The sequence below is a fragment of the Pseudomonas sp. TE3-3-F2023 genome (assembly GCF_036784815.1).
In the GTDB taxonomy this organism is placed as follows: domain Bacteria; phylum Pseudomonadota; class Gammaproteobacteria; order Pseudomonadales; family Pseudomonadaceae; genus Aquipseudomonas; species Aquipseudomonas pudica.
The window spans coordinates 3,821,755-3,935,902 of the sequence record NZ_CP145113.1; the positions used below are offsets into that span (position 1 = coordinate 3,821,755).

The 114,148-nt window shown below is 60.8% G+C and carries 104 protein-coding genes and 4 pseudogenes (2 of these 108 running past the window's edge); 48 read left to right on the forward strand and 60 right to left on the reverse strand.

Going from position 1 to position 114,148, the window contains the following annotated elements; genetic code table 11:
• Together V3314_RS17230 and V3314_RS17235 are read right to left on the reverse strand one after the other, a co-directional pair.
• Positions 1–541 carry the beginning of a hypothetical protein gene (locus V3314_RS17230; RefSeq protein WP_046613735.1) on the reverse strand. The gene continues 845 nt to the left of window position 1, outside the view, so only the first 541 of its 1,386 coding nucleotides appear in the window; its start codon is at positions 539–541; its stop codon lies off the left edge, out of view.
• 513 nt (positions 542–1,054) lie between these two features.
• Positions 1,055–2,077 (reverse strand): zinc-dependent alcohol dehydrogenase family protein, encoded by a 1,023-nt coding sequence (locus V3314_RS17235; protein WP_046613736.1) that lies wholly within the window; start codon positions 2,075–2,077, stop codon positions 1,055–1,057.
• 206 nt (positions 2,078–2,283) lie between these two features.
• Here V3314_RS17235 and V3314_RS17240 point away from each other — a divergent pair, with 206 nt between their 5' ends.
• Positions 2,284–3,198 (forward strand): LysR family transcriptional regulator, encoded by a 915-nt coding sequence (locus tag V3314_RS17240; protein WP_046613737.1) that lies wholly within the window; start codon positions 2,284–2,286, stop codon positions 3,196–3,198.
• 32 nt (positions 3,199–3,230) lie between these two features.
• Here V3314_RS17240 and V3314_RS17245 read toward each other — a convergent pair whose 3' ends face one another.
• Together V3314_RS17245 and V3314_RS17250 are read right to left on the reverse strand one after the other, a co-directional pair.
• A complete protein-coding gene (locus V3314_RS17245) occupies positions 3,231–3,395 on the reverse strand; it encodes a hypothetical protein (protein ID WP_162531741.1) in 165 nt (54 codons plus the stop codon).
• A 307-nt stretch (positions 3,396–3,702) separates the two neighbouring features.
• Positions 3,703–4,593, reverse strand: coding sequence for a universal stress protein (locus V3314_RS17250; protein ID WP_046613738.1), 891 nt, complete (start codon positions 4,591–4,593; stop codon positions 3,703–3,705).
• Positions 4,594–4,662: 69 nt separating this feature from the next.
• On the opposite strand from V3314_RS17250, the gene V3314_RS17255 reads away from it, so the two are divergent.
• On the forward strand, positions 4,663–5,652 hold the full coding sequence (locus V3314_RS17255) for a universal stress protein (RefSeq protein ID WP_046614077.1): 990 nt from the start codon (positions 4,663–4,665) through the stop codon (positions 5,650–5,652).
• Between the two features lie 55 nt (positions 5,653–5,707).
• On the opposite strand, the gene V3314_RS17260 is transcribed toward V3314_RS17255, so the two are convergent.
• Positions 5,708–6,199 (reverse strand): BCAM0308 family protein, encoded by a 492-nt coding sequence (locus tag V3314_RS17260; RefSeq protein WP_046613739.1) that lies wholly within the window; start codon positions 6,197–6,199, stop codon positions 5,708–5,710.
• 154 nt (positions 6,200–6,353) lie between these two features.
• On the opposite strand from V3314_RS17260, the gene prs reads away from it, so the two are divergent.
• Positions 6,354–7,313, forward strand: coding sequence for a ribose-phosphate diphosphokinase (gene prs / locus V3314_RS17265; RefSeq protein ID WP_338459362.1), 960 nt, complete (start codon positions 6,354–6,356; stop codon positions 7,311–7,313).
• Positions 7,314–7,328: 15 nt separating this feature from the next.
• Here prs and V3314_RS17270 read toward each other — a convergent pair whose 3' ends face one another.
• The 4 genes from V3314_RS17270 to V3314_RS17285 form a co-directional block, all read right to left on the reverse strand.
• Entirely contained in the window at positions 7,329–8,219 is an 891-nt protein-coding gene (locus V3314_RS17270) for a universal stress protein (protein WP_046613741.1), read from the reverse strand.
• 28 nt (positions 8,220–8,247) lie between these two features.
• Positions 8,248–9,867 carry a chaperonin GroEL gene (gene groL, locus V3314_RS17275; protein ID WP_284384744.1) on the reverse strand — a complete coding sequence of 540 codons (1,620 nt, stop codon included), beginning with the start codon at positions 9,865–9,867 and terminating at the stop codon, positions 8,248–8,250.
• Positions 9,868–9,977: 110 nt separating this feature from the next.
• Positions 9,978–12,260 carry a heavy metal translocating P-type ATPase gene (locus V3314_RS17280; RefSeq protein WP_338459364.1) on the reverse strand — a complete coding sequence of 761 codons (2,283 nt, stop codon included), beginning with the start codon at positions 12,258–12,260 and terminating at the stop codon, positions 9,978–9,980.
• A gap of 5 nt (positions 12,261–12,265) precedes the next feature.
• Positions 12,266–12,520, reverse strand: coding sequence for a hypothetical protein (locus V3314_RS17285; RefSeq protein ID WP_024086880.1), 255 nt, complete (start codon positions 12,518–12,520; stop codon positions 12,266–12,268).
• 187 nt (positions 12,521–12,707) lie between these two features.
• Here V3314_RS17285 and V3314_RS17290 point away from each other — a divergent pair, with 187 nt between their 5' ends.
• The 3 genes from V3314_RS17290 to V3314_RS17300 are packed head-to-tail and all read left to right on the forward strand — an operon-like array spanning position 12,708 to position 15,677.
• A complete protein-coding gene (locus V3314_RS17290) occupies positions 12,708–13,355 on the forward strand; it encodes a BON domain-containing protein (RefSeq protein WP_003256842.1) in 648 nt (215 codons plus the stop codon).
• Positions 13,356–13,382: 27 nt separating this feature from the next.
• Positions 13,383–15,224 (forward strand): ATP-dependent zinc metalloprotease FtsH, encoded by a 1,842-nt coding sequence (gene ftsH / locus V3314_RS17295; RefSeq protein WP_338459365.1) that lies wholly within the window; start codon positions 13,383–13,385, stop codon positions 15,222–15,224.
• Between the two features lie 27 nt (positions 15,225–15,251).
• Positions 15,252–15,677, forward strand: a complete 426-nt coding sequence (locus V3314_RS17300) for a potassium channel family protein (RefSeq protein ID WP_046613745.1) — start codon at positions 15,252–15,254, stop codon at positions 15,675–15,677.
• 7 nt (positions 15,678–15,684) lie between these two features.
• Here the strand turns inward: V3314_RS17300 and V3314_RS17305 are convergent, their stop codons facing one another.
• The 3 genes from V3314_RS17305 to V3314_RS17315 form a co-directional block, all read right to left on the reverse strand.
• Positions 15,685–18,060, reverse strand: a complete 2,376-nt coding sequence (locus tag V3314_RS17305; protein ID WP_023663329.1) for a phosphoketolase family protein — start codon at positions 18,058–18,060, stop codon at positions 15,685–15,687.
• A 44-nt stretch (positions 18,061–18,104) separates the two neighbouring features.
• Positions 18,105–18,569, reverse strand: a complete 465-nt coding sequence (locus V3314_RS17310) for a CBS domain-containing protein (RefSeq protein WP_003256840.1) — start codon at positions 18,567–18,569, stop codon at positions 18,105–18,107.
• A gap of 63 nt (positions 18,570–18,632) precedes the next feature.
• Positions 18,633–19,193, reverse strand: a complete 561-nt coding sequence (locus V3314_RS17315; protein ID WP_023663330.1) for an Hsp20/alpha crystallin family protein — start codon at positions 19,191–19,193, stop codon at positions 18,633–18,635.
• A gap of 195 nt (positions 19,194–19,388) precedes the next feature.
• Between V3314_RS17315 and V3314_RS17320 the strand changes: the two genes are divergently transcribed.
• Positions 19,389–20,120, forward strand: coding sequence for a hypothetical protein (locus V3314_RS17320; RefSeq protein ID WP_046613746.1), 732 nt, complete (start codon positions 19,389–19,391; stop codon positions 20,118–20,120).
• Here V3314_RS17320 and fnr read toward each other — a convergent pair.
• Positions 20,095–20,826, reverse strand: a complete 732-nt coding sequence (gene fnr / locus V3314_RS17325) for a fumarate/nitrate reduction transcriptional regulator Fnr (RefSeq protein ID WP_046614078.1) — start codon at positions 20,824–20,826, stop codon at positions 20,095–20,097. The two genes, V3314_RS17320 and fnr, sit on opposite strands and share 26 nt — an antisense overlap.
• A gap of 215 nt (positions 20,827–21,041) precedes the next feature.
• Here fnr and V3314_RS17330 point away from each other — a divergent pair, with 215 nt between their 5' ends.
• From V3314_RS17330 to V3314_RS17340, 3 genes are all read left to right on the forward strand, one after another.
• The gene (locus tag V3314_RS17330) at positions 21,042–21,926 is read left to right on the forward strand and encodes a universal stress protein (protein WP_338459366.1); all 885 of its coding nucleotides are present in this window, start codon (positions 21,042–21,044) and stop codon (positions 21,924–21,926) included.
• A 110-nt stretch (positions 21,927–22,036) separates the two neighbouring features.
• Positions 22,037–22,606, forward strand: a complete 570-nt coding sequence (locus V3314_RS17335) for a GNAT family N-acetyltransferase (RefSeq protein ID WP_046613748.1) — start codon at positions 22,037–22,039, stop codon at positions 22,604–22,606.
• A gap of 95 nt (positions 22,607–22,701) precedes the next feature.
• Positions 22,702–24,069 carry an erythromycin esterase family protein gene (locus V3314_RS17340; RefSeq protein ID WP_038409427.1) on the forward strand — a complete coding sequence of 456 codons (1,368 nt, stop codon included), beginning with the start codon at positions 22,702–22,704 and terminating at the stop codon, positions 24,067–24,069.
• Positions 24,070–24,087: 18 nt separating this feature from the next.
• Here the strand turns inward: V3314_RS17340 and V3314_RS17345 are convergent, their stop codons facing one another.
• The 5 genes from V3314_RS17345 to V3314_RS17365 all read right to left on the reverse strand — a co-directional run bounded on the left by V3314_RS17345 (position 24,088) and on the right by V3314_RS17365 (position 28,455).
• A complete protein-coding gene (locus V3314_RS17345; protein ID WP_338459367.1) occupies positions 24,088–24,747 on the reverse strand; it encodes an alpha/beta family hydrolase in 660 nt (219 codons plus the stop codon).
• The gene (locus tag V3314_RS17350) at positions 24,740–25,444 is read right to left on the reverse strand and encodes a phosphoribosyltransferase (RefSeq protein WP_338459368.1); all 705 of its coding nucleotides are present in this window, start codon (positions 25,442–25,444) and stop codon (positions 24,740–24,742) included. Before V3314_RS17350 ends, V3314_RS17345 begins: the two co-directional genes overlap by 8 nt.
• A 62-nt stretch (positions 25,445–25,506) precedes the next feature.
• Complete coding sequence (locus tag V3314_RS17355) at positions 25,507–26,115, reverse strand: hypothetical protein (protein ID WP_046613750.1); 609 nt, start codon at positions 26,113–26,115, stop codon at positions 25,507–25,509.
• A gap of 55 nt (positions 26,116–26,170) precedes the next feature.
• Positions 26,171–27,538 (reverse strand): MBL fold metallo-hydrolase, encoded by a 1,368-nt coding sequence (locus V3314_RS17360; RefSeq protein ID WP_046613751.1) that lies wholly within the window; start codon positions 27,536–27,538, stop codon positions 26,171–26,173.
• Between the two features lie 2 nt (positions 27,539–27,540).
• Positions 27,541–28,455 carry a universal stress protein gene (locus V3314_RS17365; RefSeq protein ID WP_338459369.1) on the reverse strand — a complete coding sequence of 305 codons (915 nt, stop codon included), beginning with the start codon at positions 28,453–28,455 and terminating at the stop codon, positions 27,541–27,543.
• Positions 28,456–28,641: 186 nt separating this feature from the next.
• Here V3314_RS17365 and V3314_RS17370 point away from each other — a divergent pair, with 186 nt between their 5' ends.
• Complete coding sequence (locus V3314_RS17370) at positions 28,642–29,190, forward strand: GNAT family N-acetyltransferase (protein WP_338459370.1); 549 nt, start codon at positions 28,642–28,644, stop codon at positions 29,188–29,190.
• A 27-nt stretch (positions 29,191–29,217) separates the two neighbouring features.
• Here V3314_RS17370 and V3314_RS17375 read toward each other — a convergent pair whose 3' ends face one another.
• Positions 29,218–30,144: a universal stress protein gene (locus tag V3314_RS17375; RefSeq protein ID WP_046613754.1), complete on the reverse strand. Its 927-nt coding sequence runs from the start codon at positions 30,142–30,144 to the stop codon at positions 29,218–29,220.
• On the opposite strand from V3314_RS17375, the gene V3314_RS17380 reads away from it, so the two are divergent.
• The 4 genes from V3314_RS17380 (at position 30,143) to V3314_RS17395 (ending at position 32,813) form a co-directional block, all read left to right on the forward strand.
• Positions 30,143–30,292: a hypothetical protein gene (locus tag V3314_RS17380; protein WP_338459371.1), complete on the forward strand. Its 150-nt coding sequence runs from the start codon at positions 30,143–30,145 to the stop codon at positions 30,290–30,292. The two genes, V3314_RS17375 and V3314_RS17380, sit on opposite strands and share 2 nt — an antisense overlap.
• Positions 30,293–30,517: 225 nt before the next feature.
• Positions 30,518–30,766, forward strand: coding sequence for a hypothetical protein (locus V3314_RS17385; RefSeq protein WP_338459372.1), 249 nt, complete (start codon positions 30,518–30,520; stop codon positions 30,764–30,766).
• 2 nt (positions 30,767–30,768) lie between these two features.
• On the forward strand, positions 30,769–31,590 hold the full coding sequence (locus V3314_RS17390) for a helix-turn-helix domain-containing protein (RefSeq protein ID WP_046613756.1): 822 nt from the start codon (positions 30,769–30,771) through the stop codon (positions 31,588–31,590).
• Complete coding sequence (locus tag V3314_RS17395) at positions 31,575–32,813, forward strand: DUF4010 domain-containing protein (RefSeq protein ID WP_046613757.1); 1,239 nt, start codon at positions 31,575–31,577, stop codon at positions 32,811–32,813. Before V3314_RS17390 ends, V3314_RS17395 begins: the two co-directional genes overlap by 16 nt.
• Positions 32,814–32,938: 125 nt before the next feature.
• Here the strand turns inward: V3314_RS17395 and V3314_RS17400 are convergent, their stop codons facing one another.
• From V3314_RS17400 to gcvA, 7 genes and pseudogenes are all read right to left on the reverse strand, one after another.
• Positions 32,939–34,567, reverse strand: a complete 1,629-nt coding sequence (locus V3314_RS17400) for a mechanosensitive ion channel domain-containing protein (RefSeq protein ID WP_080958406.1) — start codon at positions 34,565–34,567, stop codon at positions 32,939–32,941.
• Between the two features lie 147 nt (positions 34,568–34,714).
• A complete protein-coding gene (locus tag V3314_RS17405) occupies positions 34,715–35,917 on the reverse strand; it encodes an MFS transporter (RefSeq protein ID WP_046613758.1) in 1,203 nt (400 codons plus the stop codon).
• Positions 35,918–36,354: 437 nt separating this feature from the next.
• The gene (locus V3314_RS17410; protein ID WP_046613759.1) at positions 36,355–37,992 is read right to left on the reverse strand and encodes a BCCT family transporter; all 1,638 of its coding nucleotides are present in this window, start codon (positions 37,990–37,992) and stop codon (positions 36,355–36,357) included.
• 317 nt (positions 37,993–38,309) lie between these two features.
• Positions 38,310–39,805: pseudogene (locus V3314_RS17415) on the reverse strand (CoA-acylating methylmalonate-semialdehyde dehydrogenase).
• A 45-nt stretch (positions 39,806–39,850) separates the two neighbouring features.
• On the reverse strand, positions 39,851–41,008 hold the full coding sequence (locus tag V3314_RS17420) for an iron-containing alcohol dehydrogenase (protein WP_338459373.1): 1,158 nt from the start codon (positions 41,006–41,008) through the stop codon (positions 39,851–39,853).
• A gap of 125 nt (positions 41,009–41,133) precedes the next feature.
• Positions 41,134–43,632 (reverse strand): CoA transferase, encoded by a 2,499-nt coding sequence (locus V3314_RS17425; protein WP_338459374.1) that lies wholly within the window; start codon positions 43,630–43,632, stop codon positions 41,134–41,136.
• A 213-nt stretch (positions 43,633–43,845) separates the two neighbouring features.
• Positions 43,846–44,769 carry a transcriptional regulator GcvA gene (gcvA, locus tag V3314_RS17430; protein ID WP_046613763.1) on the reverse strand — a complete coding sequence of 308 codons (924 nt, stop codon included), beginning with the start codon at positions 44,767–44,769 and terminating at the stop codon, positions 43,846–43,848.
• A gap of 81 nt (positions 44,770–44,850) precedes the next feature.
• On the opposite strand from gcvA, the gene V3314_RS17435 reads away from it, so the two are divergent.
• From V3314_RS17435 to V3314_RS17450, 4 genes are all read left to right on the forward strand, one after another.
• Positions 44,851–45,483, forward strand: a complete 633-nt coding sequence (locus tag V3314_RS17435) for a TetR/AcrR family transcriptional regulator (RefSeq protein WP_200899997.1) — start codon at positions 44,851–44,853, stop codon at positions 45,481–45,483.
• Between the two features lie 47 nt (positions 45,484–45,530).
• Positions 45,531–46,514, forward strand: coding sequence for an MDR family oxidoreductase (locus V3314_RS17440; RefSeq protein ID WP_046613765.1), 984 nt, complete (start codon positions 45,531–45,533; stop codon positions 46,512–46,514).
• 462 nt (positions 46,515–46,976) lie between these two features.
• On the forward strand, positions 46,977–48,302 hold the full coding sequence (locus V3314_RS17445) for an SDR family oxidoreductase (RefSeq protein WP_135001260.1): 1,326 nt from the start codon (positions 46,977–46,979) through the stop codon (positions 48,300–48,302).
• A 196-nt stretch (positions 48,303–48,498) separates the two neighbouring features.
• Positions 48,499–48,717, forward strand: a complete 219-nt coding sequence (locus tag V3314_RS17450; RefSeq protein WP_003256807.1) for a general stress protein — start codon at positions 48,499–48,501, stop codon at positions 48,715–48,717.
• 92 nt (positions 48,718–48,809) lie between these two features.
• Here V3314_RS17450 and V3314_RS17455 read toward each other — a convergent pair whose 3' ends face one another.
• The 5 genes from V3314_RS17455 to V3314_RS17475 form a co-directional block, all read right to left on the reverse strand.
• Positions 48,810–50,162 (reverse strand): cation:proton antiporter, encoded by a 1,353-nt coding sequence (locus tag V3314_RS17455; RefSeq protein WP_338459375.1) that lies wholly within the window; start codon positions 50,160–50,162, stop codon positions 48,810–48,812.
• Between the two features lie 267 nt (positions 50,163–50,429).
• Positions 50,430–51,953 carry a histidine ammonia-lyase gene (gene hutH, locus V3314_RS17460; protein WP_046613768.1) on the reverse strand — a complete coding sequence of 508 codons (1,524 nt, stop codon included), beginning with the start codon at positions 51,951–51,953 and terminating at the stop codon, positions 50,430–50,432.
• Between the two features lie 12 nt (positions 51,954–51,965).
• A complete protein-coding gene (locus tag V3314_RS17465) occupies positions 51,966–52,799 on the reverse strand; it encodes a glycine betaine/L-proline ABC transporter ATP-binding protein (protein ID WP_338459376.1) in 834 nt (277 codons plus the stop codon).
• The gene (locus V3314_RS17470; RefSeq protein WP_015270115.1) at positions 52,796–53,647 is read right to left on the reverse strand and encodes a proline/glycine betaine ABC transporter permease; all 852 of its coding nucleotides are present in this window, start codon (positions 53,645–53,647) and stop codon (positions 52,796–52,798) included. The genes V3314_RS17465 and V3314_RS17470 overlap by 4 nt, the downstream gene beginning before the upstream one ends.
• A gap of 75 nt (positions 53,648–53,722) precedes the next feature.
• A complete protein-coding gene (locus V3314_RS17475) occupies positions 53,723–54,691 on the reverse strand; it encodes an ABC transporter substrate-binding protein (RefSeq protein WP_046613769.1) in 969 nt (322 codons plus the stop codon).
• 199 nt (positions 54,692–54,890) lie between these two features.
• Here V3314_RS17475 and V3314_RS17480 point away from each other — a divergent pair, with 199 nt between their 5' ends.
• A complete protein-coding gene (locus V3314_RS17480; RefSeq protein WP_046613770.1) occupies positions 54,891–55,805 on the forward strand; it encodes a LysR family transcriptional regulator in 915 nt (304 codons plus the stop codon).
• Positions 55,806–55,826: 21 nt separating this feature from the next.
• Here V3314_RS17480 and V3314_RS17485 read toward each other — a convergent pair whose 3' ends face one another.
• The 3 genes from V3314_RS17485 to V3314_RS17495 form a co-directional block, all read right to left on the reverse strand.
• The gene (locus tag V3314_RS17485) at positions 55,827–58,379 is read right to left on the reverse strand and encodes an EAL domain-containing protein (RefSeq protein WP_338459377.1); all 2,553 of its coding nucleotides are present in this window, start codon (positions 58,377–58,379) and stop codon (positions 55,827–55,829) included.
• 423 nt (positions 58,380–58,802) lie between these two features.
• Positions 58,803–59,438 (reverse strand): GNAT family N-acetyltransferase, encoded by a 636-nt coding sequence (locus tag V3314_RS17490; protein ID WP_338459378.1) that lies wholly within the window; start codon positions 59,436–59,438, stop codon positions 58,803–58,805.
• A 29-nt stretch (positions 59,439–59,467) separates the two neighbouring features.
• Entirely contained in the window at positions 59,468–59,881 is a 414-nt protein-coding gene (locus tag V3314_RS17495; protein ID WP_046613773.1) for an MAPEG family protein, read from the reverse strand.
• 119 nt (positions 59,882–60,000) lie between these two features.
• On the opposite strand from V3314_RS17495, the gene V3314_RS17500 reads away from it, so the two are divergent.
• Positions 60,001–60,951 (forward strand): helix-turn-helix domain-containing protein, encoded by a 951-nt coding sequence (locus V3314_RS17500; protein WP_046614081.1) that lies wholly within the window; start codon positions 60,001–60,003, stop codon positions 60,949–60,951.
• A gap of 388 nt (positions 60,952–61,339) precedes the next feature.
• On the opposite strand, the gene V3314_RS17505 is transcribed toward V3314_RS17500, so the two are convergent.
• Positions 61,340–62,740, reverse strand: coding sequence for an amino acid permease (locus V3314_RS17505; protein ID WP_338459380.1), 1,401 nt, complete (start codon positions 62,738–62,740; stop codon positions 61,340–61,342).
• A gap of 336 nt (positions 62,741–63,076) precedes the next feature.
• On the opposite strand from V3314_RS17505, the gene V3314_RS17510 reads away from it, so the two are divergent.
• From V3314_RS17510 to V3314_RS17530, 5 genes are all read left to right on the forward strand, one after another.
• The gene (locus V3314_RS17510; RefSeq protein WP_046613775.1) at positions 63,077–64,498 is read left to right on the forward strand and encodes a PLP-dependent aminotransferase family protein; all 1,422 of its coding nucleotides are present in this window, start codon (positions 63,077–63,079) and stop codon (positions 64,496–64,498) included.
• A 7-nt stretch (positions 64,499–64,505) separates the two neighbouring features.
• Positions 64,506–65,750, forward strand: coding sequence for an FAD-dependent oxidoreductase (locus V3314_RS17515; protein ID WP_046613776.1), 1,245 nt, complete (start codon positions 64,506–64,508; stop codon positions 65,748–65,750).
• Positions 65,751–65,767: 17 nt separating this feature from the next.
• Positions 65,768–66,118, forward strand: coding sequence for a RidA family protein (locus tag V3314_RS17520; RefSeq protein WP_046613777.1), 351 nt, complete (start codon positions 65,768–65,770; stop codon positions 66,116–66,118).
• Between the two features lie 222 nt (positions 66,119–66,340).
• Positions 66,341–66,892 (forward strand): GNAT family N-acetyltransferase, encoded by a 552-nt coding sequence (locus V3314_RS17525; protein WP_046613778.1) that lies wholly within the window; start codon positions 66,341–66,343, stop codon positions 66,890–66,892.
• Between the two features lie 107 nt (positions 66,893–66,999).
• Positions 67,000–67,491 carry a GNAT family N-acetyltransferase gene (locus tag V3314_RS17530; protein WP_085598468.1) on the forward strand — a complete coding sequence of 164 codons (492 nt, stop codon included), beginning with the start codon at positions 67,000–67,002 and terminating at the stop codon, positions 67,489–67,491.
• Between the two features lie 68 nt (positions 67,492–67,559).
• Here the strand turns inward: V3314_RS17530 and V3314_RS17535 are convergent, their stop codons facing one another.
• Entirely contained in the window at positions 67,560–67,688 is a 129-nt protein-coding gene (locus V3314_RS17535) for a hypothetical protein (RefSeq protein ID WP_338459382.1), read from the reverse strand.
• 14 nt (positions 67,689–67,702) lie between these two features.
• Positions 67,703–68,193, reverse strand: a pseudogene (locus tag V3314_RS17540) (PhnD/SsuA/transferrin family substrate-binding protein); the annotation flags it as partial.
• A 182-nt stretch (positions 68,194–68,375) separates the two neighbouring features.
• On the opposite strand from V3314_RS17540, the pseudogene V3314_RS17545 reads away from it, so the two are divergent.
• Positions 68,376–69,068 (forward strand): annotated as a pseudogene (locus V3314_RS17545) (substrate-binding domain-containing protein); the annotation flags it as partial.
• A 143-nt stretch (positions 69,069–69,211) separates the two neighbouring features.
• Here the strand turns inward: V3314_RS17545 and chrA are convergent.
• Together chrA and V3314_RS17555 are read right to left on the reverse strand one after the other, a co-directional pair.
• Complete coding sequence (gene chrA / locus V3314_RS17550) at positions 69,212–70,582, reverse strand: chromate efflux transporter (protein WP_338459383.1); 1,371 nt, start codon at positions 70,580–70,582, stop codon at positions 69,212–69,214.
• Positions 70,575–71,516 (reverse strand): chromate resistance protein ChrB domain-containing protein, encoded by a 942-nt coding sequence (locus V3314_RS17555; protein WP_338459384.1) that lies wholly within the window; start codon positions 71,514–71,516, stop codon positions 70,575–70,577. Before V3314_RS17555 ends, chrA begins: the two co-directional genes overlap by 8 nt.
• Before the next feature lie 426 nt (positions 71,517–71,942).
• Here V3314_RS17555 and V3314_RS17560 point away from each other — a divergent pair, with 426 nt between their 5' ends.
• The 4 genes from V3314_RS17560 to V3314_RS17575 are packed head-to-tail and all read left to right on the forward strand — an operon-like array spanning position 71,943 to position 75,839.
• Entirely contained in the window at positions 71,943–73,352 is a 1,410-nt protein-coding gene (locus tag V3314_RS17560) for a circularly permuted type 2 ATP-grasp protein (RefSeq protein WP_046613782.1), read from the forward strand.
• 3 nt (positions 73,353–73,355) lie between these two features.
• Positions 73,356–74,306 (forward strand): alpha-E domain-containing protein, encoded by a 951-nt coding sequence (locus V3314_RS17565; RefSeq protein WP_015270105.1) that lies wholly within the window; start codon positions 73,356–73,358, stop codon positions 74,304–74,306.
• Positions 74,303–75,082: a transglutaminase family protein gene (locus V3314_RS17570; RefSeq protein ID WP_085598460.1), complete on the forward strand. Its 780-nt coding sequence runs from the start codon at positions 74,303–74,305 to the stop codon at positions 75,080–75,082. Before V3314_RS17565 ends, V3314_RS17570 begins: the two co-directional genes overlap by 4 nt.
• 37 nt (positions 75,083–75,119) lie before the next feature.
• Positions 75,120–75,839, forward strand: coding sequence for a proteasome-type protease (locus V3314_RS17575; protein ID WP_046613784.1), 720 nt, complete (start codon positions 75,120–75,122; stop codon positions 75,837–75,839).
• Positions 75,840–75,979: 140 nt separating this feature from the next.
• Here the strand turns inward: V3314_RS17575 and aroE are convergent, their stop codons facing one another.
• The 5 genes from aroE to V3314_RS17600 are packed head-to-tail and all read right to left on the reverse strand — an operon-like array spanning position 75,980 to position 79,818.
• Entirely contained in the window at positions 75,980–76,798 is an 819-nt protein-coding gene (aroE, locus tag V3314_RS17580; RefSeq protein ID WP_108481407.1) for a shikimate dehydrogenase, read from the reverse strand.
• Entirely contained in the window at positions 76,795–78,027 is a 1,233-nt protein-coding gene (locus V3314_RS17585) for a CoA transferase (RefSeq protein ID WP_046613786.1), read from the reverse strand. Before V3314_RS17585 ends, aroE begins: the two co-directional genes overlap by 4 nt.
• On the reverse strand, positions 78,024–78,479 hold the full coding sequence (locus tag V3314_RS17590; RefSeq protein WP_046613787.1) for a MaoC family dehydratase: 456 nt from the start codon (positions 78,477–78,479) through the stop codon (positions 78,024–78,026). The genes V3314_RS17585 and V3314_RS17590 overlap by 4 nt, the downstream gene beginning before the upstream one ends.
• A complete protein-coding gene (locus V3314_RS17595) occupies positions 78,476–78,874 on the reverse strand; it encodes a glyoxalase/bleomycin resistance/dioxygenase family protein (RefSeq protein ID WP_046613788.1) in 399 nt (132 codons plus the stop codon). Before V3314_RS17595 ends, V3314_RS17590 begins: the two co-directional genes overlap by 4 nt.
• The gene (locus V3314_RS17600; protein ID WP_085598454.1) at positions 78,871–79,818 is read right to left on the reverse strand and encodes a ketopantoate reductase family protein; all 948 of its coding nucleotides are present in this window, start codon (positions 79,816–79,818) and stop codon (positions 78,871–78,873) included. The genes V3314_RS17595 and V3314_RS17600 overlap by 4 nt, the downstream gene beginning before the upstream one ends.
• Before the next feature lie 93 nt (positions 79,819–79,911).
• Between V3314_RS17600 and V3314_RS17605 the strand changes: the two genes are divergently transcribed.
• On the forward strand, positions 79,912–80,823 hold the full coding sequence (locus V3314_RS17605; RefSeq protein WP_046613790.1) for a LysR family transcriptional regulator: 912 nt from the start codon (positions 79,912–79,914) through the stop codon (positions 80,821–80,823).
• Between the two features lie 59 nt (positions 80,824–80,882).
• Here V3314_RS17605 and V3314_RS17610 read toward each other — a convergent pair whose 3' ends face one another.
• On the reverse strand, positions 80,883–82,022 hold the full coding sequence (locus V3314_RS17610) for a glutathione-independent formaldehyde dehydrogenase (protein WP_046613791.1): 1,140 nt from the start codon (positions 82,020–82,022) through the stop codon (positions 80,883–80,885).
• A gap of 141 nt (positions 82,023–82,163) precedes the next feature.
• The gene (locus tag V3314_RS17615; RefSeq protein WP_046613792.1) at positions 82,164–82,388 is read right to left on the reverse strand and encodes a hypothetical protein; all 225 of its coding nucleotides are present in this window, start codon (positions 82,386–82,388) and stop codon (positions 82,164–82,166) included.
• A gap of 236 nt (positions 82,389–82,624) precedes the next feature.
• On the opposite strand from V3314_RS17615, the gene cyoA reads away from it, so the two are divergent.
• The 4 genes from cyoA to cyoD are packed head-to-tail and all read left to right on the forward strand — an operon-like array spanning position 82,625 to position 86,480.
• Entirely contained in the window at positions 82,625–83,548 is a 924-nt protein-coding gene (gene cyoA, locus V3314_RS17620) for a ubiquinol oxidase subunit II (protein WP_338459386.1), read from the forward strand.
• 5 nt (positions 83,549–83,553) lie between these two features.
• A complete protein-coding gene (cyoB, locus tag V3314_RS17625) occupies positions 83,554–85,527 on the forward strand; it encodes a cytochrome o ubiquinol oxidase subunit I (protein WP_322492967.1) in 1,974 nt (657 codons plus the stop codon).
• A 3-nt stretch (positions 85,528–85,530) separates the two neighbouring features.
• Entirely contained in the window at positions 85,531–86,145 is a 615-nt protein-coding gene (gene cyoC, locus V3314_RS17630; protein WP_085598446.1) for a cytochrome o ubiquinol oxidase subunit III, read from the forward strand.
• Positions 86,142–86,480, forward strand: coding sequence for a cytochrome o ubiquinol oxidase subunit IV (gene cyoD, locus V3314_RS17635; protein ID WP_046613796.1), 339 nt, complete (start codon positions 86,142–86,144; stop codon positions 86,478–86,480). The genes cyoC and cyoD overlap by 4 nt, the downstream gene beginning before the upstream one ends.
• A gap of 100 nt (positions 86,481–86,580) precedes the next feature.
• On the opposite strand, the gene V3314_RS17640 is transcribed toward cyoD, so the two are convergent.
• Entirely contained in the window at positions 86,581–88,128 is a 1,548-nt protein-coding gene (locus V3314_RS17640) for a histidine kinase dimerization/phosphoacceptor domain -containing protein (protein ID WP_108481402.1), read from the reverse strand.
• Positions 88,129–88,313: 185 nt separating this feature from the next.
• Between V3314_RS17640 and V3314_RS17645 the strand changes: the two genes are divergently transcribed.
• Both V3314_RS17645 and V3314_RS17650 read left to right on the forward strand, forming a co-directional pair.
• Complete coding sequence (locus V3314_RS17645; RefSeq protein WP_108481401.1) at positions 88,314–88,691, forward strand: response regulator; 378 nt, start codon at positions 88,314–88,316, stop codon at positions 88,689–88,691.
• 179 nt (positions 88,692–88,870) lie between these two features.
• Complete coding sequence (locus V3314_RS17650; protein WP_196188455.1) at positions 88,871–89,224, forward strand: hypothetical protein; 354 nt, start codon at positions 88,871–88,873, stop codon at positions 89,222–89,224.
• A 303-nt stretch (positions 89,225–89,527) separates the two neighbouring features.
• Here V3314_RS17650 and V3314_RS17655 read toward each other — a convergent pair whose 3' ends face one another.
• The 5 genes from V3314_RS17655 to V3314_RS17675 all read right to left on the reverse strand — a co-directional run bounded on the left by V3314_RS17655 (position 89,528) and on the right by V3314_RS17675 (position 94,562).
• Positions 89,528–90,046: a GNAT family N-acetyltransferase gene (locus V3314_RS17655; RefSeq protein ID WP_085598436.1), complete on the reverse strand. Its 519-nt coding sequence runs from the start codon at positions 90,044–90,046 to the stop codon at positions 89,528–89,530.
• Positions 90,047–90,211: 165 nt separating this feature from the next.
• A complete protein-coding gene (locus V3314_RS17660; protein ID WP_338459387.1) occupies positions 90,212–92,650 on the reverse strand; it encodes a TonB-dependent receptor in 2,439 nt (812 codons plus the stop codon).
• A 78-nt stretch (positions 92,651–92,728) separates the two neighbouring features.
• Complete coding sequence (locus V3314_RS17665) at positions 92,729–93,562, reverse strand: FecR domain-containing protein (protein WP_338459388.1); 834 nt, start codon at positions 93,560–93,562, stop codon at positions 92,729–92,731.
• A complete protein-coding gene (locus V3314_RS17670) occupies positions 93,559–94,083 on the reverse strand; it encodes an RNA polymerase sigma factor (protein ID WP_196188458.1) in 525 nt (174 codons plus the stop codon). Before V3314_RS17670 ends, V3314_RS17665 begins: the two co-directional genes overlap by 4 nt.
• A 92-nt stretch (positions 94,084–94,175) precedes the next feature.
• Positions 94,176–94,562 carry a MerR family transcriptional regulator gene (locus tag V3314_RS17675; RefSeq protein ID WP_046613803.1) on the reverse strand — a complete coding sequence of 129 codons (387 nt, stop codon included), beginning with the start codon at positions 94,560–94,562 and terminating at the stop codon, positions 94,176–94,178.
• A gap of 73 nt (positions 94,563–94,635) precedes the next feature.
• On the opposite strand from V3314_RS17675, the gene V3314_RS17680 reads away from it, so the two are divergent.
• The 3 genes from V3314_RS17680 to V3314_RS17690 all read left to right on the forward strand — a co-directional run bounded on the left by V3314_RS17680 (position 94,636) and on the right by V3314_RS17690 (position 98,331).
• Positions 94,636–95,736, forward strand: coding sequence for an SDR family oxidoreductase (locus V3314_RS17680; RefSeq protein WP_338459390.1), 1,101 nt, complete (start codon positions 94,636–94,638; stop codon positions 95,734–95,736).
• Positions 95,737–95,896: 160 nt separating this feature from the next.
• Positions 95,897–97,417 (forward strand): sensor domain-containing diguanylate cyclase, encoded by a 1,521-nt coding sequence (locus V3314_RS17685; RefSeq protein WP_196188460.1) that lies wholly within the window; start codon positions 95,897–95,899, stop codon positions 97,415–97,417.
• A gap of 14 nt (positions 97,418–97,431) precedes the next feature.
• Positions 97,432–98,331: an EamA family transporter gene (locus V3314_RS17690; RefSeq protein WP_085598420.1), complete on the forward strand. Its 900-nt coding sequence runs from the start codon at positions 97,432–97,434 to the stop codon at positions 98,329–98,331.
• 48 nt (positions 98,332–98,379) lie between these two features.
• Here the strand turns inward: V3314_RS17690 and V3314_RS17695 are convergent, their stop codons facing one another.
• From V3314_RS17695 to V3314_RS17710, 4 genes are all read right to left on the reverse strand, one after another.
• Complete coding sequence (locus V3314_RS17695; protein ID WP_046613806.1) at positions 98,380–99,633, reverse strand: OprD family porin; 1,254 nt, start codon at positions 99,631–99,633, stop codon at positions 98,380–98,382.
• Positions 99,634–99,691: 58 nt separating this feature from the next.
• Positions 99,692–100,996 (reverse strand): citrate:proton symporter, encoded by a 1,305-nt coding sequence (locus tag V3314_RS17700; RefSeq protein WP_338459392.1) that lies wholly within the window; start codon positions 100,994–100,996, stop codon positions 99,692–99,694.
• Positions 100,997–101,120: 124 nt separating this feature from the next.
• Positions 101,121–102,434 carry a C4-dicarboxylate transporter DctA gene (gene dctA, locus V3314_RS17705; protein WP_108481905.1) on the reverse strand — a complete coding sequence of 438 codons (1,314 nt, stop codon included), beginning with the start codon at positions 102,432–102,434 and terminating at the stop codon, positions 101,121–101,123.
• Positions 102,435–102,506: 72 nt separating this feature from the next.
• A complete protein-coding gene (locus tag V3314_RS17710) occupies positions 102,507–103,586 on the reverse strand; it encodes a 4-oxalomesaconate tautomerase (RefSeq protein ID WP_080958408.1) in 1,080 nt (359 codons plus the stop codon).
• 147 nt (positions 103,587–103,733) lie between these two features.
• On the opposite strand from V3314_RS17710, the gene V3314_RS17715 reads away from it, so the two are divergent.
• Complete coding sequence (locus tag V3314_RS17715) at positions 103,734–104,627, forward strand: LysR family transcriptional regulator (RefSeq protein ID WP_016714082.1); 894 nt, start codon at positions 103,734–103,736, stop codon at positions 104,625–104,627.
• Positions 104,628–104,687: 60 nt separating this feature from the next.
• Here the strand turns inward: V3314_RS17715 and tcuB are convergent, their stop codons facing one another.
• The 3 genes from tcuB to V3314_RS17730 form a co-directional block, all read right to left on the reverse strand.
• Complete coding sequence (tcuB, locus tag V3314_RS17720; RefSeq protein ID WP_338459393.1) at positions 104,688–105,869, reverse strand: tricarballylate utilization 4Fe-4S protein TcuB; 1,182 nt, start codon at positions 105,867–105,869, stop codon at positions 104,688–104,690.
• Positions 105,850–107,304, reverse strand: a complete 1,455-nt coding sequence (gene tcuA, locus V3314_RS17725) for an FAD-dependent tricarballylate dehydrogenase TcuA (RefSeq protein ID WP_338459394.1) — start codon at positions 107,302–107,304, stop codon at positions 105,850–105,852. The genes tcuB and tcuA overlap by 20 nt, the downstream gene beginning before the upstream one ends.
• Before the next feature lie 148 nt (positions 107,305–107,452).
• A complete protein-coding gene (locus tag V3314_RS17730) occupies positions 107,453–108,373 on the reverse strand; it encodes a LysR family transcriptional regulator (RefSeq protein ID WP_338459396.1) in 921 nt (306 codons plus the stop codon).
• A 328-nt stretch (positions 108,374–108,701) separates the two neighbouring features.
• On the opposite strand from V3314_RS17730, the gene V3314_RS17735 reads away from it, so the two are divergent.
• The 6 genes from V3314_RS17735 (at position 108,702) to V3314_RS17760 (ending at position 113,879) form a co-directional block, all read left to right on the forward strand.
• Positions 108,702–109,058, forward strand: coding sequence for a metalloregulator ArsR/SmtB family transcription factor (locus V3314_RS17735; protein ID WP_013972227.1), 357 nt, complete (start codon positions 108,702–108,704; stop codon positions 109,056–109,058).
• A 112-nt stretch (positions 109,059–109,170) separates the two neighbouring features.
• A complete protein-coding gene (gene arsB / locus V3314_RS17740) occupies positions 109,171–110,232 on the forward strand; it encodes an ACR3 family arsenite efflux transporter (RefSeq protein ID WP_338459398.1) in 1,062 nt (353 codons plus the stop codon).
• Positions 110,233–110,235: 3 nt separating this feature from the next.
• The gene (arsH, locus tag V3314_RS17745; protein ID WP_046613815.1) at positions 110,236–110,952 is read left to right on the forward strand and encodes an arsenical resistance protein ArsH; all 717 of its coding nucleotides are present in this window, start codon (positions 110,236–110,238) and stop codon (positions 110,950–110,952) included.
• Between the two features lie 23 nt (positions 110,953–110,975).
• Entirely contained in the window at positions 110,976–111,980 is a 1,005-nt protein-coding gene (locus V3314_RS17750; RefSeq protein ID WP_085598409.1) for an ArsJ-associated glyceraldehyde-3-phosphate dehydrogenase, read from the forward strand.
• Positions 111,981–111,989: 9 nt separating this feature from the next.
• Entirely contained in the window at positions 111,990–113,213 is a 1,224-nt protein-coding gene (gene arsJ, locus V3314_RS17755) for an organoarsenical effux MFS transporter ArsJ (protein ID WP_135001204.1), read from the forward strand.
• Positions 113,214–113,282: 69 nt separating this feature from the next.
• The gene (locus V3314_RS17760) at positions 113,283–113,879 is read left to right on the forward strand and encodes an AAA family ATPase (protein WP_135001203.1); all 597 of its coding nucleotides are present in this window, start codon (positions 113,283–113,285) and stop codon (positions 113,877–113,879) included.
• Between the two features lie 63 nt (positions 113,880–113,942).
• On the opposite strand, the pseudogene V3314_RS17765 reads toward V3314_RS17760, so the two are convergent.
• A pseudogene (locus V3314_RS17765) lies at positions 113,943–114,148 on the reverse strand (AraC family transcriptional regulator); its annotated part runs 25 nt beyond the window's last position; the annotation flags it as partial.

Consider the following 114,148-nt stretch of genomic DNA (forward strand, 5'->3'; position numbering starts at 1 on the left):
AGCCGACGGCGGCCGCCAGTTCCAGGTGCAGGCGACTACCCAGCAGCGCTTCGGGCCCGGCCTCGACCAGATGACCGAACATCAGCATGGCGTCCCTCGGCAACAGCCAGTTGTCAGGCGCGGCAGGGGCATGCCGGCTGAACGGCACTACTTCACGCCCCTTGATCATCTGCAGTTGTACCCGCGGGTCATCCTGCAGGAACAGCGCATTGAAGCTGCGCTCATGGCATTCGAGCGTGGCACTGTCAGCCACAGGCAGGCTCACCACCAGGACCCGCAGCTGGAAAGTTAACGGCGCCCGCAGGGCGATACTCAGTTGTGCGGCACGCAGCATGGCCAGCAGCCGGGTGCTGCAGCGATCGTTGCCTTGCAGCACCAGCAAGCGGTAGGTGCCGATGTATTCGGGCCCGCCCGCAGCAACCAGCAGCCGTTGTATAAGCAACTGCAGGGAAGCACGCTGCGCTTGTGACATATGACTGAGCAAGCGCTCGAGTACTTGTTGGTAGATATAGTGCATTGCCTGGTCGTGAATAGCAGTCACGAGATCACCTCATCAACTTCATGCAGCCAGCGCACATTGATCAGAGGATCTGAACATCAACATGCCCTGAACTTTTCCAGAAGAAACTTCCTACAACTAATTGGAATTAATGACGTAACCATCACTGTCGCCATGACATCGAGAAAAACGCATCGTCGCGACGCCCTGCCGCTGCCAAACACCGCCCTGGCTTGGGCATAGCCATGCTCATTCCACGCTCCTTGCGCAAACTATCATTGAGCCATTATCGAGGGATGCAAAGCGAATAGAAGATACAGATCAGGGTAAAAAAACCATTCAGCGGAAGTGAGAAAACACATTGACTGCCAGGCAAGAACAGTTCAAGCCCAAAAGCTTGGCGGAATATTTCCACGGGCCACCGAGCAATGGTTTTAAATATAAGACGTGTCGTATTTCGTTGTAGGAACTTTCTTTTTTTAACGTCATACCAGTTTGTATTGGGCACAAAAAACCCGGGACTCTGCCCGGGCTTCCTGATAATCCAGACCGTTGTCAGTGTTGCGCCATGTCCAGTACCACACGCCCGCCGCACGGGCATTGGTCCATGTAGCGATGCGCCTCGACCACCTGCTCGAACGGGTACACCTTGATGATCTGCGGTGTCAGCAACTGGTCGGCAGTGAACTGGTTGATATCGCGCAGAGCGCGCTGCAACGCCACCTGATCCTGGCTGATGCCAAGCTCCGGCTTGCCGGTGAAGTTGCCGATGCAGTGCACATAGAACTGGATGTTCTTCTGGAACGCGGCGCAAGCCGGGAACGGCGTCTGGTTGCCACCTTGCAGGCCATAAAGCACCAGGCTGCCACGCGGTGCCAGTACATCGCCCAACAGCGACATCTGCGGCCCGCCCATGCCATCGAGGACCATGTCCACGCCACGGCCATCGGTGTACTTGCCGACCTGCAGCAGCAGGTCCTGCTCTTCGGTGACAATCACCTTGTCGGCGCCCAGGCCCAGCAGGTACTCACGCTGCTCCGCCTCCTTGGTGGCGGCGAACACCTTCAGCCCCAGGGCCTTGCCCAGCTGCACGAAGGCAGGGCCCGCGCAGTGGCTGGCATCGGTAACCAGCGCGGTCTGCCCGGCTTTCGCCCGGGCCAGGTCGATGTAGGCGAAATAGGCGATCAGCAGCGGCGTGTAGTGCACGCTGGCCTCGATCGGGGTGAGCACATCCGGATAACGGGTAATGGCCGTACGCGGCAGCACAATGACGTCGCCGTACACCGGGTGGTCGTTGGCACTGGTGGCCGGGAAGCTGGCAACCCGGTCGCCCACCGCAATATCCTCGACCCCTTCGCCGACCGCGGTCACCACCCCGGCCATCTCGTGGCCGATCCCTGCTGGCAGGCGTGCCTGGGATGGTGCCAGGTTCTGGCGCCAGAGCACGTCATACCAGCTGACGCCAACCGCCTCGACGCGGATCTGTACCTCGTCGGCAGCAGGTGACGGTTCGGCCTGCTCCTCGCAACGGAGCACATCGGCAGCGCCGAACTTGTGGAAACGGATCATGCGGGACATCGCATACCTCGCCTTTGTGAACCTCTAATTACCACGGACTTTATCCGGGCTTTGCCGGTTAGACCATCAGTGGTCATTAATAGTCGACATGCCTGTCATCGATTGGGCACCTGACATTCCCTGCGATTGGTCCCCCTAAACCCGTGCAGGGTACCAGCCTTTGGCCTTAAGATTCACCTTTGCCCCACTTTAGGCGAAGCGCACCGATGAATCGAAACGACCTGCGTCGCGTAGACCTCAACCTGCTGATCGTGTTCGAAACGCTGATGCACGAGCGCAGCGTGACCCGTGCCGCGGAAAAACTGTTCCTCGGCCAGCCCGCCATCAGTGCGGCCCTGTCGCGCCTGCGCAACCTGTTCGACGACCCGCTGTTCGTGCGCACCGGCCGCAGCATGGAGCCCTCGGCCCGGGCCCACGAAATCTTCGCCCTGCTGTCTCCTGCACTGGACTCGATTTCCACCGCCGTCAGCCGCGCCGCCGAATTCGACCCGGCCACCAGCAATGCGGTGTTCCGCATCGGCCTGTCGGACGACGCCGAATTCGCCCTGCTGCCGCAGCTGCTCAAGCGTATCCGCGCCGAAGCGCCGGGTATCGTGCTGGTGGTGCGCCGGGTCAATTACCTGCTGATGCCGACGCTGCTGGCCTCGGGCGAGATCTCGGTGGGGGTCAGCTACACCAGCGAACTGCCCGCCAACGCCAAGCGCAAGGTGCTGCGCCGCAGCATGCCGAAACTGCTGCGCGCCGACAGCGTGCCCGGCGCCATTACCCTGGACGACTTCTGCGCGCGGCCGCATGCGCTGGTGTCGTTTGCCGGGGACTTGTCGGGGTTCATTGATGAAGCGCTGGACGAGATAGGCCGCAAGCGCCACGTGGTGCTGGCGGTGCCGCAGTTCAACGGGCTGGGGAGCTTGCTGGCGGGCACCGATATTGTCGCCACGGTGCCGGACTACACGGCGGATGCGCTGACCGCGGCGGGTGGGCTGCGGGCCGAGGATCTGCCGCTGGAGGTGCGTAGTTTCGAGTTGCACATGGCCTGGCGCGGGGCGCAGGACAATGACCCGGCGGAGCGGTGGTTGCGGTCGCGGATACAGATGTTCTTCGGGGATCCCGATAGCCTGTAAATGATGACCAACAGCCCCGTCAGTGAGGTGATTCAGGGAACGATGTTGGTCACGGCAGCCAGGTTGACCAGCTTGCTGAACCGGGCGCTGACATTGGTCAAGAGCGTCGTCAGGGCAATGTGGCTCTGCAGCACCGGGCAGATCAGCAGGCCCGCCAATGACACGCTGCAGCTGCTGGTGCGTCTGAACCAGGACATACCTGAAAATATCAGCCACGCATCAGGCGGCGCCACTCCAGGGCCCAACACCTCGACCGCGGGCATCGTTGTCAAACTGACCTGTGCTTGGCTTTTATCAAGTCAAATTGGGGATGGCGGCGTAAGTTGCCAATAACCATTGGCCGGCAACGGAAAAGCATCATGAACCGCCCCCGCCCCCGCCCACTCCCGCGTTCGCCTGTATGATGAACAAAATCAGGACATCGTCGAATGTCATGTGCCGCCTTTCGAAGCAGATTTCAGCGTGGAAGTGATCGCCACAGCCCAGCCGGCGATACCGCCTGAATCAATCTGCTGACGGGGGCCTGACTGTCAGAATGCTGCACGGGGCATGATTGACGAGCCGTTGGGTAGTATCGCCGATCAGCTTGGCCCAGCGTCTGGGCTGCACCACGCCGACCACCACCACATCGATCTTCAGTGTGGGAACGAGGGACTGAATAACGCGCAGCGGCGCACCTTCGATAAAGTAGCGCTGCGCATAGGGAACGCCATGGGTATCGGCCAGTTCATCGAATGGTAGCTGGAGCGACTCGCGCACTTGCTCCGCCCATGGCGCTGCAAGGTCGGGATTGGCCAGTATGGCCAACGGCAAATCGTAGGCCGACAGTAGATGGACCTGGCCGTTGCATGCGCTAGCCAGTTGCCGACCTGCCTCCACCAGCGCATGGTTCAGCGCCTGCTGCGCAAGGTCCGCCTTGGCCACATCCACGGCCACCAGAATGTTCGCGGGCATGGCCCTGGCCTCGGCAGGCACGAGCAGCAATGGCACTTGGCTGGTATGCAGCAACACATGGTCAACCGAAAATTTGTCGTTCAAGCCAGGTACCGGACTGGCGGGGAGCCCCTTGATCACCAAGTCAGGCGCAAAGCGTGCAATACACGCCGGTACGAGGTCACGCGCCTTGGAGGTTTCCAGCGCTTCGGAGGTAGTGTGCAACCCTACGGGCGCCTGCTCGTCGAGCAATGCCTTGAGCCCGGCACTGAAGTGCGCGAACGCGGCTGAAGGTTCTGAAGCTTGCTGCCCTGGCTCGGGCAAGCCAGGTTCTGTGAGGGTGTGGATGCCCAGTACGTGCAGGGAGGCACCTGACGCTTGAGCCAATGCCATGGCCCGATGCATCGCGGCATGGGCCTGGACCTTGGTCATGACCAGAAGAATCCGGCGGTACAGGCTCATCAGCCACCTCCTGGCGCGAACATGCGGTGCTGCACCGCTGTCATTATCGAAGCTGCCGCTCAGCCAATCTTGATAAATATCAAGACTATCAAGCCCCAGAGCGTCACCCTTGGCCTGTACCGGTGGGCCTTCATCGAGGCTGCCGTCGCCGTGGAGGCCATCATGAACGCTTACTCGCGACTGCTACTGATCTGCCATCCAGACCTGCACTCCTCGCCTGCCCTGACGCGTGCTCAGGCGCTGGCCAGTACGACAGGCGCCACCTTGCACCTGGTGGTGCTCAGTCAACTGCCCTCACGCCTGACCACACTGGACCAGGTGCTGCGCAGCAATGCCCGCAAGCAGGACGCCGAGCACCGCAAGGCTTGGCTCGCCGACCAAGCAAAGGCGCTGGGCGAACTGGGTATTACCGCCTACGCCGAGACGCTGGACGATGAAGACCCGCTCAAGGACTTGATCCGGCTGGCCCAACTGCACCGGGTGGCGATGGTGATAAAGGACATCAGGCACGAAACCGCCTTGAGCCGTGCCCTGCTCACCCCCTTGGACTGGCAGCTGCTGCGCCGTTGTCCGATCCCGATGCACCTGGTGGCCCAGGCTGAAACCAAGCTGCCAGCGCGCATACTAGTCGCAGTGGATCTTGTCGAGCGCGACCCGGTGATCGAAAAGCTCAACGACCATATCCTGCAATCGGCGCAGTCACTGGCACAGCGATGCAAGGCGCAACTGCATCTGCTGCAGGCCTATGAACCCACCACCAGCTTCGTTGCCTATGCCGCCGCACCCGTGGCCTGGACTGACAAGCTGGTAGAGGAAATATCCGGTCGCGCGCGCGAGCGCATGGCGACGTTCGGCGGCCGCTACGGCATCAAGCCAGATCACCTGCACCTGGTGCGAGGCGCTGCCCGTAACGTGGTCAGCGACTACGCGAACCAGCATGGCTTCGATGTGGTGGTGATGGGTACGCTCTACCACGAGGGGGTGAGCAAGGTCGTTGGCAGCACTACAGAGCAAACCCTGTACAAGGTTCACTCCAGCATTCTGGCAATCCACGGTTGAACGATCACCTGCCTGGTTTCACCTTCTCCCTGGAGTGAAACCAGGCGAACTGACCTCAGTCGCGATGCCAATCGATACTCAAGTACACATCGCTGTCGCTGTAACGGTAGCTGCAAGTTCCATCGTAGGCGGCCTCCAGCTCATGACCGATGCGGTTGGCCAGGTGGGTACCAGTGGTGGTTGCTACCAGTTGATCCTGCTGGTACTCGATGGCTATCAAGCGCTCAAGAACATGCGTCTGCTTTTCCTGTTGCTCCACGTTATGCATGAGCTTGCGAATTTCCTCTTCGTGCGCTGCCAGAAAACGGCCCGATACCCGCACTTGTCCGGCAGCAGCACGGTCCTCGATACGTCGGCATGCGGGGCAGACAATCGAATCTACCGGCCCAGGCCCCATAGCCCCATGGGCGTGCCACTCTCCTCCATGGTAGGCAGCGCCACATTGCGGACAACGCGCGCTGCCGCCAGAACGAAGCGGCGTGGCATAGGGGTCGAACGGGTGTGGCTTGAACAGTTTGTCCTTGTGGCTTTTCTGGTATTTGTCCATTGGCGTACTCTCCGTGCAGGGTATAGGTGCGCAGGCCTTGGCATGCTCTGACCTGCCCAGTGTCCGCCTGCTGGCTATGCTCGACTTGATAAACGTCAAACCCCACAGTCCAACTCAGCTTATGTTGCTATGTACGACCAATGGAGCGCAGGGCATGAATGACACACCGCCGTTACTGTTCGCCCTGCGAGGCAGCCAGGCCTATGGGAATGCCGTGGCGCAACGCCTGGGTTGGACACTGTCAGCACATGAAGAGCGTGACTACGAGGACGGAGAGCACAAATGCTGGCCTGGCGAATCGGTCGACGGTCGATCGGTCATCGTCTTTCACTCGCTCTATGGCGACGCGCACCACAGCGCACACGACAAGCTGTGCCGGTTGCTGTTCTTCTGTGGTGCGCTCAAGGACGCCGGTGCCAGCCAGGTGACAGCAGTCACGCCTTACCTGTGTTATGGCCGCAAGGACCGCAAGGTGGAGTTTCAGGATGCGACCATCACCCGCCATGTGGCTTGCCTGATGGAAAGCTGCGGTGTCGACCGCGTGGTGGCGCTGGACGTACACAACCCCAGCGCCTTCGACAACGCCTACCGAATCCCGAGCTGGAACCTGCAATGCACCGAGCTGTTCGCCCAACACCTGGCCCCGCTGCTCGGTGAGCAGACAGTCACGGTCGTGTCGCCGGATATTGGCGGCATCAAACGGGCCGAGCAGTTTCGTCAGGTTCTGGCGGACCTGCTGGGGCGCCCGGTATCTGTGGCCATGATGGAAAAGCACCGCCAGCAGGCGGGCCTGAGCGGCGAACACCTGGTGGGTGACGTGGCAGGCAGCACTGTCATCGTGTTCGACGACCTGATCAGCACGGGGCAGACGCTGCTGCGCGCAGCCCAGGCCTGCCGACAGGCCGGAGCCAGTCGCATGCTGGCCGCTGCCACCCATGGCCTGTTCACCACTGGTGGCGAGCTATTCGACAGCGGGGTATTCGAACGGGTACTGGTGGCCGACAGCATCGCGCCCTTTCGCCTGCCCGTGCGATGCCTGCAGCAGCTGGATATCGTCGATACCAGCGCCCTGGTCGCCGAGTTGCTTGCCAACCGCCGGGGCTGGGGCGCATGAACCCCAGGCATGGCCCTACACCGCCAGGATATTGCAGGGTATCTGGTACAACACGTGCTCCGTGGTGCTGCCGAACAGTCGGTCCAGCCCACGGGCAAGCGGCCTGCCCATGACGATCACGTCCACCGGGTGGGTTTCGACATATTCACTCAGCACCGCGACCGGGCGGCCCAGCAGGAAGTGCCTGCGCTCGGCCGGCGCACCGTAGCGGTCGGCCAGCGCCTTGAAATCGTCCTCCAGGGCATGGCGCAAGGACTCGCCGACGTCGCCAATGGCCCAGGCGCCATATCCCATGTCGCCCATGTAGGCCATGGTCAGGTCACAGGCGAACAGCAGGTCCAGTTGCGCGCCGGTCTGCAAGGCCAGCGCATTGGCCTGCTGGACGATGCTGTTATTGCGCGCCTGGCCCTCGGGCGATTGATCGGCCACGTCCACCGCCGCGACGATCTGGCGAGGCAAGGCCGGTCTGGCGGCACCCAACAGGTAGACCGGGATCGGGCAATGGCGCAGCAACTGCCAGTCCAACGGGGTAAAGAAGGCCCGCTTGAGCACCGGCTCGTGCTCGACCTGCTTGAGCAGTACATCCGGCTGCATCTCCAGGGCATGTTCGAGAATATCCGCCTGCAGATCGCTGCTCCAGGCGACTTCCGTCGTCACTTGCACACCCGAGGCTCGTAGCACCTTGGCCTGGGCCTCGAGCTGGTCTTGCTGGGATTGCAGGTAAGCCTGCCGCTCGCTCCGAGGGTCACCTGTCTCCAGGAACCTGAGCTTGTCCAGCGACTCCAGCAAACCCACTATGTGCAGGCTTGCCGAACTTGACCCGGCCAGGGCGGCAGCCTGTTCCAAGGCACAGGACTGGCACAATGCCGGGCGCAGGATCAGCAACAGGCGTTGATAGTGGCTCATGGTAGCCTCCAATGATCGGTTCGCCTGATCACTCAGGGATTGGGGGTTGCATCAAAGGTGCTGGTTTTTCCGGGATATCGGTCATGGTTGCCTCGGTCAGCAGCAGGATGCTGGCGACCGAAACAGCATTCTCGAGGGCGATGCGCACCACTTTGGTGGGGTCGATGATGCCGGCCTCGTACAGGTCGACATAGGTGTTGGCCGCCGCGTCGAACCCGATACTGCCCGTTTCGGCGAGCATGCGTGCCACCACCACACCCGCGTCCACCGCGGAATTATCGGCAATCATCCGCGCCGGGGCCTCCAGCGCACGGCGTAGTATCTGCAGGCCCGTACGCATATCGCCTTCGCTGTTCGCCTCTTCAGTGAGCAACACCGACACAGTCTTCAGCAAAGCCAGGCCGGCGCCAGGCACGATGCCTTCGGCGATGGCTGCACGGGTGGCGGCCAGGGCATCGTCCAACGCGTCCTTGCGCGCTTTCATCTCCGCCTCGGAGGGTGCCCCGACACGTATCACTGCCACACCGCCGGCAAGCCTGGCCAGGCGTTCGTGCAGTTTTTCCCGATCATAATCGCTGGTGCTGGCCTCGATCTGGGCGCGGATATGCCCAACGCGGGTAGCCACCGCTTGCTGGGTGCCACTGCCACCAATCAACGCGGTGCTGTCCTTCAACACCACCGCACGGTGCACTTGGCCAAGCTGGGACAGCTGCAACTGATCGAGCGTGACGCCAAGCTCTGCCGACACCAGGGTCGCCCCCGTGAGCACCGCGATGTCCTGAAGTATTTCCTTGCGCCGGTCGCCATACCCAGGAGCCTTCACCGCCACCGCGCGCAGTACGCCGCGGATCTGGTTGACTACCAGCGTGGTCAGGGCCTCGCCGTCGATGTCCTCGGCAATAACCACCAGCGGCTGACCGCTTTTCGCCACCTGTTCCAGCAGGGGCAGCAGATCGTTGAGTGCGCCGATCTTGTGATCGCATAGCAAGACACAGGCATCGGTCAGTTCGACCTGCATCTTCTCGGTGTCGGTGACGAAGTAAGGCGACACATAGCCTCGGTCGAAGCGCATGCCATCCATGATCTCGACCTTGGTTTCGGTGGTCTTGGATTCCTCGATGCTGACCACACCTTCCACGCCAACCTTCTCCAGGGCATCGGCGACCAACTGGCCAATCAACGGATCGTTGTGCGCTGACAACGTCGCCACTTGTGCTTTTTCCTTGGCAGTGCAGACCTGTCGTGACTGCGCCAGCAACGATTTGATGACCAGCGCCAAGCCCTTGTCCAGGCCTCGCTTGAGATCGATGGCACTGGCTCCGGCCACCACGTTGCGCACGCCGTCGGCCAGGATCGCGTGAGCGAGCACAGTTGCGGTACTGGTGCCATCACCCACCGCTTCACCAGTGCGCTCGGCCGCCTGGCGCAGCATCTGCGCGCCGAGGTTTTCCTCCGGGTCCTGCAGAAAGACGCGTTTAGCGATGGTCACGCCATCGTTGCAGACAGTCGGTTTACCCCAACTGCTTTGCATCAGTACCGATTTCGATTTGGGCCCTAGCGTAACGCGCACGGCATCGGCGAGCTGGGTGGCACCACTGAGGATCTTCTCCCGCGCTGCGGAGCGAAACAGGATTTTGCTGTGGGGCATGGTATTGCCTCCCGTTCAGGCCAGGGCAGAGAACAACTGCTGCCAGCATCCCGCTGCACCGTGTTGGGTGCTTGATTTTTATCAATCCTACAGGGCGCTGAACGCCGCGCTCAGCGTTGATCCAGGTACCGGTACAGGGCTTCTTCCTGGTCGAAATGCAACTTGGCCAAGGTGTCCAGGCGTATCAGCTGGTGCTGGATGTCATCAGGGCTCGGGCTCGCTGCCGCCCGGTTGAAATCCTGGCTCATGCAGGAAAGAAGATGGATGAGGCGGAAGATTTCCCGGTGGGTATGGCTCATCGCCGAGAGCGGATCTTCGCCCTGCATGAAGTGGCTCAGCAGCGGATACAAACGACGCTCGTCATCGCGCTCGTGGCGCTCCAGAAGGTCATGCAGGCCGGTGACCAGTTTGCCTAGGTCGTCCCGCGCCTGCTCGATGGGGCGTTTGGCGAAATCGCAGGCCATCTGGCTCAGCTCCGTCAGCAACCCGTCGAGTTGCCGATGCTCATCCTGCAACCGATCCAGGTCCTCGACGGCAAGCCCACTGCGTCGCCTGGCCGTCAAGGGGCCCAGCGCACGCAAGGCGTTGACGATGATCAACAGGTCTATAGCTTCCTGCAACACTGCCCCCATTAGCGCGGGCAAGTAACCGGCGGCTGCAACCAGCATGGCCAGCAACGACAGGCTCATGCCCACCCATACCCCCTGCCGGGCGATGTGCACGGCGTGCCGGGCGATATCCAAGGCATCGACCAATCGATCAAGGCGATCGACCAGCAACACCACACCGGCCGCCTGGGCAGAGGCCGTGACGCCAGAAGCGCCCATTGCAACCCCGACATCGGCCGCCGCCAATGCAGGCGCATCGTTGATGCCATCGCCGACCATCAGCGAGGGCGCCATGCGGCAGCCGTCCTGCACCAGGCGAATCTTGTCTTCTGGAGAGAGCCCCGAGCGAAGCTCGTCGATACCCGCCGCCAGCGCAACCATTTCCGCAGTTTCCGGGCGGTCACCGGTGAGCATGACGACCTTTTCGATCCCGCGCGCCCGCAGGCGGCGCAATGTCTGGGGGGTTTCCCGGCGCAGGTCATCCGCCAGTCGCAGTACCGCTTTCAACTCACTGTCAACCGCCACGAAACTGCCGCTGTTTGCCAGGTAGTCCAGTTGCTGCAAACGCGCCTGTGCCCACCGGCCATCGTCCTTCTCGTTCTGCACATAGGCCAGGGCGCCCAAGCGTACAGCCTTGCCTTGAACGATCCCGGCAAGCCCCTGGCCGGGGCTTTCCTGCACCTGCTCGGGTGCGGTCAGCGTCAGGTTGCGCAGGCGGGCAGCATGAACGATGGCCTGGGCAATCGGATGGGTCGATGACTGGGCCAACGAAGCGGCCAACTGCAGCATCTGCAACGGCGCGCCTTGCCCCTTCAGTTCGATCGACTGCAACTGGGCGTGACCACTGGTCAAGGTACCGGTCTTGTCGAGGAACACCTGGCGGATGCCGGCCAGGGCTTCAAGCACCTCGCCGTCACGCACGAGTATGTTGCGCCGTGCAGCCCTCGAAATACCCGAGATGATGGCAATTGGCACCGCCAGTATCAGCGGGCAAGGAGTAGCGACCACCAGCACGGCAAGCACTCGCTGCACATCGCCACTGGCCCACCACGCCAGCGCAGCAATGAGCAATGTCAGCGGGATCAACGCCAGCGCATAGCGGTCGGCCAGGCGCATGAAAGGTGCCCGTGACTGACGTGCCGCTTCGGCCAGTTTCACGATGCCAGCGTAGGTGCTTTGCGCCGCGATATGCGTGGCCAGCAACAGCAGCGGCGCACCGGAGTTGGTCACCCCACTGGCCACCGGCTCACCAGCATGGCGGGTAACCGGTAACGATTCGCCAGTCAGCGCAGCTTCGTCCAGGGTCGCCTGCTCGGATTGCAACCACCCATCCACCGGTACGATCTCGCCCAGGCGCACCAGTACACTCTGCCCAGCGCGGACTTCGTCCACCGGTACCTCACGCAAACCATCCTGCTCTTGAATCCAGGCCCGCTGAGGGGCCCGGTCGATCAGTGCCCGTAACTCGCGCTCGGCGTGACGCAAGCTGAGAGTCTCCAATGCACGGCCCGAGGCAAGCATAAGCGCAACCACGGCGCCTACCAGCATCTGCTCAAGGGCCAGGGCCGCGCCAATCGACATCAGCGCGATCAGGTCAATGCCCGCCTCACGCCTGGCCAGGCGCCGAGCCATTTCCACCGCCAGCACCGCTGCCATGATCGCGCTGCCGGCGGCCCAGATCAGCGCAGCCCAGGTCGGCTGTTGCGCCGCATAGGCCAGCCCTCCGAGCAGCAAGGCCAGGACGCAGACCAGCAACAGGCTTGGGTCCAGCCATCGACGTGACATGGCGGTCACTTGCGCTTGGCCTGCTGCAGCAACTGTTGGACCTGTTCCTGGGCCTGGGTCGCTCTGCGCAGTGCCTCGTTGGCGGTCTGCTCGACCAGGTCGATGCGGTAGCACACCTGGTCGGCCCGTAAACGGGCGGTAGCCGCGTTGTTTTCGGCCGACTCCAGGCGCGCGTCGTATTCTTCAGCGTGCCAAGGGGTACAGCCCGAAGCCGATGCCAGCAGCAAACTGGACAATCCGGCAAGCAGATAGCGTTGCATGTTGGTGCCCTCGCGCATGCCCAAGACACCCTCAGTATCGGCATCGCCACTCAGCGCAGCCTGACATTTATCAATCTCGCCCAGCGTGCCGGTTTTGACCTTTGTCAATCACGTAATACCGCTGGGGGGTAAAAACATGGGCTGAGAACATCTCAGCCCACCTTTCCAATGGATAGCGGAGACCATCATGAACGACCTTGATTTGCGCGACCTGGTGCTCGAAGAGTTGGCGTTTCAACCTGACATCAATGCCGCCAGCATCGGTGTGACGGTGCAGGACGGTGTGGTCACACTGTCAGGCCATGTCAGCAGTTATGCCCAGAAGATCAGTGCCGAGCGCACCGTAAAAGCCATGAAAGGCGTGCGTGGGCTGGCCGAGGAAATCGAAGTCCGGCTGAACAAACTCGAAGGCACCGCCGACGATACCATTGCCAGCCGTGCCCTGAAGATCATCGCCTGGAGCTCGGATGCCAATGTCGAGGGCATCAAGGTCACCGTTCACAAAGGCACGGTGACCTTGGAAGGCGAACTGGACTGGCAATACCAGAAGGAAGTGATCGAACAGGCGGTGTGGCGTCTGTCGGGCGTGATCAGCGTGCAGAACCGCATCACTTTGAAGGCGCGGGCCGATGCCAGCGATATTCGCCACCACATCGAACAGGCACTCAAGCGCAGCGCCGAGATTCAGGCCGAAGGCATTCGCGTCACCGTCAACGGTGGTGTGGTCAGGCTGGAAGGCAAGGTGCATTTGCTTCGCGAACGGGAGCTGGTCGAGCGCGCCGCCTGGGCGGTGCCGGGCGTGAGCAAGGTCGAAGACTACTTGTTGATCGCCTGACCCGGCTGCCCACCACGAGATATGGTCATGAACAAAGATCAGCCCTGGAAGCTGTACTTGCTGGCGATCGGGCTTTCCGTGCTCGCCGCCATTCAGTTCGGCCTATTCGACCGTGCGGCCGTGCAGACCATCTCCTATAGCCAGTTCCTGCAATTGCTGGAGCAGCAGAAGGTCAGCGACCTTCGGGTAGAACACGACCGTATCCTGGGCAAGCTGCAGGAACCCATCGCCGGCCGCTCGATGTTCTCCACGGTGCGGATCGACCCGCAACTGAGCGAGCAACTGGGCCGCACGGGCGTGACCTTCACCGGAGTTGCCGAGGACAGCAACCTGGCTGCCATGGTGGGTTGGCTCATGCCGCTGATAATGATGCTGGCGCTGTGGTTCTTCCTGTTTCGTGGGGTAATCGATAAACAAGGCCTGGGCGGTCTGATGGGTGTGGGGAAGTCGCGCGCCCGGGTCTACGTCGAGCGTGACATCAAGGTCACCTTCGCCGATGTGGCGGGCATAGACGACGTCAAGGGCGAACTCACCGAAGTGGTGTCCTTCCTCAAGAACCAGGCGTTCTATGCCCGTCTGGGGGCGCATGTGCCCAAGGGCACATTGCTGGTCGGCCCCCCGGGCACCGGCAAGACGCTGGTGGCCAAGGCGATCGCCGGCGAAGCGGCGGTACCCTTTTTCTCGATCTCCGGGTCCGAGTTCGTCGAGATGTTCGTCGGCGTGGGCGCGGCGCGGGTGCGCGACCTGTTCGACCAGGCCCGACGCGCCGCGCCCTGCATCATTTTCATCGATGAACTGGACGCCCTGGGCAAGATGCGTGGCATCGGCAGCCTGGGTGGCAATGACGAAAAGGAACAGACGCTCAATCAACTGCTGGCCGAACTGGATGGCTTCGACCCACGCGAAGGCGTCGTGCTGCTGGCAGCGACCAACCGCCCTGAGATACTGGACCCCGCGCTGCTGCGAGCCGGACGGTTCGACCGGCAGATCCTGATCGACCGGCCTGACCGCAAGGGTCGCCTGGCGATCCTCAAGGTGCACCTGCACAAGATCGTCTACAAGAACGACCTGGACTGCGAACGCATCGCCGACATCACCCCCGGCCTGACCGGCGCCGACCTGGCCAACCTGGTGAACGAGGCCGCCATCGTCGCCACCCGACGTGCCAGCCAATGGGTCGAGCTGCAGGACTTCACCGCTGCCGTCGAGCGCCTGGTGGCAGGCGTGGAGCGCAAGGGCAACGTGCTGCGCGACGATGAACGCCAGGTCGTGGCGTACCATGAGATGGGCCACGCGCTGGCCGCAAGCAGCCTGCCGGCGATGGACCCGGTGCACAAGGTGTCGATCATCCCCAGGGCCGCTGGCTCGCTGGGGTTCACCCTGCAACGGCCGACCGATGACCGCTACCTGATCAGCGCGCAGATGCTCCGCGACCGGATCGTCGTGCTGATGGCCGGACGAGCCGCCGAAAGCCTGGTATTCGGCCAGGTGTCCACCGGGGCTGCCGACGACCTGGGACGCGCCACCGACATCGCCCGCCAGCTGATCACCCGATTCGGCATGAGCACGGAACTGGGCCAGGCAGTGCTGGAGCGCCAACAGGCCAGTTACCTGGGCGAATCGTTGTTGCGCCAGGAGCGCAAGGACTACTCAGAGCAGACCGCGCGCGAAATCGACCTGGGTATTCGAGGCCTGCTGGAAGACGCTTACGCCCGTGCCCGGACCTTGCTCGAGCAACGACGCGCCGACCTGGACACTGGGGCACGCCTGCTGTTGGCCAGGGAAACCATCACCCCGGAAGAATTCCCGGCGCTGCTGCCGGTGGCCAAGGACCCTGCCACCTATAATCTGGTCGATGCGGCCAAATGACACTCCAATCCAGTCCGAGTACCGACCATGCTCACCGTCACATTGATCAACATGCTGGTGGTGGTCCTGGTGGTGATCATCCACTACGAATGCCTGCTGCGCCTGAACGACTGGCTACCGCGGCTGAAACTGTGGAGCCGATTCCGGATCGTCGCAGGCGTATTCGGCGCGCTGCTGGCTCATGCGCTGGAGGTCTGGTGTTTCGCCCTGGTGTATTACCTGATGATTCACGCCGAAGGCTGGGGCACGCTCAGTGGCAACTTCGACGGCAGCTTCCTGGATTGCGTGTACTTTTCCTTCACCACCTACACCACGATAGGCTTTGGCGACATAGCGCCTAACGGCCATCTGAAGTACCTCACCGGCCTGCAAGCGTTGACAGGCCTGGTGCTGATCACCTGGACCGCGTCGTTCCTGTTCCTCGAAATGCAGAAATACTGGAAAGCCAAATAACGCCTGTTCAGGCGTCTGGGTGTGGCGTCCAGTGCCATTGCGCAACCTCAGGCATGTCTTCGCCATGCTCGATTAGGTACAGCTTGTGCCTTTCCATGGTCGACCAGTAGCGGGTTCGCGCCTGCTCCACCTGCGCTCGCAGGCGAGGCACGCGTTCGAACACATCAAGCACCAGCTGGTAGCGGTCGAGGTTGTTGATGACTGCCATGTCGAACGGCGTGGTGGTTGCCCCTTCTTCACGGAAACCATGCACATGGAAGCGCTGCGGGTTGGCACGCTTGTAGATCAGGCGGTGAATCAGGGCAGGATAACCATGGAAGGCGAAGATCACCGGCTGCTCTTCGGTAAACAGCGCGTTGAAGTCACTGTCGGGCAACCCGTGCGGATGCTGTTGCGGTGATTGCAGTGCCATCAGGTCAACCACGTTCACCACCCTCACCCGCAGATCGCCAACGTAATCACGAAGCAGGGTCACGGCCGCGAGCACTTCCAGCGTCGGCACATCGCCTGCGCAGGCGAGGACCACCTCCGGCAGGTCATCGTCATGGCTGGCCCATGCCCAACGCCCAATGCCGGCCTGGCAATGCAAATTCGCCGCCTGCCCATCCAGCCACTGCCATTCCAGCTGTTTTCCGACAACGATCACATTGATGTAGTCACGGCTGCGCAAGCAATGGTCAGCCACGGACAACAGGCAGTTGGCGTCCGGTGGCAGGTAGATGCGCGCAAGATCGGCCTTCTTGTTCGCCATAAGGTCGAGGAAACCTGGGTCTTGGTGCGAGAAGCCGTTGTGGTCCTGGCGCCAGACATGCGAAGTCAGGAGGATGTTCAGCGAGGCGATCGGCTTGCGCCAAGGCACTTCGGCGGCGGTCTTGAGCCATTTGGCATGCTGGTTGATCATCGAATCGACGATATGAATGAATGCTTCATAGCAGGAAAACAGGCCGTGCCGACCGGTCAACAGGTAACCTTCCAGCCAACCTTCGCATATATGTTCGCTGAGTATCTCCATTACCCTGCCGTCTGGCCCGAGGTGGTTATCTTCGACGCCGTGGGGATCCAACCAGACCTTGCTGGTCGCCTCGAACACGGCGTCCAGCCGGTTGGACGCCGTCTCGTCAGGCCCGAACAGGCGGAAATCGCGGGACACCAGGCTGTTCTTCATGACATCGCGCAAGTAACTGCCAAGAACCCGCGTCGCCTCTGCACGCACCTGTCCAGGGGCGTCCATCTTCACGCTGTAATCGCTGAAGCGCGGAAGGTCGAGCGCCCGCAACAGCAGCCCGCCATTGGCATGAGGGTTTGCGCTCATGCGCCGCCGTCCGGTCGGGACCAGTGCGGCCAGTTCCGGCAACAACGCGCCCTGGGCATCGAACAGCTCATGAGGGCGGTAGCTTTCCAGCCATTGCTGCAATTGCTGCAAGTGCAGCGGCTTGCGAAGATCACCCAGGGGCAGTTGGTGGGAGCGCCAGGTCCCTTCTACCCGCTGCCCATCGACGAATTTCGGCCCCGTCCAGCCTTTGGGGGTGCGCAATACCAGCATTGGCCACAACGGCCGGTCGATGGCTACGCCCGACTCGGTGTGCCGGGCAAGGCGCTGAATCTGGCAGATTTTCTCGTAGATCACATCAAGCGTCCTGGCCAACGCCCGATGAACCTCCATCGGTTCGTCGCCCTCGACAAAATAGGGGTCATAGCCATAGCCATACATCAGGCTGGTCAGCTCGTCCTCGCTGATCCGCGCCAGCACCGTCGGGTTGGCGATCTTGTAGCCGTTGAGATGCAGGATCGGCAGTACCGCACCGTCGCGCGCGGCATTGAGGAACTTGTTGCAATGCCAACTTGCGGCCAGCGCGCCGGTTTCCGCTTCGCCGTCGCCTATGACGCAGGCCACGATCAACTGCGGGTTATCCAGGGCAGCGCCATAGGCATGGACCAGGGCATAGCCAAGCTCGCCACCCTCGTGCAGAGAACCCGGGACATGCGGGCCGACATGGCTGCCAATGCCATACGGCCATGAAAACTGACGAAACAACCGTGCCATCCCCTGCGCATTGCGTTCTATCGCAGGGTTCAGCTCGGTATAGGTACCATCCAGATACGCCTGGGCAACCATGGCCGGGCCGCCATGGCCAGGGCCGGTGACGAAGAGCATGTTGAGATCGTAATGGCGGATCAGCCGGTTCAGATGGGTGTAGATCAGGTTCAGCCCCGGCGATGTGCCCCAGTGCCCCAGCAACCGGGGCTTGATGTCGGCCAACTTCAGCGGGGTGGCCAGCAAGGGGTTGCCCTGGAGATAGATCTGGCCAACGGTAAGGTAGTTCGCGGCCCGCCAGTAGGCATCCAGCCATTCGAGTTCCTCGGTACCTGGATAATCGTTCATGATCGCCCTCTCTGTCGATGGCGCGCACGCGTATGTGTACGCGTTCAGATATCCCCGGCGCGGATATCTTCTTCCCGTCGGCTCTGCTGACGGATCAGCAAGGTCAGCTCGTGCAGGTGGTCGGCCAACAGCCCCACCAGGTCGTCTGCAGTGACAATGCCGACCAACAGGCCAAAGTCATCGACCACCGGGATCCGCCTGATGTTGGCCCGTCGCATGTTCAGAATCACATCGAACAGGTCTTCATTCTGGTTTGCGGTAATCAATGGGCGTGGCAGGACATCGATGGCCTGGAGGTCTTCCTGGTCAGGAGGGTTGCAGGCGATGATCCTCAGCGCAAGGTCACGGTCGGTGATCAGGCCGATAGGCCGGTAACGGTCTCGATCGACAGGCTCGGCCAGCACCAGGTCACCGACGTGGTACCGACTCATCATCCGCGCTGCGGCGAAGATCGAAATGCTGGGGAGCGCAGTGACCACATCCCGGTTGCAGTATTTGCCGATGGACATGATGTTTCACCTTTTTGGAATGCGAAGACGGAGCGTCCCTGCTCCTGAAATCGGTCAGGTCAATCACTTGCTGCTTTTGATAGGAATCACTTTTTCAGGGTGAATCGCTTCTGCACGCTTGGGCAGATGCACCAGCAGCACGCCCTTGGCGAACTGTGCATTAATCTTTTCCGCATCTACTTCACGGGGTAGCTGGAAAACCCGCTCGAAGCTGCCGTAGTGCCGCTCTGACAAGTGGTACTCCTTGCGTTTTTCGTCAACCTCTTCCTGCTTCTCGCCGCGGATCACAACGTTGCCATTGACCAGCTTGATCTCGATGTCCTTGTCGTCCACACCAGGCAGTTCGGCGCTGATGCGAAACTCATCGGCCAGTTCGCTGATATCCATCGCCGGCATGCCATGGCTGAACAGTTCACGGCGCCAGAATGGCTCGACATCGAACGGGGTATGGCTGAACGGCATGCGCAATGGCCGGCGACCGAAATCGTCGAACAGGCTGTCGATCTGACGCCGCAACTGCTGGAATGGGCGCCACAGGTCCGATGGCTCGGTACTTGGCGGCGTAGCCTTGGCAGGTTGGGTGGTTGCGGAAGTGACAGGTACTTTCTTCGCTGTTTCGGACATGGCGACCTCCTCTAATGAGTAATGCCTCCCTGGGAGACGCCTCGATATTGCGCTGGCAGGCGAGCCCGCGTTTGACCTTTATCAATCAGCTGACTGCCGCCATCGCTTCTCGGATTGATACTGATCAAAGTCCCGCTCTGGCATGCGGCTAGCCTGAAAACTACGCAGTACATCCAGACAAGATCGAGGCGATCCATGGAGCGGGACGAAAGCAAAAGTGTCCGCTTGCTTGAAACCTTACCCGGCCCGGGCATTCAACAGTGCCTGCGCCTTGCACTGTGCAGCGCGCAGTTCAGCGAGGCGATGCCAGGCCAGTATTGCCTGCTGGCCAATCGTACCGAGCACTGGCCATGCAGCTACGTCAGCCTGCCCGGGATGGACGGACGGTTCCTGGTGACCACCCGCAGCGCACACTCTCTGGGGCAGCCAGGCGAGCTGCTGGGGTATTCAGGCCCTTTGGGCAGCGCCTGGCCAGTGCCCTTGCAGAGCGCACGGCTACTGGCGATCACACGTGGTGAAGGAATATTGGCGTTACTGTGCATGCTTGATGAAATCCGCTGCTGGCTACCTTGGGTGCGGGTGCGGTTACTGCACGACGGCTTTCCGCTGGAGCTCCTGCCCAACGAATGCCGGGCGTGGCTTCACAAACAAGAGACGGCGCCGCGCGACAGCTCCAGCGGATGGCGGCAACTGACACATCAACTGCAAGAGTTCATGCCAGATACAGTCTATGGTTGCGCGCCGGCTCAGGTGGCCCGGCAGGCGGCGCGAATGTGTTGGCAAAAAGGAGTTTCTCCCCAGCGCATCTGGCTGCGGTCCGATCATATGCCTCGACCAATCTGGGGGGATCAAGGTCCTCTGGATGGGCCGGTCCAACGCTACGACAGGGTCCTGACGGCGCTCAAGAGGGCTCCTCCAGCCGACTGAGGTTCAGCAGGCCTTGCAAGTCGACCAGTCGAACTTCCCGCCCGACGCACTTCACGAACCCTGCCTGGGTGAAACGGCTGAACAACCGGCTGACGGTTTCCAGAGTAAGGTCCAGGTAGTTGGCGATATCGCCTCGGGACATCGGCAGGTTGAAGACGTCTGCGCGCAGACCGCGTTCGTGATATCGCTCCGACATGCCGAGCAGGAAAATCGAAAGCCGCTGCTCGGCTCGCCCATGGCAGCAACGCAAGTGTTCGTCCTTGCCCTGAATCCCCAGACTCAGCATATGCAACAGCTGGTAGCGCAAGCCAGGGATCTGCCCCGACAGGTCGACGAGCTGATCCAGCCGGATGGAGCACACCAGCGAAACCTCCAGCGCCAGTGCATAGCTTCGATAATGCCGGGCACCGATAGCGTCCAGCCCCAGCATCTCCCCCGGCAGGACGAAGCCGGTAACCCGCTCGTTGCCCTCGGCATCGAGCAAGAAACTCTTGATGGCCCCTGAACGCAGGGCGTACACATGCTCCATGGGCTCATCGGCCTTGAACAGATATTCGCCCTTCTTCAAAGGCCGGTTACGGCGCACGATTCGCTCCAGCTTGTCCACTTCTTCGGTACCAAGGCTGGCGGGCAGGCAAAGCCGGCTCAACGAACACGCAAGGCACTTCACATGGGGCCTTTTCCCCATATCCAGAGGGCCTGACATGATCATGTCTCCGCTGTTTACATGCGGGTATTAATACAAATTAGCTGGTTCGCCCGGACTTTTTCAGGTGTTCTGACAAAGGGTTGCGCCATGTCGATCAAGGCTTGATGAAGATCAAGTCAAACCGCCGAGTTGCACTCATGCTCGACTATCGACCGGTTGCAAGCAGCTAGTACGGTTTGATTGACGCCCAGTCCAGACAGAAGGCGGAATCCATGAAAATCAATCACTTGCTTTTGATCGCCCCCTGCGATGATCGCTACAGCCCGGCCGTTGAGCTAAGCGCCGAACTGGCAATGGCCATGGACGCCAGTGTTTCGCTTGCAGCGCTACCGGTCCCCTCGCTCGGCGCGCAGAAACCGTCCGTCGAGTCGTACCTGAAACAGCGCGCTGACGATCTTGCATCCAGGGGCCTGGGTGTCGGTCCTGATGTCACGGTACTCAAACCCACGGCGAAAAGCGTCGCTACGCAAATCACACTCTGTAAGGCCGACCTGGTGATCATGGACCATGCCGCCGACTCTGCGGTGCGCCAGGCCGACCTGGACCTGAAACTGCTGGAAAAGGCCCCCTGCCCGGTGCTGTTCGCTCGCGAGCATGTCGCGCTCCGCCTGGAGAAGCTCTTCGTTGCCGCCCCTGCGAGCTGCGAAGACCTCGACGAACGGGCATTGAACACCCACGTCATCGAGGTAGCCAAGGCGGTATGCCAGGCTCGCAAAGGCAAGATGCATCTGTTTTCAGTCTACGACCAGGCGGCGCTGCTGCGCCATAGTGAGCACTACAGCCTTGCAGACATCCCGAGGTACGAAACCCTGGCCGCGATGTGCAAGGCGTTTGTCGGGCAGCTTGGGATTGCGACACTCCACCATCACCTGATCGTCGGCTCTTGCGCCCATTCCATCTGCGCCTATGCCAATCGTTGTGAATACGACCTGGTGGTAATCGCCAATGCACATAACCCTCGTCAGCAAGAGACCCTGCGCTATTTGCTGAACCACCTCAGATGCGGCCTTTTGGTGGTCAATGCACCGGACAGGGAAATGCAGCAAGCGTACGGAGCCTGGGGGAGCCATTACGATCCATCGTTGTTCCCCGCCTGACAGATGACAGTGACCGGTGACCGGGCAATTGACATGTATCAAGTCCGCTCAGGGCCGAGCGTCGAAACTGAACCTCCAATGTTCATTCCCGACCCACGAGGATCATTGCCATGGCACCTACAGAACCCTCCCGTCAATACACCGCCCCCTCGTTTCCCAAGCCTGCGGGCGAGCATTGGATCGAAGCCCTCGACAATGGCACCCATGTACTGATCAGGCCGCTACAAGCCAAGGACCGGGAGCGCGAGAGGGCCTTCATCGAACGGCTGTCACCGCAGTCGCGGCATTTTCGCTTCCTGTGTCAGATCAAAGAGCCCGGTGAGGCGATGCTCGACCAGTTGATGGCGGTCGACCAGGACCGACAAGCGGCTTATGTCGCCCTCGCCCATGTGGACGGCGAGCTGCAGGAGGTGGGCATATCGCGTTATGCCGCCATTGCCGGCAAGGATGAATGCGAATGCGCCGTGACGGTGCTCGACAGCTGGCAGCACCATGGCCTGGGCCGCCTGTTGCTCAAGCACCTGACCGATCATGCCCGGGCAAAGGGCCTGCGGCAGATGTACTCGATCGACTCAGCCGCCAACCTGGCGATGCGCGACTTGGCCAAGGCGGCAGGATTCACCACCACTACCGATCCGGATGATCCGGCCCAGGTCATCCATCGCCTCAACCTGACCTGAAGCGCCGCTGCGCCAGCGCCTGGGGCAGCCACCGTGCTGCCCCGCCCGCTGCAAGCCCCACGACCTCCGGCCCTATCCGCACGAGGAGGGTATCCATGAACGGTAATTCGCGGAAACTGATGGAAAAGCTCTACGGCAAGCAATACCAGGTCGACAGCGCTGAGATCGCCCCCCTGCTGCATCAATTCGCCGAACCCTTGCCTGACCTGGACTCCCCCGCTTTCGCTGCGCTGTTCGACCGCTACGCCGACGCCCGTGTGGTGATGCTGGGCGAGGCAAGCCATGGCACCAGCGAGTTCTATCGCGCCCGCGCGGCAATTACCCGCCGGTTGATCGAACAGCACGGCTTCAACATCGTGGCCGTCGAAGCCGACTGGCCGGATGCCGGGCACGTCGACCAGTACGTGCGGGGCTTGGCCCATTCGGCATGGAAGCGCCATATTTTCAGCCGTTTCCCAACCTGGATGTGGCGCAACAGCGAGGTCAAGGCATTCGCCCACTGGCTGCATGGACACAATCGCCTGCTGGCCGTCGAGCGCCGCGTGGAGTTCAGAGGCCTGGACGTCTACAGCCTGCGCAACTCCATTCATGAAGTGCTGGCCTTTCTGGACCGGGCTGATCCGCACCTGGCCCGCGAAGCGCGCCACCGTTATGGTTGCCTGACGCCCTGGCAGGATGACCCGGCCCTGTACGGCCACTTCGTCGAGCGCGGTGGCGTCATGCCGTGCGAGCAGCCTGTGGTAGAACAACTGAATGTGATGCTGGCCGAACAGCTGTCGGGCCTGATCCGCAATGACGAAGCGTTCTTCAATGCCACCCAAAACGCACGGGTGATCATCGCTGCGGAGCAATATTACCGCGCGATCTACCGAGGCTCGACCGCCTCCTGGAACCTGCGCGACCGGCATATGTTCGATACCCTGCGCGCACTGCTGGAACATCGCGGGCCACACGCCAAAGCCGTGGTCTGGGCACACAATTCCCACATCGGCAACGCAGATGCCACGGAAATGGGTTGGAAAGGCCAGTTCAACATCGGCCAACTGTGCCGTAAAGCCTTTGGCCGGGAGGCCGTGCTGATCGGCATGACCACTGACCGCGGTCAAGTGGCCGCCGCCAGTGACTGGGATGGAGACATGCTGATCAAGGACGTCCGCCCTTCGCGGTCGGACAGCTGGGAGCACCAGTTCCGCCTGGCAGGCGTACCGGCTTCCTTGACCGACTGGCGAGACCCACAGCGCAAGGAGTTGCGTCGCATCTTGTCCATGCCACTGCTCGAGCGCGCGATCGGCGTCATCTACCGACCGGAAAGTGAACGGCTGAGCCATTACTTCGAAGCAGTGCTGGCCGAGCAATTCGATGCCATGCTCTGGATCGAACAGACCCAGCCGGTCAACGCCCTGCCACTACCGAAACAACAGCACCTCGAACCGGAAGACGAAACCTATCCGTTCGGTGTCTGAATATCCGGCCTGCAAGCCTCAGGGGGAAGAGGCTTGCAGGTGGGTGACGAACCAGTCGCCTGCCAGGACGGCAACTTCGGTCAGGGTACCTGGCTCTTCAAACAGATGCGAAGCGCCCGCCACCACCTCCAGGCGATGCTCGCAACGCAGCATCTCGCTGGCCAGGCGATTCAACTCCAGGACCTGCACGTCCCTGCCACCGACGATCTGCAGGGTTGGGGCTTGCACACGACTTAGCGCTTCACCTGCCAGATCGGCACGCCCTCCCCGGCTGACCAGCGCTGCCACCACATCCGGGCGGTCAGCCGCCGCACACAGTGCCGCCGCCGCACCCGTGCTGGCGCCGAACACGCCGATTCGCAATGAGCGAAGCTCGGGGTCCTGCGCCACCCAGTCGATGACATCCGTAAGCCGCTTCGTCAGCAGCGGGATATCAAAGCGCAGCGCTGCAGTCTGGTTATCCAGCCTCAGCTCCTGCTCGGTCAACAGGTCGAACAGCAACGAGCCGAGGCCGCGACTGGCGAGCACGTCCGCCACATACTGGTTTCTGGCGCTCAGCCGGCCGCTGCCGCTGCCATGGGCAAAAATGACCAAGGCACGGGTGTCGGTAGGTAACCGTAGGTCCGCCAGCAGTTCTACGCCCGGCCATTTCATCGAACGCAGCTGCACCTCATTCATCTTCAGCCTCCCCGGCACGCGCCCTGGAGGACTCCGCGAGCCCGGCCTTGTCCATCAGCGCGATGACTTCTTCGTCCGACGTCTGGGGAAAATCCTGGTACCAGTAGCCGACCGAAACCATCCGCTCAGGCACCAGCGGGCAGACCACCTCGTCCACTTCGCCCCACATGGCCTCCAGCGTTTCTGGTGGCGCGACTGGCACCGCGACTACGATACGCAAAGGGGACAACGCCCGTGTCGCCTGAATGGCCGCCATCATCGAGGCCCCGGTTGCCAGGCCATCATCAACCAGGATTACGGTCTGGTCCTTGAGCCGAAGCGGTGGTCGGGTACCTCGATAGGCGCGCTCGCGACGTATCAGTTCCTGGGTTTCCCTGGCAACCACGCTTTCCAGCAAGGTGCGATCGACCGGGTAAGTCCGCAGTGCATCGTCGTTGAGAATCTTCACCCCACCCCCGGCGATCGCACCCATGGCATATTCAGGGTGCGACGGTATTCCAAGCTTGCGCACTACCAGCAGGTCAAGGCGAACCTTGAGGGCGGTAGCGACCTCGTAAGCCACCGGCACGCCGCCTCGTGGCAAGGCGAGCACGATCACATCAGCCCGTCCGGCATATCGGCTCAACGACGCCACCAGGCAGCGACCGGCTTCAGCACGGTCGGGGTACAGGGTGCGACGAGCAAGATCATGCGACATGGAAACCTCCCGCGCCGCGACGGGCGCCTGTCGTTTCAGCTACTGGCAAGCACTACCGCCATTCAAGGCAGCGTCGCCCGGGCCTCTTCAGGCAGCAGGTCGAACTGCTCGAGGCAGCGCTGTTCATCGTCTGCCGTCAACGCCTTGTATGCGCTCACTTCCCGCATCGGCGTTTCGAACAAGGCCAGGCGTATCACCCCATTACGGTCCAGAAACGTTTGCGCCAGGCAGGTACACACCGGCTTGCCGACCAATGCCGTGAGCTTTTCATCCTCAGGGGTGTTCACCCGGGCCTGCAGGCTGTCTGTGCAATTCTCCACGATTCGGTCCACCGAGCGCCCCGCCAGCCAAACCGTGCCGCCAGCGAGCAACGCCAGGAACAGCAACATGCCCAAGAGCACATTCGACTCCTGGGTGACCGAACGCAGGAAGGCAAGCCGAGCCTGCCAGCCCGTGGCCTTGCCATTGAATATGGTCTTGCCTACCGTGCGTTTCACGCCACGCTGCACCACCCACCCCAACGCCACGCACAAGGCGAGCAAAGCCAGCAGCACGAGTGGATGTTGCATCGGCAGGCGCCAGTTCGGGCTCAACGCCCGGTAGGCAGCGACCACGGCGAGCAACGCGAAGATGGCCACGATCAAACCCAGGCTACCCCGTGGCCGATGCATCCAGGCCCGGAGCTTCGACCTTGCTTGTGTTTCCATGACAACCTCCCGGCCCAGGCTAGCGCACTGGGTCAATGGCAACGGTTTCCTGATACTCGGGCACGTACACCTGCCAACCGAGTTCGATGCTGATACGTCGCCGCAGCGTGTCGGCGGCATGGGGCTCGCCATGAATGACGTAGGTCTGGCGTGGCGGGCGGGCGAATCCGCGCAGCCACTCCATGATCTCGTCGGCATCAGCATGAGCAGACAGGTTCTCCATGGCATGCACCTGGGCCCGGATGGGCACGTCTTCGCCATGCAGGCGGACACTGTGCGCACCGGCGACGATGTCGGCGCCACGCGTACCACCGGCCTGGAAACCCGAGAACAGGATGCTGTTACGTGGGTTGGGAGCCAGCGCCTTGAGATGGTGCAGAACCCGTCCACCGGTCGCCATGCCACTGGCGGCGATGATTACAGAAGGCTCACGCAACTGATCCAGACGCCGGGACTCATCGACCGTACGAATGATATGCGTGCCCCTGCACATTGCAGCGCACTCCGCCGGCGTCAAGCGATGCTCGCTCCTGAACTGTTGGTACAGGGTGGTCGCGTCGGTGGCCATCGGGCTGTTGAGGTAGACCGGGACGTCGGGTATCAGGCCATCGCGTTTGAGCTTGTACAGGTGGTACATCAGCAACTGTGCACGTCCAACGGCGAACGACGGTACCAAGGTTATGCCATGGCGCAGGAGAGTCTGGTTGATGACCTGGGCCAGGAATTGCTCGGTCGATTCGGCTGGATGCTGGCGATCGCCATAGGTGGACTCCACCAGCAGCACGTCTGCCGTCCTGATCAGTTCCGGCGCGCGCATGATCGGGTCTTGTGGTCGACCCAGGTCGCCAGACAAGACCACCGTATGGCCGTCGACCTTGATCTGTACCGTCGCCGCGCCGAGTATGTGCCCAGCCGTGCGCAACAGCAGCTCCATCCCCGGCGCGATCATGGTCGGGTGATGCAACTCCACAGGGCGCAACAATCCCAAGGCGCGCTTTGCATCCTGTTCGGTGTAAAGCGGGCGTGCCGGGGAATGCTTGGAGTAGCCGTGCCGGTTGGCATGCTCGGCCTGCTCTTCCTGCAACCGGGCACTGTCAAGCAAGAGGATCTCGGCCAAGGCACAGGTGGCCGGCGTAGCGTAGACCGGCCCGCTATAGCCTTCCTTCGCGAGCACCGGAAGATAACCGCTGTGGTCGAGGTGGGCGTGGGTCAGCACCACGGCATCGAGCGCGCGCAGCGCCGCCGATAGCGGTTCCCAGTTGCGCAGGCGCAGTTGCTTGTAGCCCTGGAACAACCCGCAGTCGATCAACACACGGCTGCTGCCGCGGGTCAGCAGGAACTTGCTGCCGGTCACGGTCCCGGTACCACCGAGGAAGGTCAGCTGCATGGCTAGGGCTCCAGGGTTTCGGCCGCTTGAGGGTGAACTGCCAGCACGCTGCACGGCGGGCGGCTGACTATGCGTTCAGTGGTGTCGCCGAGCAGCTTGTCCAGGCCCTTGGGCTGAACGACACCCATGACCACTGCGTCGATATCCAGCACAGTGACCTGCTCGCGAATCACCTGAACCGGGCTTCCTTCCATGAAGTGGCGGCGTTCCGCCGCGACCCCCTCGGCGTCCGCCAGGGTGTCGAACGGCTCCTTCAGGGCACTGCGCATCTCATCGATCCACGCCTGGGTGACGTTCATGTCCGAAGCGAACACGCCCGTAAGGTTGTAGGCCGAGAGCAGGTGCAACTGCGCATCGCATTGCAATGCAAGTGCCTGCGCGGCGCGGATCAGACCACGGTTGAAGGACGCCTGGACCTCGGGCGTTTCGCTGAAGGAAGTGTCAACGGCGACCAGCACACGTTGGGGCAGTGACGCCGCTGCCGCCGGTACGAAGTGCATGATGCCCTTAAAGCCCCGCATCAACGCGCAATCCAGGGGAGTGCTGAACAGTCGCACCATGGTTGGCGTCGCTTCGCTGTCCTTGATGACCATGTCAGGCTGTAGTTCGCTGATGTAGTCGATGGCCTGGCTGCGGATATCGCCCGCCTGCAGGCTGTCGACCGTCAAGGCGACACCGCTGCTGCGGTGGCGCTCCACCAAACCTGCCAGCCGAATACGGTAGTGGTCGAACTGACGCTGGATATCGGCCTCGTTCAATCGCTCTTCGCGCAGCAGGTGCTCCTGCGTCGGTTCGAACAAGCCCAGTACATGCACACTGGCACCACTCACATGCGCCAGGGCCAGGGCCCGGCGTAGCGCGGCCGAATGCGGATCGAGCTCGGTGAGCAGCACCAACAGTTGTCGATATTGACCCATGGCGAACCTCCGGGCTTGCGCGGCTGGCGTGATGATGTAGGTGATTGTCCGAAAGCAGGCCTGTTCGCGCTTGATACAGATCAGAAAACCACCAGCCGAGCCTGAACTTGACGATTGTCAGAACCGGCGCCGCCCAGCACGGTACAAAAGCTCTGGCAAGCATCGATCAGGTGAGCGGGAGGCGACATGAACAGGCAGCAGACCGAAAAGCCAGACGCGTGCGAACATTGGATCGAAAAGCTTTCTGACGGCACTGCCGTACTGATCCGCCCCCTGCGCGAGGAAGACCGCGAAAGAGACCGCCGCTTTCTCAGCACGATCGCCTTCGAGACCCGGCGTTTCCGCTTTATTGCCGGGCTCAGTGGCGGTGTCCCGAGCCTGGATGCGCAGCATATGCCAGTGGACCATCACCAGCGTGAATCCTACGTTGCCCTGGTCCATGCAGATGGGCAGTTGCGCCAGATCGGGGTCAGTCGGTATGCCTGTGTTCCCGGCAGCCGCCTGTGCGAATGCGCCGTAGCCGTACATGAAGAGTGGCAACGCAAGGGGCTGGGCCGACTGCTGATGCAGCACCTGATCGCAGCCGCAAAGCGCAATGGCTTTCACTCCATGATCTCCAGGGACCTTGCGAACAACTACGCCATGCACCGGCTGACCAAGGCCCTGGGGTTCACCTCCCGCTACCTGGGTGGCGATGTCAGCGAAATCATTCACGAGCTCGATCTTCGCGCCTGAAAGCAAGGCCCTTTCGGGCCTTGTCTCTCAGCCTTGGGAATGCTCTGGTGAAATCACCAGCACGCTGCTGGACAACCGATGCAACACCCGCTCTGCAGTGGTACCGATGAACCAGCCAATGCCGTGATGGTGGTAGCTGCCCATGACCAGTACATCGATATCATTGTTCTCCATGAACAGCGCCAGCACCTTGGCCGGGTCTCCCAGCCGCAGGTGGCGGTGTTCGGGGGCGATACCGTTGCGTTCGGCAAGTGCCTGGAAGGCCTCGCTTTGCGCCTCGTGCAGTGTCTGGGCGAGGTTGGATTCGAACAGAAACGAATGCTCGCGGCTGCCGCTTGAGTCCAGATACATGGACCCCAGGTCGTATGCATATAGCAGTTCGATCTGGGCGTTGCACTGTAATGCCAGTTTCAACGCTTCGCTGATGATCTGGTCGTTGAACCCCTCGAACTGGTCCTCGGGGCGGGACAGGTCCACGGCAGCCAGAATCTTGCGCGGCAGCGCGTGGCTGGCCTGATGCACCAGATGCAGGGGGATGCGGGTTTCGCGCAGCAACTGAATGTCGAGCGAGGTGAACATCGCCCGCACCCACCAGGGTTCATGCTCGAAGGCCTTGATCAGCATGGCGAACGGCTGCTCGCGCAGGTGGACGAGGATCTCGTCCAGCGGATGCTGCACCCATACCACTTCGGTGGTGACCGTGACCCCGTTACGGCGCATCGAAAGCGCTTGGGTTTCCAGCCATCCACGGTGTTGCTGTACATAACCTTCACGCATCACAGCCAGTGCCTGGTCGTTGACCAGGCCCGCCGTGGCAAGGCCTTCGAGATAGTCGAAAGCAACGATATGCAGGGCCATGCCCTTGGCCTTGGCCAGCGCAGCCGCACGGTCGTAGACCGGGGTGCGCCGCATCAGCGGCGAGGCGATCAGCAGGAGTCTTTGCGGGTTGTCCATGGCGCACCTCAGCGGTTGGGAAGTGTTGCTGGATCATCCATCAACCGCACCTGGCGGATTTGATGTTTATCAACTGAACCACTGGGCGGACAAACGGCAACGCCCGCTGCGCGGAAATTTGATGCTGGTCAAAGCTCTTGGCCGTTAACGGCGCAATCTGACCCTACACCAACAACAATCATCGAATGCACCGGAGGCGTGCCATGGCGCACATGAAAACCATCGAAGTCGCCCATGAGACGTTCGCCAGCCAGCGCGATGGCGTGATGAAAATGGCCATCACGCCCTGAACCACCCCTGTTGCCGGCAGGGATGCCTTCGTTCCGCATGGATTTGCAGTTGGTTTGCTCATGCATGCTCTTTGGAGGCTTCCATGAACATATACGTCGAAAATAATCCTGAACAGGACCGCTGGTGGGTCCGCATGGACGACTGCCGGGTGAGCTTCAATACGCCCGACGAAGCGCAAGCCTTCGTCGATCGGTTGAATGCGCGTCTCAACGCGCCCCATTCACGGGACATGCTCGCCGAATGGTCACCACGCCCAGATATAGGCAGCGTGGGCAGAGCCAATGCACGGATGGCAGCCCAGGCAGGTCTCCGATGCGCGAAGGAGGCCTGAAAATGACTGGCCTACTGAAAGTGACCTTGCTCGACCAACCTGCAGCGTCGAGCCCGGCAACACCGATTCACCTGAAACCGCTGACGACCCTGTGCACAGAGTGCCGTGTCAGCGGGCTGTGCCTGCCCACCGGTCTGCCCGTGCACGACAACAGTTGCCTGGGCGCACTGATCGGCCCGCGCATGCGTATTCGCAAGGGCGCCGCCCTGTTCAACGCCAACGATCCGCTGACGACGCTTTATGCCGTGCGCTGCGGCAGCTTCAAGACCAGCCTGAACAGCGCCGAAGGCCAGGGCGTGGTGATCAACTTCTGGATGCCGGGCGATGTACTTGGGCTCGACGCCATCGCCACCGAACATCACGTGTGCGATGCCATTGCCCTGGAAGACAGCGAGGTGTGCCCTGTCCCCTATCGCCGGCTGCAGGCATTGGCGCGTGACTTTCCCGTCCTGCAGCAAAGCCTGAACCGTTTGATGAGCCGAGAAATCGTGCGTGAGCATGAGCGGGTGCTGATGCTGTGCAACCTCACCGCCGAACAACGCCTGGCAAGCTTCCTGGTCGGGTTGTCACGGCGCTTCGTCAGCCGCGGTTATTCTGCCCACGGCTTCATGCTGCGCATGTCCCGGGAAGACATGGCTTCGTACCTGGGTCTGCGCCTGGAAACGGTGTGTCGCTCGGTCGCCCGCTTGCGCGCGCTGGGCATCGTCAGCATGCGTGGCAGGCTTGTCGAGATACTCGATCTGCCAGCCTTGATAGCCCTCGAGCAAGGCGGCGCGGAAGTCAGCCCTACGCACACCTCGAAGGCGCCATGCTCGACACGGTGAATGTCAGCCACGGTGCCGTCGCGCTGGGCATCGGCATGCTGGTGGGGCTTGAGCGCGAGCGCAAGAAAGGCCGCAATGAAGATCATGCCGCTGCCGGCCTTAGGACCTTCGCCATCACCGCCCTGCTGGGCTACGTCAGCATGTTGCTGGCCGGGCCGGTGCTGGTCGGGGTCGCCAGCCTGGGCCTGGTTCTGATGCTGTGCATGCATTACCGCAAACACGCCGACAAAGACCCCGAAGTCACCAGCGAAATCGCCCTGCTACTGGTGCTGACGCTGGGCGCACTGAGCCTTGACGAGCCAGAACTTGCCACGGCGGTCGGCGTGGTGCTGACCGTGCTGCTGGCACTGCGCCGCGAGCTGCACCATTTCGTGCTCCAGCAGCTGAGCGAGGAAGAGCTGCGCGATGGTTTGATGCTGCTGACGGTAGCGCTGGTGGTGCTACCGTTGACACCGGACAGGTTCATGGGGCCGTATGACGCACTCAACCCTCGCACCATCTGTACGCTGGTCGTCCTGCTGATGACCGTCGGTGCACTGGGGCATATCGCCTTGCGTCTGGTGGGCCCACGCTACGGCTTGCCCCTGAGCGCGATCGCCTCAGGTTTCGCCTCCGGCACGGCAACCATTGCGCTGCTTGCCCGTGAGGCACGTCGGCAAGTCACAGCCGTGAGGCCCTTGGCCGCCGCAGCCGTACTGTCGAACCTCGCCAGCATCGCGCAGTTCGCCCTGGTGCTAGGCATCGTCGACCGACACCTGTTGAAGCCTTTCGTGGCCTCGATCGGGCTCGGTACCGTGAGTACGGTGGTTTACGGCACTTTGTTGCTTGCGCCCTGGCGCAGCGACCAAGGCACTTCAACAGCGCATCAGGGCGATGGTGCCTTCGATCTCTTCACAGCCCTGATCATCACCGTCGCGCTGACCGGAATCGCCTTGTTCTGTGCATTTCTACTTCACCATCTGGGCCACAACGGGGTCAGTATCGCGGCCTTCATCAGCGGATTGGCCGATGCTCACGTAGCGACAGCGTCGGTCGCCTCCCTGGTCGTTGCCGGTAGACTCGGTGTAGATGGCCTGGTAGTACCCGGTTTACTGGCATTGACCGGCAATACCTTGACCAAATGTATTCTGTCCCTCGGTAGCGGCGGCTGCAGCTTCGGGAGATACCTTGTTCCCGGCCAACTGGTCATCCTCGGTGCAATGTGGCTGGGGCTTTTGATATGAGGTTGTATCAGCAACCTGAAGAGGCGTGCCCGCAACGAAGCCGGCCAGGAAGGCAACGGCCTGGCCAACGCGGGTTCGGGAGCACCGTCGGCAGCATGGCGACCCCGTGATCGCCGGTTATGACGCTATTCCCCCTGCTGGCCAACATCAGGTTTCCGCGCAGGTGCCGTGAACCAGCGCTCGTGCGGCACCCACTTTTCCTGCGCGGGGTCGCCCAGGTAATGCGGCGACATGATCTGCACCCCGTACTCGTTGAACACATCCTGAATGTTGCCGTGCAACAGGCTCAGCAGTTCTGCCCGTGGCCGTGGCTCACTCGGCACCGCCTGCGCCACCAGGCGATACTCGGGGTAGAAATCCGAAAGCCCGGTCTGAAACACCTGCGGCCTGGGTTTTTCCAGTATGCCGTCGGTACGCTTGGCCGCCTCCACCAGCATCGCCTCCACTTGGCGCCACGGCGTGTCGTAACCGATGGTGACCCCAGTATCGACGATGTAGCCCTGCCCCTGTACAACACGTGAAAAATTGCGTGTCACCGAGCCGGTGATCATCGAGTTGGGCAAGGTCAACACTTCGCCCAGTCCAGTGCGGATCGTGGTGTTGAACATGCCGACTTCGGTCACCGTGCCCTCGTGGTCACCTACCCGCACATACTCGCCAGCCTTCAAGGTGCGTGAATAGGTCAGGATCAGGCCCGCTGCCGCCTGCCCGACAATGCTGGAGGCGCCGAGAGAAATCATCAGCCCGAGCAGCACCGACAGCCCCTTGAAGGCGTCGGTGCCGGAACCCGGCAGGTACGGGTACGCCATCACCAGGGCGAACAGCCAAATGGCAAGCGAGGTCAGGCGTGTGGTTGGCTGCAGGGTTTCCTCGGTCAGCCACTTGAGGGTGCCCGGCCGAGCCATTCGCTCCAGCAGGCGGCGACTGAAGCCACTGATACCGCGGGCGATGAAAAAAATGATGATAGCCACGGCGATGCCGGGAATTGCCTGCAAAATGCCGTCGAGCAGATAACGTAACAGGTCGATCAAGTGGACGTTGAGGCTTTCCCCCCAAGGCCGGGTGTAGGGGAATTGCGACAGCACGAAGCTCAGCCACTGGTAGCTCAGCAACAGTACTACGCCCCAGTGCAGCAGCCGCAACAGGCGTTCGATCACGGTGTAGACCAGCTGCATGTCCAACAGCGGCATCTGCCCGAGCCGTATCTGCCGGGCGCGCTCGCGCATCAGCTGCGGCAACAGGCCTTGGAGCTTGCGCCGAGCCAGATTGGTGCCCTTGATGAGCACCACGTAGATCAACGTGGCCAGCGCCGAGTAGCCTGCTGCCTTGAGCAGAAAGCGCAGGCTGCGGGCCTGACCGGTCTCGTCGACCACCAGGCGCAGCATAGCGGCTGCCTGCTCGGCGGCTTCGCGAGTATCGCCACCGGCCAGGCCCAGGTCCTGCGGCGCAATGATGAAGGCACGCCGCCCTCCCAACAGCACCAGGTGGCTATTCAGGATGGGGGCGACGCTGACCTTCAGCTCATCAGTCCCGCGCAAGGCCTCGTCGATCACGGCTGTAGCCCGTTGCACCCGCGCCGCCGGCGTTTCCCCCAGCAAGGTGGCGTGGAAGATGAAGATGCCGCGATTGGCGATGGTCAGCTCGGCCGGCTCACCGGGCACGCCATCTGTGGCACTGCCTGCAACCTCGATACCGTGCCCGGCCATGGGCTGCAGGGTGAAAAGAATCAACAGCAGGCAATAAAGGCGCTTCATCATGAAATCCCCGGGCCCCTATGGCGAAAACCATGCAGGTAGTGATAGCACAGCGTTTACTGCCCAGGGCTGAGGAACCAGCGGAAATACGGGTTGCTGCCGTCCTGCTCGCTGTCTTCGGACCGATAATAATTTCTTTGACATCAATCAAGTGGCACTCGTGCTCAATTGACTGATCGGCGCCTCTCTCACGGCCCAGTTGACTGCAGCAGCAATCAGGCTTAGAACAACCGCGGTCTTCCAGGCCAAATCATAGCTCCCCGTCATATCGTAAGCCGCCCCCCCGACCCAACCGCCCAAGAAGGCGCCAACCTGATGGAAGAGGTAGACGAGTCCGCCAAGCATCGAGAGATTGCGAACACCAAATACCGAAGCCACCACCCCATTTGTCAATGGAACGGTTGAAAGCCAAAGAAAGCCCATAGCCATCCCAAACAGGTAAGCCGTGACATTACTCACCGGGATAGCGACAAAGGCGACGATGACCGCTGCTCGCATCAGGTAGAGCGCCGTTAGCAGCTTCGGTTTGGACATTCGCCCGCCGAGCCAGCCGGCTGTGTAGGTCCCCAGAATATTGAAAAGCCCAATGAGTGCAAGAACCGTGGTGCCCGTTTGGGCAGTAAGCCCCTTGTCCATCAGGTACGCAGGCAAATGGACGCCAATGAAAACGACCTGAAAACCACAAACGAAAAATCCAAATGTAAGAAGCCAGAAGTCAGGATGCGAACTCGCCGCCCGAAGCGCTTGCACGATACTCTGGTCACCGGGCTTTCGCTCAGTCGGGGCATCTTTCAACATAGCGACCAGGGGGATGATGAGCGAGGCGAACAGGGCGAGAACCAAAAGTGCTTTCTCCCAGCCAATTCCTTGGATGAGCCCCAGAGAGCCGGGGAGCATCGCGAACTGGCCAAAGGATCCCGCTGCGCTCGCAAGCCCCATTCCCGTACTTCGTTTTTCAGCTGGTAGTGCCCGTGCCACCACCCCCAGGAGCACTGAGAAGGATGTGCCGGAAAGGCCAATGCCGATGAGCACGCCCGCACTCATCATCAAAGTCGACGCCGAGTCGGAGAAACTCATGCAGACCAAGCCCAAGACGTAGAACACGCCCCCTACTCCAACGACTTTACCCGCACCATATCGATCGGCCAGAGCCCCAGCGAATGGCTGTGCGAACCCCCACACCAGGTTTTGTATTGCGATCGCAAACGAAAAGACCTCCCGTCCCCATCCAAATTGAGCACTCATTGGCGACAGAAAAAGCCCGAAGCCGTGCCGAATCCCTAGCGACAATGACAATATCACTGCACTACCCAACAATACCCACCGGCTATCTCGCAAGACATGCGCCATGAAAAATTCCTGTCTAATTCTTATCCAGTCAGAGGCATTACCAAATCCAAACCAACTCTCGCACCCGGCTTATCAAAAGCCCTGAAAGCCTAATGGCCAACAACGCAAAGTGAAGGTTCGCGAAACATAACGCACGACTCAGATAGACAGTTGATCAGTCGCGACATATCGGAGAGATTCGCGACGCAAATGGCACACCAGTCACCGAGAAAAACCTGCAACACTATTCAATAAATCCCTGAGTATCAAACAATAAAAAACACCTCTGAGGGTGCGTTTTCCTTATGCCTCTACGGCGCGTGCCAATAACAGGACATAAAACAATCATCGAATATCAGCCAATCCAACAGACACGCTCGACGATACCCTGCCGAATAAAAAGCAAAAAAACCTAGGAAAACCTAGGTTTTTTGCAAGTAGTACCTTGGATGGCGGCTTTAACGCCTAGGCTCAGGATACGTCGCGCAGAAATCAACCTCCCCAACCGGGCTCGCATCAATCTCAGGCGTATTGCCAAGCGCGACCGCATCTTCCAAAACAATTTCCCTGGATCCTAGTTCATGTTTAAGGTCGGCACGAATCATGCGAAGCAACGACCAGGTCAGCACACCGAGCACAGGTATCAAAGGCAGCGCGACGACAATGGTAGAAGTCTGAACAGCTTTCAGCCCGCCGACCTTGAGAAGCCCGATGCCAATGACCGCCAGTAACAGCGCCCATACAATCCGCAGCCAGCGCTGAGGTTCTTCATAACCGCTCAGCTCATTGGATGTAACTGACGCAAGCACATAAGCTGCCGAATCAAGCGTCGTTGCCAGGAATACAAAGCAAAGAAGAACGAAAGCGCCAATAACGAGACTTGAAAACGGCATGGTTTTCAAGATGGCGAGTACTGCCGCCGGAATACCCTGTGCTGACAGAATAGCACTGACATCCAGCTCGCCTGTCAGCTGCAGATTAAGCGAGTAGCCGCCCCAGACAGCGAAGAACAACCAGCAACCCAGGCTGCCCCACACAAGCTCCGCCAAGATGAGTTCCTTGATTGTCCGACCTCGAGAAATACGAGCAACAAACAATCCCATCATGGGTGCATAGGCAATCCACCAGGCCCAATAGAAAATTGTCCAGTCCTGAGGGAACGTACCTTTTGCAACTGGGTCCGTCCACAGACTCATGTGGATGAAATTATTGACCATCAGGCCCAGGCTGTTGGCCCAACCATTGATGAGCAACAAGGTGGGGCCAACAACCGCAGCGAACAAAAGAAGCGCAAACGCCAAATAGACATTTATATCACTGAGTATCTTTATCCCCTTGCTCAGCCCAAACCAGACACTCATGCCGAACATCAATGTCCAGAGTGCCAAAACGCACATGTCAAATACAAAGGACTGCTGTATTCCAAAGATGTCACCGGCCAAGGTCGAGACCAGGGGCACAGCCAAACCAAGGGACGTGCCCACGCCGCCGACAATACCGAAAACCACCACGGTATCAAGCGTAATACCCATCCAACCGTTCGACTTGTCGCCCAAGACACCACGCGCGGCCACCGACAATCTCACACCGGGCTGTCTACGAACATACATCGAGTAGGCAATTGGCAAGGCCGGCAAGCAGTAGAATGCCCACGGGGTCAGCCCCCAGTGGAACTGACCATAGGTCAACGCCCACTCTGCCGCCTCACGACTGTGAGCAGCCACATTCAAAGGGGGGGCATTAAAATAATAAATTGGCTCAACCCAGGCCCAGTTAACAATGGCTATGCCGATACCGCCGCAAAAAATCATGGCGACCCAGCTGAAATAGGAAAACTCCGGAACGTCACTCTTTCGTCCAAGGCGAATATTGCCGTAACGCCCGAACGCCATCCACAGCAGAAACACGACAGTCATCAAACCGGAAACCAGGTAGAGCCAACCAAACTTCCCGGTCGCAAACGCAAACATCTGATTTATTACCGCATTCCCCGCTTCGGGAAACACAATAAGCGGAATCGTAACGCCAAGTATCACTGCAATCGATGGCCAAAATACACGACCATCCAACGAGGCACCATCTTTTAACTTACTCATTTGGCATATCTCCTCAGAACGTTCGATTCAACACCAGGCATCTGTTGAATACAAATATGTCAAGCACGATTACAGCCCCTGCTCAAACAGATCTAGTCCCTTGGAGAGATGAAAGGCCGCTAGCCTTTCCCGAACATATATTGTGCTTATTATTCATATTCGCCTCTAATTGTATTTAATTATTATTTCAGCGGCACAACCAAATAAACCTCAACCCGCAACTGACACCACCGGTATTCGGCACGACTGCGAGCGGCACTCATTGCCACAAAAAGATGAGTGCCTGGCGGCAGTCAGGCACTCACCTTGTCCAATCCTTACTTCATCGTCGGCATGGAGAACTCAACGCCCTCCCGGACACCTGACGATGGCCAGCGTTGGGTGACTGTCTTGCGTCGGGTGTAGAACCTCACGCCATCCGGCCCGTATGCATGCAAATCACCGAACAGCGAGCGCTTCCAGCCACCGAAGCTGTGGTAGGCGACGGGCACTGGCAAAGGAACGTTGATGCCAACCATGCCCACCTTGATGTTGTCGGAGAAATAGCGTGCTGCTTCGCCGTCCCGGGTGAAGATGCACGTACCATTGCCGTACTCGTGTTTGTCGATCAGCGCCATTGCTTCCTGCATGCTGTTGACACGTACGACCTGCAGTACCGGCCCGAAGATCTCTTCCTTGTAGCTCTGCATGTCTGGGGTAACGTGATCGATCAGCGTGCCACCGACGAAGAAACCTTCCTCGTAGCCAGCAACGTTTGGCTCACGCCCGTCGACAACCACGGTTGCACCCTGCTGTTCAGCACTGTTGATGTAGCCAACCACTTTTTGCTGATGCTGCCGGGTGATCACCGGGCCGAAGTCGTTCTTGCTGTCGGTGTAAGCGCCCACCTTCAGGTTTTCATGGCTTCTTTCATCTTGCCGATCAAGGCATCGGCTGCCGCGTCACCCACCGCAACGGCGACCGACAGCGCCATGCAGCGCTCACCGGACGAGCCGAATGCAGCCCCCAGCAGCTGGTTGACCGCATTGTCGATATCGGCGTCTGGCATGACGATGGCGTGGTTCTTGGCCCCACCCAGTGCCTGGCAGCGTTTACCGTGGGCGGTGGCGGTGGCGTAGATGTACTCGGCAACCGGCGTCGAACCCACGAAGCTGACCGCCTGAATGCGCGAGTCGCGCAGCAGGATGTCGACCGCCTCCTTGTCCCCGTTCACCACGTTCAGCACGCCCTTGGGCAGACCGGCTTCGTGCAGCAGTTGCGCAATGAACAGCGTGGAGCTTGGGTCGCGTTCGGAAGGCTTGAGAATGAAGCAGTTCCCCGCTGCAATGGCCACAGGGATCATCCACAGCGGTACCATCACAGGGAAGTTGAATGGCGTGATGCCTGCAACCACGCCCAACGGCTGGAATTCGCTCCAGGCATCGATGTTCGGGCCGACATTCTTGCTGTGTTCGCCTTTGAGTAGCTCGGCGATCCCGCAGGCGTACTCGACGTTCTCGATGCCACGCTGCAGTTCGCCTGCAGCATCATGGGAAATTTTCCCGTGTTCTTCACCAATGAGTTTGCAGATCGCATCTGCGTTCTGCTCCAGCAGCTCTTTGAAACGGAACATGATGCGGGCCCGCTTGATGGGCGGCGTATCACGCCAGGCCGGGAAAGCAGCTTCAGCAGTCGCGATGGCGTGCTCTAGTGTTTGGCTCGATGCCAAGGCGACCTGGCGTGCCACCTGGCCGGTGGCGGGATTGAAAACATCCTGGGTGCGCTTGGATTCGACAACGACTTCGCCGTTGATCAGATGACCGACAGTACTCATGTGAAACTCCACTTTTTGTTATTCAGATAATGCGTTGGTGCCGGGTTACCAAAGGCTGCGGTAAAGCTCGACCATCTCTGCCTCGGTCGGCACACGCGGGTTATTGCCAGGTGAGCCGGAAGCCAGCGCCTGGGCGGCCATGGTTGGCATCAGCTCGAAGAATTTCTCGCGGTCGATTCCGAATTGCGCAGGGGTGGGCACATTCAGTTCTTCGTTGATAGCCACCAACTCTTCCAGCAGTTTTTCCACGGCGGATTGGTCCGTGTCGCTTTGAGTGGCGACGCCCATTGCACGCGCGCAATCGGCATACCGGTCACGGGCAGCGGGGATCGAAAATGCCGTCACTTCGGGGAGCAGCATGGCGTTCGACAAACCATGAGGCACATGGAATGCGGCGCCAATTGGGCGACTCATGCCATGCACCAGGGCAACAGAGGCCGCCGAGAATGCCAGGCCCGCCAGGGTCGATCCCAGCATCACAGCCTCCCGTGCGGCACGGTCGGCCCCGTCGTGGTAGACCTTGCGAAGGTTTGGCCCGATAAGGCGCATGGCGGCCAGTGCCTGGGCATCACTGAACAGATTCGCTTTTTTGCTGACGTAAGCCTCGATGGCATGCGTCAACGCGTCGATACCGGTGTCCGCCGTCACGCGGGGCGGCAACGAGAGAGTGAGCTCATAGTCGACCAGTGCCGCAACAGGCATGAAGCCTGCGCCGACGCACAGCATTTTTTCGTCAGTCGACTCATCGGTGATGATGGTGAAACGGGTGACTTCGGAGCCAGTGCCGGCAGTCGTTGGAATGGCAATGATCGGCAAGCCCATCTCGGTGACATTGCGCGGGAACTTGTAGTCGCGCATGACTCCGCCGAATCTGGCCAGGATGCCGATCGCTTTGGCGCTGTCGATCGGGCTTCCGCCGCCCAGTGCGATGATGCTGTCATAGCCCCCTTCCCTGGCGGTCGCGACGCCGGCCTGGATCGAAGCGACGGTAGGCTCGGGGACGGTGTCGGAGAATACGTCGACCTCTATTGCGTGTTCTGCCAGAACTGCGCTGATACGACCGGCATAACCCAACTCAACCATCATTCGGTCAGTGATGATGAGTGGTTTATGGCAGCCGAGGCTGGCCAGTACCTGATGGATCTGCTGGCTGGCACCGGCACCGGTTTGCAGGATACGTGGGAGGATGCTGTTGTAAGTCATGGCTCTATCTCATTTCCTGGGCATGAACGCGCCCGCGAGCAGCCTCGGGCTCGTGTTCGCTTGATCGGTCAATCGGCAAGCAAGGGGGCGTTTCAAAGGCCTGCCCCTTGACCTGCCTTCAGCAGTCAGCTCGGCAGATATTCCTCACTCCAGGATTCGCCGATTGCGCCGGCGTCCAGGAGTGACTGAATCTGAGCCTCGGTATAGCCGTAGCGGCCCAGCACCTTGCGAGTCGAAGTGCCAAACTTCTCGGCGGGTGGCAGCGCTCGAATACGCGCTACCCGTGGGCGAATGGCGTAGGGGTCCAGCTGCGTGACCCGATGACCGCTCGGATGGTCGCTGTAGACGCTGAAGGAGTAGCTGCCATTCTCGGTACCTGGCAGGCCATCAGCGGCACGGCTGTACTGGCTGCGCAGGTGATCGATGTTGTCCGGCACCGCGGCAGCGATGTTGGCCGCCTGCAGACGTTCTTGAAGGAAAGAGCTGCTCATGCGGGCAATGACCGCTTGCAGATAGGCGGCGCGATCACTGGCGGACGCCAAGCCGCTGAACTCTTTGATGTCGGCGAATTTGTGCAGTTCTGGCTCGGACGCATCCAGGTAGATCCAGCCATCCGCCGTCTTGTAGAAGCGAGAAAGATCGCTGTAGCCAACCACATCGCGCCCGGACGGTTCATTGAATGGCGCTCGACCTGCGTAGTCATAGCAGAACGGGATCTGCACCAGATTCCCCAGTGAAGCCAGAGAGGTGCGCGCCCGGTAGACTTCGCCGGAGTGGTGTTTGCGATAAAGCGCCGTTGCGACGCCCAGCGCGGCAGCAAATCCACACATTACGTCGATGGTACCGACGTGGGCATGTTCTTCTGGGGTTTCCATGCCACCACCAAAACGCAGCATAATCCCGGTCGTGGCCTGGATGAGATCGTCATACCCCAGATAATCGGTGCGAGGGCCACGGCGGGGCCCACCAAAACAATCGAGCTGGCAGAAGATCACCCCAGGATTCACCGCCTGAAGGCTGGCCTCATCCAGGCCCAGCGGTGCCAGTTGGCGATCGGGCGCGTTCATGACGATGACATCGACCTCCCGCACAAGACGATTGAACACCTCTCGCCCTTCGGGAGAGTTCAAGTCAACCAGTACACTTTCCTTGCCCCGTGCCGAAGACATACCGAAGACCACGGTATTCCAGGGATCATAGTTAGGAACGACGGGGTCGAGCTTGATGACATCTGCCCCGAAGCGGCCCAGGAACGACGTCGAGTGGGGCCCCGCGATGACGTTGGTCAGGTCTAGAATCTTGACGCCTTCAAGCCAGCCGGCAGGTTTGTCGAGCTTGGCAGGCGGCAAGGCAGGAGCCGAACGCTCGGAAAGTGTTGCCAACGCTTGCTCATAGCTCACCTCGCGACGCGAAAGTGGTTTCAGCATCGGCTCTGAGCACCCCTCCAACCAGGCAATTGGGCCAGGCTGTTTCATGACGCCAAACTCGCGATCATTGACCTCAACGATCAGCCCGGCAGTATTCGAATGCTCGTCATGGAGCCACTCCTGGGTCGACCTGTGCGGAGCGCCAGGGAAACGCCCCTCACCGAAGATGACTTCCCATTCCGCCGCTGTCTTGGTCAGAAATACTTCTTTCATCCGCGCGGAAATGCGTGCGGCCCAATCAGCAGGCAACGGGTAGACACCCAACGATGCATTACCTTGCCACTGGTCAATGGGCAGGTAGGGGTCATCAACCTTGGGCAAACCGGCGGCAACCATTTCCTCGTAGATGCCCATAGCCTGCAGACAGCGCTTGGCATGCTCACGATGCGATGGGCAAACGGCGTAGAATTTACGACCATCCGCACATTCATAGGTACGGTAGAACGGGTCAAGGAACTCCTGCAGATCCTGATAGCTCAAGTTCATCGGCAGGTTCTCGGCGCGACGACGCTCACTCTCCTTCTCTCGCAGGGTCTTGTAGCGCAGCGGGTAACCATCGATCTTGATCGAGTTGTACGACAGACCTTCCATCACCGCTGATGCCAAGGGAACTTCGATCTGATCGCCAACGCCATTCTTTTCACGCGCCTGCAGAGCAAGCACTACAGAAGATACAGCAAGCATGGTGCCGTACGCAGACGCCAGGGGAAGCGGCGAGAAACTAGGGTTGATACCCATCAGTACGCGGTTCTGACCCATGTCGGTGAACACACCGGAGGCCGAAGCGATCACCGCCTCGGTAGCACGCCATTGCGCACGCAGTTCGTCATCACTGGCAAACCCTGGAATCGACAACGTGATCAACTCAGGACGAGCACGCCGCAGCTCTGCGAAATCGAGGCCCAACCTGGGCATGACACCAGGCCGGAAATTTTCGATCACGATATCGGCACGGGAGATGAGTTCGCGAGCCTGATGCAGCCCCTCTGGCGTTTTCAGATCCAGGCGCATGCACAGCTTGTTGCGATTGAGCGTGGCATTTGCCGGGCTATCCCAAAGAGGCCCTCCCTGCGGGTCGATGTGAACGACAGTCGCTCCCAGATCAGCGAGGATCATCGCTACTGCGGGGCCCGCGATGTATTGTCCGAAATCGATGACATTGACGCCTTGCAAAGGCAATTGGTTGGAGTGTTCCATGACGATAACCCTAGGTAGCCCCGTACCAACGAGATTCGTCGGCGCGGTTATTGTTGTTATTGAGACCTCGTACTAACCGGTCACCTGGACGACTGCACCATCCAAGGGCTTGCGATGTGATTGCTACTTTCAGAAATTCGAAGGCATCGCGAAAGCAATAAAAAATGGCCCTAAGAGGCCATTTTTTTTATTGCTCGGGTGCTTTGCTTATCGCTAAGGGTGCTCGTCCTCGTCCGTGCCGGGCGCGACCTTGAAAGCCTGCGCCTCTTCGCACAGCCACTGGGCAAACGCCGCCGCATCGGGATTGACCATGCTGTGTGCTGAATAAACCAGGTAGAACGCCTCCTTGGTCGGTACATGGCGCCCAAGGGGGGCGACGAGCCGGCCATCGTCCAGAAGATGCCTGACCAATGAAGACCGCGCCAACGCAACGCCCTGGCCCAGTTCAGCCATCGCCAATGCCGAAATAAGGGTGTCGAACTGCATCCCCTGAGAAGAGTCGACGCTCTCTGCGTTGCTCCTCTTGAGCCAATAGCCCCAGCCTTCTTCATAGCCCAGCACGTGCAGCAACGGGTGCTTTGCAAGGTCCTGTGGACGCTCCAACGGACGTTGCGCAGTGATCAATGCCGGTGAACACACCGGCACCAGCGTGTCCCACGTCAGGCGCTCGGCCTTCATGCCAGGCCAGCGCCCTTGTCCATACCTGATTTCGAGATCGGCATCGAATTCTGTTTCATCTACCCAGATGTTACTCGCGACTCGGATGCTCACATCCGGCTGCAACGCTTTGAATCGGGGTAACCGCGGGGCGATCCAATGAGTGAAGAACACCAGACTGCTGCGAATGCTGAGCGCGCTTCGATGCCCCTGCCCAAAGATCTCATCCGTCGATGCAGCGAGGCGCTCAACCGATTCTCTCACTACTGGAAAGTAGGATTTTCCCGCCTCCGTAAGCTCAAGCCCGCGCGGGAGACGCTTGAAAAGCGCCTGGCCTAACTGCGATTCCAAAGCCTTGACCTGCTGGCTGATCGCTGCCTGAGTGAGATTGAGTTCTTCGGCGGCATGGGTGAAATTCAGAAGCCGAGCAGAAGCCTCAAAAGCTCGAAGCCAGTTCAGGGGAGGTAAACGCATTTTCATGACGCATCCAACGCTAAGGTTAATCGGGAATCATGTCGGTCGATGGTTGACATTAGAGACGAACAGTCTAAATTACAACGCATGAATAGCGCCAAACCTGTCCCTCGAAGAGGCCGACCACCCAAAGTTGCACGTGAGCATGGCGAGACGCTTGAGCTTTTGCTGCGTTGTGGCATGGAAATCCTCACAGAGCAGGGCTTTGCTGCCACCGGTATCGACACTGTGCTCAAACGCGTGCAGGTGCCCAAAGGCTCGTTCTATCACTACTTCGACAGCAAAGAGGCATTCGGCCAAGCGGTACTGCAGCGCTATGCCGACTACTTCGCTCGAAAGCTCGATCGTTGCTTCAGCGACCTGAGCGTGTCGCCACTGCTGAGGCTTTCCAACTTCGTTGAAGAGGCGAAGGTCGGGATGGCCAAGTATCAGTTCCGAAGAGGCTGCCTGGTGGGCAACCTTGGCCAGGAAGTATTGGTTCTCCCCGACAGCTTCCGTGAACAGTTGGAACTGACCCTGCAGGACTGGGAGCAGCGCTTGTCTGCCTGCCTGGAGGAAGCGGTCGAGCTGGGTGAAGTGTCTCGCGAGCATGACTGCAAAGCCCTCGCGGCCTACTTCTGGGTTGGCTGGGAGGGTGCCGTTCTTCGTGCGCGGCTGACGCAGCAGGTCCGCCCTCTGGACATTTTTTTCCAAGGCTTTCTGACGGGAATCACCCGGTGATTTCTGTCGGACAATTTAAAGACAACCGGTCTAAATGAGGACAAGCAATGTTCAAGGCCATTCTGATCGAGAAGCTGGAAGAGAAGTACTCGGCCCGACTCACCGAGCTGATGGATGACCAACTGCCCACCGGGAACGTGACGGTTAAGGTGGCCTACAGCACCTTGAACTACAAGGATGCGCTGGCTATCACCGGCAAAGGGCCGGTTGTTCGTCAATTTCCGATGGTGCCGGGCATCGACCTCGCGGGAACCGTCGAAGCCAGTGACGATCCACGATACCAGCCAGGCGACCGCGTACTGCTCAATGGTTGGGGGGTGGGTGAAAGCCATTGGGGTGGGCTTGCACAAAAGGCGAGATTGAACGGCGATTGGCTGATCCCTCATCCTGAGCGCCTGAACGAACGCCAGACCATGGCCATCGGCACCGCTGGTTACACCGCCATGCTATGCCTGATGGCTTTGGAGCGCCATGGATTGAAACCCTCCGATGGGCCTGTGTTGGTCACAGGCGCCACAGGCGGCGTCGGTAGCCTAGCCATCAGCCTTCTGGCCGGAGCCGGCTATACCGTCACTGCCGCAACCGGAAAAGCTAGCGAAGCCGCCTACCTGAAAAGCCTCGGGGCAACGGCCATCATCGATCGGGCCGAGCTTTCAGCCCCGGGGCGTCCATTGGCAAAAGAAAAATGGGCGGCTGTTATCGACTCGGTCGGCAGCCATACGCTGGCCAATGCGTGCGCGAGCACAATGACCGAAGGCCTCGTGGCTGCGTGCGGGCTGGCTCAAGGCATGGATTTTCCGGCAACGGTTGCCCCTTTCATTCTTCGAGGGGTAAGCCTGCTCGGCATCAATAGCGTCACTCAACCATTCGAGCGACGAGTCGAAGCGTGGGAAAGGCTGTCCAAACAACTGAACATCGACGCACTATCGTTGATGACCAAAGAAATTTGCCTTCAGAGCGCAATTGCAGCCGCCTCTGAACTGATGGAAGGGAAGATCCGTGGCCGGTTGATTGTTGATGTGAACGGCTAGGATGGCCGCCTGATACGAGGCACATCTTTATGTAGAGAGCCGTCTCGTTGCCGCCGCGCCGTCCACAGGCATAACCACTCGTTCATAGCCCTTCGAGAAAGACATCTCTCCCCGCCTCTGGCATTCAGACGCCCACTGCTGCATTGAGGACGGCATGTTCGCCAGCCGCGCACCGTCAAGGCATCAGCCCCGGCCGCGGCGGTTCAGGACATCATCCCGTGACACACGGATGCAGCGAAGCAGCATTTGGTACCACCGGACTTGTTGGTCTGAACTTTGCCGTCCGCCCTGGCTTCCCCTGCATATCCAACACGCAAAGATGCGCCTGCTGCCGCAGGTGCCAACGAGCGCTTTGGTATCCGGGGCGTTGCTGGCCCACTAGGCGACAAGCGCAACGGGCCTGCTTCTGACGAGCACAGCAAAGGCTGACCTTTTCGAGATCCACCTACAGAGGTTCGCAATATGATCGATCAAGCGACAGGTATGAAATCAGGTGAACGCTATCGCGTGGAAAACATCGAGCGGGCACATCAGTTCCCAGGTTTCTTCCAGGACGGGAAGTATTACCTCGGCCCTGAACTCTTGACCGCCGTTGGGTGGATCGAAGGCACGCGTTTCATCTACGACAGCGTGGATGCCGAAGGAGAACCCGTGTTTCCGAACCGAGAGGCTGGCACGGTTGAAGGGCTGACGTTGACCCTGGTCGACGGCACCGTTCTTGAAATCTCTCGGATCGAAGCCAGCGAAACGATCGCGCCACTTGATGACCAGGATACGTCCGGCACGGAACAGAACTCGCCCCGCGAGGGCTACCCAACCAAGGGGCCGCTGCGCGGCAAAGTCGTGGTGATCACTGGCGCTTCCAGCGGTATCGGCCGTGCCGCCGCGCACGCATTTGCCTGCAAGGGTGCTCGCCTGGTGCTTGCCGCGCGCGACGAAGAGGCGTTATTCGACGTATTGGATGAATGCACCGACTGCGGGACGGATGCCATAGCGATCACGACCGATGTCACGCGCAACGACCAGGTGCAAGCGCTGGCCGCGCAGGCAGCAGAATTTGGACGCGGACGGATCGATATCTGGATCAACAACGCAGGCGTCGGCGCAGTCGGCAATTTCGAGGAAACACCACTGGAGGCCCATGAGCAGGTCATCCAGACTGACCTGATGGGGTACTTGCGCGGCGCTTTTGTAGCCCTTCCCCTGTTCAAGGCCCAAGGCAGCGGTATCCTGATCAACACGCTGTCACTGGGCAGTTGGGTGGCCCAACCCTATGCAGCAGCGTACTCTGCGAGCAAGTTCGGCTTGCGTGGGCTGACTGAGGCGCTGCGAGGGGAATTGACGGCGTTTGCCGACATCCACGTGTGCGATATCTATCCGGCAGTCATGGACACACCGGGCTTCCGAGATGGCGGCAACTACACAGGCCATGCGCTGACGCCTCCAGGCCCTGTATATGATCCTGAACTTGTGGCGAAGGCCATGGTGGCCTGCGCAATCTCACCACGCGCTCACACCACGGTTGGTGCCACGGCCCGCCTGGCGCATCTGGCCAGTTACCTGGTACCAGGTCTGCCTCTGTTATCGGGGTGGCTGACGCGTCGGGGGATAAGCCGTAGCCCCAAAGCCGAAACATCATCAGGCAACCTCTTTGAGCCGCCGAGTGGCATGAGGAGCGTCGACGGAGGCTGGAGGAAGCCAAAGGACAAGACACCTCTATTGGTCGGCGCAGCGGCGCTTGGAATGATCGTAGGTTTTGCAATCACCCATTCACGACGCAGGAGCTGAACGATTGGGCCGACAAACTCGACGCAAGTCATCCCCCAAAGGTTGGCGAACAAAGCTCTGCGGCGCCACAGTCGCCCGCACGGTATCTTTCGCGCAACCCGTCGGGCCGAGCAGAAAGCAGTGGAGCAAACGCCCCCCTGCCTCACGTCCGAGTTGAACACAGACTTTCCTGTGTGACGACATGAGGTGAAAGATCATGGCTGACAACCAATCCAATCGTGGCCACCAAGGTGGTACCGCACAGAACAACCCAGGCAACTTTGCCAATGACCGTGAGAAGGCGTCAGAGGCAGGTCGCAAAGGCGGCCAGAGCTCTGGGGGCAATTTTGCCAACGACCGTGAGCGCGCCTCCGAGGCTGGACGCAAAGGCGGACAGAACAGTCACGGTGGCGGTCGTGGTAGCGAAAATCGCTAACTTGAAGTGAGTTCGGCCAGGGTGCTTTGCACCCTGGCCTTTTTTCTGGATTTGAACGCAGTGCCCAGCAAACGCCGTGCGTCGGCTTCAAGCTACAACGACGCAGTGAGCCGCCCCTTCCACGCTTCGTACCTGGCAAGCAGCGGTTGAACGCTCAAACCGTGCAGCAGAATGCTCAACGCCACCACCGATAGAACCAGGTTCATGCTCTGCGCGGCTGGCGTGCCAAGCAGCCCATGATTGAGGGCATAGAACAGATAGTAGAAGCTGCCGATGCCTCGAATGCCAAACCATCCCAATAGCCCACGCTGCCGGATATCCAGCATTCCTCGAGCCGGAAACAGCAGGATGCTCAAAGGGCGAATCAACAGGAAAAGCGCTCCGGCAACGAGCAAGGCACGCCAGTCCCAATGCTCGACGAGTACTACCCCGAGCATGGTCACCAGAAACACCTCCATTGCCCGTTCGATCAAGCTGCCGAATGCCAGCATGTCCCCCAACATGATGCCCGCTGCCACCTGCGAATCGTCGAGGCCTTGCACATCACCTTTGACGGCCAGCTCCGGCGCCACGTGCTGGTGCCCTACCACAGGCTGTACCAAGTGTTCTGCAGCCGGCTCTTCGGGGCTATTGGAGGTCTGAACCTCCGCCTGACGCAAACCAAGGCCAGCAGCGAACACCGCGAGAAACCCATAGGCCTGAACCGACTCGGCGCTCACGTAAGCCAGCGCAATCAGGGCAAGGGCCAGGTAGTCATTGGGCGACACGGTACTGTCGTCGTTGCGCAGGCGCAAAAAGAGCGTGAGCTTGCCCAGGCCGCGCCCCATCCAGTAACCAAGCAACAGGCCCGCGGTCACTGCCCACAGCATGTCCTTGAACAACCAGTCACTGAACCATGCCTGGCCGGTATCCTGCTGAAGGAACAGCCCGAGGATGACGAAGGGAAACGCCACGCCATCGTTGAGCCCTGCCTCGCCAGACAAGCTGAAACGCACCGGATCATCATCCCGGGCATCAACCACCTGCACCAGGGTGGCAAGCACGGGGTCGGTGGGTGCGAGTATCGCCCCGATCAGCACTGACATACCCCACCCCAGGTCCAGGCCGTAATGCAATACCAGCGTTACTCCGCCGATGCAGATCAACATCACCGGCCCAGCCAGGTAGAAGGCGCCCCACCACCTGCGGTCATGCAGGGGCAGGCGCAACTTCAAGCCACTGAAGAACAGCGAAAACAATACGGCGACTTCGGTGAGATGCTCCATCCAGCCGCTCGACCTGCTCACGTCCAGCTGTAGAAACCCCAACCCCGATGTGCCCAGGCCGATACCCAGGGCAAGGCACACCACGGACGAAGTCACAGGGATCCATCGCAGGTAGGAGGATGAGAGCGCGAGCAACAGCAAGACCGCGCCCAGCATGGCGAACCAGACGATGAAGGTCATCTGCGCACAAGCCTTGAAAGAGCTTTCGACTACTTTTCGACTTCCCGGCGAAACAGGTCGTTCCGCGGCATTTGCAAGTAACTCATTGGGCTATGTACCCCGCACAGCTCATCGTGCCGAATGCAGATTGAAACCAACAAGACCAGGGCCAATCCTTTCAAGCCGGTATGAACGTTCTCGCCAGGCGGCAAGGAAAACATGCCGTACGGACACATCCCGTACGGCACCCGGCAGCCAAAACGCCTGCACAGCGCGCGGAAGCATCGGTCATAGCAGGTCGGGGAACGCAGCGCCAAGCACGCCTGGATCCTTCAGGATCGATGCGCTGCTGGCGATATCCGGGGCCAGCCAACGGTCCTGGGCATACGCCGGGACGCGTTCGCGCAACAACCGCCAGGCAACGCTGGTACCCGCGCCAAAGCGCTGCTCCTTGAGAAACTCGAAGGCCTGGGCCGCCAACAGGTATTCGATGGCAAGGATCTGCGTGCAGTTCTCCAGGGCGCGGTGCAGCTTCAACCCGGCATTGGTGCCCATGCTCAGATGGTCCTCCTGCAGGCCGGAGGTGACGTAATTATCGACGACTGCCGGTTGTGCCAGCTGACGGTTTTCCGCACACAGTGAAGCGGCCACGTACTGGACGATCATCATGCCCGAATTCACCCCCGGCTGGCTGACCAGGAAGGCCGGCAAGCCGCTGACCAACGGGTTGATCAAGCGATCGAGACGACGCTCGGCAATCGCCCCGATCTCGGCCACCGCGATGGCCAGCAAGTCGGCCGCCATGGCCACCGACTGGCCGTGCGGATTCGCCTGGGAAACCACCCGATACGACTCGGGCGTACCCAGCAGCATCGGGTTGTCGGTGGTGGAGTTGAGTTCGGTTTCGATCTGCCGCGCAGCGTGCTCCAACTGATCGCGAGCGGCGCCATGAACCTGCGGAATGGAGCGAATGCTCAAGGCGTCCTGGGTGCGAATGCCTTGGCTGCTGGCAATGATTTCGCTGCCATCGAGCAGGCGACGCAGGTTGCTGCCCACGCGCTGCATGCCGGGGTGCGGTTTCATAGCGATGATTTCAGGGTCGAAGGCATCGAGCTGGCCGCGCAGGGCCTCGAAGCTCATGGCGCTGATAACGTCCGCCCATTGGCTCAACCGAGTGGCGTCGTCCAGAGACAAGCAGCTCAGGCCGGTCATGCAAGGGGTACCGTTGACCAGGCACAGGCCATCCTTGGCACCCAGTTTGACCGGCGCCAGGCCGACCTCGGCCAAAGCCTGCTGCGCCGGCATGATCTGGCCGCGATAGCTGACCTGGCCGACGCCCAGCAAGCTGATGCTGATATGTGCCATGTGGGTCAGGTACCCCACCGACCCCTGCTTCGGCACCTGCGGGGTGATGTGCTGGTTGAGCAAGGTCAGCAGTGCGTCGACCACCTTGCGCTGCAGGCCGGAACGGCCCTGGCAGAAATTGATGATCGCGGCGCACATGATCGCCCGGGTCTGTTCGTCCGACAGCGCCGCACCCACGCCACAGGCATGGCTGAGCAAGGTGTTGTGCGACAGCTGGCTGAGTTGTTCATCCTGCAACGAGACATTGCACAAGGCGCCAAGCCCGGTGTTCACGCCATAGGCGCGGTCACCGCTGGAAACGATGCGCTGGACAATCGCCTGGGCGTTCTCGATCCGCGCCCAGGCCGATGGGGCCAGCTCAAGCTTCGCGCCATGCCGGGCCACAGCCACCACGTCCTGCCAACGCACAGGCGCGTCGGCGATGATGATTCTTTCGGCAAACGACATACACGCGGTTCCTTAAAGCGAAGCTACGCGACGTTGCACGAAACGATCGACGTATTCGTCCGCAGGCTGGTAGAGGATTTCTTTCGGCGTGCCGACCTGGACCAGGCGCCCGTCCTTGAGAATGGCGATCCGGTTGCCGATACGCACCGCCTCGTCCAGGTCATGAGTAATGAAGACGATGGTCTTGTGCAGGGTCTTTTGCAGCTCCAGCAACTGGTCCTGCATTTCGGCGCGAATCAGCGGGTCGAGCGCACTGAAGGCCTCGTCCATCAGGATGACGTCGGTGTCGGCAGCCAGGGCGCGGGCCAGGCCGACGCGCTGACGCATACCGCCCGACAATTGGTGCGGGTACGACTTTTCGTAACCCTTCAGGCCCACGGTGTTGACCCAGTGCAGGGCACGCTCTGTGCACCTGGCCTTGCTCTCGCCACGGACTTTCAGGCCGTAGGCGACGTTGTCCAGCACGGTGCGGTGCGGCAACAGGCCGAAGCTCTGGAACACCATGCTGATCTTGTGCCGGCGGAATTCGCGCAGGGCTTGCATGTCGTACTGCAAAATGTCTTCGCCATCGACCAGGATCTCGCCGCTGGTCGGGTCGATCAGGCGGTTGAAGTGGCGCACCAGGGTCGACTTGCCCGAGCCCGACAGCCCCATGATCACGAAGATCTCGCCGCTGCCGATGGACAACGAGAGATCGTTGACCCCGACCACGCAGCCGGTTTCGGCCAGGACCTGATCCTTGGCTTTTTGCTGGCGGATCAGTTTCAGGGCATCTTCGGCGCGTGCACCGAATATCTTGAAGACATTCTTGACTTCGATCTTGTTCATTGTCTGTTTGGCGCTCATTTGCCCACCCCATGCCGTGGTCGGCCATAGGCCTGGGTAATGCGGTCGATCACGACCGCCAGAATCACGATGGCCAGGCCCGCTTCGAGGCCGCGGCCCACATTCAGGGTCTGGATGCCGACCAGGACGTCTTCACCCAGGCCACGGGCACCGATCATCGAGGCAATGACCACCATCGACAGGGCCATCATGGTGGTCTGGTTGATACCGGCCATGATGCTCGGCAACGCCAGTGGCAGCTGCACGCCGAACAGCTGTTGCATGCGATTGGCACCGAAAGCGTTGATCGCTTCCATGACTTCGCCGTCCACCTGACGAATGCCCAGGTCGGTCAGGCGAATCAGCGGCGGCGCGGCATAGATGACGGTGGCAAAGATCGCCGGCACCTTGCCCAGGCCGAACAGCATCAGCACCGGTATCAGGTACACGAAGCTGGGCATGGTCTGCATGATGTCGAGCAGCGGCATCAACACCGCCCGCAAGCGATCGTTGCGTGCCGACAGCACCCCCAGCGGAATGCCGACCAGGACCGATATCAGCGTTGCGACCAGCATCAGCGCCAGGGTCTGCATAAGCTTGTCCCAGAGGCCGACCGCGCCGACCAGGAAGAGCAAGCCGACGATCACGGCAGTGGTCACGACTTTGCGGGTGGCGTGCCAGGCGATACCGGCGACGATGGCCAGCATCAGCCACCAGGGTACTGCGCGCAGCAGGCCTTCGAGGTTGACGATGGCCCACAGCAGGGTGTCGGAGATATGCCGGAACACGTCGCCGTAGTTTGTTACAAGCGCATCGACCCAGCCATTGACCCAGTCGGCAATGGAAAACGTGAAGTTCTTGGGAAACATGGAATTCTCTCGAACAAGTGCATGAAACGGACTGTCGCGTGCCTGGTCCGGCAGGAGCCGGACGAGCCCACACGCTCAGAGTGCCGCGTCCACCTTTTTGGCTGCGTCTTCGCTGACCCAGCTGTGCCAGACCTCGGGGTGCTCCTTGAGGAACAACCTGGCCAGTTCCGGCGACTCGATACGGTCCTTGCTCATGCGCGCCAGGTTCTGGTTCAGCAGGTCGATCGGCAGATTGACCTTTTCCAGCACCGCCACCAGTTCCGGCGCCTGCTCGTGGAAGGCCTTCGACAAGCCCACTTTGATGGTCAGGGTTTTATCCACCCCTGGCTTCTCATCCAGCTTCACCAGGTCGACCAGGCCCATCAGCGGCGTCGGTGACCAGTAGTAGAACAGGATCGGCTCGCCACGCTTGTAGCTCGACAACACCGCAGCATCCAGTGCCGGGCCGGTGCCCGGGCGGAAGTTGGTGTAGCTGTTTTCCAGGCCGTAGTGCTTGAGCATCTCGCTGTTGTCCAGCTCGCATGTCCAGCCGGCCGGGCAATTGTAGAATCGCCCCTTGTCCGGCTCTTCCGGGTCCTTGAAGACCTGGGCGTATTGGCCAAGATCGGCGATGGTCTTGAGGTTTGGTGCCTTGGCTTCGAGTTTGCGTTTGGGGTCGCCTTCGATCACGTAACGCGGCACGTACCAGCCTTCGACCGCGCCAACGACCGGCGCGCCAACGCCAACGACCTTGCCGGCAGCAGCGGCCTTGTTCCAGACCTCGCTGCGCCCTACCCACTCTTCGGCAAACACCTGAATGTCGTTGCTGCTCAGGGCGTTTTCCATGGAGATGGAGTTACCCGGCAGGCTGTCGGTTTCGCAGCCGTATCCATTTTTCAGCACGAACTGCATCACGTCCGTGAGCAGCATCCCGCTTTCCCAGTTCAATCCGGCGAATTTCACCGGTTTGCCAGACTCGCACCAGCCGGCTGCCTGGCTGGCACCAGTGGCCGCCAGCAGCCCGAAAGACAGTGTCGTGGTCAGCAGAGCCTTTGTAATTTTCATTGTGACGCTCCCAAACAAGAACATGGATTGCAGTAGTTGAGGGCATCCGGCCCCAAGAGGGTCGCCAAACTGGCTGATCAGCCTTGCAATCGGCATCGGCGTGGCACCTGTGATCGGTGGCCACTGCACAGAGGAAATATTTCACAACCTCAAAAAAGGATAAAATAATATGTCCTGATGTATCACAACGGAAAAACCTATGAAGTTCACTCTGCGACAACTGCGCTACGCGCTCGCAGCGGCCAAGCACGGGAACCTGACTACTGCCGCCATGGAGCTTCATGTTTCGCAGCCCTCCATTTCGGCGGCCATCACCGAATTGGAAGAGGTGCTGGGCCAATCGATTTTCGTGCGCCAACGTGGCCTCGGCATATCGCTGACCCCGTTCGGGCGTACCGTCATGGTCCAGGCCCGCCGCGTGCTGAGCGAGGCTCGGACCTTTGCCGAGATCAATGCCAATGCCGGAGAGTGTGTCGGTGAGTTGGTGGTCGGATGTTTTGAAGACCTGGCGCCCTATTGCCTGCCACAGATCGTGCGCCGGATGCAGGAGTCCTGCCCGAGGGTAACGGTCGATATGCGCGAAGGCAGCTTCGATTATGTTGGCAAGCGGCTGAGTGAGGGCGCGATAGAGCTGGCGATCACCTACGACCTGGGCCTGCCGCCGAACACTCAATGCACCCAGCTGTGCCAGCTGACTGCTCAGGTACTGCTGGCTGCCGATCACCCGTTGGCCAAGGAGTCGCGTGTCAGCCTCAAAGCGCTGTCCGAATACACCCTGGTAGTCACCGATCAGGTCCACAGCTGGCAGCATGTGCTGGATCTGTTCAGCTTCTACGATCTTTCGCCCGCCGCTGTGCACCGTGTGCGCACCTTCGAGATGCAGCGTAGCCTGGTCGCCAACGGGTTTGGCGTGGCGCTGATCTACACACGGCCATTTGGTGATCGCAGCTATGATGGCCAAGCGCTGGTATGCCGGCCGACCGAGGAGAAATTGCCCACGCACAGCATCGTGCTGGCGCATGATCAACGCTATCCGCTGACGCCTTCGGCTGAGGCGTTCAAGGAGCTGGCGGTGGCATGGTTCGCGGAACGGCCTTCGTTTGCATCCGAATGAACCTGCCTCCCCTGCGAGGCGTCATTGCGCTACCGATACCTGGTCTTTCATCATCCCCATCAGCGCCTCGTTTTCCAGCGGTTTGCTGAGCAAAAAGCCCTGTACTTCATGGCATTGGTCATCGCTGAGCAAGGCCAGTTGCTCGGCGGTCTCGACACCTTCGGCCGTCACCGTCATGCCCATTGCATTGCCAAGGTTGATGATGGCCTGGACCACGCTACGGTCGCTGCCGCTCTTGCCCAGGTGTTGCACGAAGCGCTTGTCGATCTTGATACTGTCGAACGGGTAGGTACGCAGGTAGCCCAGCGAGGAGTAACCGGTCCCGAAGTCGTCCATGTTCAGGCGCACGCCCAGCTCCTTCAGCGCAAGCATGGTGTGCAGTGCGCCTTCAACATCGTTGAGCATGACGTTCTCGGTAATTTCCAGCTCAAGGCGGTGGGCCGGCAACCCGGTGGCGCGCAATGCGTCGCCGACGTCGCGGACCACATCGCTGCGGCTGAACTGGGCCGGCGACATGTTGACCGAGACCATCACTGCCTGCGGCCAGCCCCGCGCCTTGATACAGGCTTCCTGCAGCACCCAGTTGCCAAGCAGCACGATCAGGTCGGACTCTTCGGCAAGCGGGATGAAATGGTCCGGGCGGAGCAGGCCCAGGCGCGGGTGTTGCCAGCGCACCAGGGCCTCGGCCGACGCGATCGAGACCCCATCGACCTTGAAGCGCGGCTGAAAATGCAGCACCAGCTCGCCACGCGGTATGCCCTCGCGCAGCTCGCTTTCCAGCACACGCTTCTCCATCAAAGCGGCGTTCATCTGTGCCGAAAAGAAGCGCCAGGTGTTCTTGCCCGCCTGCTTGGCGCTGTAAAGGGCCACGTCGGCGTGCCGGATCAGATCGCTTGGCGTACCGGGGTACTCGGCCGACAGCACGACACCCAGGCTTACTCCCACTTGCACGACATGCCCTTCGATTTGTATGGGGCGCCTGATCGCCTCGATCACGCGCATGCAGAATCGGTCCAGGTCCTGGTGATCGCCTGGCCGGGTCAGCACGACGATGAATTCATCGCCTCCCAGACGGGCGACCAGATCACTGTCTCGGGTAACTTGGCCGAGGCGGCTCGCTACCTCGAGCAGCACCGCGTCGCCGGCCGGATGCCCAAGGCTGTCGTTGATTGGCTTGAAGTTGTCCAGGTCGAGCATCAGCAGCGCCACCTGGGGCAGCTCAGCGCCAGGCGTCGATTGCTCGAGGAAACGGAATAGCTTGTTGCGATTCGGCAGGCCGGTCAGTGCGTCGTGCAAGGACAGGTGCTGAATCTGGGCATGGGCGGCCACTTCGTCGGTGATGTCGGTGCACGTGCCACGAAAGCCGGTACACACGCCCTCGGCCACGATCGCGCGCGAAGAAATCCTGCAGATACGCTGTTGACCCAGATGGTCCTGGTATTGGCAGCGCAGCGTGCCGGAAGAGCCTGTTGCGGCCAGGCTGTGCAGACTGGTTCGCAGGTTGCTGGTATCACACGACAGCAACTCGGTAATCGGGCGCTGTCGCCACGCTTCGACTGGGTGCCCGGTGAGCGCGGTGAACCGGTCCGAAAGGTAGGTCAGGCGAAGGAGCACATCCGTTTCCCAGATCCAGTCCGAGGCAGCTTCGGCCACCGCCTTGAAGCGCTCTTCACTCGACTGCAGGGCAGCCCTGGAAGTCATCAGCGCACGGTGGCTGCGATCGATCCTGGTGCTGGCGCGGATCGCATAGCGTGCAAACAGTGCCAGGCTCAGTGCGATGAGTAGCACTGCAATAGCCAAGGGCGCGATCACTGTCTGGATCAGTTCGGTGCCAGGCTGCGGTATATCCCATGTCAACGCGTGGCCACTGCCTTCCAGTGGCAGGGCGCCGCGCCCTTGGCGCTGCTCGGCCGAATCGCCCACGGCCAGGCCGGACAGCCCCGCGGACTGGCTTAGCGGCAAGAGCACCTGTGGCGATAGAACCCGAATGAACACCAACACCGCAGTTGGTCCCGGCGGGCGGGCTGGCTGGGTCTGCGGGCGGATCAGTGCCGCGACGTACACTGCCGGCTGGCCACGAAACACCAGGTAACCTGAAGTCGCCTGTTCGTGCTGCGCTGCTTGACGAGCCTCCTGCAGGATCTTCCCGGCACTGACGGTATGCTGCTCCAGGCCCTGCGGGCTGAGCTTACCGTCCAGTATTGCGTACCGGGTAACGTCGTCATCGAGCACATATACGCCTTCGTATCCATCGGAGGTATAGAGCGTGGCGCCGACGTTGTCCTCGTCGTATGCCCAATGTGTATCGACCTGCCCGCCCAAGTGATCGTAGGCGGCCTGCCAGTTGGCATGGGTCAGCAGGAATGTCTTGTCGTTCTTCTGCAGCTGGGCCATGGCGGATTCAGCATAGAAGCGGCTTTGCTCCACTTGTCGAGCGTCCAGCGCCCCGGCGAGGCGGTAGAGGGAGAACAGCCCCAGTAACAAGGCCAACAGCAGAATCAGGGAAAACGCCACGATCAGTTGCCCGACCACATCACTGCGGCTCGACATTTCATTGTCAGCAAAGACGTCCATTGGTTCACCATCGCGGCCTAGGGTCTCCCGGTTGACCGGGCGGCAGACCTGGAGGTCGATGGAGCTGACGATCGGTGGTTGGCGAAAGGCAACCTAGACGTAAGCCAGATGCATATTCTGTGGGAGCGGGTTTACCCGCGAACACCGGCACAGCCGGTGCCATCCACGGCCGCGCCTGCTTCGCGGGTAAACCCGCTCCCACAGAGTACGTGCCGCGCTTATGACAACAGCTATCCTTGGCGTCCGCTTAGAGCCGTAGGCGATCGATCGCGAATGGCGGCTGTCGACCCATTGCTGCCCCTCAGGAGGGGCCGCTTACGGCCACAAGCGGACGCTCTGCTCTGCGCATCCGATGCTCGCTAGCGTTCCCCTAGGCGCAGTGGTCCAGACGATAGAGAAGAAAATCCTCCCGGTCTTCAAACCCTAGGCGGCGGTAGAGAGATAGGCGGATTTGTTGTCGTCGAGGACATGCAAGAAAGGGATCTCCCCCCTCGATACAATATCCCTCCGCAGCGCGTTCATCAGGAGACCCGCCAACCCCTTGCCGCGATGGGTGCCCTCCACACAAACCGCGCTAATTTCGACGAATCCTTCCAGGCGCATGCGCTCGCCCGCCATTGCTATTAAGCGGCCTTGGTCGCGGACGCCTAGGTAGTTGCCCATCTCAAGTGTGCGTTTGCCAAAGGGGCCCGGGCGCGTCGACTGTGCAAGGCGTAGCATGTCACCTACGTCGCCCTTGCCTAATCTAAGCAGGTTGTCTTCCTGCACTCCAGATGGCATTCCCGGTGCAATCATCTGCCGGACAACACCCAGCCTGGTCAAGTTCAAACCTTCGGTGGGGGGCAGAGTGGTGAGCGACTGCACAATAACGTGATCATCCTGGCCCATGAGCTCGCGAAGCTGCCGGAACGCTTCAGCAGTCAGCGTGGAAGTGGCCGCGAAAGGCGCGACTTCGGGCAAATAGCGACAGGCGAGGGAATTGGTCAGGCTGAGTTGGCGCTGCACCTTACTCACTGCATTCCAAACAGGGTTGTCGAGTGCACTGTAAGTATCATTCATGGTGTCTTTTCCGGTAGCAGAATGGGAAATCAAGCCAGGTGACTGAGCAGCGTGAAAGCGAATATCAACATCGCTGCTACACCGGCGAAAAACGCCAACGTACGAACCACCGGGATGCCTGCTGAATACACGAGGTAGTGAGCAACGCGCGCGGCCATGTATAGCTTGGTGGCGAACACCGTCGCTGGGGTACTAATGCCCAAGAGCGCGGCCACTAGGACTAGGGGGGCAAACACTGCAAGGTTTTCGATCGCATTGGCGTGAGCTAGGCGAGCACGCCGCGACCACTCCGGTTCCGCCTCTGGAGCAACGCCCAAGACGGGGTTGCCCATGGTGACCAGTAACCCGCGCGTGCGAATTCTCGCGAGTATGTAGGGAGCCCACATTAAGCCTGTAAGTAATGCGGTTAGCGTAAGGAAGAAGAGTTCTGCGGTTGGTTTCATGGTGGAGCTCGATGGGGTGGCCTGGCCAAGGCCGGGAAGAAGCCGGAATGGAGAAAGTCTGCCCCCTCCGGGGTGGTTGGGCTATGTTCTTAAATGACATTTTTAGGATCGTTTACGACATGAAGATCGACATTCTTGCCCTCGACGGTGTATTCGATACCGGGCTCGCCGCTCTGATGGATACGCTTTCCACCGCTAATGAACTGGCCGCAGCGGGCAAACCAGGCGCGCAACCTTTCGATATCAGGCTCATAGGCGTGCGCAGGCGCATACGTACCGCCCTGGGACTGAAGGCAACAGTTGAAACCCCAGCCCGTCGCCCGGACTGGGTGGTGGTTCCAGCACTGAACACCAAGCAACCGGAACTGTTGATTCAAGCGCTGAGTCGCCGCGACGTCATGGAAGCCAAGGTTCAACTGTGCCGGTGGCATGAAGAAGGCATTGGCATCGCAGCAGCGTGCCTGGGTACCTTCATTCTCGCGGACGCCGGGTTACTGGACGCACGACCTGCGACGACAACCTGGTCGTTGGCCCCGTTGTTCCGGCAGCGCTACCCAAGCGTGCACCTCGATGATACGCGCATGGTGGTCGCATCCGCCGGCGTAGCTACCGCAGGGGCTGCAATGGGGCATCTCGACCTGGCGCTATGGCTGGTGCGCCAGGCTAGCCCAGAACTCGCATCGCAAGTGGCGCGCTTCCTGCTAATTGACTCGCGCTCATCGCAGGCGCAATACATCATTCCCGACTACCTGGCCCACGCCGATCCACTGATCGAGCGCTTCGAGCGCTGGGCGCGTACAAATCTCGCCAGTGGGTTTTCATTGCAACACGCAGCAGCAGCGCTGCACATACATCCACGTACACTGCAGCGCCGCTCTGAAGCGGTACTGGGTAAATCCCCCCTAGCATTTTTCCAAGACCTTCGCGTGGAGCGGGCTAAGCAGCTCGTCGCTACAGGCCAAGAGTTGGAGGTCATCGCCGAGCTTGTCGGCTACTCCGATGCGGCAACTTTGCGAAATCTGCTGCGTAGAAGGCTGGGCCGAGGCGTGCGCGAGCTTCGCTCGGAATAGCTTCAAAGTGAGCGAGTCCTCTTCGACTGGCTCAGTTTAGAAAGTTGTCAATACAGTGCTGCGGGCACACTCTCAAAATGCTCCTGGTAGAGAAGGAGGGCGACAGTTTCCGTGTGTGCAATCAATACCGTCCGCTATTGGCCCATAGCTGTCCTCCGCGAACGGCCGCTATGGGTCGTTAGCTGCCGGTCGGGGATGACCGCTTTCGACCAATGCGGACACTGATCCAAAGCTCTGTTGTCAGTGCAGGCCTCATCGCCGGCAAGCCAGCTCCCACAGGAATATCAACAATCTCCAGGCATGCGATGTACTTGTGGGAGCCGTGCTTGCCAATGACGCTTCATGACAAAACCCCGCCAGTTGGCGGGGTTTCGATCCGACGGTGCGATTATGCAACGCGCGTATCACGCGGCCCGGCGTGCAACCGGCGCTTGCGCACCAACAGATGCGCCGCCGAAACCACCGCCAGGCTGACCAGGCTGGCAAGCAATTGCGTGCGCAGCCCTTCCTGGAACGCCATGGCCACCAGCACCCCGACGATGGCGGCGATAACCGCGTAGGACAGACCGGGGAACAGCCACATGCGCAGCGTCAGGCGCTGTGGCGCTTCGCGCTCCAGTTGACGGCGCAGCCGCACTTGAGCGACCGCGATGGCCAGGTAGACAAACACCATGATGGCGCCCGAGGCGTTCACCAGGAAAAGGAAAACACCTTGCGGTGACGCGATCGCTGCGGCGATGGCAATGTAGCCAATCACACTGCTCAGCAATACCGCCAAGCGCGGTACCCGGTGCCCGGTCAGTTGCGACAATGCGGCCGGCGCATCGCCACGCTCGCTGAGGCCGAACAGAATGCGCGAAGACACATACAACCCGGAGTTCAGCGCCGACAGCACGGCAACCAGAACCACGGCCTCCATGATCAGCGTCGCACCCGGTACATGCATGACTTCCATGGCGGTGACGAAAGGTGAATGCCCTGCCTCGATACTGCCCCAGGGCACGATACAGACGATCAGCAGAATAGAGACGACGTAGAACGTGATCACCCGAAAGATCACCGAGCGGGTCATCGCTGCGACACTCTTGGAAGGGTCATCCGATTCGGCTGCAGCGATGGTAGCGATTTCTGCGCCGCCCACCGCGAAGATCACTGTTGGCACGCCGGCGAGCACGGCGCTGATGCCGTAAGGCATGAAGCCGCGGTCGTTGACCAGGTTGTCCAGCAAGGCGCCGGTGCTAGGCGCCCACCCGAACAGATAGGCACAACCCAGGCCAATGAACACGATGATGGCGAACACCTTGAGTGATGCGAACCAGTACTCGAACTCGCCATAGGACTTCACCGACAGACAATTGATGGCGGTCATGATTGCCAGCAGGCTCAGGCCGATGGCCCAGGCGGGCAACGGAATCCATTGCTTCAATATGTCGGCTCCAACCACCGCCTCCACCGCCACGACAATGACCCAGAAGTACCAGTACAACCAGCCACTGGTGAAACCGACCCAGTTGCCCAGCCCCAGTCGCGCGTACTCGGTAAACGATCCAACGCCCGGTATCGCCACCGCCATTTCACCGAGCATGCGCATGACCAGCATCACCACGATGCCGGCGGCAAGATAACTGAGAAACGCTGCGGGGCCGATCGCGCCAATGGTTGCACTGCTGCCAACGAACAGGCCGGCACCAATGATGCCGCCCAGCGAAATCATGGTGATGTGCCGCTGGCGCAAAGCGCCACTCAGCCGGCGTTCACGCGGTTCATCCAGCTTCAGCGAATTGCTCATGGGTGCACCTCCTGATCCTGCGTGTTGCCGTACAAGCTAGTCTCGCCGAACGAGACATCGGATGATGAAATGTGATGCGACGCCGGATATTCTGGGCGCCTGCCGTGGGCCCCTGGAGCCGCAAGCGGGCTGCGCGCCAGGCTGTGGAACGGCTGATCTGTCATGGCGAATTCCTACCGTAGGGGTTCGTATTATTGTAATGCATGACAAGCAGTACAACTCGAAGCTATCAACGCATATATGTCTTGTCAATATCGTTTGTCATGGGTAAGAATACAGGACAAGCCCAGCTGTTATCCTGCTACGCGCAGGATAAGCACAAGGAAAAATCAGGCCATGAGCCCATTCAAAGAGCTACTTGCTGCCCTAAAGACGGATACCCTGCTGCAGCGCGACAGCGCCGAAACACTCTACGCGCAACTGGCCTCCTCCCTTGCCGAAGCCATTCGCAGTGGCGCCCTGCGTCCGGGCGAACGGCTTCCACCCCATCGCGAGCTGGCCGGCGAACTGGGTATCAACATCACCACCGTGACCCGCGCCATGGCCGTGCTGCAGGAGCAAGGCCTGGTCGAGAGTCGCCCAGGCCGGGGCACCCAGGTTGCGGTGCCGCGCCAGGTACAGGTGCAGTTCCAGTCGGCGCCAAGCGATGCCCCCGGCATGATCGACCTCAGCGTCAACCGCCCCGCTACCGATGCCTACACCCAGGCTCTGGCCACCCTCCTGCCGCGTCTGGCCAGCGACCCGCGCTTTACCGGGATGAAGGAGTATCACCCCTCCGAAGGCATGCCCTGGGCGCGAGAAGCCGCGGCGACCTGGTTGCGTTCACTGGATGTACCCGCTCAAGCCAGCAATGTGGTGATCACCGAGGGGGCCCAGCACGGCATCGCCTGCATCCTGCGCGCCATGACAGTGGCAGGTGACACCGTGTTGGCCGACAGCATTACCTATCAGGGCATCAACGCCCTGTGCCGGTCATTGGGGCTGAACCTGATTGGCGTAGAGGGGGATGAGCGGGGCATGAACCCTCAAGCCCTGGGCGAGGCTATCGCGACCTACGCGCCACGGGTGCTGTTCCTCGTGCCGTCGATCCACAACCCGACCGCCATCACCCTCGACGCGCAACGTCGCGCGGACCTTCTTGAAGTACTTGCACCACACGACGACCTCTGGCTGATCGAGGACGATGTCTATCGCCCGTTGCTCGAGCACAGGGACGAGACATTCATGTTGCGCCGCCCTGCGCGAACGTTCTATGTCACCGCCCTCTCCAAATGCATCGCACCGGGCCTGCGCATCGGCTTCGTCGTCGCGCCGCCCGAACAGCTGCAGAACATCGCCACCACCTTGCGCATCGACTGCTGGAGCATTTCGCCGCTTAACGCGCTGATCGCGACACGCTTGATCGAGGATCGCGTCAGCGAGGCACTGATTGCCCATCAGCGCGAGGAGTTGCGCGAACGCCAGGCCTTGCTCGCAGAGCACCTCAAGGGCCTGCATTACCAGGCCAGCGATGTTGGCACACATGCCTGGCTGCAGCTGCCTGAACCTTGGAGCGCGTCACGTTTCGCCCGCCTTTGCCGAGAGCATGGCGTCGGGCTACTGCCCGGCGGGGCGTTCAGCTTGCGCCATGACCAGTCGCCCAATGCGGTGCGCATCAACCTTTCCGCGGCCAAGTCTCGCGCGCAGCTCGTCCAGGCCCTGGATGTCATTGCCCGTTTCGCGCAGCAAGGCCATTTGCATATGTTCGACAGGGTCTGAAGCCTAGATGAAGATGCCAGAGCGTTGTGAAGTCGCTGTAATCGGTGCCGGTGCGGTCGGCGTTGCCACTGCCTTGTGGCTGCGCCGCCAGGGTTACCATGTGGTGTTGCTGGAGCGCGATGCGGTCGCTGCAGGTGCCTCCTATGGCAATGCGGGCACATTTGCGCCCTATGGCTGCATGCCTATCGCACAACCTGGCCTGCTGCGCGACATACCACGCCTGCTCTTCTCGGCGGACTCGCCGTTTGTGGTGCGGTGGTCTCGCTTGCCGCGTTTGATGCCCTGGCTTGCCCGCTTCCTGAATCAGTGCCGGCCTCATCATTTCCAGCGCAACGCGACGGCCCTTGCACAATTGCTGCAACACACCTACGAGGGGTATGCACCACTGCTGGATGAGGCGCCTGTGGCCGAAAAGCACTTGCGCCATAAAGGCTGCATCTATGCCTACTCCAGCCTGGACAGCCTGCGTGGCGCCGAAGGCGGTTATGCGCTGCGTGACCGCTTCGGCATCCCTCAACAGCGCTTGAGTCGCGACGAACTCGAAGCACTTGAGCCCGCACTTGCCGGCAAGACGGTAGGCGGCATCCTCTTCCCAAAATCCTCCCATCTGGATGATCCAAAGCGCTTCTTCGAGGACTTGGCAGCGCCACTGCTGCTCGATGGCACCCTGTGTTTCAGCACCGTGCAGCGCCTTGTTCGACGCAGCAATGCACTGCAACTGGACTGCGCCGATGGCCACAGCCTGCTCGCCGAACGCGTGGTGCTGTGCGGCGGAGCCTGGTCTGCCGCCCTCGCGCAGCAACTGGGCGATCGCATCCCGCTGGATACCGAGCGTGGCTACCATATCGAGTTCGACCTGGAGGATACCTTGCTCGAACGCCCCTGCTGCCCGGTCGAAAGCGCCTTTTACATGACCCCCATGGCGGGTCGCCTGCGCGTGGCCGGCACCGTGGAGCTGGGTTCGATCAATGACCCAGCCAACCCCAAGCGCTACGAGTACCTGGAGCAACGGGTACGGCGCGTGCTTGGCCTTCGCCAGCCAGTGGCGAGGCGCTGGCTGGGCTTTCGCCCGTCGCTGCCGGACTCGCTACCGGTCATTGGCGTCTCGCCGAACGAACCGCGCCTGATTCACGCCTTTGGTCATCAGCACCTTGGCTTGACACTGGCGGGAGTAACAGGGCAACTGGTAAGCCAACTCATCGAAGGAACAGCGCCTGCATGGCTAGACGCGTTTTCCTCACGCCGTTTCTGACCCAAGGAGATTGACCCATGACCATTCAACGCAAACAGATCGACCCGCGCATGAGCCAGATCGTGATCCACCGCGACACCGTCTATCTTGCCGGCCAGGTCGGCGAGACCGGCCAGACGGTGGCGGAACAGACCCGAGAAGCCCTGGCGCGGGTCGATGCACTGCTCGATGAGGCCGGCACCACTCGCCAGCACCTGCTTCAGGCCATTATCTGGTTGGCCGACATGGCAGACTTTGACGAGATGAATAACGTATGGGATGCCTGGGTACCCAGCGGCCATGCACCGGCGCGAGCCTGCGGCGAGGCGAAGCTGGCAGATCCGCAGCTGCTGGTGGAAGTGATCATTACCGCTGCCGTTCCCCAGTAGTGTCACGTGGCGCCGGGCTTGTGACGAGCCCGGATGGCCACCGAAAGGCTCAAATTTCGGAAAAGCCCTGTTGCCAGTGCAGGCCTCATCGCCGGCAAGCCAGCTCCCACAGGAATATGACCAGCCTTCAGGCATGCGCTGTACCTGTGGGAGCCGCGCTTGCCGGCGATGGGTCGATAGCAGATTGAAAGCCCTCCGCAAGGATGCCCAGGAACGAATGCCATGGATCGCCTTCCGACACTGCTCACCGATCGCCTTGTCCTCACGCCACTCCAGTTGAAGGATGCCCCCTTCATTCAGAAGTTGTTTCCGCAATGGGAGGTAGTGCGCTACCTGGATCGTCGTGTTCCATGGCCATATCCAGAAGATGGTGCGCTGGTTTATGTACGCGATGTCGCCCTGCCAGCCATGGCAGCGTGTCGTGAATGGCATTGGATGATCCGCAGGCGCGACGATGCCGAGTGCATCCTTGGCAGCATCAGTTTGTTTGAGCAGCCGGGTAACAACAGAGGCTTCTGGCTTGCACCGCAGTGGTGGGGAAAAGGCTATATGCGCGAAGCATGCCGGGTCATCAACGCGTATTGGTTCGAGACATTGTCACGGCCGGTCATGCAGGTTCCCAAAGCGGTTGCCAACCACGCTTCACGCAGGGTCTCGGAGCATGAGGGTATGCGTATGGTCGGCGTACGAGAAGGTGATTTTGTCTGCGGGCCGATGCGCGTCGAAATATGGGAGATGACACGAGCTGAATGGTTTGCCAAGGTCGATCGTTAGCCATTGGTTCTTTTGGCCCGGCGGGCATTGAACCAAGCCATTGCAAACAGGCCTGAAGGTGCCATAGGCTGCCTTCTCATGAATCGGCCACCGACACTGGATAAACGATGAGCGAACTACAAGGATGCGGAGAGTTTTCGGGCTTGGCCTGCCGCCCGGTCGGGCCCGCTGACGCAGAAATGATCTGCTCGCATCGCCAGGAGATGTTTCTTGAGGCAGGTGGCGATCCTGAAAAACTGCAAGTCATGACTCAGCACTTTCGGCCATGGTTGGAGGAGCGGCTTGCTGACGGTCGGTACTACGGTTTCAAGCTCCTGGATGGCGACCAAGCGATCGCAGCCATTGGCCTGATGAGTATTGATTGGCCTCCCCATCCATCGCACCCGACCCTGGACAAGCGTGGGTACGTGCTGAATGTGTTCGTCCAGCCGGCCTACCGCCGCCGTGGCCTGGCTTCAGCCTTGATGCAGGCAGCCGACGCCGAGTTCGCCCGCCGAGGCATCACCTTCGCTGTCCTGCACGCCACCGAGACGGGTAAACCTGTCTACGAGCAAACCGGTTGGACTGGAACCTCGGAAATGGCCAAATCCATTAGTTGATAGTGACCGCTTTCACCTGAGAGCGGACATTGAAAAGAAGAAAGAACAAACCAGACAGACTACCCACGCTAGTCTGCAACCGGCTCATACAAGCTCACCGCCTTGGCATCCACCGCCCTGGGCGATAACCCTTCGCGGTAGAACGCATCGGCGAAGCGCTGCTGCTCAGCCAGGTTCTCCGGCTTCACCGGCTGCACGTCGTAGCTGCGCCGGCGTCCACCGGCCCGAGGAAGCGGAACTCAACATCCTTCTCGCTCAAGCCGACCTGGTCCAGTGCCTTGAGAGCCAGATGATGGCCGATCGACCCGCGACCGGTGGCGATGCGCTTGCCTTTGAGCTCGGCCGCGCTGTGCAGCTGCGCATCAGGACGCACCAGCAGCGCCGTGCCATAGGGGTCGGACTTGTCCACGGCAATGGCCTTGACCGGTGCCCCCGAAGCCAGCACGAACAGCAGCGGCGCATCGCCGATTATGCCGGCATCGATCGCCCCGGCATTGAGCGCCTCGGCCAGCGGCGCGGCAGCGGGGAACTCGACCCAGTGGATGTCGTAAGTCAGGTCGCGCAAGGCGCCTGCGGCTTCCAGCTGGGCGCGCATGTTGCCCTTCTGGTCGCCGATGCGAGGGTCAGGCGCTCAGCGGCGCCGGGCTGACTGGCCAGCAGCAGGGCCGCGGCCAGGGTCAGCAGCTTCGATCGGATGGACATGGCGTTGCTCGGTGTCTGGGCAGGCAGTCTCATGCTACCCGTGCCAGGCGACTCCAGCGAGAACCATCATATAAATTAAATTGATTTTAGGAATAACCTAGTATGCGTTTTCGTCTATCAAAGCCGAACCGATAGCATTACCCGTCAGGCAGATTATGCTAATGGCTTATTTTCCATCAGAGCAGTGCAAGGCGATCCTGCGCGAGATCGACTCGCTGCGCGAACTGGTGGCCAACGATGGCGCCCCTTCTGGCACCCTGCGCCTGGGTGTGCCGCAGACCTTGGGTGACGTGGTACTGCTGGATGCGCTGGCGCAGATTCGCGAGGCCTACCCGCAATTGCGCACCCAGGTCAGCAGCGGTTGGGGCAGCAGCCTCATTGCGCGCATGGAAAACGCCGAACTGGACGCAGCCGCCGCGCTGTTCCCACCGGGCAAGATCTTCCCGGAAGGCATCGCCAGCCGTTCGATCGCACGCATGTCGCTGAAAGTGGTAGCTGCCAAGGGCAGCGTCACCAAGCGCAGCTACAAGCTCAAGGACTGCTACACCCGTGGCTGGGTGCTCAACCCCGATGGCTGTGGTTTCCGCGCCGGCCTGCAGCGAGCGCTGAGCGAACAGGGCCTGAGGCTGTCGATCAACCTGGAAACCTTCGGCACCGAGTTGCAACTGGGCCTGGTCGCCAATGGCCAGGGCCTGGGTCTGGTGCCCGAACCACTATTGCAGGCCAGCCGCCACCGCGATGCGCTGGATGTGATCAACGTCAGTGATTTCAAGCCGCAGGTAGATCTGTGGCTGTTCCATCCACGTTACCTGGGCAACCTGCAGGAACCCGTCGAGCTTTTCGGCGAGGTGGCTGGGCACAGGCTTTTGGGTTGACCACGCAGGGGCGCCTGGCGCCCCGCCAAGGGATACGGGGTGTACTCGCCCTATGGCTTTACCGGCGGTTATTACTTCGGGCGGGTGACCTACACCTTCTGAATCATGGAAAGCCGGCCGACGATGTCGGCCGGCAACCGGTATCAACCTCGCAACATATGGACCGCCACGCCGGCCAGGGCGCAGCTGAACAGTACCTGGATCACGCCACGCTTGAAGCGGAACAGCGCCACGGCGGCCGCAATGGCGATCAACGCGGAAGGCCAGTCGAACGCCCCGCTGAAACCCTTTGGCCAGAGCACGTGGTAGCCGAAGAACATGGCGAGGTTGAGGATCACCCCCACGACTGCGGCCGTGATACCCGTCAGTGGTGCGGTGAACTTCATCTCGTTGTGGGTCGATTCCACCAACGGGCCACCGGCGAGGATGAACAGGAACGACGGCAGGAAGGTGAACCAGGTGACGAGGCTCGCCGCGACTGCACCAGCCAGGAACGGGTGTTGCTCACCGAACATCGGATGCACGTAGCCACCGACGAAGCCGACGAAGGCCACCACCATGATCAATGGACCTGGCGTGGTTTCCCCCAAGGCAAGGCCATCGATCATCTGGGTGGGTGACAGCCAGCCGTAATGCCCGACAGCGCCCTGATAGACATAGGGCAGGACGGCGTAGGCGCCACCGAAGGTCAAAAGTGCGGCCTTGGTGAAGAACCAGCCCATTTGCGTCAGAGTGCCAGCCCAGCCAAACGCCAGCGTCAGCAGCCCCATGGGCAAGGACCAAAGTACTGCGCCGATCAGCACCAGGCGCAGCAAATGCCCCACCCGAAAACGCGCATGCTCAGGTGCGGGGGTGTCATCGTCGATCAGGGCCGGGCCGTAGCTGTTCCTGGCAGCCCCATGACCGCCACCGATCACGAATTTGCCTGGCGCGAAGCGACCGCCCACATAGCCTGCGATGCCGGCAACCAGCACGATCAACGGGAACGGTACATCGAGGGCGAAGATGGCCACGAACGACGCTGCGGCCATGGCCCACAGCCAGCCGTTCTTCAGCGCGCGCGAGCCGATCCGGTGCGCCGCGTGGACGACAATGGCCGTGACTGCAGGCTTGATGCCGTAGAAAATCCCCGCCACCACAGGGACCTCGCCAAAGGCAATGTAAACCCAGGACAAGCCAATCAGGATGAACAGCGAGGGCAATACGAACAACACGCCCGCAATCACGCCCCCCCAGGAGCGGTGCATGAGCCAGCCGATGTAGGTGGCCAGCTGCTGTGCCTCGGGGCCTGGCAACAACATGCAGTAGTTCAGCGCGTGCAGGAACCGCTTCTCGCTGATCCAGCGCCGACGCTCGACCAATTCCTGGTGCATGATCGAGATCTGCCCGGCGGGCCCACCAAAACTGATGAAGCCCAGCTTGAGCCAGAACAGGAATGCTTCGAACAGTCCGATCGGCCGCTGAACCGCTTGCGATGGTGGCTGTTCGCCCACTGCAGAGGTGCTATCAACCATTTGGGGTTTCCTCACTTGCGAAAGCCGTCAGCAGGCCATCGAAGATGCCCCCGGCGACCGTTGTCAGTTGATCGTCATCGCCAATGCCTTGTCTCAAGCCCGCGAGGACACGTTCGATGCCTGGCGCTTCCGAGGGCTGGTTGCCTCCCACATCCAGGTAGTGAATGACTGCGGCCAAGCGTGCCAGGCCCGGCTGCTGTATGGCAAAGCTCTCGATGAGGGTCTCGAAGGACACCCGCTGGCCGACATGGCTGAACCTGGCCCCATCAAAATCGAAGCCCAGCGCATCGTCCGGGCAGTCTTCAGGCCTGTCCAGCCAGATGAATCGAGCGTCGGCATCGATGAAGCGACGAATCAACCAGGCACATGCCAACCGATCCACCCATGGGCGCTTGCGGGTGGCCCAAAGGCGACCCTGGTAATCGTTGCGTTCCAGTCGGGTGATCGCCTCGTCGTGGGCACTCGGCTCATCGCAAGACAGTGCGCGGCCAATCGCGGCCTCGAGCTCTTGCAGCGCCGCATCGGCTTGCGCCTTGGGCTCGCCCGGGAAAAAATCGGTTAACGCCAACTGGCTGAAGGCCTTTCTGAGCTTGCGCACCTGCCGTGCGGTCTGCAGCGCATTCTCTGGCGCCAACTCGGCCCTGCAGCCTGCAATTTCTTCCATCAGCCTGGCGTACTCGTCGCTCCTGTCGAACAGGCTGCTGAAGCGCTCTTCACGCTCAGGCAGCGACAGGAGAAATGCCGTGCCGTTTATAGCCAGCACGTCTCGCTCGACTGCTGCGAAAACCTCCCGGCCTGCACAGTGTTCGGGCAGCAGGTAAACACCATCCCTCAGCACTGCGGCTCCTGAGGCCTTCAGGCTTCTCCAGGCACGCATGCGCTCGGTGGCATTGGCCGTCGGCAACCCGAGGATCAGTAGCGACCAATCGATCATGTAGACTACTCAACATAATATGTTTGCATCTCTACAATAAACCGAAGCTTCGGAAAATCAACAGTTTCTACCGAGGCGAGGATGGGCTTGCTCCAATTCAGGCCAAAAACTGCAGCTGGGTGCATGCCACGCCTTTTTTTGAGGCACGCCTGCGGGCCGCTCCAGTGCTCTGCGTGCGGCTCAATCGTTGTATGCGGCAATAAACCCCTACCGTTTCAATGCCTTAGCGCCCCCTGGTTGTCATCCCGGAACTACGCCGGGCTTTCGGCACCTTCATTGCAACGGCTTCTGCGTGCACAACGCACCAGCAATTGATCGGATTCGAGGCTCGCCACAGACACAGCACCCACCTACCCGCAAGGCCGCACCCTGAAACACGTAGATGAACCGCAATGAAGCTGCCGGCAACGGTGGCAAGGAGTGGGTATGTCCCGGGCATTTTTCAATGAAATGTACGAAACGAACGGCAGTTGCCGCCCGCATTACCAGGAGTTCGCCCGTTGGTTGGCAAACACCCCGCTGGAGCTGCTGGAGCAACGGCGACGCGAAGCAGACCTGCTGTTTCACCGCGCCGGTATCACCTTCACCCTGTACGGTGACAAACAGGACACCGAGCGCCTGATCCCCTTTGACATCATCCCGCGCAGCATTCGTGCCAGTGAATGGCGCATGGTCGAGCGCGGCTGCATCCAGCGGGTGCACGCCCTGAACCTGTTCCTGCAGGACATCTACCACGACCAGCGCATCCTCAAGGCCGGCATCATCCCGCCGGAGCAGGTGCTGGCCAATGAAGGCTACCAGATCGCCATGCAGGGCCTGGGGCTGCACCGTGGGCTCTATGCCCACATCGCTGGGGTCGATCTGGTCCGCGACGGGGACGGCAGCTACTTCGTGCTGGAGGACAACCTGCGCACCCCCAGCGGGGTCAGCTACATGCTCGAAGACCGCAAGATGATGATGCGGCTGTTCCCCGAGCTGTTTGCCGCACAGCGGATCGCCCCGATCGACCACTACCCCAACCTGCTGCTGGACACGCTCAAGAGCGCCAGCCCACTGGACAACCCCACCGCCGTGCTGCTCACCCCTGGTCGCTTCAACAGTGCCTATTTCGAGCATGCCTTCCTGGCTCGGGAAATGGGTATCGAACTGGTGGAGGGCGCGGACCTGTTCATCCGCGACGAGCATGTCTACATGCGCACCACCGCCGGTCCACAACAGGTGGATGTGATCTATCGGCGCCTGGACGACGACTACCTCGACCCGCTGTCGTTCAACCCTGACTCGATGCTGGGCGTGCCGGGGCTGATCTCGGTGTACCGCGCCGGCAACGTGGTGCTGGCCAACGCGGTAGGCACCGGCGTGGCGGACGACAAGTCGATCTACCCCTTTGTCGACGACATGATCCGCTTCTATCTGGGCGAAGAGCCAGTGCTGAACAACGTCCCGACCTGGCAGTGCCGCAAGCCTGCAGAGCTTTCCCATGTCCTGGCCCACCTGCCCGAGCTGGTGGTCAAGGAAACCCAGGGCTCCGGTGGCTACGGCATGTTGGTCGGGCCAGCGGCCACCAGTGCGCAGATCGAGGACTTCCGCGCCCGCATCAAGGCCCGTCCGCACGCCTACATCGCCCAACCCACCCTGTGCCTTTCCACATGCCCGACCTTCGTCGACAACGGCATCGCCCCGCGCCACATCGACCTGCGCCCGTTCGTGCTGTCCGGCAGTGAAACGCGGCTGGTGCCAGGCGGCCTGACCCGGGTGGCCCTTCAGGAAGGCTCGCTGGTGGTCAACTCGTCGCAGGGCGGCGGTACCAAGGACACCTGGGTGGTGGAGGACTGAACCATGCTTTCGAGAACTGCTTCCGACCTGTACTGGATGTCGCGCTACCTGGAGCGCGCAGAAAACCTTGCGCGCATGCTCGAGGTGAGTTATTCGCTATCGCTGATGCCCCAGGCCGGCCGCAGTGACGGCCATGCCGAGCTGGCCATGTCACTGCTGGCATCCGGAACACTGGACGACTACCGCCGCCGGCACACCGAACTCGACACCGAGCGCATGCTGCACTTCTTCGCCCTCGACGCGACCAACCCCGGCAGCATCTATTGCTGCCTGCAGGCGGCCAGGACCAATGCCCACGCAGTGCGTGGCCGCATCACCGCCGACATGTGGGAGAACATCAACGCTACCTGGATCGAGATGCGCAACATTGCCAGCAATGGCCTTGGCCGTTATGGCATCAGCCAGTTCTGCGACTGGGTCAAGGAACGCTCGCATCTGTTCCGCGGTGCGACCTCAGGCACCATCATGCGTAACGACGCGTACAGTTTCATCCGCCTGGGGACCTTCCTGGAGCGAGCCGACAACACCCTGCGCCTGCTCGATGCACGCTATGAAATGTTCGGTGAGGCCTCCGAGGAGGTCAGCGATGACTCCGCCCGTGGCTATTACCAATGGAGCGCGTTGCTGCGCGCGCTGACCTCCTACGAAGCCTTCAACGAACTCTATCGCGCCGCGCCCAGTGCACGGCCGGTATCGGAGCTGCTGTTGTTGCGGGTCGACGTGCCCCGCTCGCTGCATGCCTGTATCGAGGAACTGGACCAGATCCTTGCCAGCCTGCCCGGCAGCACCGGGCGCGCCGCCCAACGCATGGCCGCCGAACTCAACGCTCGCCTGCGCTACACCGCGATCGACGAAATTCTCGAAGCGGGGTTGCACCCGTGGTTGAGCGACTTCATCGGGCGCATCAATCAACTGGGCCAGGCGGTCCATCACTCCTATCTGGAGGTCGTATGAAACTGTCCATTCGCCACGACACTACCTACAGCTATGCCAGCGATGTGTGCAACAGCATCCAGTTCCTGCGCCTTACACCACGCAGCAGCGAGCGCCAGCGCATCAATGAATGGCAACTGGACCTGCCCTGCAAGGTCAAGGCCCAGATCGACCCCTATGGCAACATCCTGCATGTACTGACCCTGGACAAACCCCATGGCCACCTGGCGCTGACCGCCAGCGGCCAGGTGGAGATCGACCCGGAGCGCGAGCAGGAGGCCGGCGAACATTCCCCCCTGCCATTCCTGCGCGGCAGCCACCTGACCCAGGCCGATGACGCACTCAAGGCCTTCGCCAGCCGACATTGTGGCGAACACCGCGACCGGGCGGCGCTGATCGGGCTGATGCAAGGCCTGGCCGAGCACATGCCGTACAGCCCCGGCGCCACATCGGTGGGCACCACTGCCATCGAAGCGTTCAACGGCGCGGCCGGGGTTTGCCAGGACCATACCCACGCGTTCCTTGCCTGCGCACGCAGCCTGGGTATTCCGGCACGCTATGTCTCCGGCTACCTGTGCACCGAAGACGAGCAGCACCTGGCCAGCCATGCCTGGGCCGAGGCCTGGGTCGATGACGCCTGGTACAGCTTCGACATCACCAACCGCCTTGTTCGGCCAGAGCGTCACCTGAAGCTGGCAGTGGGCCTGGACTACCTCGATGCCTGCCCGGTCAGGGGCGTGCGCCGCGGGGGTGGCGCCGAATCGATGCAGGCCAGCGTGCACGTGCACCGCCAGTGACAGACGCAGCACCCGTTCATAAAAAAAGGGAAACAGCATGACCTATTGTGTCGCCATGCACTTGGCGGACGGGCTTGTCTTCATCAGCGACTCTCGCACCAATGCGGGCATCGACCAGATCGCCAGCTTTGCCAAGTTGTTCGTGTTCGGCGTGCCGGGGGAGCGCCTGATCGTGCTGCAGACCGCCGGCAACCTGGCGACCTCGCAATCGGTGGTGAACCTGCTCCAGCAACGCACACGGGGCCCCGGCCCCCACCTGCTGAACGTTGCCACGCTCTACGATGCAACGGTACTGGTCGCCGATACACTGCGTGAAGTGGTCAGCCGTGATCGCAGCAAGCTGTCGGCCGGAATCGACTTGAGCAGTTCGTTCATTGTCGGCGGCCAGATAGCCGGTGGCCCCATGGGCATATACAACGTCTATGCGCAGGGCAATTTCTTCCAGGCCACGCCGGACACCCCGTTCCTGCAACTGGGCGAGAGCAAGTATGGGCGGCCGATTCTCGATCGCAACCTTGGCTACCATATGCCACTCGACGAAGCGTTGCGCTGCGGTCTGATCTCGTTCGACTCGACCATTCGCAGCAACCTGTCGGTGGGCATGCCATTGGACCTGCTGGTGTATCAGAAGGACAGCCTGGAAATACCGAAACGCCAGCGCATCACCAGCGACGATGCCTATTACGAGCAGATACGCAGGCAGTGGAGCGACGGGCTGAGAAGGCTGTTGGCCGAACTGCCTGCGCCGCCCTACTGATTGGCAGGGTACCTGTGGGCTGCGCTGTCGCGTAAAGAACTCAATTCGAAAGCGACCGCTGCCACAGGGGCCCTGCTGATTCAATAGGCCATGTGCAGTTCCATGTAGCGGGCTGGCCCGCTCCCACAGGGACCGTGATCCTACTTGAGGGGAATGGTCAGGCGATCGATCACTGCCCGAGTTTCTGGCCGCACCCCGCGCCACCAGGCGAAAGCCTCCGCCGCCTGCTCGACCAGCATGCCGACGCCATCGGCCAGGCGCGCCACACCCTGCGCCTGGGCCATGCGCAGGAACGGCGTCAGGCCTTTGCCATACGCCAGCTCGTAAGCCAGCCGCGTCTCGCCCAGCACGCCCTCGGGCAGTGGCGGCAGCTCGCCGGTTAGGCTCGCGGAGGTGGCGTTGACCACGATGTCGAAGGACTGTCCCTCCAGCTCCTCATAACGGCTGATGCGCAGCCTCGGATGATCCACTTCGTTGCGCAAGGTGAGCGCCTTGGACATGTCACGGTTGGCGAGTACCAGCTCGCTCGGCCCTGCCTGCAGGAACGGCAGCAGCGCACCACGCACCGCACCACCGGCGCCGAGCAACAGTACCCGTCGATTGCCCAGCGGTTCACCGAGGTTTTCCTCGATATCCCGCAACAAGCCAATGCCGTCGAAGTTCTCGGCAACGATTCGGCCATCCTCGAACTTCAGTGCATTGGCCGCCCGCGCCAGCTGGGCGGCCTCGCTGCGCTGGTCAGCCAGCTCGAAGGCACGCAACTTGAACGGCGCGGTGATGTTCATGCCCAACCCGCCCTCATCGCGAAACTGCAGCACCTGGGCCTCGAAGCCCTCGAGTTCGCCCTCGATGGCGCCGTACTCCAGGCACTGGCCACTGGCCTGGGCGAACAGGCCATGAATCAACGGGGACTTGGTGTGGTTGATCGGTCGGCCGATCACTGCATAGCGGTCGCTCATCGGGCATCTCCGTGGGTGAACAGCACACCGTCTGCTTGCATGGCGGTGATTTCTTCAGGGCTGAAACCTAGGCCGGCGGCCACTTCGGCATTGTGCTGACCGAGGTCCGGGGCCACCTGGTGGATCGTGGTATCACAGTCGGAAAAGCGGAACGGCAGGTTGGGCAGGCGCAAGGTACCGTAGCGCGGGTGCTGCTGCTCGATGACCATGTTGCGCGCCTGGATCTGCGGGTCGGCCACGACTTCGTCGATGCGCTGCACCTTGGCGCTGGGGATGTCGATGGCATCGAGCAATTGCAGGATATCGGCTACCCGGCGCGCACCGACCCAGTCACGCACCACGGCCAGGATCGCCTGCCGATGGGTGTTGCGACCATTGAGGCTGTGGTAGCGGTTGTCACTGCCGAACCCGGGCGGGCCACCGTTGGCCTCGAGCATCGCGGCAAAGCGCTTCCAGGCGTCGTCTACCTGGGCGGCGATCACGAGGTCGCCATCGGCCGCGCGAAACACGCCGTACAGGGTGGAGGTGGGCATGTCATGGCCGGTCTGCTCGGGCAGGACGGTGCCGTCGGACAAGGTGTAGCACTGCACCGCGTATTCATGCATCGACACCAGCGTGTCGTACAGGGCCATGTCGATGTGCTGGCCACGACCACTGCTCACCCGGCCCAGTAGCGCCGCATTGATCGCCGCCACGGCATGAATGCCGGTGTACATGTCGCCCAGGGAAATGCGCAGCAACGGCGGCGCTTCGCCTGGCACGCCGACCATCTGCATGATCCCGCTCTTGGCCTCGGCAATCAGCCCGAAACCGGCGCGGTGGGCATCCGGCCCGGTATGGCCGTACGCGGAGATGGAGCAGTACACCAGTCGCGGGTTGCGCGTCGACAGCTCTGCATAGCCCAGGCCCAGTTTGTCCAGGGCGCCGGGGCGATAGTTTTCGACGAACACATCGGCCGAGTCGGTCAGGCGTTGCATGAACGCCTTGCCACGTGGGTCCTTCATGTTCACGCTGACGCCCTGCTTGCCCATGTTCAGCTGCAGGAAGTAACCACTCTGCTGTTCATCAAGGGTAAACGCGTGCTGGCGGCCGGCATCGCCGCTGCCCGGCCGTTCGACCTTGATCACCTCGGCGCCCAGTGCTGCCAGGCAGCGGCCCACATAGGGCCCGGCCAGGAAGTGGCTATAGTCGATGACGCGGATACCCGCCAATGGCAATGCCTGGCTCATGCCTGCACCCTCCTCGGCACCATCAGCCGGTGCTCGCCACGCTGCACGACTTCGCCGTGCTGGTTGATCAGCTCCGACGGCAAGACCACGATGCCCCAGCCCGGTCGGCTGTTGCTCGGGCGCATCGCCCCCACGCGCATGCGCACGTGCAGCACATCATCGACCTTGATCGGCAGCACGAAGTCCCACGTCCAGCCCAGCGACATGCCCGGTACAAAGCGGTATTCGCACTGGGTCTTCAGGCCGTCGGCGATCGACAGGCCGAACAGACCATGGGCAACCAGGCAGCCGAAGTGGCTAGCGTTGGCATACGCCTCGTCGACATGCACCGGGGTATGGTCGCCGGTGAGCTCGGCGTAGGCCAGGATGCGTTCGCGCGTCACGGTATAGGTGGGGCTGATGCATTCATCGCCCTCACGGGCATCGTCCCAGTATTTTTCAACCACGCTCATGCCACCACCTCTGCACGTGGGTCGATGGCCAGAGCCTGGGCGACGCATTTCGCCGGCAATGCCTGAATGAACTCGACCGCCAGGCCGTCAGGCAGGCGCAGCCAGTTGCGGCCCTGGGGCATTTCGCTGACGCCGAAGCGCTGTGCGGCGGCCAGGGCTGCTTCGAGGTCCTCGCACATGATGCCCAGGTGTGCCATGCGCCCTTCCGGCCCGGCAAAGTCCGGCTGGTGTATGAACTGCAGGCCACCAAGGGTCCAGTACTGCGCAGGCTGCTCGACGTCGCCCTGTATTTCACGCATGGTCATGCCGCACACCTCGCTGAAGAAGCGGATGTGCCACTGGATGTCCCGCACCCAGAACGCAACGTGTTCAAGGTAGGCTTTTGGCTGGCTCATGGATTACTTCCCTTCTGCTGATCGGCCATGGCGCGCTCGATACCCTTGATGCAGGCAACCAGGGTCGCGTTGACCGGCGTAGCCACGCCATGGCGCTGGCCCCAGCGCACGACGGAGCCGTTGATGAAATCGATCTCGGTGACCGAGCCTTTTTCCAGGCTCTGCAGCATCGAGGTACGGAAGCTTGCCGGCAGGCCTTCAGCTGCCAGGCGCCACGCAGCGTCCGGGCTGGTGAGGTTCAGGCGGATGCCGGCACGCTCGGCGACGGCGATGGCCTCGCTCACCGCTGCCTTGGCGGTGCTTTCCAGCAGCGGCTCGCTGTACAGCTGGCCATAACTGAGCATGGTGATGCCGCTGAGCGCGCCTGTCGCGACGTTGACCAGCAGCTTGTCCCACATGGTGCCGAGAATGTTGTCGCTTACCGTGGTGGCGAGCCCGGCGCCATTGAAGACCTCGGCAATGGCCTGCACACGGGAGGTCCGTTGGCCATCGAGCTCGCCGATGAAGGTGTGCTTGCCTGCTACACCGGCACGAATCGAACCCGGCGCCAGCAGCACGCCACCGACATAGGTCTTGCCGGCCAGTACCCGCTCACGCCCCACGGCCTCGGCCAGGATGTCTTCGTGGCCAAGACCGTTCTGCAGTGACAGCACCAGCGTCTGCGGCCCGATCAGCGCCTTGGCACCGGCAATCGCCTCGCTGGTGTGGAACGACTTGACCAGCACCACTACCAGGTCCGCCACGCCCACGGTTGCCGCATCGCAAGCCGCCCTAACCCGGACCTGCCGCTCGCCGCGCTCGTCCTGTACCCGCAGCCCGCGCAGGTTCATCGCCTCGACATGTGCCTGGCCACGATTCAACAGCCAGGTTTCGTGCCCCGCCTCGCTCAAGGCCGCACCAATGGCGCAACCCAGGGCGCCGGCGCCCAGAATGCAGATTTTCAAATCGCGGACCTCCTGTGGTTTGCGACCACCTTATGCAGCGAGGCTTATTTCGGCTATACAATGAGATCAATAGACCTATTGAGTTTTGCAATAATGAGTACGCTCGATGCCTTGCCTGATCCCAAGCTGCTGCAGCTGTTCGATGTGCTTTACCAATGCCGTAGTGTGACCCGCAGCGCCGAACAGCTCGGCCAGAGCCAACCTACCGTGAGTATCTGGTTGGGGCGCTTGCGTGAAGAACTCAACGATCCGCTGTTCGTGCGTACCCCTGGGGGGATGGCCCCTACCCCGCGGGCAGACCAGTTGATCGGTCCATGCCGCGAGGTGCTGGAATCGCTGCGGCGCCTGACTACCTGGGAGCCGCAATTCGTTCCGGCCACAGCGCAACGGCGCTTTCGCCTGTGCGTCAGTGATGCCAGCCATATCACCCTGCTGCCCAGCATCCTCAACCACCTGCGTACGCATGCGCCGGGTATTCGCCTGGAGGCGGCGCGCATAGATGGCAATACCGAAAGCGCGCTGGAGTCGGGCGAGGCGGACCTGGCCATCGGCTTCGTGCCTTGGTTGGGTGCGGGGATGTATCAGCAAGTGTTGTTCGAACAGGACTGGGTCTGCTTGAGCGACACGCGACACCCTCGACTGGGCAAAGGCATGACCGTGGCGCGCTACGAGGCCGAGGGGCATGTACAAATCAGTGCCGGGACCGGGCAGAAGTTGCTCGAGGCTGGGCTGGCACGGGCCGGCATCGAACGCAGGATAATGCTGGAGCTGCCGGCGTTTCTTGGGTTAGGCATGATTGTCGGGTCGACCGACCTGGTGGCTACGCTGCCACGGCACATCGGGCAGACACTTGCCGACATGCATGGTCTGCAGGTGCACGATTGCCCGTTTGCAGTGGAGGGTTTCACGGTAAAGCAGCATTGGCACGCGCGCTACCAGCAAGACAGCGGGAATCGCTGGATGAGGGAGGTGGTTCGGGGCTTGTTTCAAGCAGGTGCCAGTTAGCTCACCAGACGAACCCCTCCCTCGCCGAGTTTCCTTCCCTGGAAGCTTCGGGGTGCGAGTCAGGCAGCAGGCTTGAGCACCACCTTCGTCCAGCCATCATCGCGCGCATCAAAATGCTTGTAGGCGTCGGGACCTTCAGCAAGCGTCAAACGATGGGAAATTATCTGGGAAGGCTTGGCGCGCCCATGATGAATGAGCTGCGCCAGGCGGCGATTATAGGCCTTCACATTCGCCTGGCCTGTGCGGATGAACTGGCCCTTGAACCAGAACGCTCCGAAATCGAAAGCCATCTTGCCCTGCTTCGCCAGGTCGTTCTTCGCACCCGGGTCTTCTGGCACGAACACACCCACGACACCTATGCCACCGGTAGCCTTGGTTGAGGCAACCAGGTTGTTCATGGTGAGGTAGTTCGCTTCATGGCCATGCTTGTCGCAGCACTGGTAACCCACACATTCGCATCCCCGATCGGTGCCTCTGCCGTGGGTCAGGTTCATGATCTCGTCCACGGCCTTTTGCTCGACCGCGTTGATGGGGGTTGCCCCAAGCTGCGCGGCCAGCCTCAAACGATCCGGCTGGTTGTCGATCACGAATACCTCGGAGGCACCTTTGATGATTGCCGAATAAGCCGCCATCAACCCGACAGGGCCCGCTCCATAGATCGCAATGCTCTCGCCCGGCTGCAGGCCGGCAAGCTCTGTTGCATGCCAGCCAGTGGGGAAAATATCCGAAAGCATGACGTAGTCATCTTCACGTTCCTGGGCGTCCTCCGGCAACACCAGGCAGTTGAAATCAGCGTATGGCACACGCAACAGCTCGGCCTGGCCACCTTGGTAGGGTCCCATGTCGGCAAAGCCGTATGCGGCCCCGGCAGTCCCCGGGTTGGCGGTGAGGCAAAACCCTGTAAGGCCTTTTTCGCAGTTTTCGCAGAACCCACAGCCGATGTTGAAAGGCAGGCTGACCCAGTCGCCGACCTTGACGCGGTCCACCCCTGCCCCGACCTCTATCACCTCACCGAGGTTCTCATGGCCGAACACACGCCCGGCCTCGAACGATGTGCGCCCCTCATACATGTGAAGGTCGGACCCGCAGATATTGGTGGTGGTGATGCGCACCAGCACATCAGTTGGTTTCTCGATTCTTGCATCGGTGACATTCTTGACGGCCACGTCGCGCGGTGCGTTGTATACGATTGCTTTCATGCTGAACTCCCAGAAGTCAGGGGCGATGGAAAGCGCCCTACCCTGTTGGGGTAATCGATTTACCCCGGTGTTCAGTGCTGTACGTGAATAGCAGATCAGTGGCGCTAATCATCGTCGCGCCTTTGATCTGTTGCCGTTGCCTCAGCGGCGGCGTTTCCTGTCGGCCTCCTCGAGGTGCTGGTTGATCTGGCGCGTCTGTTCTTCCTGTTCATGAATGGAGGTGGGCGTAATGACTTTGTCCACCGTTTCGGTATCCGGGTCAGGGCGCTCGAGCAGCGGGTCTGGCGCCCGGTGCCCTTGCTGCGCCTCTTCAGAAGACAGCGGCCTTGGGACCTTGTCGCCGGTCTTGCCTTCATCAGGTTTCATGCGCTTCTCCTCGCATCAATGAATGTTTGCAGAAGAGTCCGACGGCGGCAAAAAGTTTGATCCGCTTGCTTTGGGGCAAACACCGCCCGCCCCTCGCCGAGGCTGTGGAAAGAAAATTCCTCGAGTTTGCATAACACCATTCGTCGTGATTACGGGATTTACATACAACCTTCCTGCCCGGGTCGTCCTTCTACATCAACACAACAAACATTCGGCAACAATTACAGGATCCGCGCATGGCAGAGGGAACTACTAAAGCCACACGACTACTCGGCCTGTTGATGCTGGGCGTCATCACGCTGCAGCTTTCGGGCTGCGACATGGTGCTGTTCAACCCCAAGGGCCAGGTCGGGCTGGAACAACGCAATCTGATCATCCTGGCCACGCTGTTGATGCTGGTGGTGGTCGTCCCGGTCATGATCATGGCGCTGGTGTTCTCGGTGCATTACCGCGCCTCCAACGAAAAGGCGCGCTACACGCCAGAGTGGAGCCACTCGCGCGCAATCGAGGCAGTGGTCTGGGGCGTGCCGCTGCTCATCATCATCGTGCTCGGGGTGGTGACCTGGCGTTCTACCCACGCGCTCGACCCGTATCGTCCGCTGGATGCCGACAAGGCGCCGGTCAAGGTGCAGGTCATCGCCACCGACTGGAAGTGGCTGTTCGTCTACCCCGAACTGGGCATCGCATCGGTCAATGAACTGGCCATGCCGGTGGACACACCCGTGGATTTCCGGGTGACCTCCGATGGCGCCATCACCTCGTTCTTCATTCCTGCGCTGGGCGGGCAGATATATGCGATGGCCGGTATGCAGACCCAGCTGCACCTGATCGCCAATGAGCCGGGCAGCTATACCGGTATCGCCGCCAACTACAACGGCCCCGGCTTCTCCGACATGCACTTCAAGGCCCTTGCACTCGACCAGGCCGGTTTCGATGCCTGGGTGGCCAAGGTCCGCGGCTCGCAACGCCAGCTCGATCAGAGGCGCTATAAGCAGCTGGCCGAACCCAGCGTCGGCCATCCGGTAGAGCATTACGCTGCGGTCGATGCCGGCCTGTTCCAGTCATTGATCGACAAGTACCAGGGCATCAACCGGTCCCGCGAGGTCGAGCGGCGCTTGAGTGCCCCCCAGGATGAATCGCCGCAAGGCAGCAAGGAGTGACACACATGTTCGGGAAATTGACCTGGGATGCCATCCCCTTTGACGAGCCCATCATCATGTACACCCTTGCCGTGGTCGGGCTGATGGGTATAGGCGGGGTCGCGGCCATCACCTGCAAGCGCAAGTGGACGTACCTGTGGAAGGAGTGGTTCACCTCGGTCGACCACAAGCGTATCGGCGTAATGTACATCGTCGTCGCCCTGGTAATGCTGCTGCGCGGTTTCGCCGACGCTTTGATGATGCGCACCCAACAGGCCATGGCCTCGGACGGTTCGCCCGGCTACCTGCCGCCGGAGCACTACGACCAGATCTTTACCGCCCACGGCGTGATCATGATCTTCTTCATGGCCATGCCGTTCGTGGTCGGTTTGATGAACATTGTGGTGCCGCTGCAGATCGGCGCCCGCGACGTGGCCTACCCGTTCCTCAACGCAGTGAGCTTCTGGCTGTTCGTTTCCGGCGCGGTGCTGGTCAACATCTCACTGGGCATTGGTGAGTTCGCCCGCACGGGCTGGGTCGCCTATCCGCCGTTATCCGGCATCGCCTACAGCCCCGGCGTGGGCGTGGACTACTACATCTGGTCGTTGCAGATATCGGGGATAGGCACCTTGCTGACGGGGCTCAATTTCTTCGTCACCATTCTCAAGATGCGCACCACCGGCATGACCTTGTTCCGCATGCCGGTGTTCACCTGGACCGTGCTGTGCACGTCGATCCTGATCCTGGCCGCCTTCCCCATCCTCACCGCGACGCTGTTCATGCTCACCCTGGACCGTTACCTGGGCATGCACTTCTTTACCAACGAACTGGGCGGCAACCCGATGATGTACATCAACCTCATCTGGGCCTGGGGCCACCCTGAGGTGTACATCCTGATCCTGCCGGCATTCGGCATCTTCTCGGAGGTGGCTTCGACCTTTTCGCGCAAGCGGCTGTTCGGCTATTACTCGCTGGTATGGGCGACCATCGTCATCACCGTGCTGTCGTTCGTCGTCTGGGTGCACCACTTCTTCACCATGGGTGCCGGGCCGAACGTGAACGCATTCTTCGGCATCATGACCATGATCATCGCCGTGCCCACAGGGGTTAAGATCTTCACTTGGCTGTTCACCATGTACCGCGGGCGGGTGCGCTTCGAGACACCAATGCTGTGGACCGTCGGCTTCATCGTCACCTTCAGCATCGGCGGCATGACCGGTGTGCTGCTGGCAGTGCCAGGCGCCGACTTCCTGTTACACAACAGCCTGTTCCTGATCGCGCATTTTCATAACGTGATCATCGGCGGCGCAGTATTCGGCTACATGTGTGGCCTGACCTATTGGTTCCCCAAGGCGTTCGGCTTCAAGCTCCACGACCCGCTGGGGCGTGCGGCGTTCTGGTGTTGGCTGGCAGGTTTCTATTTCGCTTTCATGCCGTCCTACTTCCTCGGCTTCATGGGCATGACCCGGCGCCTGAACCATTTCAATGTGCCCGAGTGGCGGCCGTTTCTGCTGCTTGAGATGGTTGGCGTGCTTATCATCCTCTGCGGCGTGGCCTGCCAGCTGACGCAGCTGATCGTGAGCATCCGCAAGCGCCACGAAAACCGCGACCGCACCGGCGACCCTTGGGACGGCCGCACGCTGGAATGGGCCACCGCCTCACCGCCGCCGTTCTACAACTTCGCCGAACAACCGGTAGTGCACGGCATCGACGCCTATTGGGGCATGAAGGAACGCGGGGTCAAGACACTTGTCGAGGCGGACTTCCGCAAGATTCACATGCCGTGCAACACCAGCCTGGGCGTGGTGATCGGCGCGTTGAGCACGGTGCTGGGCTTCGCCCTGGTGTGGCACATCTGGTGGCTGGTGATCGCCAGCCTGCTGGCTACGGTGGCAGCATTGATCGTGCGCAGCTACGACCAGCATACCGAGTACTACGTGACGGCCGAGGAAGTCGAACGCGTGGAAACCGAACGGCGCCAACTGATGGCGGAGGCTTGAGCCATGTCGCATATCGTCCTGAACGAAACTGCCCATCAGCAAGAGCAAGGTTACGAGGATGCGGGCTCGCTGAGCCTGTTTGGCTTCTGGGTCTACCTGATGACCGACTGCATCCTGTTCGCCACGTTGTTCGCCACCTACGCCGTGCTGGGCCAGTCGGTGGCAGGCGGCCCGGGCGCGGCAGACATCTTCGAATTGCCCTACGTGCTCGGTGAAACCGGCTTGCTGCTGTTCAGCAGTATCACCTACGGCTACGCCATGCTCGCCAATCACCGCAACGACAAACGCCGCGTGTTGCAGTGGCTTGGTGTCACCTTCGTGCTCGGGTTGGGTTTCATCGCCATGGAGCTCAACGAATTTCATCACTTGATCGCCGAAGGCTACGGCCCGCAGCGCAGCGCGTTCCTCACCGGCTTCTTCACCCTGGTTGGCACCCACGGCCTGCATGTACTGATCGGCCTGGTGTGGATGGCCTTGCTGATGATTCAGGTGCAGCAGCGCGGCCTGTGCTGCGTCAATTCCACACGGCTGAGCTGCCTGAGCCTGTTCTGGCATTTCCTCGACATTGTGTGGGTGTGCGTGTTTACCGTCGTCTACTTGTTCGGGGTGATCCAATGAGCAGCGAAAGCCAGGTTCATAGCAGCGCCGGGGCCAGCCAGTCCAGCCACAAGTCCTACAACGTCGGCTTTGTGCTGGCTGCCCTGCTGACGCTGATCCCTTTCGGGCTGGCCATGTATCCAAGCTTACCGCGCACCGCCACGTTCCTGCTGGTGCTGGCTTGCGCGGTGATCCAGATTCTGGTGCACATGGTGTTCTTTCTGCACCTGACCACGGCGCGTGAGCAACGCTGGAGCCTGGTGGCGCTGGTGTTCACGGTAGTGATCATCGTGCTGCTGGTGGGGTTGTCGCTATGGATCATGTACTACGTGCACTACAACATGCTCGGTTTGTGAAATCGGATCGACCTGTGGCGCCCTCATGAAAGAACGCGATCAACAGCCTCGTTCAGCCTGACCGGGCAAGACAATGGGGCCACTTTCAAACGCTCGGTGTCTACAGCTTGAAACGGACGTGTATACAGCTTTTACTATCTGTCCGATCCACCTCGACAGCCGCACTGCCGTAGCCGGAATAGCTTTTGACCAAGCGCATGCCGAGGCCCGTGCCCGTCGGCTTAGGGTAATTATCAGGGAATCCATCGCCCTCATCCCTGACGGTGAGCAGGGCATGGTCGCCGGCATGCTTGACGATCACCTCGATGGCGCCCTTGCCGTATTTGAGGGCATTCGTGATCAGTTCAGAAATTACCAATCCCAAAGGTGCCATTCTTTCTGGGGGCAAGACGAAATCGTCAGCCTCCAGCACAATTTTCCGGTCGGCCAAGGCTCTGCCCAGATCCCCCAGCAGAGCATCGAGGTAATCACGAGCGCGCAGTTCCTGGTCTTCGGCAGCTTGATACAGCCGCTCGTGAACCGTGGCAATGGTCACCACTCGCCCGGCGGCGGTTTCAAGTTGCAACTTGACCGCTGCGTCAGGCGTGAGATTGGCCTGCAGCAACAATAGCGTGTTTACCAGGTGAAGGCTGTTCTTGACGCGATGGTGGATTTCTTCGAGGTAGAGGTCGCTTCGGTTTTGCTTGCTATTCTGAGCCTCGATCAGCGACAGCAATTGAGCCTCATACTGATGACGTTCCGTGATATCTCGCGATACTGCGATGATCCGCTCGACCTTGCCGTCCACTCCGAGGATTGGCGCCACCGTCACGTCCCACCATTTTGGATCATCTGCAGAGATGGGGTGATATGCCTCGAATCGAGCGGTTTCGCCACCACTCACTTTTGCCAATGCCTCCCAAACGAGCGAACGAGACTCCTCGGGCCACAAATCATGCCACTGCTGACCTTTCACGTCCGCCAAATGGGTAGCCAGGAAGAGGAGCCCCGTTTCGTTCATGAACTCGATCTCACCGCTTGACGTCAGGATCTCGACCCAATCGGGGCTCGCGTTCAGAAGGGTTTCCGAATAAGGATCGGGAACAGAGACATCTGCTCCCGCAGATATTCGCTCAAGGGCCATGGAAATGACGTTGGAGATACCCTCCAGAAATACCAGATCGCTTTCTACAAAGTCGTCCCCGTCACTGCTGTCGGCTTCGAGGACGCCAAAGGGGCCAAGCACGCCCCGGATCGGGACGTTGATAGCCCGCTCGATTCCGTATTTCTTCAGCAGCTCCGGTGTTCGGAAGCGGTTCTCCATGCCCAGATGGTTCGAGAGCACGGGCCTGTAGGTAGCCAATGCATAGCCTGCCGGGCTTGCTTCATCGGCACCCACGGCAGCCCGACCGATGTCAGAAGCGTCCCAGCCCACGCCGTGTGACAAGATGAAACCTTCCCCCTCCTCTGCCGGCTGCAGCACCTTGGCGAAGCGAGTGCTCATCCCTTCAGCGACGACTTCACAGGCATGGGTCAACAACAAGTCCAGGTCAGTCGCTTTCAAGGCCATCACGCCAAATTCCACCACCAGTTCATGTTGGCGTTGCAGGCGCACATGGGTCTTTTTCAAGGCCGCTCGGATGGTTTCGTCAACTGGTAGCTGCTGCATGGTCTTCCCTTTCGGATTGACGGTTTACGCCCCCGGAAACCGTGCAGAGCGTGAAGGCGGTTCACTTGGCGCCCTTCTACGATAGCCGCTGATCCTTCACGGCGCTTGGAGCACCACTCATCGCTTGGGAGCAACGTCGTAAGGCCAGGACGCCCTAACGCATACGAGAAGCGAGCGAACGACGCATGCCCAAAACCATTCTGATCGTGGAAGACGACGAGCTACTCAGAGATCTCACTGCAGAGAGTCTCTCGTCACTTTACGCGGTAAGCATCACATCCACAGCAAATGCTGACGAGGCGCTTCTCCACCTTTCGCATGAAGAACCTCCTGCGTTGGTCATGACCGATATCCACATGCCTGGCCGCATGGACGGATTAGGCCTGGCGCACGTTATTTGGCGCAGGTGGCCGACCCTACCCGTGATTCTGACTTCAGGCGACACGATCATTGATACCCATTCACTTCCCGTGAGGGCCGCATTCCTGGCCAAACCGTGGGGTATCCCTGATCTGGCCTCGCTGATCGACAGGCTGGTAACCCTGCCCGCCATAGACGGTTGATGACAAGACACGGGGACAAGGATGACTACCAATCACCCCCGCCGGCATGCTCTACAAGGTTTGCCATGGGGCGATGACCGCCGAAGGGTAGCGAGGACTTCCCCGCAGTCGGCAGGGTGCTGGTGGCTGATTCGGTCGCTGCCCGGGGCCTGGTTCGCGAGGACCTTGAAGGCCATTGTATGTTCATCGAAGGCGGCGTAGGGCTGATTGGTGGCGCCAGCGGAGCGGCAATGCTGTTCGGCCTGGACACCAAGCTGTTAGCGATGACTGCCGCTACGCTAACGCCGATAGGCAACCTGCTGCTGCCAAACGACAGTGCCGTGCGCCTGCTGCGCTCGGCCAAGGACGTGATCATGGCTGCCGGACTCAACGCAGGGCTGCAGGCCGGTGCTGGCGCGACGATTTCCCTGGGCGGGCTGTTCCAGATTCAGTCAAGAATGGCAGCTAACCACTCTCGGTGCGCTGCCCGCTTTGGGCAGCTTGAGTGGGTGCATTGTTTCCGGCTTCTGGTTTGTGCACTCGGCTACCTATGAAGATCTGCGCAAGCTCAATGCCAATAAAGAGTGATGGATCGGAGCGGGACTGAAAAAGGCGTCGCTTTGGGTCGATAGCGGGCATCTGTAACCGGGGCCGCTTCGCGGCCCATCGCCGGCAAGCGCGGCTCCCACAGGTACAGCGCATGCCTGAAGGCTGGTCATATTCCTGTGGGAGCTGGCTTGCCGGCGATGAGGCCTGCACTGGCAACAGAGCTTTGGGTCAGTGTTCGCTCTGGGTCGGAAACGGTCAGTCGCGTCCTGCTGCGTTCACCCCATGGCCTCCTTTGGCATGGAGCAGATTCAACCCGGAGCTGATTGGCTTGGCTCTGCCTCCTGCTGTTTGAAAATACGCAATCCGCGCGCTTGATAATTTTGCAGCGCGGCAGGATGGTCCAATGTGCACGTGTGTACCCACAACCGCTCTGTACCGTGCCATTCCCACGCAGATCGAATAGCGTGACTCAAGAGCGCTCCGCCGAACCCACCTCCCAGGAACTGAGGTGCCAACCCGAAGTAGCGGATTTCGCAGTTACAACCGTCAGGGCGATAAAGCTCGTAGTAACCGGCTATCGCACCACGGTGATAGGCAACCCAGGTGCGATGGCACTCCTGTTCAACCAGCGCCTGCCATTGGGAACTGCTCCAGCTATCAAGATCGACCCAACCCCAAGGCGCGCCTACCAGCTTGTAGAGAAACCGATTGAATTCTCCCTGGGGCACTTCACATTCGATGATCTGAAGGTCGTGGCGCTGCGGCTTTTCCTTGAGCTCGGAAACCGAAGTCATTTCCAGGTAATAAGTAATGCAAGAACGTTCCATCATTGATTCCCTGCGTCTTCCCACTAGCAATGAGACAAGCATGCCAGCTGCGGATCGACCGCGGCTACCCAATATAGATAGTCCGCTCCACCTTCCTCATGCCTGGTAGAGCGAAACATGTAAAGACCACCGGGCTCGATACCGGCCCGGTGATTGCTCACCACCTTACCAATTGTGCGTATAGCTGGCAGTCAACACAGTGCCGGGTGCCGGCAAGTGGCTGGTGTTGTTGTTATTGCGCAGCAATTGGCTGTAGAGCGGGTAATAATCGCGATTGAACAGGTTCTGGATACCGACGCTTACCTTGTCGTCAGCGGAGATCTGGTACTGGCTGACCAGGTCCACTGTCGTATAGGTACTCACCTGATGCCGACCAAAGCTGTCCACGCCATCGAGCCTGTAGTCCTTGCCGTCGAAGAACGTGGCTTGCAAGCGGTTGCTCCAGTCCAGGGTCGGCTTGTATTGCACGTAGGCGGTCAGCTTCAGCGGCGGAACGCGATAGCCGGTCATGTCTTGCCAGCCTTTGCCGTCCGGTTTTTCTCGCCCGCGCATCCAGGTCGCACTCCCCCCTGCGCCCCACACCGCATCGTCCGATAGCCAATCGGCACTGGCTTCAGCACCGTAGATGCGCTCCTTGGTGCGGGTCAGAATCAGGCCATTGTTGAAACTTTGCACGTCCCCCAGTTTGGAGGTGGTGTAGAACAGCGCCAGAGTGCCGAGGGTGTTGCTGCCCAGCTCTCCTCGCCAGCCAAGCTCATAATTGTTGGTCTTGACCGGTTCCAGGTTCGATGCGTCGATATCGAAACCACGGCGCGCATTGCGCAACTGAATGCCCACGTCGGGCAATTGGAAGCCTTGGCTGAAAGAGGCGTAGATTTCCTGGCCGAGTACTGGTGAGTAGACGATACCCAGGTTCGACAGCACCGCATCGTAATGAATGTCACCTCCCTTCACCGCCACCGGGGACGCAGCCGTGGATTCGGACAACGGAACGAAGTCATCGAATTCGGCGGTGGAATATTCGTAGCGCAAGCCGCCGTCGATAGACCAATGCTCGTCGAAGCGATGCTGCAACTGGGCGAACGCACCGGCGCTTCTCGTTCTCAGCGGGGGCATGTAGGTGAGCTTGCCGGTCTTGTCGAAGACCAGGCCACCACTGGCGTCATAAGCCGCAGGGTCGAAGACGTCGAGCGGCATGTCGCTGCGCTCCTGGTTATAGTCGCCACCCCACACCAGCTCGGTACTGCCGCTGTCGCCAAGTGGCGTGCGCAGGGTCAGGCGGCTGCCGAAGACTTCACTGTTCTGCATGATCTGGTCGACGTTGCCGCCGCGGGTGGCGACGGCCCGGGCGTCGAACGGGGTGAAGCGAGTGAAGTAGTCCCGGTAGTATATCTGGGCAGAAAGCCGGCTTCCGAGAATGTCGAGATTCTCGTATTCCAGGTTCACCAGGGTGTTGCGAATGCGGTTCTGCTCGTCGAGGTCCAGGCCCTTGATCGCATTGGCCGGCACAGAGCCTGCGGGAAGTTTCGCGACGCTTGGATCTGTCGCGTAGTCGGTGTCCTGGCGGGCGTCGTAGTGGCTGACTGCGAGCTGGATTCGCTGGTTCTCGTCGATGTGCAGCCCCAGCTTGCCGCCAATGTTGTAGATGTTCGAATCGAACAGGTCGCCTTGACTGGGCTCCGGAGCGATCCGGTCGCCGTGCGCATCGTACGAGGCACCGATGTGGCGGGTGCCGAAATCGAACGAGTAGTCCACCGCGCCCTGGGAGCCTGCGAAATACTGCTGGAACTGCCCACCCAGGCCATCGCTGCCCAGGCGGCTAAGTGGCGAGGTGGCGCTCAGGCTGGTTTCGGCACGGTTTTCGCCACCGGCAGGCCGTGTGGTGATGGAGATGATGCCCCCCGTGGCGCCGCTGCCATAGATGGCGCTGCTGCCGCGAATGACTTCGACCCGTTCGATCAGTGCCGGGTCGATGTTGGCAAGGTTGCGCGAAGAGTCGCGGTTGGTATTGAGCGGCACCCCGTCGACCATGACCAGCATGCTGCGCCCGCGCAGGGTCTGGCCATACTCGGTGACGGTGCGGCTGGAGTCGGACATGCCAGGAATCGCCTTGGCGAGTACCGTGGCCAGGCTCTCTGAACCCTGGCGCAGCTCCTGCAGTTGTTCATGCTCCAGAACGGTGGATTGCCGCGTTGCGGAAACCAGGCTGCTGCTGGTGCGCGAGGCGGTGATCTCCATCTGTGCCATTTCCACGGGCACGCTCTGGGTTGCGGGGCTGGCTGCAGGGGCACCCTGCGCGACGATGACGAACGTGCGTTCATCCTTGGCCTGTACCTGCAAGCCACTGTCCTTGAGCAGCGTTTGAAGGGCTTCCTCAGGTGTGAACCGCCCTTTCACCGCAGGCGCGTTCCAACCTGCACCGAGATCGCTGGCAAAGATGATCTGAACCGAAGACTGCTGTGCGAGCGCGTTTATGGCCTCGCCCAGCGGTGCGGCGGGGAGATCCACGTTCACCTTTTCCCGGCCCTGGGCCGACATTGCGATAAGCAGGCTACTGGCGAGCAATGACAGGCGAAGTTGGCGACTGCGGAGGGGAAAATGCACTTCTCGAGTTCCTTTTTCTGGTTGGGCTTTTTTCATTAGCCGCCATGGGGATCGAGAAACCCTACCTGCACCTGAGAATTATTTTCTTGTCGGTTTGCGTTGGATCCGGACGCTGCCATCCTCTTGTTGCAGTACGGCGACGGGCAGGATGCTCGGTAGCAGATCCAGTAGCAGATCGACATTGTGCGCCTCGAACACCCCTGTCACCTTGAGTGCGCCAAGGCTTGGGTCGCTCAGCTCGATGGGCGCCTTGCGATAGTGGCGCAGCAACGACACCGCTTCATCCAGCGGCGTCTGCTCGAACACGATGCGATCATCTTTCCATGCCATCGCCCTGGAAACATCGGCCTTCGCAACCGGCGTCAGTCGCCCGCCAATCGAGTCGACCTGTTGCCCTGGCCTGAGGGTAACTGGTGCTTGTGTTGCAGCTGCCGCAACGTCCACGCGCCCACGGGCCAAGGTCACACGCACCGCGTCGTTATCCAGGCGGCGGACATTGAACAACGTACCGAGCACCTCGACTTTCGCCTGGCCAGCAGACACCACGAAGGGGCGGTACACGGCCGAGGACACATCGAATAGCGCCTGCCCTGCACGCAGGTCGACTTCGCGGCTGAGCAGACGCCAACGGATATCGACATGCGTGCCACTGTCGAGCAGCAGATTGCTTCCATCGCTCAGCAGCACAGCGCGCCGCTCACCAATGGCGGTAGCGAAACGCTCGCTCTTGTAGGCAGGGTTCAGCCACGCCAAGGCTGCAAAGGCGATCGCAAGCGCCAGCGTGATACCTGCCGACTTTACCGCTTTCGAGGGCGCTGGCCTGGCTGGCGGCATGGGGAACAGCTGTTTGAGCTCTTCACGATGTCGCCCCAGAGCCTCGTCCAGTGGCGCCTGTTCGGGCTGCTTCGTCATGGATGCACCTCATCGCGCCCAAGCCTTTGCCTGCACGCCGCCAACCCCAGCCGCAGGTGCTTTTCCACTGTCTTGACGGAAATACCGAGGCGAGCGGCTACTTCTGCCTGGGGGATTTCGTGAATCTTGTGCATGACGAAAACAGCCTGGCAGCGAGGTGGGAGGCCTGTGATAGCGTTGACGAGCAGTTGAAGCTCGCGCTCGCTGTCATACCTGGTCGTCGGGGTGGCTGCCGGGCAGGCCACCTCAGGCAGCTCGGAGATAGCCTCTACCCAGGCGTCTCGACGGCGATCGCTACGATAGCGACTCACGGCGGTGTCGTGGGAGATTTTTCGTAGCAAGGCAAGTGGGGTTCGAACGTCGTCTTTCTCACCGCGCTCAAGCAACTGCACGCACACGTCATGCACTACATCGCGCGCCATGCTTCTGTCGCCGAAGCGTCGGCGAATGTGGTCCACCAGATCGTCGTAGTGACGTACCAATGTAGACAGCAGCGTCGGTTTGGCGGGATCGAACGACACGATGCATCCTGGATGAGAGGGAGGCCCCGAAACAAGACACAAGTGTAAATGAGAAATAATTGCGAATAAACAAGCCAAGGCGTCGAGCCATGCTAAATCGCAGGAAGGTCAGGAATCGTCAGGCCGTTGGCAATGGCACTGGCTTCGAGCTTTGCACGCTCCGCATCCAGAAAGACATAGGCGGCTTGCAGTGTGGTGATCTTAGCTTGAATTTCGGCCATCTTGCTGGCCACCAAGGCCGCGCCTTGAGCGCAATCGATCGTGTTACCCCGCTTGGCCGCAAGGATGTCGGCGATCTCGGCGAGTGAAAAACCGCCGCTCTGGGCACTCTGGATAAAAGCCAGATCAATAACGGTCTGTTCGCTGTAACTGCGGTAATTGTTGGCTTGCCGATGGGCCACGATAAGCCCGAGTTGCTCGTAATAGCGCAAGGTATGGCGGCCGACTCCACTCAGGCGCTCCAACTCTCCAACATTCACAGTAGAAATTCCTTGACTGTAGAGTACGCTCTACACCTTAGCCTGCGCCGATCATCCAGACAAGGATTCAGATATGAGCGTGGAATGTTTCGTCACGGGCGGCAGTGGGTTTGTCGGCCAACACTTACTGGCCGGTCTTACTGCTACAGGGCACAAGACCTGGGTGCTCATGCGCAACCCTGAAAACATCGAGCGCCTCAAAGAGCAAGTACGGCAACTGGGAGGTGACCCTGCGTATATCCATGCAGTCGAAGGAGATATCAGCCGGGAAGAACTTGGACTCAGCGAAGCAGACAAGCAATGCGTGTCATCGTCCACCGTAATCTTCCACCTCGCGGCGCAGTTTACCTGGGGCCTGACAATGGAGCAGGCCCGTGCAGTCAACGTGCAAGGGGCGCTGAGAGTCGCCAGGCTCGCGGCGAGCCAGCGAATCCGCTTGCTGATGGTGGGCGGCTACATGCTGCAGAACCTTACCCATCTGGCAAGTATCGGGGTTGATAACGAACACCCAGAAAACACCAATTGGCCTGCAGTATACGGCCGTGTGGGGGGCTACGAAGGCAGCAAGCTTGAGTCTCAGTTCGCAGTCATCCGCTACATGCAGGAGGTAGGTACGGATTACACGATCGTTCATCCTGCTACGGTATGTGGCCATAGCGAAAGTGGGCATATTCTTGAAGGGCAACCTCTGGCCGACCTCATTCGAAATCTCGCACTGGGCCGGTTAAAGGCTGTCCCGGGTTCCGCCAGGCACTGGTTGCCATTGGTCAGCGTCGATTATCTGGTAAAGATGATGACCTGCGTGGCGTTCGACCCTTCGATGGCCAACCGGCAGGTCCTGGCGCTGTATGAACACACCCCGAATCTGCAGGGGATGCTCGAGCAGCTGGCACAAACGCTGGACATCAAGGCACCCCGCCGCCATGTACCCATAGGGTTGCTCAAGTGGCTGTTGGCGATTCCCGGGCTGGCCACCGGATTATCGATCAGCGCCGAGTCATTGAACTTCATTCAGACGCAGCGCTTCGACATGAGTGACAGCCTGAAACTGGAACAGAAGTATCAGTTGGCACATCCCGATATGGCGCGAACTTTGGAAAGGACCGTGCGCTACATCCAGGGTAACTTGCCCAATCGTCACGTTCACACTTCTGCAGACCTTGCCGGCAGATAACCAACGGGGCCTGAAAGAGCGCGTGATTCTGTCGGACATTCCAGCAATACAGGTGTTATATTATTGCGCGTGAACCAGATGGTTACTTCCTGACCGTCTGGTTAGTTAAAGCGTGTCGACGCTCAACTTGGTCCTTGGGGAAAAAGGCGTGTGAATTGACGTGAAGCGTGACATCCACCTCGTTGTGCTACTGCTATCGGTCATCGGTTGCTCTCTCGCCTCGTTAACGCTGTGGAAAGTCATGGCTTCTCGCGAGCGCGCCCTGGAAGACGTCAATGTCCATGGCCTTAACCTGACCCAGGCACTGTCCACCTATTCGGAAGGTATCGTCCGACAGAGCTCGATGCTGTTGCTCGGCCTGGTCGAGCGCCTGGAAACCGAGGGCGCCGGACCTGCGCAGATCGAACGCCTGGGTCAGCTGGTCAAGCGTCAGCAGCCGTTGATGCCGCCGATGAGCGGCATCACCATCTACGCCAAGGACGGGCGCTGGCTGATGTCGTCCAGCCGGCCGATCCCCGACGGTGCAAACAGCAGCGACCGGGCCTTTTTCATCCACCACCGTGACGATCCGTCTCGCGACCCCTTTATCGGCCTGCCAATCCGTAGCCGCGTCAATCAGGAATGGGTGATCACCATCAGCCGGCGATTCAACGATGGCCGCGGCGAATTCGCCGGCGTTGTAGCCATGACGCTTGGCGTGGAAAACTTCCTGCAGCTTTTCGGCAAGCTGGACGTCGGCCATGACGGTGCAATCGGACTGTCCTACACCGACGGTTCCATGCTGGTGCGCTATCCGTTTCGGGAACAGGACATGGGGCGCAACTTCTCGAAGTCGCCAATCTTCACCAAGTACCTCATCGATCAGCCGGTGGGCACTGCATCGTTCACTTCCAGCCTGGACGGTGTGGAGCGCCTCTATGCGTTTCGCAAGAGTGACAAGATACCGCTGGTGACAGCGGTTGCCTTGGGCAAGCAGGAAGCACTCGCAGCCTGGCGGTTCGAAGCGCTGCTGTCATCGCTGGTGGTCGCTGCACTGCTCGCACTGATCGGGGCCATTGGCTGGCTGCTGATACGTGCCATGAGCCGGCGAAGCGCGGTCGAAAACGAGCTGCGACTGACCCAGCAGCGGTTGCTTGAGAGCAATCAACGGCTGGAAAGCCTGGCGATGCACGATGCGCTGACGGGGCTCGCCAACCGGCGCTGCTTTGACGAGGCGCTGACCCAGGAAATCCGCACGGCTCATCGAAACGGGACCACGCTGGCTTTGCTGATGATCGACATCGATCACTTCAAACGCTACAACGACACCTACGGGCATCCGGCTGGCGACGCCTGCTTGCAGCAGATGGCTACCCTGCTCTCTTCCTGTATCCGCCGCCCTCGCGACCTGCTGGCACGCTACGGCGGTGAGGAAATGGCGGTGATCCTGCCCGATACCGACAATGACGGAGCAGCTGTCGTTGCCAGGTTGATAATCGAGCGCCTGGCCTTGCAACCCGTCCCTCACAAAGGCAGCCCTTTCGGACATGTGACCGCCAGTATCGGCATCGCCTGCTCCGATGGGACGGCCCTCGACAGTCCGCCATCGCTGATTGAACGCGCCGACCAGGCGCTCTATATCGCCAAGCAAGCAGGCCGTAATTGCCTGCATGTCGACCAAACGAATGTACAAAGCCAATGACACGGAATGTATTGATGCACTCTCATTTCGGCAAAGGCGTCCTCTTTGCACTCAGCGCCGCGGCACTGAATGCAACGATCGGCGTACTCAGCAAGGTGTTGATGAACAGTGGATTCAGCTCCAGCAGCATCGCCCTGATAAAAACCGTACTTGGCTGCCTGCTGCTGTCAGCCTTGCTCATGTTCCTCAAGCGGCCCCTGCATACGGCCAAGTGGCTTCCTGCAGCCGTTTGCGCCTTTCTCGGCATTTTCGTGCTGTTCCATTTTGAAACCTCGGCCTATAGCCATTACGCCGCGGCAGGCGTCGTGGTGATCCTGATGGCAAGCGCCTCCATTTCTTCGATATTGCTGGGGCGGATAGTCCTCAAGGACCCCATCACCGCCAATGCGACAGTAGGCGCCGGGTTGGCGATAGCCGGTATTGCCGTGATCTTTGGAGCCGACCTGGAACAAGGCTTCACCCTGCAAGGCGCAGTGCTCGCTTCGATCGGAGGCTGCGGTTATGGCGCATTTTCGGTTGCCATGAAGCGCATGGGCGTTTCCGGGGGGCTGCATTTCACCCGGCAACTGTTGTTTTTCGGCAGCCTCTACCTGCTGATGCCGGCTGCGACCGATGGGTTCATCGTGGGAGAGCTGTCGCTGGCGGCAGTCATGGCATTGCTGGCTCTGGCCGCGTTGCCGACCATCCTCGGTTTCTTCTGTACCACCAAGGCCATCGAATATCTGAAGCCGTCGCAAGTCCAGGCACTGGAACTGACTGAGCCGCTGTTCGCCGCGCTGCTGGCGTTCGTGGTCCTCAATGAGGTACCGCGAGACACGTTGTACCTGGGGGCCGGGCTGATCCTCTTCGGATTGTGTTTCTCCAATGAGTTGATCCGACTGGGCAAGAAAGCGCCACAGCCGTCCGAAGCGTGAAGCGCGTGCGAACAAGCGCCCCGAAGCGCGCATGCTCGCGCGGCCGCATTACCAGATCGCTATATCGTAGGTCAGGTAGATCCGGTTGCTGTCGCGCCCTCGGGAAAAGTCAGAGCGGTAGACGTAGTTGCGAACTTTCACGCCCAGCCCTTTCACGGGCCCGGACTGCACCACGTAGGCGAGCTCCACGTCACGCTCCCACTCGCTGAGGCCGGCGTCAGCAGAGCGACCGTTGTCCCCGCTCAGGTAGCGCGCCATGAAGGTGAGCCCGGGGACACCGGCCGCGGCAAAGTTGTAGGCATAGCTCGCCATCCAGGTTTTCTCTTCTTCCTCGATGAACTTGCCGATGCCCACGTTGCTGAACGAGTAGACCGTCGCACCGCTGATATACGGCAACCCAGCCTCGCCATCGAGAATCTGGTAACCGGCGCCGAAAGTATGACCGGAATGAGCGTAGGACAGCTGCCCACTGAACATGTCGTTGTCGATCTGACCACCATGAGCGGCCCCGCTGTCGCGGCTCTTGAAATAGCGCAATTCGGCGGTCAACACGCCGCCGGCCAATGGCAGGTCGTGGACCAGGCCTAAATAGTCCTGACGATAGAAGTGTTCGAGCTGGCCGTGGAAATAGCTCAAGCGCAGCTGCTTGCTGACGGCATAGTCGGCCCCGGCAAAGTTGAAATCGCCAGACTCACCGCCACTGTAACCATCCAGGAACAGGCCGGTGCTGTCGGAGGAGTCCCGCTGCTTGAAGCGGTTCAGGTGGCCGGCGGTCAGGGTCAGGCCATCGACATCGGTGCTGGTCAGTTGCGTGCCCTGGTAGGTTTGCGGCAACAATCGCGCATCGTTGTACACCAGCACCGGTGTCTTGGGCAGCAAGGTGCCATGCTTGACGATGGTCTGCCCCAGGCGCGCCTTGGCCGTCACCCCGGCACTGGCGAACTCGTTCGCGGCACGGCCATCGTCATGCACCGGCAGCAAGCCGGTACCGCTGCGCCCGCGGCCCGAATCGAGCCTTACGCCTACAAGCCCCAGGGCATCGAGCCCCAGCCCGAGCGGGCCTTGGGTGAACCCTGACTGGTAGTCGAGCAGAAACCCCTGCGCCCATTCCACCCGCTCGCTCTTGGCATTTGCAGCAGCGCGGGCGCTCATGCCTTGTTCGTCGCGGAAGTTTTCGTTGAAGTAAACGTTACGCAGCTGCAGCTTGAGCTTGCCGTCGTCGATGAATCCGGCAGCGCCGGCCACAGGCAGCCAGCCGCAAAGCAGGCCACAGGTGGCCCCACGGAAAACAGTTCGGGACATTTTCGATACTCTGTTGTTGTTCTTGGATGAGGTGGGCGCCAGCGGCGCCCGAAGCAGATCAGACGAAGAAGGACAAGGCACCCGTGACCAGGGCCAGTGCGGTGATGACCAGCGATGTCAGCACCGCCCATTTCACGGTGGCCTTCTGGAAGTCGCCGATGTCGCGATCGACCATGCCCACCAGCAGCAAGGTCGAGGCCACCAGCGGGCTCATCAGATGCACCGGCTGCCCCAGCACCGAGGCACGGGCGATTTCAACCGGGTCGATGCCGTAGGCGGCCGCAGCGTTGGCAAGGATCGGCACCACGCCAAAGTAGTAAGCGTCGTTGGACAGTACGAAGGTCAGCGGCATGCTGGTCAGCGCCACCACCAGCGGGAACCAGTGGCTCCACGCCTCGGGAATCCAGTCGACCAGGGTCTGCGCCAGCGCATCGACCATCTTGGTGCCCGAGAAGATCCCCGCGAAGATGCCTGCGGCGAATACCAGCAGTACCACGGTCATGGCGTTGCCAGAGTGGGCGAGGATGCGCTCTTTCTGCAGCTCCAACTGCGGGTAGTTGATCATCAGCGCTGCGACGAAACCAATCATGAACAACAGAGCGGAGTGCATGACACCCATCACCAGCGCCGTCATGACGGCAATCACCAGCACCAGGTTCACATACGCCAGACGCGGGCGCTTGTGCGAATTGTCGCCGAGGATTTCCTTGATGTAGCAGTTGCCGCCACCCGACTCCAGGGCGATGTTGCCGATGCGTCGGCGCTCGGCTCGGCCCAGCAGGAAGGCGGTGAACACCACCCAGGCGGCACCGCCGATCACGGTCGGCAACATGGGGATGAAGTACTCGGTCGCATCCAGCCCGAGCGCGGCAATGGCCCGGGTTGCCGGCCCACCCCAAGGGCTCATGCCACTCATGATGCTCAGCGACAGCATGGACACCGTGGCCAGGATCATCGGGTTCATGCCAATGCGCTTGTACAGCGGCAGCATGGCGGCGCAGGTGATCATGTAGGTGGTGGTGCCGTCACCGTCGAGCGCCACCAGCAACGACAGCAGCGCGGTACCGATGGCGATCTTGACCGGGTCGCCATTGACGCGCTTGAGGATCTTGCGGATCAGCGGGTCGAACAGGCCGGCATCGATCATCAGGCCGAAGAACAGGATGGCGAACAGCAGCAGCGCTGCCGAGGGCGCCACCATTTTCAAGCCATCAAGCATCATCTTGCCCAGTTCGGGGGCGAAGCCACCGATCACAGCGAAGACAATGGGTACCACGGTGAGCGCAACGATTGGCGACAGGCGTTTGCTCATGATCAGGTAGGTGAAGGTCACCACCATGATCAGGCCCAGGAGTGCGAGCATGGTCTTTTCTCTTGTTTTTATTCTATTGCGGCCATCGGCAAGGCAGACGGCCCCCTACCCCACTCGGCATCGCCAGGATGCTGAGTGGGATTCTAATTCAACAGTGGGAGGTGGAAGTGGCTTTTCAGCCGTGATGCCGGGGCTCGGCAGACCAGTCGGCCTGCGCAGCATCCGCCTTGTCCGGTACAACCGGAACGCCGTTCAAGCGGCGCAGCAAGGTTTCCCGTTCGCAGGCATTCTCCGACAGCGAGATGACCACGGTGGCCACGGCGTTGCTGGCCAGGCTGGTCAGGGCACGCGCCTCGGACATGAAGCGATCGATGCCGATCAGCAAGGCAAGCCCTGCCAACGGGATGTCGTGAATGACGGTCAAGGTCGAAGCCAGTGCAACGAAGCCACTACCGGTCACGCCCGCTGCGCCTTTTGACGACAACAGCATGATCGCCAGCATCGTCACCGTCTGGCCGAGGCTCAGGTCGATGTTGCAGGCTTGAGCGATGAAGACCGCCGCCAACGACAGGTAGATGGCAGTACCGTCGAGGTTGAAGGAATAGCCGGTTGGCAGCACCAGCCCGACCACGCCTTTCTTGCAGCCCAGTTTCTCGAGTTTTTCCAGCATGCGTGGCAGCACGGGCTCGGTGGACGAGGTGCCGAGCACCACCAGAAACTCCTCGCGGAAATAGCGCAGCAGCTTCCACAGGCTGAAGCCATGGGCACGGCAGATGCCGCCGAGTACCACCAGCACGAAGAATGCACAGGCGATGTAGAGCGTACCGACCAGCTTGGCCAGCGCCCCCAGGGACGTCACACCGTACTGCCCGACGGTGAACGCCAGCGCACCGAAGGCGCCGACCGGGGCGAAGCGCATCAGGTAGCCAAAGATGCGAAACACCATGCTAGAGGCAGACTCCAGCACATCGAGTACCGGCTTGCCCTTCTCGCCCATGGACGACAGGGCAAAACCGCTGAGCACCGCGATGAACAGCACCGGCAGCACTTCACCCTTGTTGAACGCCCCGATGAAAGTGTCGGGAATGATGTGCATGAAGAAATCGACAACACTGAGTTTCGCCGCAGACGCGGCGTACTGGCCGAGCCCCTCGGTGCTAAGCGTGGCCGGGTCGATGTTCATGCCGACCCCGGGGCGGAACAGGTATACCGCTGCCAGGCCGATCATCAGGCTGATAACGGTCAATACCAAGAACAGCAGCAAGGTCTTGCTCATCAAACGCCCGAGGGAGCGCTTGTCGGTCATCCCGGCAATGCCGGTGACGATGGTGCAGAAGACCACCGGCGCGATCATCATCTTGATCAGCTTGATGAACGCATCACCCAGGGGCTTGAGCGCAACGGCCTGTTGCGCCCAGAAGTGACCGACCACCACGCCCAGCAGGACGGCGCAGAGGATCTGGAAGTACAGCGATTTGGCGAGTCTCATGAGGCATCACCCATTGTTGAAATTGTGCGGATGCGCTTGTTGCAAATGTAAAAGTGTGGGCTGTCGCCCGACCTACCCCGCCAACCTGCGGAATGTAGGGGCATAAACGAAGCCTGAGAACAGCCGCCGGGCAGTTCGCACCACCGAGGCCTGAATCGTCTTGCCATCGGCACCGCTGCGTGACAGCGCGACATCGATACCGCCGCTTGGGTGTTCCAGGCGCACCTCGGCCAGTTGCTCGGCACCCTCGCCCAGCAGTTCGCCGATTACCGTACCTGGGCTGACGCAGGCAGTCGCCAGCCCTATCGCTCCGGTGATGGCCAGGGCGCGATGGCAGTTGTGCGGCATGAAGTAGCGAACCTGCAACGTGCCGTCATAGCGGGGCTTGGACACCAGAACAGGCTTCGGGATGACCATGCCGCTGACATCACCCAGGCCCATGGCCTTGCCGGCCTTCAGGCGCAACGCCTCGAGGCGTTCGAGCAATCCGCCGTTGGCGTCGAGTTCGGCCGGGGTTTCCGAGCCGGTGACACCCAGCTGGCTGGCCTCTATCACCATCATCGGCATGGCCATGTCGATGCAGGTGACCGGTACGCCATCGATCACATCCTTGGCCTTGCCGGTCGGGAACAGCTTGCCGGTCTTGCTGCCGACCGCATCGAGGAAGGTCAGGTGCACCGGGGCGGCAGTGCCCGGTACACCATCGATCGCCGTGCGGCCTTCATAGCGCACGATGCCGCCGGGGGTTTCCACCAGCGAATTGACGAAAGTGCCGGTGTTGAGGTTGCGAATGCGTACCAGCGTCTTGCCGTCCTGCCCTTTGACAAGGCCTTGCTCGATGGCGAAAGGGCCAACGGCGCACAGCATGTTGCCGCAGTTGGGCGCAGTATCGACCCGGCGCTGGGCGACCATGACCTGCACGAACAGGTAGTCGACGTCGGCGTCGGCATGCAGCGAGGGGCTGACAATCGCTACCTTGCTGGTCTGCGGGCTACCGCCACCGATGCCGTCGATTTCCAGTTCATGCCCGGAACCCATCAGGTTGAGCAGCAATTCGTCGCGTTCGACCACATTGGCAGGAAGGTCCCATGCATGGAAAAAGGGGCCCTTGGAGGTGCCACCGCGCATGAGTACGCAAGGAATTCGTTGCATGATTTCGCACTCTTGTTGATCAATGGACATCATTGATGCTGTGGACAAAAGATTGACAGGGATAGATAAATCAATCCAATGCAAATATCGTAGTCATTGTTCCGATTTGAGCATCAATACAGAGCCCAATGCCAAGAGCGATCCGAGATGGAATATGAGCTGCAAGACATACGATCTTTCGTGAAAATCGCCGAACTCGGCAGCTTCCACGAAGCCGCAGAAGCGCTGCACCTGTCCCAGCCCGCCTTGAGCCGACGAATCAAGAAGCTCGAGGAAGGCCTGGGCACTTCGTTGCTGGAACGCACTACTCGTCGCGTCAGCCTGACCAGCGTCGGGCGCGATTTCCTGCCCAAGGCCAGGCGCCTGCTGGATGACTTCGAAGACTCGATCCTGAGCATCCGCGAACTCGCAGAACGACAGACCGGTCAGGTGACCCTCGCCTGTATTCCGACCGCAGCGTTCTATTTCCTGCCGTCGGTGATCCGCGACTACAACGAGCAATACCCCAAGATCCGCATTCGCCTGCTGGACCTCAGCGCCAACGACGGGCTCGAAGCCGTGCTGCGCGGTGAAGCCGATTTCGGCATCAACATGATGAGCGGCCAGCACCCAGACATCGAGTTCGTCTCCCTGGTACAGGAGCATTTCGTCCTGGCCTGCCGCAGGGACCACAAGCTGGCGAACCGTGAAGCCGTCACCTGGACAGAACTGGCCGACTACCGCCTGATCGGCGTAGGCCGGCTCAGTGGCAACCGGATGTTGCTGGACCATGCCCTGTCCGGGCTCAACCTGCGGCCCAAGTGGTTCTATGAGGTTCAGCACCTGTCCACCTCGCTGGGCATGGTCGAGGCCGGGCTGGGCGTATCGGCCATGCCCAGCCTGGCCATGCCCAACGCCGACCACCCGACGCTGGTCAGCGTGCCGCTGATCGAACCCCAGGTAACCCGTACCCTGGGGTTGGTCTACCGCAGAGGGGCGTCGCTGTCGCCAGCAGCGGAGAAGTTCGTATCGATCCTGCTGGACAAGTGGCCCAATCGCTGAACGCAGCGGCGTGCTTCTGGCTCGACGCGGTGCAGGGGAAATACGAGCTGTGTTCATGGCTCACTCCCCTCCCAGGCCCAGCCGGTTGGGCCGGCGCTTCTCGATTGCAAACTTGAGCAATGCCGCGCTGCGGAACAGCCCATGGGCAAACTTGCCATAGGGCAGCGTGATGAACAGCGCCATCACGGTACCCAGGTGAATCGCCAGCATGATCGCCATCGCGGCGGTATCACGCAGGCCCAGCAAGGCAAGGCCGGTTGCGCTTACCAACAGCAGAAGCACAATGAAGGCCCGGTCCATGGGGCGCTGGGCCACATCACCCTGCTCCGGCGCCCTGCGCAGGTTCAGTGCCAGCAACCCGGCCGGCCCGACAATCAAGCCAATTCCGCCCAGGGTTCCGAGCACCACCGGTGCGCTCAGCAGCGGGTACGGCGCCTGCTGGCCCAGCAGATAGTGATACCCGGTGGCGACCACCGTGGCGGCAAAGCACAGCATGAAGCCGTAGAAGGTGAAGTGATGGAAGCGACGGCGCCAGAGCGTGTAGCGATCATCGGCGTTGTTGCAACCTTGGCCGTGCCCGCCGTCCAGGTATTTCAGGGTCAACGCCGCGCTTGATGCCTCAAGCACTGCCCCTTTTGCCGGTTGCGCCAGCGCCTCGGCAGGCGAGACCGAACGCCAGAAGCGACGTACCGCCACCGTCAGTGCCAAGCCTGCAGCGACAAAGACGCAACCGAACATCAGCGCCAGGGTGTTGTGCGGGAAGATCGCATAGAAATTGCCCGCCAGCCGACCAGGTAGCAGCGTGCCATTGATCCACAACGCCAGCAGCAGGAACAGCGACAAGGCCACTGCCAAGGCACTGGCAACATAGGCGCCGTTGTGCCGGTACAGCCGGCCGAACAGGGCCGGCCATGCGTATTCGGCGTAGGTTTGCCCGCGCACCTTGGCCATCGCCTGGGGTACGTTGACGGCGAATTCGTGAGGCTGCGCGTACTGGCAGGCATGCAAGCAGGCACCGCAGTTGTGGCACAGGTTGGCCAGGTAATGGATGTCGGCCTTGCCGAACTCCAGCCTGCGGGTCATCGCCGGGAAAACGGCGCAGAAGCCCTCGCAGTAGCGACAGGCGTTGCATATCCGCATTTGCCGGTCCACTTCCCGCTCTTCCAGGTTCAATACCGGGATCAGTTCGAGGGCCGACCCGGCGGCATCAGGCTGGCGTGGTTCAGGCAGTTGCGCAGTCATGGCGGTTCTCTTTTTCTGGATGTTCGTAACCTGCCGCCGCAGCGGCGCTGGTCCCGGCGATACGGCCGAAGGCGGTGCCGATGGACATGCCGACACCTGCGGTGTAGCCCTTGCCCAGTACATTGCCCGCCATCATCTCGCCGGCAACGAACAGGTTCGGGCTGGGACGTTTGTCGAAATGAACCGCGGCGGTTTCATCGGTGCGCAGCCCCAGGTAGGTGAAAGTCACGCCAGGGCGCAACGGGTAGCCGTAGTAAGGGGGTGTATCGATCGGGCGAGCCCAGTGGCTTTTCACAGGTTCCAGGCCAACGGTGTGGCAGTCGTCCAGGCGGGTGTGGTCGAAGGTACCCACCTGGCAGGCTCGGTTGTAGGCATGCACGGTTTCGAGGAAGGCCTGCGCAGGCAAACCGAGCAGGCCGGCCAACGCCTCCAGGCTATCGGCGGTGGCGCCCGGGAAAACCGGCGGCATGAAGCGACCGAGCGCTTTCTGGTCGATGATCGAGAACCCCACCTGCCCTGGTTGATGCGCCACCAGGCGCCCCCAGATGGCATACCGCTTGGGCCAGAAGTCCTCGCCTTCATCGTAGAAGCGCTGGCCGTCGCGGTTGACCACCACGCCTAGCGACACACAATCGATGCGCGTGCAGATACCGCCATCGTATAGCGGAGCGCGGGCATCGATCGCCACCATGTGCGCCTGCGTCGGGTCGCCAATCGTGTCGGCACCCTGTTCGATCATGCGGCGCAACAGAACACCGTCATTGAAACGCGTGCCACGGATCAGGAAGTTGTCCGAAGGCCACTCCCCTCGCTCGTTCTGCCCCCACGCCTCGCGCAACCATTGGCGGTTGGACTCGAAACCACCGGCAGCAAGCACACAGGTACGCGCCTCGATGCGCTCGGCGGGCAGCTGACGCCCCCGAACCTCGCGCGCAGGCACATGGGCCGCGACGAAGCGTCCGTCCTGCAGTTCTATGTCGGCTACGGGGGTGTCGTAGCGTATCTGTACGCCAAGGTTTTCGGCGCTACGGAAGTAGGCATTGACCAGCGCCTTGCCGCCGCCCATGAAGAAGGCATTGGTCCGTGCGGTGTGCAGCGCACCAGACAATGAGGGCTGGAAATGCACGCCATGCCGGCGCATCCACCCGCGGCAGCTGGAGGATGCGCGAATCACCAGGCGCGCAAGCTTTTCGTTGGTCTGGCCACCGGTGACCTTCAGAAGGTCCTGCCAGAACTCCTCTTCCGGGTACGCCTCGAGCAGTACGTCCTGGGGGCCATCATGCATGCACCGCAGGTTACGCGTGTGTTGTGAGTTGCCACCACGCCAGGCGCGGGGTGCGGCCTCGAGCAGCAGCACGCTGGCTCCGGCCTCTCGCGCCATCAGCGCGGCACAGAGGGCGGCATTGCCCCCTCCGATGACTAGCACATCGATCATTTCGCCTCCAGATCACGAAGAGCCGAATGTTCGGCTGCTCCTCGTGACCGGGGACTTTAATGAGTGCCTTATGGGTGCGAAACGCGATCGTCGGGGGGAGGCATTCAGTTTTTCTAAAGGGGCTGGATGAGCGCACCCAGCGTCTGGGTCAAAGCAGCCGGGCCCCGGGCCATCGGCCCTGTTCCACCAGATCCCGAGCGACCTCCTGCAGTACGATCCGCGTTGCCAGCGCTGCCGGCGAGAGCTCGTCATCGGTCAGGCTGACAATTACATTGCGACGCTGCGCCTGTGCTTCATCGATGGCAAACACGCGCAAGCCTGCCTGATGCGCACGGGCCACCGTCGCGCCGGGCTGGATGGTCGCGGCATGACCCGCATACACGCAATCCATCAACAACGACAAACCATCGACCTCCATGACGATGCTGGCCTCCAGCCCTGCCCGCTCGAAGATCGAGCGCAACGTCGTGCGCAGGCCATGCTGCGTGCTGGGCATCACCAAGGGGAGCGTCGCGATCTGTTGCAATGTGAGCGACTCGCCCCACTCGGCCTTGACCAGCGGGGCGGGAACCAGCACGAACAGCCGCTCCGTGAGAAGCGCCCGCACCTCCAGCCGCGGCCCCGTCTCTGCCTGGAACAGCACCGCCAGGTCAAGGTGCCTGGCATTGAGCTGGTTCATCAGATAACCGGACAGCATTTCCACCAGGTGCAGACGGATGTCGGGATAGCGTTCGCGCATACGGTCCATCAACGCCAGGCCAAGAATCGATGCGGTGGTCGGTGCCAACCCCACGCTGGCGTAGCCGCTCATGCGGCCGCTTTGTGCCGCCAGCACAGCATGCTCCGCCTGGCGAAGCGCCAGCCGCGCATGATATTCGAAGGCCAGGCCCGCCGCCGTCGGCGACACGCCTGTGCTCGAACGTGTCAAAAGCCGGGTACACAGCTCGCTCTCCAGCTTGGACAGCTGTTGGCTCAATGCCGAGGCGCCGACCCCGAGTTCGACCGCAGCCCTGCCAAGGCTGCCGTACTCCAGAACACTCAGGAAATAGCGAAGCTGACGTAACTCCATACAGATCTCTTCAACGATGGGGGCAGGCCTGGCGCATGTTAAACGTATTTGCACAGCGTGGGCGGTCAAGCCTTGATCGACAGGACGCTACGGTGGAACTGGCCCGCCCTCATGGAACCGCACATGACTCATTGAATTGGCAGGGTAGGCGGACTGCTTGCGAATTCAGTTCGCCAAGCGTCAGCGCAGCCCACAAGCTGGGCGATCTCCTGCAAGGCCTTCTTTCGTCTGCAGGAATCAATCTGGCAGGCCTTGCAATACATGCAAAAATTCGTATATTTGAAAAACCATATATATCAAGCATGAAAAGCAAACACCGAGAACCACCATGACTGACTCGCTGACCCCGACCCAGGTATTCAAATGCCTCGCCGACGAGAACCGCATTCGGATGATGCTGCTGATCGCTCGTGAGGAAGAGCTGTGCGTGTGTGAACTGATCTGCGCCCTGGAAGAAAGCCAACCCAAGGTTTCCCGGCACCTCGCACAACTGCGCACCTGCGGCCTGCTTGAAGATCGCCGGCAGGGGCAATGGGTGTATTACCGCCTGCATCCAGAACTGCCCGCCTGGGTACGCGATGTCCTGGTAACCACGCTGGAAGCCAATCGCGAATGGTTGAGCACCAGCGCCAAACGACTGGACACCATGGGTGACCGCCCTCAGCGCGTCGCTGCCTGCTGCTGACCACTGTCGAAAAAAGGCATTTCTCGCATTGCCTTTCGAACGACTGGATGCCGCCCGGCTCAAGGCCGAGCTGGCGATCATCGAAACGCTCTGACGTTCAGGGAGATACACCATGAGCAAAAGCCGGCTTTCCTTCCTCGACCGCTACCTGACGGTCTGGATCTTCCTGGCCATGGGCCTGGGGATCGCTCTCGGCAGCCTGTTCCAGGGGTTGCCAGCGTGGCTGAACAGCCTGTCGGTGGGCTCGACCAACATCCCCATCGCAATCGGCCTGATCGTGATGATGTACCCGCCATTGGCGAAAGTGAAATACGAGGAGTTGCCGCAGGTCTTCAAGGACAAGCGCATACTCGCCCTGTCGCTGATCCAGAACTGGGTGATCGGCCCGGTGCTGATGTTCGGGCTGGCAGTAGTGTTCCTTTCCGACAAGCCCGAGTACATGACCGGCCTGATACTCATCGGTCTGGCGCGTTGCATCGCCATGGTGCTGGTATGGAACCAGATCGCTGGCGGCAATAACCAGTACGTGGCTGGCCTGGTCGCCTTCAACAGCATTTTCCAGATCCTGTTCTTCAGCGTGTACGCCTGGATCTTCCTGGGCCTGCTGCCGCCACTGTTCGGCCTGGAAGGTAGCGTCATCGAGACTAGTTTCCTCGATATAGCCCAATCGGTGCTGATCTACCTGGGTATCCCGTTCCTTGCCGGTTTCCTGACACGCAAGACCCTGATCGGCCGGAAAGGTGCCACCTGGTACCAGGAGCACTTCATTCCGAAAATCAGCCCGCTGACCCTCGTGGCGTTGCTGCTGACCATCGTTGCCATGTTCAGCCTGAAAGGCGACATGGTGCTGCAACTGCCGCTGGAAGTGCTGCGCATCGCCACCCCGCTGACCATCTATTTCGTGGTGATGTTCTTCATCAGCTTCTGGATGGGCAAGCTGCTGGAGGCCGACTACCCCCGCACCACTGCGCTGGCCTTCACTGCGGCAAGCAACAATTTCGAACTGGCCATTGCCGTGGCCATCGCCACCTTCGGCCTCGCCTCGCCGGTCGCGTTTGCCACCGTCATCGGGCCCTTGGTGGAAGTGCCGGTACTGATCTCGCTGGTTGGCGTGGCCTGGTGGCTCAAGCGTCGCTGGTTCGATCAGCCATCTGGCGCCTTGTCTCAGGAGTAAATCATGACCGAACACCACATTCCCAACATCGACAACGATCTGGTCGACCTGCCGACAGCAGACAAGCTGGCAGTCGAGCAAAAGTCCACCCACAAGCCTCGCATCCTGCTGCTGTACGGCTCGACCCGCGAACGCTCCTTCAGCCGCCTGCTGACCGAAGAAGCCGCCCGCCTGCTGGAGCACTTCGGTGCCGAGACGCGAATCTTCAACCCGTCCGGCCTGCCATTGGCGGATGACGCGCCCGATGACCATCCGATGGTCAAGCAGCTGCGCGACCTGGTGCTGTGGTCGGAAGGCATGGTCTGGTGCTCTCCGGAACGTCATGGCGCCATGACTGGTGTGTTCAAGTCGCAGATCGACTGGATCCCCCTGAGCATGGGCGCCGTACGGCCGACCCAGGGCAAGACCCTTGCGGTCATGCAGGTATGCGGCGGTTCGCAGTCGTTCAACGTGGTCAACCAGCTGCGTGTGCTTGGCCGCTGGATGCGCATGTTCACCATCCCCAACCAGTCGTCCGTACCCAAGGCCTACCTGGAGTTCGACGAAACGGGCCGCATGAAACCGTCCCCGTACTACGACCGTGTCGTCGATGTCATGGAAGAGCTGGTGAAGTTCACCCTGCTGTTGCGCGACCGCGCCGACTACCTCGTCGACCGCTACTCCGAGCGCAAGGAGTCGGCCGAGGAACTGTCCAGGCGTGTCAATCAACGATCCATCTGAAGTCACAACTCGAGAACAAGACCATGGCAATCAAAGTAGGCATCAATGGGTTTGGCCGTATCGGTCGCCTGGCGCTGCGCGCGTCCTGGGGCTGGCCGGAATTCGAATTCATCCAGATCAATGACCCGGCCGGCGACGCCCAGACCCACGCCCACCTGCTCAACTTCGACTCGGTCCACGGGCGCTGGGATCGTGAAGCCGGGGCAGATGGCGACTCGGTGGTGATCGAGGGCAAGCGCATCAAGGTCACCGCGAACAAGAACATTGCGGACACCGACTGGTCGGGCTGCGACCTGGTCATCGAGGCCAGCGGCAAGATGAAGTCGGTAGCGGTGCTCCAGGCCTACCTGGATCAGGGCGTCAAACGTGTGGTGGTCTGCGCTCCAGTGAAGGAGAAAGGCGCCCTGAACGTGGTGATGGGGGTCAACCAGCACCTGTTTGACCCGGCGCAGCATCGTATTGTCACCGCCGCCTCCTGCACCACTAACTGCCTGGCCCCGGTGGTCAAGGTGATTCACGAGAGCCTTGGCATCCGCCACGGCTCGATCACCACCATCCACGACCTGACCAATACCCAGAGCATCCTTGATACGCCGCACAAGGACCTGCGTCGCGCCCGTGCCTCGGGCATGAGCCTGATCCCGACCACTACGGGCTCGGCTACCGCAATCGCCGAAATCTTCCCTGAACTGCGCGGCAAGCTGAATGGCCATGCCGTGCGTGTACCGCTGGCCAACGCCTCGCTGACCGACTGCGTTTTCGAGGTGGCGCGTGAGACCACGGCTGAAGAGGTCAATGCGTTGTTGAAGGTTGCTGCCGAAGGCCCGTTGAACGGAATCCTCGGCTACGAAGAACGACCACTGGTGTCCATCGACTACCGAACCGACCCACGGTCTTCGATCATCGATGCGCTGTCGACCCTGGTGGTCAATGGCACCCAGGTAAAAATCTATGCCTGGTACGACAACGAGTGGGGCTACGCCAACCGCGCAGCGGAACTGGCGCGAATGGTCGGCATGGCGGAGTAGACGGCAATCATGAAGGCGTTGTCAGCCCTGTCCATGGAAGTGCGTCAGTACCTGCTGGTTACCGGCAACTACTGGGCCTTCACCCTCACCGACGGCGCGTTGCGCATGTTGGTGGTACTGCACTTCCATTCACTGGGCTACACGCCGTTGCAAATCGCGGCGCTGTTCCTGTTCTACGAAGTGTTCGGCGTGATCACCAACCTGGCAGGCGGCTACCTCGGCGCCCGCCTGGGGCTGAATCGCACCATGAACATAGGCCTGGGCCTGCAGGTCCTGGCCCTGCTGATGCTCACGGTACCGGCAGCCTGGCTCACGGTGGCCTGGGTGATGATGGCCCAGGCGCTTTCCGGCATCGCCAAGGACCTGAACAAGATGAGCGCCAAGAGCTCCATCAAGCTTCTGGTGCCGGACAGCCAGCAAGGCACGCTGTACAAGTGGGTCGCCATCCTGACGGGCTCGAAAAACGCGCTCAAGGGCGTTGGTTTCTTCCTTGGCGGCGCCCTGCTCGCCCTGCTCGGCTTCACCCTGGCGGTGCTGGCCATGGCGGCGGTACTGGCATTGATCTGGATCGGCAGCCTGATCCTGCTGAAGAAGGACCTGGGCAAGGCCAAGGCCAAACCGAAATTCCGCGACATGCTGTCCAAGAGCCGGGCCATCAACATTCTCTCGGCCGCACGGCTGTTTCTTTTTGGTGCCCGTGACGTCTGGTTCGTCGTGGCTTTGCCGGTGTACCTGAGCACGGCTTTCGGCTGGGACTTCTGGCTGGTCGGCGGCTTCCTGGCTGCATGGGTAATCGGCTACGGCATCGTCCAGTCACTTGCGCCCCACATCACTGGCAAGAAACGCGGCCATGTGCCCGACGGTCGCGCGGCCTTCATCTGGGCGATCGCCCTTGCCGGGCTGCCGGCGCTCATCGCCCTGGGCCTGTCGGCAGGCTGGTCGGCGCAGGTGGTGCTAGTGGGCGGGCTGATGCTGTTCGGCGTGCTGTTCGCCGTGAATTCATCGCTGCACAGCTACCTGATCGTCAGCTATGCCAAGGAAGACGGGGTATCGCTGGATGTGGGCTTCTATTACATGTCCAACGCGCTAGGGCGGCTGGTCGGTACGCTGCTTTCCGGTTGGGTGTTCCAGGCTTACGGGCTGGGAGCCTGCCTGTGGATCTCCACAATGTTTGTCCTGCTGGCAGCCCTGATATCGATTGCATTGCCAAGGCATGTCACCGATTGCTATTGATCCACTCAGCCTGTGCCATAGAATCGCGTACCCCGAAATCTGCAGGCAAGGCGAGAAGGAGTTTCAACGATGCAACGGGTGATGATTATTGGCCAGCCCGGTTCCGGGAAGAGCACGCTGGCACGTGAACTTGGCGCGCGCACGGGCTTGCCGGTCGTTCATATCGACACCATTCATTGGCAGCCAGGCTGGGTCGAACGCAGCAGCGACGAGAAGACGCGTCTTTGCCATGAGGTCGAGGCTGGTAAGCACTGGGTCTTCGAAGGAGGGCATTCGACCACATGGAACAACCGGTTGTCCCGGGCGGACACGCTGATCTGGCTCGACCGGTCGGCACCGCTTCGATTCTGGCGCGTATTGCTCAGAACGCTGCTCAACCATGGCCGTTCTCGGCCTGACTTGCCGGAGGACTGCCCGGAACGACTTGCCAACCTGCCGGAATTCTTCAGATTCATGTGGCAAACGAGAACCTCGGCACGGGAAAAGATGAAGCAACTCGTGGCAACCGCTCCGTCGGATTGCCAAGTGATCTGTGTGCGGTCCGATCGGGACGCCAGGGTATTTCTGGCGAGTTTGGGGGCGCACACTTCTCCAGCCGGGAAAAATCAGGCATCTGCTCAGGACAACTTGCCCCCTGCGGCAGCGATATCAAGAATTGAAGATTGAGCGAAGCCACATTCGACCTGTGATGAGCTTTCATAGCCCACTTTGAATCCGGCAGTGGAAACAATAGGGCCTTTCTGGAGATGCTTCGGTCACTTGACCCGCCAGAGGCAGGGTTACAGAGACGACCAGGTAGTTCAACGGATAGTAGGTATAACACTCTTCCCACAACTGCACCTGTTTGCGGCCCTGCTCAACGATGCATAGCCCTGGCTTATGTACCGTGTGGATCACATCGGTTGGCGTATCGCTGCGTATGAAATGCAGCGGAT

Excerpts from the sequence above, each read along its gene's own strand:
- ftsH (WP_338459365.1), top strand. The coding sequence starts at position 13,383 with ATGAACAAAGATCAGCCCTGGAAGCTGTACTTGCTGGCGATCGGGCTT.
- V3314_RS17585 (WP_046613786.1), bottom strand. The coding sequence starts at position 78,027 with ATGAGCCAGGCATTGCCATTGGCGGGTATCCGCGTCATCGACTATAGC.
- V3314_RS17270 (WP_046613741.1), bottom strand. The coding sequence starts at position 8,219 with ATGAGCCACTATCAACGCCTGTTGCTGATCCTGCGCCCGGCATTGTGC.
- V3314_RS17280 (WP_338459364.1), bottom strand. The coding sequence starts at position 12,260 with ATGTCACGTCGATGGCTGGACCCAAGCCTGTTGCTGGTCTGCGTCCTG.
- V3314_RS17405 (WP_046613758.1), bottom strand. The coding sequence starts at position 35,917 with ATGGCGCATGTCTTGCGAGATAGCCGGTGGGTATTGTTGGGTAGTGCA.
- V3314_RS17330 (WP_338459366.1), top strand. The coding sequence starts at position 21,042 with ATGAAAATCAATCACTTGCTTTTGATCGCCCCCTGCGATGATCGCTAC.
- V3314_RS17245 (WP_162531741.1), bottom strand. The coding sequence starts at position 3,395 with ATGTCCTGGTTCAGACGCACCAGCAGCTGCAGCGTGTCATTGGCGGGC.
- V3314_RS17710 (WP_080958408.1), bottom strand. The coding sequence starts at position 103,586 with ATGCAACGAATTCCTTGCGTACTCATGCGCGGTGGCACCTCCAAGGGC.
- arsJ (WP_135001204.1), top strand. The coding sequence starts at position 111,990 with ATGAAGGCGTTGTCAGCCCTGTCCATGGAAGTGCGTCAGTACCTGCTG.
- cyoA (WP_338459386.1), top strand. The coding sequence starts at position 82,625 with ATGGCAGAGGGAACTACTAAAGCCACACGACTACTCGGCCTGTTGATG.
- V3314_RS17250 (WP_046613738.1), bottom strand. The coding sequence starts at position 4,593 with ATGAGCCTGTACCGCCGGATTCTTCTGGTCATGACCAAGGTCCAGGCC.
- V3314_RS17730 (WP_338459396.1), bottom strand. The coding sequence starts at position 108,373 with ATGGAGTTACGTCAGCTTCGCTATTTCCTGAGTGTTCTGGAGTACGGC.
- V3314_RS17385 (WP_338459372.1), top strand. The coding sequence starts at position 30,518 with ATGAACATATACGTCGAAAATAATCCTGAACAGGACCGCTGGTGGGTC.
- V3314_RS17760 (WP_135001203.1), top strand. The coding sequence starts at position 113,283 with ATGCAACGGGTGATGATTATTGGCCAGCCCGGTTCCGGGAAGAGCACG.
- V3314_RS17365 (WP_338459369.1), bottom strand. The coding sequence starts at position 28,455 with ATGGGTCAATATCGACAACTGTTGGTGCTGCTCACCGAGCTCGATCCG.
- V3314_RS17240 (WP_046613737.1), top strand. The coding sequence starts at position 2,284 with ATGAATCGAAACGACCTGCGTCGCGTAGACCTCAACCTGCTGATCGTG.
- V3314_RS17410 (WP_046613759.1), bottom strand. The coding sequence starts at position 37,992 with ATGAGTAAGTTAAAAGATGGTGCCTCGTTGGATGGTCGTGTATTTTGG.
- V3314_RS17315 (WP_023663330.1), bottom strand. The coding sequence starts at position 19,193 with ATGTCCGAAACAGCGAAGAAAGTACCTGTCACTTCCGCAACCACCCAA.
- V3314_RS17615 (WP_046613792.1), bottom strand. The coding sequence starts at position 82,388 with ATGAAACCTGATGAAGGCAAGACCGGCGACAAGGTCCCAAGGCCGCTG.
- arsH (WP_046613815.1), top strand. The coding sequence starts at position 110,236 with ATGACCGAACACCACATTCCCAACATCGACAACGATCTGGTCGACCTG.
- V3314_RS17750 (WP_085598409.1), top strand. The coding sequence starts at position 110,976 with ATGGCAATCAAAGTAGGCATCAATGGGTTTGGCCGTATCGGTCGCCTG.
- V3314_RS17480 (WP_046613770.1), top strand. The coding sequence starts at position 54,891 with ATGAAGTTCACTCTGCGACAACTGCGCTACGCGCTCGCAGCGGCCAAG.
- V3314_RS17560 (WP_046613782.1), top strand. The coding sequence starts at position 71,943 with ATGTCCCGGGCATTTTTCAATGAAATGTACGAAACGAACGGCAGTTGC.
- V3314_RS17300 (WP_046613745.1), top strand. The coding sequence starts at position 15,252 with ATGCTCACCGTCACATTGATCAACATGCTGGTGGTGGTCCTGGTGGTG.
- V3314_RS17360 (WP_046613751.1), bottom strand. The coding sequence starts at position 27,538 with ATGCAGCTGACCTTCCTCGGTGGTACCGGGACCGTGACCGGCAGCAAG.
- V3314_RS17455 (WP_338459375.1), bottom strand. The coding sequence starts at position 50,162 with ATGACCTTCATCGTCTGGTTCGCCATGCTGGGCGCGGTCTTGCTGTTG.
- V3314_RS17695 (WP_046613806.1), bottom strand. The coding sequence starts at position 99,633 with ATGTCCCGAACTGTTTTCCGTGGGGCCACCTGTGGCCTGCTTTGCGGC.
- V3314_RS17645 (WP_108481401.1), top strand. The coding sequence starts at position 88,314 with ATGCCCAAAACCATTCTGATCGTGGAAGACGACGAGCTACTCAGAGAT.
- dctA (WP_108481905.1), bottom strand. The coding sequence starts at position 102,434 with ATGAGACTCGCCAAATCGCTGTACTTCCAGATCCTCTGCGCCGTCCTG.
- V3314_RS17395 (WP_046613757.1), top strand. The coding sequence starts at position 31,575 with ATGCTCGACACGGTGAATGTCAGCCACGGTGCCGTCGCGCTGGGCATC.
- cyoC (WP_085598446.1), top strand. The coding sequence starts at position 85,531 with ATGTCGCATATCGTCCTGAACGAAACTGCCCATCAGCAAGAGCAAGGT.
- cyoD (WP_046613796.1), top strand. The coding sequence starts at position 86,142 with ATGAGCAGCGAAAGCCAGGTTCATAGCAGCGCCGGGGCCAGCCAGTCC.
- V3314_RS17470 (WP_015270115.1), bottom strand. The coding sequence starts at position 53,647 with ATGTTTCCCAAGAACTTCACGTTTTCCATTGCCGACTGGGTCAATGGC.
- V3314_RS17465 (WP_338459376.1), bottom strand. The coding sequence starts at position 52,799 with ATGAGCGCCAAACAGACAATGAACAAGATCGAAGTCAAGAATGTCTTC.
- V3314_RS17380 (WP_338459371.1), top strand. The coding sequence starts at position 30,143 with ATGGCGCACCTCAGCGGTTGGGAAGTGTTGCTGGATCATCCATCAACC.
- prs (WP_338459362.1), top strand. The coding sequence starts at position 6,354 with ATGAATGACACACCGCCGTTACTGTTCGCCCTGCGAGGCAGCCAGGCC.
- V3314_RS17570 (WP_085598460.1), top strand. The coding sequence starts at position 74,303 with ATGAAACTGTCCATTCGCCACGACACTACCTACAGCTATGCCAGCGAT.
- V3314_RS17505 (WP_338459380.1), bottom strand. The coding sequence starts at position 62,740 with ATGAGCAATTCGCTGAAGCTGGATGAACCGCGTGAACGCCGGCTGAGT.
- hutH (WP_046613768.1), bottom strand. The coding sequence starts at position 51,953 with ATGTCGTTTGCCGAAAGAATCATCATCGCCGACGCGCCTGTGCGTTGG.
- arsB (WP_338459398.1), top strand. The coding sequence starts at position 109,171 with ATGAGCAAAAGCCGGCTTTCCTTCCTCGACCGCTACCTGACGGTCTGG.
- V3314_RS17340 (WP_038409427.1), top strand. The coding sequence starts at position 22,702 with ATGAACGGTAATTCGCGGAAACTGATGGAAAAGCTCTACGGCAAGCAA.
- V3314_RS17650 (WP_196188455.1), top strand. The coding sequence starts at position 88,871 with ATGTTCATCGAAGGCGGCGTAGGGCTGATTGGTGGCGCCAGCGGAGCG.
- V3314_RS17305 (WP_023663329.1), bottom strand. The coding sequence starts at position 18,060 with ATGAACGATTATCCAGGTACCGAGGAACTCGAATGGCTGGATGCCTAC.
- V3314_RS17440 (WP_046613765.1), top strand. The coding sequence starts at position 45,531 with ATGTTCAAGGCCATTCTGATCGAGAAGCTGGAAGAGAAGTACTCGGCC.
- V3314_RS17500 (WP_046614081.1), top strand. The coding sequence starts at position 60,001 with ATGAAGATCGACATTCTTGCCCTCGACGGTGTATTCGATACCGGGCTC.
- V3314_RS17525 (WP_046613778.1), top strand. The coding sequence starts at position 66,341 with ATGGATCGCCTTCCGACACTGCTCACCGATCGCCTTGTCCTCACGCCA.
- V3314_RS17485 (WP_338459377.1), bottom strand. The coding sequence starts at position 58,379 with ATGGACGTCTTTGCTGACAATGAAATGTCGAGCCGCAGTGATGTGGTC.
- V3314_RS17700 (WP_338459392.1), bottom strand. The coding sequence starts at position 100,996 with ATGCTCGCACTCCTGGGCCTGATCATGGTGGTGACCTTCACCTACCTG.
- V3314_RS17655 (WP_085598436.1), bottom strand. The coding sequence starts at position 90,046 with ATGGAACGTTCTTGCATTACTTATTACCTGGAAATGACTTCGGTTTCC.
- V3314_RS17290 (WP_003256842.1), top strand. The coding sequence starts at position 12,708 with ATGAACGACCTTGATTTGCGCGACCTGGTGCTCGAAGAGTTGGCGTTT.
- V3314_RS17555 (WP_338459384.1), bottom strand. The coding sequence starts at position 71,516 with ATGATCGATTGGTCGCTACTGATCCTCGGGTTGCCGACGGCCAATGCC.
- V3314_RS17335 (WP_046613748.1), top strand. The coding sequence starts at position 22,037 with ATGGCACCTACAGAACCCTCCCGTCAATACACCGCCCCCTCGTTTCCC.
- chrA (WP_338459383.1), bottom strand. The coding sequence starts at position 70,582 with ATGGTTGATAGCACCTCTGCAGTGGGCGAACAGCCACCATCGCAAGCG.
- V3314_RS17530 (WP_085598468.1), top strand. The coding sequence starts at position 67,000 with ATGAGCGAACTACAAGGATGCGGAGAGTTTTCGGGCTTGGCCTGCCGC.
- V3314_RS17425 (WP_338459374.1), bottom strand. The coding sequence starts at position 43,632 with ATGGAACACTCCAACCAATTGCCTTTGCAAGGCGTCAATGTCATCGAT.
- V3314_RS17390 (WP_046613756.1), top strand. The coding sequence starts at position 30,769 with ATGACTGGCCTACTGAAAGTGACCTTGCTCGACCAACCTGCAGCGTCG.
- V3314_RS17690 (WP_085598420.1), top strand. The coding sequence starts at position 97,432 with ATGCACTCTCATTTCGGCAAAGGCGTCCTCTTTGCACTCAGCGCCGCG.
- cyoB (WP_322492967.1), top strand. The coding sequence starts at position 83,554 with ATGTTCGGGAAATTGACCTGGGATGCCATCCCCTTTGACGAGCCCATC.
- V3314_RS17640 (WP_108481402.1), bottom strand. The coding sequence starts at position 88,128 with ATGCAGCAGCTACCAGTTGACGAAACCATCCGAGCGGCCTTGAAAAAG.
- fnr (WP_046614078.1), bottom strand. The coding sequence starts at position 20,826 with ATGTCAGGCCCTCTGGATATGGGGAAAAGGCCCCATGTGAAGTGCCTT.
- V3314_RS17495 (WP_046613773.1), bottom strand. The coding sequence starts at position 59,881 with ATGAAACCAACCGCAGAACTCTTCTTCCTTACGCTAACCGCATTACTT.
- V3314_RS17310 (WP_003256840.1), bottom strand. The coding sequence starts at position 18,569 with ATGTCCATCGGCAAATACTGCAACCGGGATGTGGTCACTGCGCTCCCC.
- V3314_RS17355 (WP_046613750.1), bottom strand. The coding sequence starts at position 26,115 with ATGCATCGGCCACGGGGTAGCCTGGGTTTGATCGTGGCCATCTTCGCG.
- V3314_RS17260 (WP_046613739.1), bottom strand. The coding sequence starts at position 6,199 with ATGGACAAATACCAGAAAAGCCACAAGGACAAACTGTTCAAGCCACAC.
- V3314_RS17400 (WP_080958406.1), bottom strand. The coding sequence starts at position 34,567 with ATGAAGCGCCTTTATTGCCTGCTGTTGATTCTTTTCACCCTGCAGCCC.
- V3314_RS17320 (WP_046613746.1), top strand. The coding sequence starts at position 19,389 with ATGGAGCGGGACGAAAGCAAAAGTGTCCGCTTGCTTGAAACCTTACCC.
- V3314_RS17610 (WP_046613791.1), bottom strand. The coding sequence starts at position 82,022 with ATGAAAGCAATCGTATACAACGCACCGCGCGACGTGGCCGTCAAGAAT.
- V3314_RS17590 (WP_046613787.1), bottom strand. The coding sequence starts at position 78,479 with ATGAGCGTGGTTGAAAAATACTGGGACGATGCCCGTGAGGGCGATGAA.
- V3314_RS17665 (WP_338459388.1), bottom strand. The coding sequence starts at position 93,562 with ATGACGAAGCAGCCCGAACAGGCGCCACTGGACGAGGCTCTGGGGCGA.
- V3314_RS17450 (WP_003256807.1), top strand. The coding sequence starts at position 48,499 with ATGGCTGACAACCAATCCAATCGTGGCCACCAAGGTGGTACCGCACAG.
- V3314_RS17510 (WP_046613775.1), top strand. The coding sequence starts at position 63,077 with ATGAGCCCATTCAAAGAGCTACTTGCTGCCCTAAAGACGGATACCCTG.
- V3314_RS17715 (WP_016714082.1), top strand. The coding sequence starts at position 103,734 with ATGGAATATGAGCTGCAAGACATACGATCTTTCGTGAAAATCGCCGAA.
- groL (WP_284384744.1), bottom strand. The coding sequence starts at position 9,867 with ATGCCCCACAGCAAAATCCTGTTTCGCTCCGCAGCGCGGGAGAAGATC.
- V3314_RS17605 (WP_046613790.1), top strand. The coding sequence starts at position 79,912 with ATGAGTACGCTCGATGCCTTGCCTGATCCCAAGCTGCTGCAGCTGTTC.
- gcvA (WP_046613763.1), bottom strand. The coding sequence starts at position 44,769 with ATGAAAATGCGTTTACCTCCCCTGAACTGGCTTCGAGCTTTTGAGGCT.
- V3314_RS17435 (WP_200899997.1), top strand. The coding sequence starts at position 44,851 with ATGAATAGCGCCAAACCTGTCCCTCGAAGAGGCCGACCACCCAAAGTT.
- V3314_RS17565 (WP_015270105.1), top strand. The coding sequence starts at position 73,356 with ATGCTTTCGAGAACTGCTTCCGACCTGTACTGGATGTCGCGCTACCTG.
- V3314_RS17235 (WP_046613736.1), bottom strand. The coding sequence starts at position 2,077 with ATGTCCCGCATGATCCGTTTCCACAAGTTCGGCGCTGCCGATGTGCTC.
- tcuA (WP_338459394.1), bottom strand. The coding sequence starts at position 107,304 with ATGATCGATGTGCTAGTCATCGGAGGGGGCAATGCCGCCCTCTGTGCC.
- V3314_RS17475 (WP_046613769.1), bottom strand. The coding sequence starts at position 54,691 with ATGAAAATTACAAAGGCTCTGCTGACCACGACACTGTCTTTCGGGCTG.
- V3314_RS17375 (WP_046613754.1), bottom strand. The coding sequence starts at position 30,144 with ATGGACAACCCGCAAAGACTCCTGCTGATCGCCTCGCCGCTGATGCGG.
- V3314_RS17420 (WP_338459373.1), bottom strand. The coding sequence starts at position 41,008 with ATGACTTACAACAGCATCCTCCCACGTATCCTGCAAACCGGTGCCGGT.
- V3314_RS17445 (WP_135001260.1), top strand. The coding sequence starts at position 46,977 with ATGATCGATCAAGCGACAGGTATGAAATCAGGTGAACGCTATCGCGTG.
- aroE (WP_108481407.1), bottom strand. The coding sequence starts at position 76,798 with ATGAGCGACCGCTATGCAGTGATCGGCCGACCGATCAACCACACCAAG.
- V3314_RS17575 (WP_046613784.1), top strand. The coding sequence starts at position 75,120 with ATGACCTATTGTGTCGCCATGCACTTGGCGGACGGGCTTGTCTTCATC.
- V3314_RS17350 (WP_338459368.1), bottom strand. The coding sequence starts at position 25,444 with ATGTCGCATGATCTTGCTCGTCGCACCCTGTACCCCGACCGTGCTGAA.
- tcuB (WP_338459393.1), bottom strand. The coding sequence starts at position 105,869 with ATGACTGCGCAACTGCCTGAACCACGCCAGCCTGATGCCGCCGGGTCG.
- V3314_RS17285 (WP_024086880.1), bottom strand. The coding sequence starts at position 12,520 with ATGCAACGCTATCTGCTTGCCGGATTGTCCAGTTTGCTGCTGGCATCG.
- V3314_RS17735 (WP_013972227.1), top strand. The coding sequence starts at position 108,702 with ATGACTGACTCGCTGACCCCGACCCAGGTATTCAAATGCCTCGCCGAC.
- V3314_RS17345 (WP_338459367.1), bottom strand. The coding sequence starts at position 24,747 with ATGAATGAGGTGCAGCTGCGTTCGATGAAATGGCCGGGCGTAGAACTG.
- V3314_RS17680 (WP_338459390.1), top strand. The coding sequence starts at position 94,636 with ATGAGCGTGGAATGTTTCGTCACGGGCGGCAGTGGGTTTGTCGGCCAA.
- V3314_RS17370 (WP_338459370.1), top strand. The coding sequence starts at position 28,642 with ATGAACAGGCAGCAGACCGAAAAGCCAGACGCGTGCGAACATTGGATC.
- V3314_RS17515 (WP_046613776.1), top strand. The coding sequence starts at position 64,506 with ATGAAGATGCCAGAGCGTTGTGAAGTCGCTGTAATCGGTGCCGGTGCG.
- V3314_RS17595 (WP_046613788.1), bottom strand. The coding sequence starts at position 78,874 with ATGAGCCAGCCAAAAGCCTACCTTGAACACGTTGCGTTCTGGGTGCGG.
- V3314_RS17490 (WP_338459378.1), bottom strand. The coding sequence starts at position 59,438 with ATGAATGATACTTACAGTGCACTCGACAACCCTGTTTGGAATGCAGTG.
- V3314_RS17520 (WP_046613777.1), top strand. The coding sequence starts at position 65,768 with ATGACCATTCAACGCAAACAGATCGACCCGCGCATGAGCCAGATCGTG.